Source organism: Bacillus sp. NPDC077027 (genome assembly GCF_050269555.1).
Taxonomy (GTDB): Bacteria; Bacillota; Bacilli; order Bacillales; family Bacillaceae; genus Bacillus.
This window is the reverse complement of sequence record NZ_JBNNIO010000002.1, coordinates 253,356-368,698: the sequence shown is the minus strand read 5'-3', so window position 1 is coordinate 368,698 and position 115,343 is coordinate 253,356. Positions and strand designations below refer to the sequence as shown.

At 39.7% G+C, this 115,343-nt stretch carries 117 protein-coding genes, 1 tRNA gene, 1 other RNA gene and 2 pseudogenes (2 of these 121 cut by a window edge); 96 read left to right on the top strand and 25 right to left on the bottom strand.

Going from position 1 to position 115,343, the window contains the following annotated elements:
• A protein-coding gene (uvrA, locus tag ACQKEZ_RS07490) for an excinuclease ABC subunit UvrA (RefSeq protein WP_427299684.1) crosses the window boundary here: on the top strand, positions 1-910 show its end. Its footprint begins 1,961 nt before the window's first position; 910 of the gene's 2,871 nt are visible here — the last part of the coding sequence; its start codon lies off the left edge, out of view; its stop codon occupies positions 908-910.
• Positions 911-960: 50 nt separating this feature from the next.
• On the opposite strand, the gene ACQKEZ_RS07485 is transcribed toward uvrA, so the two are convergent.
• On the bottom strand, positions 961-1,200 hold the full coding sequence (locus tag ACQKEZ_RS07485; protein WP_427299683.1) for a hypothetical protein: 240 nt from the start codon (positions 1,198-1,200) through the stop codon (positions 961-963).
• A 199-nt stretch (positions 1,201-1,399) separates the two neighbouring features.
• Between ACQKEZ_RS07485 and ACQKEZ_RS07480 the strand changes: the two genes are divergently transcribed.
• The 5 genes from ACQKEZ_RS07480 (at position 1,400) to ACQKEZ_RS07460 (ending at position 7,416) form a co-directional block, all read left to right on the top strand.
• Entirely contained in the window at positions 1,400-1,738 is a 339-nt protein-coding gene (locus ACQKEZ_RS07480) for a hypothetical protein (RefSeq protein WP_427300507.1), read from the top strand.
• Positions 1,739-1,749: 11 nt separating this feature from the next.
• Positions 1,750-2,847, top strand: a complete 1,098-nt coding sequence (locus ACQKEZ_RS07475) for a DUF4097 family beta strand repeat-containing protein (protein ID WP_427299682.1) — start codon at positions 1,750-1,752, stop codon at positions 2,845-2,847.
• Between the two features lie 6 nt (positions 2,848-2,853).
• Positions 2,854-3,048, top strand: a complete 195-nt coding sequence (locus ACQKEZ_RS07470) for a PspC domain-containing protein (RefSeq protein WP_427299681.1) — start codon at positions 2,854-2,856, stop codon at positions 3,046-3,048.
• On the top strand, positions 3,049-3,435 hold the full coding sequence (locus ACQKEZ_RS07465; RefSeq protein ID WP_427299680.1) for a phage holin family protein: 387 nt from the start codon (positions 3,049-3,051) through the stop codon (positions 3,433-3,435). It abuts the gene before it with no gap.
• Between the two features lie 183 nt (positions 3,436-3,618).
• Positions 3,619-7,416: a metallophosphoesterase gene (locus ACQKEZ_RS07460; RefSeq protein ID WP_427300505.1), complete on the top strand. Its 3,798-nt coding sequence runs from the start codon at positions 3,619-3,621 to the stop codon at positions 7,414-7,416.
• 38 nt (positions 7,417-7,454) lie between these two features.
• Here the strand turns inward: ACQKEZ_RS07460 and ACQKEZ_RS07455 are convergent, their stop codons facing one another.
• From ACQKEZ_RS07455 to nagA, 3 genes are read right to left on the bottom strand one after another with little or no spacing between them, the layout of a single operon-like run.
• The gene (locus tag ACQKEZ_RS07455) at positions 7,455-8,180 is read right to left on the bottom strand and encodes a GntR family transcriptional regulator (protein ID WP_427299679.1); all 726 of its coding nucleotides are present in this window, start codon (positions 8,178-8,180) and stop codon (positions 7,455-7,457) included.
• A gap of 18 nt (positions 8,181-8,198) precedes the next feature.
• On the bottom strand, positions 8,199-8,924 hold the full coding sequence (gene nagB / locus ACQKEZ_RS07450; protein ID WP_427299678.1) for a glucosamine-6-phosphate deaminase: 726 nt from the start codon (positions 8,922-8,924) through the stop codon (positions 8,199-8,201).
• On the bottom strand, positions 8,921-10,114 hold the full coding sequence (nagA, locus tag ACQKEZ_RS07445) for an N-acetylglucosamine-6-phosphate deacetylase (RefSeq protein ID WP_427299677.1): 1,194 nt from the start codon (positions 10,112-10,114) through the stop codon (positions 8,921-8,923). The genes nagB and nagA overlap by 4 nt, the downstream gene beginning before the upstream one ends.
• A gap of 180 nt (positions 10,115-10,294) precedes the next feature.
• On the opposite strand from nagA, the gene hprK reads away from it, so the two are divergent.
• The 7 genes from hprK (at position 10,295) to ACQKEZ_RS07410 (ending at position 15,439) form a co-directional block, all read left to right on the top strand.
• The gene (gene hprK / locus ACQKEZ_RS07440; RefSeq protein WP_427299676.1) at positions 10,295-11,227 is read left to right on the top strand and encodes an HPr(Ser) kinase/phosphatase; all 933 of its coding nucleotides are present in this window, start codon (positions 10,295-10,297) and stop codon (positions 11,225-11,227) included.
• Between the two features lie 11 nt (positions 11,228-11,238).
• Positions 11,239-12,063: a prolipoprotein diacylglyceryl transferase gene (gene lgt, locus ACQKEZ_RS07435; RefSeq protein WP_427299675.1), complete on the top strand. Its 825-nt coding sequence runs from the start codon at positions 11,239-11,241 to the stop codon at positions 12,061-12,063.
• Between the two features lie 15 nt (positions 12,064-12,078).
• Positions 12,079-13,020: a nucleoside recognition domain-containing protein gene (locus ACQKEZ_RS07430; protein WP_427299674.1), complete on the top strand. Its 942-nt coding sequence runs from the start codon at positions 12,079-12,081 to the stop codon at positions 13,018-13,020.
• Positions 13,017-13,667: a pyrophosphatase PpaX gene (gene ppaX, locus ACQKEZ_RS07425; RefSeq protein ID WP_427299673.1), complete on the top strand. Its 651-nt coding sequence runs from the start codon at positions 13,017-13,019 to the stop codon at positions 13,665-13,667. The genes ACQKEZ_RS07430 and ppaX overlap by 4 nt, the downstream gene beginning before the upstream one ends.
• Before the next feature lies 1 nt (position 13,668).
• On the top strand, positions 13,669-14,187 hold the full coding sequence (locus ACQKEZ_RS07420) for an acyltransferase (RefSeq protein ID WP_427299672.1): 519 nt from the start codon (positions 13,669-13,671) through the stop codon (positions 14,185-14,187).
• Between the two features lie 80 nt (positions 14,188-14,267).
• Entirely contained in the window at positions 14,268-14,696 is a 429-nt protein-coding gene (locus tag ACQKEZ_RS07415; protein ID WP_427299671.1) for an Rrf2 family transcriptional regulator, read from the top strand.
• A 101-nt stretch (positions 14,697-14,797) separates the two neighbouring features.
• Entirely contained in the window at positions 14,798-15,439 is a 642-nt protein-coding gene (locus ACQKEZ_RS07410) for an NAD(P)-dependent oxidoreductase (RefSeq protein WP_427299670.1), read from the top strand.
• A gap of 41 nt (positions 15,440-15,480) precedes the next feature.
• Here the strand turns inward: ACQKEZ_RS07410 and ACQKEZ_RS07405 are convergent, their stop codons facing one another.
• A complete protein-coding gene (locus ACQKEZ_RS07405) occupies positions 15,481-16,248 on the bottom strand; it encodes a C39 family peptidase (RefSeq protein ID WP_427299669.1) in 768 nt (255 codons plus the stop codon).
• A 232-nt stretch (positions 16,249-16,480) separates the two neighbouring features.
• Here ACQKEZ_RS07405 and ACQKEZ_RS07400 point away from each other — a divergent pair, with 232 nt between their 5' ends.
• From ACQKEZ_RS07400 to ACQKEZ_RS07320, 17 genes are all read left to right on the top strand, one after another.
• Positions 16,481-17,656, top strand: a complete 1,176-nt coding sequence (locus ACQKEZ_RS07400; protein WP_427299668.1) for an ATP phosphoribosyltransferase regulatory subunit — start codon at positions 16,481-16,483, stop codon at positions 17,654-17,656.
• Positions 17,649-18,290 (top strand): ATP phosphoribosyltransferase, encoded by a 642-nt coding sequence (gene hisG, locus ACQKEZ_RS07395; protein ID WP_427299667.1) that lies wholly within the window; start codon positions 17,649-17,651, stop codon positions 18,288-18,290. Before ACQKEZ_RS07400 ends, hisG begins: the two co-directional genes overlap by 8 nt.
• Positions 18,287-19,576, top strand: coding sequence for a histidinol dehydrogenase (hisD, locus tag ACQKEZ_RS07390; RefSeq protein WP_427299666.1), 1,290 nt, complete (start codon positions 18,287-18,289; stop codon positions 19,574-19,576). The genes hisG and hisD overlap by 4 nt, the downstream gene beginning before the upstream one ends.
• Positions 19,573-20,157 carry an imidazoleglycerol-phosphate dehydratase HisB gene (hisB, locus tag ACQKEZ_RS07385; RefSeq protein ID WP_427299665.1) on the top strand — a complete coding sequence of 195 codons (585 nt, stop codon included), beginning with the start codon at positions 19,573-19,575 and terminating at the stop codon, positions 20,155-20,157. The genes hisD and hisB overlap by 4 nt, the downstream gene beginning before the upstream one ends.
• A complete protein-coding gene (gene hisH, locus ACQKEZ_RS07380; protein ID WP_427299664.1) occupies positions 20,158-20,796 on the top strand; it encodes an imidazole glycerol phosphate synthase subunit HisH in 639 nt (212 codons plus the stop codon).
• A complete protein-coding gene (gene hisA / locus ACQKEZ_RS07375; RefSeq protein ID WP_427299663.1) occupies positions 20,793-21,530 on the top strand; it encodes a 1-(5-phosphoribosyl)-5-[(5-phosphoribosylamino)methylideneamino]imidazole-4-carboxamide isomerase in 738 nt (245 codons plus the stop codon). The genes hisH and hisA overlap by 4 nt, the downstream gene beginning before the upstream one ends.
• On the top strand, positions 21,527-22,285 hold the full coding sequence (gene hisF / locus ACQKEZ_RS07370; protein WP_427299662.1) for an imidazole glycerol phosphate synthase subunit HisF: 759 nt from the start codon (positions 21,527-21,529) through the stop codon (positions 22,283-22,285). Before hisA ends, hisF begins: the two co-directional genes overlap by 4 nt.
• The gene (gene hisIE, locus ACQKEZ_RS07365; RefSeq protein WP_427299661.1) at positions 22,282-22,902 is read left to right on the top strand and encodes a bifunctional phosphoribosyl-AMP cyclohydrolase/phosphoribosyl-ATP diphosphatase HisIE; all 621 of its coding nucleotides are present in this window, start codon (positions 22,282-22,284) and stop codon (positions 22,900-22,902) included. The genes hisF and hisIE overlap by 4 nt, the downstream gene beginning before the upstream one ends.
• A 133-nt stretch (positions 22,903-23,035) precedes the next feature.
• Positions 23,036-24,502: a tetratricopeptide repeat protein gene (locus ACQKEZ_RS07360; protein WP_427299660.1), complete on the top strand. Its 1,467-nt coding sequence runs from the start codon at positions 23,036-23,038 to the stop codon at positions 24,500-24,502.
• A gap of 396 nt (positions 24,503-24,898) precedes the next feature.
• Positions 24,899-26,296, top strand: coding sequence for a PcsB-like coiled-coil domain-containing protein (locus ACQKEZ_RS07355; protein ID WP_427299659.1), 1,398 nt, complete (start codon positions 24,899-24,901; stop codon positions 26,294-26,296).
• 244 nt (positions 26,297-26,540) lie between these two features.
• Positions 26,541-27,491, top strand: a complete 951-nt coding sequence (gene trxB, locus ACQKEZ_RS07350) for a thioredoxin-disulfide reductase (protein WP_427300504.1) — start codon at positions 26,541-26,543, stop codon at positions 27,489-27,491.
• Between the two features lie 358 nt (positions 27,492-27,849).
• A complete protein-coding gene (locus ACQKEZ_RS07345) occupies positions 27,850-28,314 on the top strand; it encodes an 8-oxo-dGTP diphosphatase (protein ID WP_427299658.1) in 465 nt (154 codons plus the stop codon).
• Between the two features lie 39 nt (positions 28,315-28,353).
• A complete protein-coding gene (gene rapZ, locus ACQKEZ_RS07340) occupies positions 28,354-29,241 on the top strand; it encodes an RNase adapter RapZ (RefSeq protein WP_427300502.1) in 888 nt (295 codons plus the stop codon).
• On the top strand, positions 29,242-30,201 hold the full coding sequence (locus ACQKEZ_RS07335) for a gluconeogenesis factor YvcK family protein (protein ID WP_427299657.1): 960 nt from the start codon (positions 29,242-29,244) through the stop codon (positions 30,199-30,201).
• Between the two features lie 16 nt (positions 30,202-30,217).
• Positions 30,218-31,168 (top strand): DNA-binding protein WhiA, encoded by a 951-nt coding sequence (whiA, locus tag ACQKEZ_RS07330; protein WP_427299656.1) that lies wholly within the window; start codon positions 30,218-30,220, stop codon positions 31,166-31,168.
• 27 nt (positions 31,169-31,195) lie between these two features.
• A complete protein-coding gene (locus tag ACQKEZ_RS07325; protein WP_427299655.1) occupies positions 31,196-31,453 on the top strand; it encodes an HPr family phosphocarrier protein in 258 nt (85 codons plus the stop codon).
• Between the two features lie 35 nt (positions 31,454-31,488).
• Positions 31,489-32,241 (top strand): arylamine N-acetyltransferase family protein, encoded by a 753-nt coding sequence (locus ACQKEZ_RS07320; RefSeq protein ID WP_427299654.1) that lies wholly within the window; start codon positions 31,489-31,491, stop codon positions 32,239-32,241.
• Positions 32,242-32,282: 41 nt separating this feature from the next.
• On the opposite strand, the gene ACQKEZ_RS07315 is transcribed toward ACQKEZ_RS07320, so the two are convergent.
• The 3 genes from ACQKEZ_RS07315 to ACQKEZ_RS07305 form a co-directional block, all read right to left on the bottom strand.
• Positions 32,283-32,768, bottom strand: a complete 486-nt coding sequence (locus ACQKEZ_RS07315) for a ribonuclease (protein WP_427299653.1) — start codon at positions 32,766-32,768, stop codon at positions 32,283-32,285.
• Positions 32,769-32,966: 198 nt separating this feature from the next.
• Complete coding sequence (locus ACQKEZ_RS07310; RefSeq protein WP_427299652.1) at positions 32,967-33,965, bottom strand: 2-hydroxyacid dehydrogenase; 999 nt, start codon at positions 33,963-33,965, stop codon at positions 32,967-32,969.
• Between the two features lie 338 nt (positions 33,966-34,303).
• On the bottom strand, positions 34,304-34,633 hold the full coding sequence (locus tag ACQKEZ_RS07305; protein WP_427299651.1) for a MazG nucleotide pyrophosphohydrolase domain-containing protein: 330 nt from the start codon (positions 34,631-34,633) through the stop codon (positions 34,304-34,306).
• 179 nt (positions 34,634-34,812) lie between these two features.
• On the opposite strand from ACQKEZ_RS07305, the gene ACQKEZ_RS07300 reads away from it, so the two are divergent.
• Positions 34,813-35,391, top strand: a complete 579-nt coding sequence (locus ACQKEZ_RS07300; protein ID WP_427299650.1) for a TIGR00730 family Rossman fold protein — start codon at positions 34,813-34,815, stop codon at positions 35,389-35,391.
• Positions 35,392-35,475: 84 nt separating this feature from the next.
• On the opposite strand, the gene clpP is transcribed toward ACQKEZ_RS07300, so the two are convergent.
• Entirely contained in the window at positions 35,476-36,072 is a 597-nt protein-coding gene (gene clpP / locus ACQKEZ_RS07295) for an ATP-dependent Clp endopeptidase proteolytic subunit ClpP (RefSeq protein WP_427299649.1), read from the bottom strand.
• Between the two features lie 504 nt (positions 36,073-36,576).
• On the opposite strand from clpP, the gene ACQKEZ_RS07290 reads away from it, so the two are divergent.
• The 5 genes from ACQKEZ_RS07290 to ACQKEZ_RS07270 all read left to right on the top strand — a co-directional run bounded on the left by ACQKEZ_RS07290 (position 36,577) and on the right by ACQKEZ_RS07270 (position 41,417).
• Positions 36,577-36,652: transfer RNA gene (locus ACQKEZ_RS07290), tRNA-Arg, on the top strand.
• Between the two features lie 166 nt (positions 36,653-36,818).
• Positions 36,819-37,712, top strand: a complete 894-nt coding sequence (locus ACQKEZ_RS07285) for an ABC transporter substrate-binding protein (protein WP_427299648.1) — start codon at positions 36,819-36,821, stop codon at positions 37,710-37,712.
• Positions 37,713-37,853: 141 nt separating this feature from the next.
• The gene (locus tag ACQKEZ_RS07280; RefSeq protein WP_427299647.1) at positions 37,854-39,026 is read left to right on the top strand and encodes a macrolide family glycosyltransferase; all 1,173 of its coding nucleotides are present in this window, start codon (positions 37,854-37,856) and stop codon (positions 39,024-39,026) included.
• 461 nt (positions 39,027-39,487) lie between these two features.
• On the top strand, positions 39,488-41,050 hold the full coding sequence (gene abc-f / locus ACQKEZ_RS07275; RefSeq protein WP_427299646.1) for a ribosomal protection-like ABC-F family protein: 1,563 nt from the start codon (positions 39,488-39,490) through the stop codon (positions 41,048-41,050).
• 106 nt (positions 41,051-41,156) lie between these two features.
• The gene (locus ACQKEZ_RS07270; protein WP_427299645.1) at positions 41,157-41,417 is read left to right on the top strand and encodes a metal-sensitive transcriptional regulator; all 261 of its coding nucleotides are present in this window, start codon (positions 41,157-41,159) and stop codon (positions 41,415-41,417) included.
• A 46-nt stretch (positions 41,418-41,463) separates the two neighbouring features.
• On the opposite strand, the gene ACQKEZ_RS07265 is transcribed toward ACQKEZ_RS07270, so the two are convergent.
• Entirely contained in the window at positions 41,464-42,876 is a 1,413-nt protein-coding gene (locus tag ACQKEZ_RS07265; protein ID WP_427299644.1) for a polysaccharide deacetylase family protein, read from the bottom strand.
• A gap of 330 nt (positions 42,877-43,206) precedes the next feature.
• Between ACQKEZ_RS07265 and ACQKEZ_RS07260 the strand changes: the two genes are divergently transcribed.
• The 4 genes from ACQKEZ_RS07260 (at position 43,207) to ACQKEZ_RS07245 (ending at position 46,561) form a co-directional block, all read left to right on the top strand.
• Complete coding sequence (locus ACQKEZ_RS07260; protein ID WP_427299643.1) at positions 43,207-44,259, top strand: FecCD family ABC transporter permease; 1,053 nt, start codon at positions 43,207-43,209, stop codon at positions 44,257-44,259.
• Positions 44,256-45,257 (top strand): FecCD family ABC transporter permease, encoded by a 1,002-nt coding sequence (locus ACQKEZ_RS07255; RefSeq protein ID WP_427299642.1) that lies wholly within the window; start codon positions 44,256-44,258, stop codon positions 45,255-45,257. Before ACQKEZ_RS07260 ends, ACQKEZ_RS07255 begins: the two co-directional genes overlap by 4 nt.
• 18 nt (positions 45,258-45,275) lie before the next feature.
• A complete protein-coding gene (locus tag ACQKEZ_RS07250; protein WP_427300501.1) occupies positions 45,276-46,184 on the top strand; it encodes an ABC transporter substrate-binding protein in 909 nt (302 codons plus the stop codon).
• 152 nt (positions 46,185-46,336) lie between these two features.
• A complete protein-coding gene (locus ACQKEZ_RS07245) occupies positions 46,337-46,561 on the top strand; it encodes a phage holin (RefSeq protein WP_427299641.1) in 225 nt (74 codons plus the stop codon).
• Positions 46,562-46,653: 92 nt separating this feature from the next.
• Here the strand turns inward: ACQKEZ_RS07245 and slrR are convergent, their stop codons facing one another.
• Positions 46,654-47,121: an HTH-type transcriptional regulator SlrR gene (gene slrR, locus ACQKEZ_RS07240; protein ID WP_427299640.1), complete on the bottom strand. Its 468-nt coding sequence runs from the start codon at positions 47,119-47,121 to the stop codon at positions 46,654-46,656.
• Between the two features lie 255 nt (positions 47,122-47,376).
• Between slrR and ACQKEZ_RS07235 the strand changes: the two genes are divergently transcribed.
• The 19 genes from ACQKEZ_RS07235 to ACQKEZ_RS07145 all read left to right on the top strand — a co-directional run bounded on the left by ACQKEZ_RS07235 (position 47,377) and on the right by ACQKEZ_RS07145 (position 67,800).
• The gene (locus tag ACQKEZ_RS07235) at positions 47,377-48,108 is read left to right on the top strand and encodes a YveK family protein (RefSeq protein ID WP_427299639.1); all 732 of its coding nucleotides are present in this window, start codon (positions 47,377-47,379) and stop codon (positions 48,106-48,108) included.
• A complete protein-coding gene (locus ACQKEZ_RS07230; protein ID WP_427299638.1) occupies positions 48,098-48,781 on the top strand; it encodes a CpsD/CapB family tyrosine-protein kinase in 684 nt (227 codons plus the stop codon). The genes ACQKEZ_RS07235 and ACQKEZ_RS07230 overlap by 11 nt, the downstream gene beginning before the upstream one ends.
• A 176-nt stretch (positions 48,782-48,957) precedes the next feature.
• Positions 48,958-50,826 (top strand): polysaccharide biosynthesis protein, encoded by a 1,869-nt coding sequence (locus ACQKEZ_RS07225; protein ID WP_427299637.1) that lies wholly within the window; start codon positions 48,958-48,960, stop codon positions 50,824-50,826.
• The gene (locus ACQKEZ_RS07220; protein WP_427299636.1) at positions 50,792-51,940 is read left to right on the top strand and encodes a glycosyltransferase family 4 protein; all 1,149 of its coding nucleotides are present in this window, start codon (positions 50,792-50,794) and stop codon (positions 51,938-51,940) included. Before ACQKEZ_RS07225 ends, ACQKEZ_RS07220 begins: the two co-directional genes overlap by 35 nt.
• On the top strand, positions 51,933-52,772 hold the full coding sequence (locus ACQKEZ_RS07215) for a glycosyltransferase (RefSeq protein WP_427299635.1): 840 nt from the start codon (positions 51,933-51,935) through the stop codon (positions 52,770-52,772). The genes ACQKEZ_RS07220 and ACQKEZ_RS07215 overlap by 8 nt, the downstream gene beginning before the upstream one ends.
• Positions 52,765-53,895 carry a glycosyltransferase family 1 protein gene (locus tag ACQKEZ_RS07210; protein WP_427299634.1) on the top strand — a complete coding sequence of 377 codons (1,131 nt, stop codon included), beginning with the start codon at positions 52,765-52,767 and terminating at the stop codon, positions 53,893-53,895. The genes ACQKEZ_RS07215 and ACQKEZ_RS07210 overlap by 8 nt, the downstream gene beginning before the upstream one ends.
• Before the next feature lie 14 nt (positions 53,896-53,909).
• Positions 53,910-55,013 carry an EpsG family protein gene (locus ACQKEZ_RS07205; protein WP_427299633.1) on the top strand — a complete coding sequence of 368 codons (1,104 nt, stop codon included), beginning with the start codon at positions 53,910-53,912 and terminating at the stop codon, positions 55,011-55,013.
• A 28-nt stretch (positions 55,014-55,041) separates the two neighbouring features.
• Positions 55,042-56,067 carry a glycosyltransferase family 2 protein gene (locus ACQKEZ_RS07200; protein WP_427300499.1) on the top strand — a complete coding sequence of 342 codons (1,026 nt, stop codon included), beginning with the start codon at positions 55,042-55,044 and terminating at the stop codon, positions 56,065-56,067.
• Positions 56,068-56,079: 12 nt separating this feature from the next.
• Positions 56,080-57,114, top strand: coding sequence for a polysaccharide pyruvyl transferase family protein (locus ACQKEZ_RS07195; RefSeq protein WP_427299632.1), 1,035 nt, complete (start codon positions 56,080-56,082; stop codon positions 57,112-57,114).
• 28 nt (positions 57,115-57,142) lie between these two features.
• A complete protein-coding gene (locus ACQKEZ_RS07190; protein WP_427299631.1) occupies positions 57,143-58,672 on the top strand; it encodes an MATE family efflux transporter in 1,530 nt (509 codons plus the stop codon).
• A 21-nt stretch (positions 58,673-58,693) separates the two neighbouring features.
• Positions 58,694-59,296 carry a sugar transferase gene (locus ACQKEZ_RS07185; protein WP_427299630.1) on the top strand — a complete coding sequence of 201 codons (603 nt, stop codon included), beginning with the start codon at positions 58,694-58,696 and terminating at the stop codon, positions 59,294-59,296.
• Complete coding sequence (locus ACQKEZ_RS07180; RefSeq protein ID WP_427299629.1) at positions 59,265-59,927, top strand: acetyltransferase; 663 nt, start codon at positions 59,265-59,267, stop codon at positions 59,925-59,927. The genes ACQKEZ_RS07185 and ACQKEZ_RS07180 overlap by 32 nt, the downstream gene beginning before the upstream one ends.
• Positions 59,928-59,940: 13 nt before the next feature.
• A complete protein-coding gene (locus ACQKEZ_RS07175) occupies positions 59,941-61,095 on the top strand; it encodes a DegT/DnrJ/EryC1/StrS family aminotransferase (RefSeq protein ID WP_427299628.1) in 1,155 nt (384 codons plus the stop codon).
• A 204-nt stretch (positions 61,096-61,299) separates the two neighbouring features.
• On the top strand, positions 61,300-62,916 hold the full coding sequence (gene nikA, locus ACQKEZ_RS07170; protein WP_427299627.1) for a nickel ABC transporter substrate-binding protein: 1,617 nt from the start codon (positions 61,300-61,302) through the stop codon (positions 62,914-62,916).
• 17 nt (positions 62,917-62,933) lie between these two features.
• The gene (gene nikB, locus ACQKEZ_RS07165) at positions 62,934-63,878 is read left to right on the top strand and encodes a nickel ABC transporter permease subunit NikB (protein WP_427299626.1); all 945 of its coding nucleotides are present in this window, start codon (positions 62,934-62,936) and stop codon (positions 63,876-63,878) included.
• Positions 63,875-64,708, top strand: coding sequence for a nickel ABC transporter permease subunit NikC (gene nikC, locus ACQKEZ_RS07160; protein WP_427299625.1), 834 nt, complete (start codon positions 63,875-63,877; stop codon positions 64,706-64,708). The genes nikB and nikC overlap by 4 nt, the downstream gene beginning before the upstream one ends.
• A 16-nt stretch (positions 64,709-64,724) precedes the next feature.
• A complete protein-coding gene (nikD, locus tag ACQKEZ_RS07155; RefSeq protein ID WP_427299624.1) occupies positions 64,725-65,537 on the top strand; it encodes a nickel import ATP-binding protein NikD in 813 nt (270 codons plus the stop codon).
• A 14-nt stretch (positions 65,538-65,551) separates the two neighbouring features.
• Complete coding sequence (gene nikE, locus ACQKEZ_RS07150; RefSeq protein ID WP_427299623.1) at positions 65,552-66,376, top strand: nickel import ATP-binding protein NikE; 825 nt, start codon at positions 65,552-65,554, stop codon at positions 66,374-66,376.
• An 86-nt stretch (positions 66,377-66,462) separates the two neighbouring features.
• Positions 66,463-67,800: an MATE family efflux transporter gene (locus ACQKEZ_RS07145; protein ID WP_427299622.1), complete on the top strand. Its 1,338-nt coding sequence runs from the start codon at positions 66,463-66,465 to the stop codon at positions 67,798-67,800.
• A 131-nt stretch (positions 67,801-67,931) separates the two neighbouring features.
• Here the strand turns inward: ACQKEZ_RS07145 and ACQKEZ_RS07140 are convergent, their stop codons facing one another.
• A complete protein-coding gene (locus tag ACQKEZ_RS07140) occupies positions 67,932-68,396 on the bottom strand; it encodes a hypothetical protein (RefSeq protein WP_427299621.1) in 465 nt (154 codons plus the stop codon).
• A 41-nt stretch (positions 68,397-68,437) separates the two neighbouring features.
• Positions 68,438-68,650: a protein YvfG gene (gene yvfG, locus ACQKEZ_RS07135; protein ID WP_427299620.1), complete on the bottom strand. Its 213-nt coding sequence runs from the start codon at positions 68,648-68,650 to the stop codon at positions 68,438-68,440.
• 72 nt (positions 68,651-68,722) lie between these two features.
• Here yvfG and rpoN point away from each other — a divergent pair, with 72 nt between their 5' ends.
• Positions 68,723-70,021, top strand: a complete 1,299-nt coding sequence (gene rpoN / locus ACQKEZ_RS07130) for an RNA polymerase factor sigma-54 (RefSeq protein WP_427299619.1) — start codon at positions 68,723-68,725, stop codon at positions 70,019-70,021.
• 40 nt (positions 70,022-70,061) lie between these two features.
• Here the strand turns inward: rpoN and ACQKEZ_RS07125 are convergent.
• Positions 70,062-70,278: pseudogene (locus tag ACQKEZ_RS07125) on the bottom strand (L-lactate permease); the annotation flags it as partial.
• A 191-nt stretch (positions 70,279-70,469) separates the two neighbouring features.
• On the opposite strand from ACQKEZ_RS07125, the gene ACQKEZ_RS07120 reads away from it, so the two are divergent.
• Positions 70,470-71,204: a FadR/GntR family transcriptional regulator gene (locus ACQKEZ_RS07120; RefSeq protein ID WP_427299618.1), complete on the top strand. Its 735-nt coding sequence runs from the start codon at positions 70,470-70,472 to the stop codon at positions 71,202-71,204.
• Positions 71,205-71,227: 23 nt separating this feature from the next.
• Here the strand turns inward: ACQKEZ_RS07120 and ACQKEZ_RS07115 are convergent, their stop codons facing one another.
• The gene (locus tag ACQKEZ_RS07115) at positions 71,228-72,670 is read right to left on the bottom strand and encodes a sigma-54 interaction domain-containing protein (protein WP_427299617.1); all 1,443 of its coding nucleotides are present in this window, start codon (positions 72,668-72,670) and stop codon (positions 71,228-71,230) included.
• Positions 72,671-72,898: 228 nt separating this feature from the next.
• Between ACQKEZ_RS07115 and ACQKEZ_RS07110 the strand changes: the two genes are divergently transcribed.
• The 10 genes and pseudogenes from ACQKEZ_RS07110 (at position 72,899) to ACQKEZ_RS07065 (ending at position 83,642) form a co-directional block, all read left to right on the top strand.
• Positions 72,899-74,092 (top strand): ornithine--oxo-acid transaminase, encoded by a 1,194-nt coding sequence (locus ACQKEZ_RS07110; RefSeq protein WP_427299616.1) that lies wholly within the window; start codon positions 72,899-72,901, stop codon positions 74,090-74,092.
• Between the two features lie 157 nt (positions 74,093-74,249).
• A pseudogene (locus tag ACQKEZ_RS07105) lies at positions 74,250-74,945 on the top strand (amino acid permease); the annotation flags it as partial.
• Between the two features lie 300 nt (positions 74,946-75,245).
• Positions 75,246-76,283 (top strand): sugar-binding transcriptional regulator, encoded by a 1,038-nt coding sequence (locus ACQKEZ_RS07100; RefSeq protein ID WP_427299615.1) that lies wholly within the window; start codon positions 75,246-75,248, stop codon positions 76,281-76,283.
• A 33-nt stretch (positions 76,284-76,316) separates the two neighbouring features.
• A complete protein-coding gene (gene gap / locus ACQKEZ_RS07095; protein ID WP_427299614.1) occupies positions 76,317-77,324 on the top strand; it encodes a type I glyceraldehyde-3-phosphate dehydrogenase in 1,008 nt (335 codons plus the stop codon).
• Positions 77,325-77,538: 214 nt separating this feature from the next.
• Positions 77,539-78,723, top strand: a complete 1,185-nt coding sequence (locus ACQKEZ_RS07090) for a phosphoglycerate kinase (protein WP_427299613.1) — start codon at positions 77,539-77,541, stop codon at positions 78,721-78,723.
• Positions 78,724-78,753: 30 nt separating this feature from the next.
• Positions 78,754-79,515 carry a triose-phosphate isomerase gene (gene tpiA / locus ACQKEZ_RS07085; RefSeq protein WP_427299612.1) on the top strand — a complete coding sequence of 254 codons (762 nt, stop codon included), beginning with the start codon at positions 78,754-78,756 and terminating at the stop codon, positions 79,513-79,515.
• Positions 79,508-81,043 (top strand): 2,3-bisphosphoglycerate-independent phosphoglycerate mutase, encoded by a 1,536-nt coding sequence (gene gpmI / locus ACQKEZ_RS07080; protein WP_427299611.1) that lies wholly within the window; start codon positions 79,508-79,510, stop codon positions 81,041-81,043. Before tpiA ends, gpmI begins: the two co-directional genes overlap by 8 nt.
• A 29-nt stretch (positions 81,044-81,072) precedes the next feature.
• Positions 81,073-82,365, top strand: coding sequence for a phosphopyruvate hydratase (gene eno / locus ACQKEZ_RS07075; protein WP_427299610.1), 1,293 nt, complete (start codon positions 81,073-81,075; stop codon positions 82,363-82,365).
• Between the two features lie 545 nt (positions 82,366-82,910).
• Complete coding sequence (locus tag ACQKEZ_RS07070; RefSeq protein WP_427299609.1) at positions 82,911-83,108, top strand: hypothetical protein; 198 nt, start codon at positions 82,911-82,913, stop codon at positions 83,106-83,108.
• Between the two features lie 252 nt (positions 83,109-83,360).
• Entirely contained in the window at positions 83,361-83,642 is a 282-nt protein-coding gene (locus ACQKEZ_RS07065) for a hypothetical protein (RefSeq protein ID WP_427299608.1), read from the top strand.
• 22 nt (positions 83,643-83,664) lie between these two features.
• Here ACQKEZ_RS07065 and ACQKEZ_RS07060 read toward each other — a convergent pair whose 3' ends face one another.
• Entirely contained in the window at positions 83,665-84,129 is a 465-nt protein-coding gene (locus ACQKEZ_RS07060; protein WP_427299607.1) for a GNAT family N-acetyltransferase, read from the bottom strand.
• 15 nt (positions 84,130-84,144) lie between these two features.
• Positions 84,145-84,612 (bottom strand): hypothetical protein, encoded by a 468-nt coding sequence (locus tag ACQKEZ_RS07055; protein ID WP_427299606.1) that lies wholly within the window; start codon positions 84,610-84,612, stop codon positions 84,145-84,147.
• Positions 84,613-84,729: 117 nt separating this feature from the next.
• Here ACQKEZ_RS07055 and ACQKEZ_RS07050 point away from each other — a divergent pair, with 117 nt between their 5' ends.
• A complete protein-coding gene (locus ACQKEZ_RS07050; protein ID WP_427299605.1) occupies positions 84,730-85,362 on the top strand; it encodes a MarC family protein in 633 nt (210 codons plus the stop codon).
• A gap of 53 nt (positions 85,363-85,415) precedes the next feature.
• Here the strand turns inward: ACQKEZ_RS07050 and ACQKEZ_RS07045 are convergent, their stop codons facing one another.
• Positions 85,416-85,964, bottom strand: a complete 549-nt coding sequence (locus ACQKEZ_RS07045) for a GbsR/MarR family transcriptional regulator (protein WP_427299604.1) — start codon at positions 85,962-85,964, stop codon at positions 85,416-85,418.
• A gap of 255 nt (positions 85,965-86,219) precedes the next feature.
• Between ACQKEZ_RS07045 and ACQKEZ_RS07040 the strand changes: the two genes are divergently transcribed.
• From ACQKEZ_RS07040 to ACQKEZ_RS07025, 4 genes are read left to right on the top strand one after another with little or no spacing between them, the layout of a single operon-like run.
• A complete protein-coding gene (locus ACQKEZ_RS07040) occupies positions 86,220-87,365 on the top strand; it encodes a betaine/proline/choline family ABC transporter ATP-binding protein (RefSeq protein WP_427299603.1) in 1,146 nt (381 codons plus the stop codon).
• A gap of 13 nt (positions 87,366-87,378) precedes the next feature.
• Positions 87,379-88,032: an ABC transporter permease gene (locus tag ACQKEZ_RS07035; RefSeq protein ID WP_427299602.1), complete on the top strand. Its 654-nt coding sequence runs from the start codon at positions 87,379-87,381 to the stop codon at positions 88,030-88,032.
• Positions 88,033-88,045: 13 nt separating this feature from the next.
• The gene (locus tag ACQKEZ_RS07030) at positions 88,046-88,963 is read left to right on the top strand and encodes an osmoprotectant ABC transporter substrate-binding protein (RefSeq protein WP_427300498.1); all 918 of its coding nucleotides are present in this window, start codon (positions 88,046-88,048) and stop codon (positions 88,961-88,963) included.
• Positions 88,964-88,984: 21 nt separating this feature from the next.
• Positions 88,985-89,674, top strand: coding sequence for an ABC transporter permease (locus ACQKEZ_RS07025; protein ID WP_427299601.1), 690 nt, complete (start codon positions 88,985-88,987; stop codon positions 89,672-89,674).
• A 159-nt stretch (positions 89,675-89,833) separates the two neighbouring features.
• Here the strand turns inward: ACQKEZ_RS07025 and ACQKEZ_RS07020 are convergent, their stop codons facing one another.
• The 4 genes from ACQKEZ_RS07020 to ACQKEZ_RS07005 form a co-directional block, all read right to left on the bottom strand.
• The gene (locus tag ACQKEZ_RS07020; RefSeq protein WP_427299600.1) at positions 89,834-90,148 is read right to left on the bottom strand and encodes a winged helix-turn-helix transcriptional regulator; all 315 of its coding nucleotides are present in this window, start codon (positions 90,146-90,148) and stop codon (positions 89,834-89,836) included.
• A gap of 488 nt (positions 90,149-90,636) precedes the next feature.
• Entirely contained in the window at positions 90,637-91,344 is a 708-nt protein-coding gene (locus tag ACQKEZ_RS07015; protein WP_427299599.1) for a YrpD family protein, read from the bottom strand.
• A gap of 256 nt (positions 91,345-91,600) precedes the next feature.
• On the bottom strand, positions 91,601-91,996 hold the full coding sequence (locus ACQKEZ_RS07010; protein WP_427299598.1) for a helix-turn-helix domain-containing protein: 396 nt from the start codon (positions 91,994-91,996) through the stop codon (positions 91,601-91,603).
• Positions 91,997-92,124: 128 nt separating this feature from the next.
• Positions 92,125-92,529, bottom strand: a complete 405-nt coding sequence (locus ACQKEZ_RS07005) for a helix-turn-helix domain-containing protein (protein ID WP_427299597.1) — start codon at positions 92,527-92,529, stop codon at positions 92,125-92,127.
• A 158-nt stretch (positions 92,530-92,687) separates the two neighbouring features.
• Here ACQKEZ_RS07005 and ACQKEZ_RS07000 point away from each other — a divergent pair, with 158 nt between their 5' ends.
• The 19 genes from ACQKEZ_RS07000 (at position 92,688) to ACQKEZ_RS06910 (ending at position 112,329) form a co-directional block, all read left to right on the top strand.
• Positions 92,688-92,918, top strand: a complete 231-nt coding sequence (locus ACQKEZ_RS07000; protein WP_427299596.1) for a helix-turn-helix domain-containing protein — start codon at positions 92,688-92,690, stop codon at positions 92,916-92,918.
• Between the two features lie 36 nt (positions 92,919-92,954).
• Positions 92,955-93,245, top strand: coding sequence for an AbrB/MazE/SpoVT family DNA-binding domain-containing protein (locus tag ACQKEZ_RS06995; RefSeq protein WP_427299595.1), 291 nt, complete (start codon positions 92,955-92,957; stop codon positions 93,243-93,245).
• 186 nt (positions 93,246-93,431) lie between these two features.
• Positions 93,432-93,665, top strand: a complete 234-nt coding sequence (secG, locus tag ACQKEZ_RS06990; RefSeq protein WP_427299594.1) for a preprotein translocase subunit SecG — start codon at positions 93,432-93,434, stop codon at positions 93,663-93,665.
• A gap of 126 nt (positions 93,666-93,791) precedes the next feature.
• The gene (locus tag ACQKEZ_RS06985) at positions 93,792-94,532 is read left to right on the top strand and encodes an alpha/beta hydrolase (RefSeq protein ID WP_427299593.1); all 741 of its coding nucleotides are present in this window, start codon (positions 93,792-93,794) and stop codon (positions 94,530-94,532) included.
• Positions 94,533-94,557: 25 nt separating this feature from the next.
• On the top strand, positions 94,558-96,894 hold the full coding sequence (gene rnr, locus ACQKEZ_RS06980; protein WP_427299592.1) for a ribonuclease R: 2,337 nt from the start codon (positions 94,558-94,560) through the stop codon (positions 96,892-96,894).
• A gap of 142 nt (positions 96,895-97,036) precedes the next feature.
• Positions 97,037-97,507, top strand: a complete 471-nt coding sequence (gene smpB / locus ACQKEZ_RS06975; RefSeq protein WP_427299591.1) for an SsrA-binding protein SmpB — start codon at positions 97,037-97,039, stop codon at positions 97,505-97,507.
• A gap of 176 nt (positions 97,508-97,683) precedes the next feature.
• Positions 97,684-98,047, top strand: a transfer-messenger RNA (tmRNA) gene (ssrA, locus tag ACQKEZ_RS06970).
• 422 nt (positions 98,048-98,469) lie between these two features.
• Positions 98,470-100,752: a bifunctional glycosyltransferase/CDP-glycerol:glycerophosphate glycerophosphotransferase gene (locus ACQKEZ_RS06965; RefSeq protein WP_427299590.1), complete on the top strand. Its 2,283-nt coding sequence runs from the start codon at positions 98,470-98,472 to the stop codon at positions 100,750-100,752.
• A 450-nt stretch (positions 100,753-101,202) separates the two neighbouring features.
• A complete protein-coding gene (locus ACQKEZ_RS06960) occupies positions 101,203-102,804 on the top strand; it encodes a histidine kinase N-terminal 7TM domain-containing protein (RefSeq protein WP_427299589.1) in 1,602 nt (533 codons plus the stop codon).
• 231 nt (positions 102,805-103,035) lie between these two features.
• A complete protein-coding gene (locus ACQKEZ_RS06955) occupies positions 103,036-103,170 on the top strand; it encodes a hypothetical protein (protein ID WP_427299588.1) in 135 nt (44 codons plus the stop codon).
• 4 nt (positions 103,171-103,174) lie between these two features.
• Positions 103,175-103,627, top strand: a complete 453-nt coding sequence (locus tag ACQKEZ_RS06950; RefSeq protein ID WP_427299587.1) for a DUF6376 family protein — start codon at positions 103,175-103,177, stop codon at positions 103,625-103,627.
• A 144-nt stretch (positions 103,628-103,771) separates the two neighbouring features.
• Entirely contained in the window at positions 103,772-104,077 is a 306-nt protein-coding gene (locus tag ACQKEZ_RS06945; protein WP_427299586.1) for a metal-sensing transcriptional repressor, read from the top strand.
• An 87-nt stretch (positions 104,078-104,164) separates the two neighbouring features.
• Complete coding sequence (gene copZ / locus ACQKEZ_RS06940; protein WP_427299585.1) at positions 104,165-104,371, top strand: copper chaperone CopZ; 207 nt, start codon at positions 104,165-104,167, stop codon at positions 104,369-104,371.
• 86 nt (positions 104,372-104,457) lie between these two features.
• Positions 104,458-106,887, top strand: a complete 2,430-nt coding sequence (locus ACQKEZ_RS06935) for a heavy metal translocating P-type ATPase (protein ID WP_427300497.1) — start codon at positions 104,458-104,460, stop codon at positions 106,885-106,887.
• A 2-nt stretch (positions 106,888-106,889) separates the two neighbouring features.
• On the top strand, positions 106,890-107,033 hold the full coding sequence (locus ACQKEZ_RS06930; protein ID WP_427299584.1) for a hypothetical protein: 144 nt from the start codon (positions 106,890-106,892) through the stop codon (positions 107,031-107,033).
• 184 nt (positions 107,034-107,217) lie between these two features.
• Complete coding sequence (locus ACQKEZ_RS06925) at positions 107,218-108,495, top strand: cation:dicarboxylate symporter family transporter (protein WP_427299583.1); 1,278 nt, start codon at positions 107,218-107,220, stop codon at positions 108,493-108,495.
• A gap of 18 nt (positions 108,496-108,513) precedes the next feature.
• Complete coding sequence (aspA, locus tag ACQKEZ_RS06920; RefSeq protein ID WP_427299582.1) at positions 108,514-109,959, top strand: aspartate ammonia-lyase; 1,446 nt, start codon at positions 108,514-108,516, stop codon at positions 109,957-109,959.
• Positions 109,960-110,080: 121 nt separating this feature from the next.
• Positions 110,081-111,394 carry a sensor histidine kinase gene (locus tag ACQKEZ_RS06915; protein ID WP_427299581.1) on the top strand — a complete coding sequence of 438 codons (1,314 nt, stop codon included), beginning with the start codon at positions 110,081-110,083 and terminating at the stop codon, positions 111,392-111,394.
• The gene (locus tag ACQKEZ_RS06910; protein WP_427299580.1) at positions 111,391-112,329 is read left to right on the top strand and encodes a response regulator; all 939 of its coding nucleotides are present in this window, start codon (positions 111,391-111,393) and stop codon (positions 112,327-112,329) included. Before ACQKEZ_RS06915 ends, ACQKEZ_RS06910 begins: the two co-directional genes overlap by 4 nt.
• A 13-nt stretch (positions 112,330-112,342) precedes the next feature.
• Here ACQKEZ_RS06910 and ACQKEZ_RS06905 read toward each other — a convergent pair whose 3' ends face one another.
• On the bottom strand, positions 112,343-112,951 hold the full coding sequence (locus tag ACQKEZ_RS06905) for a TetR/AcrR family transcriptional regulator (RefSeq protein WP_427299579.1): 609 nt from the start codon (positions 112,949-112,951) through the stop codon (positions 112,343-112,345).
• Between the two features lie 88 nt (positions 112,952-113,039).
• Between ACQKEZ_RS06905 and ACQKEZ_RS06900 the strand changes: the two genes are divergently transcribed.
• Positions 113,040-113,597, top strand: coding sequence for a hypothetical protein (locus tag ACQKEZ_RS06900; RefSeq protein WP_427299578.1), 558 nt, complete (start codon positions 113,040-113,042; stop codon positions 113,595-113,597).
• A 56-nt stretch (positions 113,598-113,653) separates the two neighbouring features.
• On the opposite strand, the gene ACQKEZ_RS06895 is transcribed toward ACQKEZ_RS06900, so the two are convergent.
• Together ACQKEZ_RS06895 and ACQKEZ_RS06890 are read right to left on the bottom strand one after the other, a co-directional pair.
• Positions 113,654-114,592: a metal ABC transporter solute-binding protein, Zn/Mn family gene (locus ACQKEZ_RS06895; RefSeq protein WP_427299577.1), complete on the bottom strand. Its 939-nt coding sequence runs from the start codon at positions 114,590-114,592 to the stop codon at positions 113,654-113,656.
• A 13-nt stretch (positions 114,593-114,605) separates the two neighbouring features.
• Positions 114,606-115,343, bottom strand: partial view of a metal ABC transporter permease gene (locus ACQKEZ_RS06890; RefSeq protein WP_427299576.1) — the 3' portion only. Its footprint extends 135 nt past the window's final position; only the last 738 of its 873 coding nucleotides appear in the window; its start codon lies beyond the right edge, outside the window; the stop codon is at positions 114,606-114,608.

The following is a 115,343-nucleotide window of genomic DNA, read 5'->3' as shown; positions in this document are numbered from 1 at the left end:
TAAATCACTTGCGCAAAAATTACATCGCTCTAAAGCGAAGCCCGGTAAGCATAGAGAAATCAAAGGAATGGATTATTTAGATAAGGTCATTGATATTGATCAATCACCTATTGGGCGGACACCTCGCTCCAATCCAGCCACATATACAGGAGTCTTTGACGATGTCAGAGATGTATTTGCGCAAACGAATGAAGCAAAAGTGAGAGGCTATAAAAAGGGCAGATTTAGCTTCAATGTAAAAGGTGGACGATGTGAGGCTTGCCGCGGAGATGGCATTATCAAAATTGAAATGCATTTCCTTCCAGATGTGTATGTACCATGTGAAATATGTCATGGCAAACGCTATAATCGTGAAACACTTGAAGTGACCTATAAAGGGAAAAATATTGCAGATGTCCTTGAAATGACTGTGGAGGATGCTGTGCAATTTTTCGAGAACATCCCAAAAATCAAACGTAAGCTTCAAACCATTTATGATGTTGGATTGGGCTATATTACGCTAGGTCAGCCTGCTACAACACTTTCAGGTGGAGAAGCGCAACGTGTCAAATTGGCATCTGAACTGCATCGCCGCTCAAATGGAAGATCACTTTACATTTTAGATGAGCCGACAACGGGCCTGCATGTGGATGATATCGCCCGACTATTGAAGGTACTTCAGCGCCTTGTCGAAAATGGGGATACGGTGCTTGTGATTGAACATAATCTTGATATTATTAAAGCAGCCGATTATTTAATTGATCTTGGACCAGAAGGTGGTGCTGGAGGTGGAATGATCATCGCCTCTGGAACACCTGAACAAATTGTTCATGAGGAAGCATCATATACTGGAAAATATTTAAAGCCTATTTTGAAAAGAGACCGTGAAAGAATGAAACAGTTATTGAAAGAAACGGAAAAAGTCACATAATGAAATGAACATGACCCCTCCTGTCTGATGAGATTGAGAGGGGTTCTGTTTTATTGTGCGTCTTCTTTAGGTGGAATGTCCATCAATTTACTTAAGTGGACTAAATCCTTTAAGATGTGTGTGCTACTGCTATCGAGAAGTACTTTTAAATAACGGATATCACGATATAGAGGATGAGAGGGATGGATGGTCTCAAGCTCTTTGATCATATCGTTGTTCATATTTTTTTGTTTTTGCATGAGATCCAAAAGAGTTTGTTCACAAGTTTTTACATTATGATGATCTGTCAAAATAATGACCCCCTATATTGATAATCACCATCTTTTCAACATATTTTAAAGGGTAATCAATGAAGAATCTATACTTCGAGGAAAAAAGAAATAATTTGTGTCTAAGGTCGTATGTAAATTGAATGATTTTGAAACTTTTTATATGATCTCACCGTATGCATTAGAAAGGAAATTCTGCTGTAAAGAAGTGAATGTGATGATGAACAGAGACCAAGCCATCATAGCTTCTATTTGTTACTTTAGTGTCTTTTTTATGCCATTTCTTTTGCCGATTGTGGCATATTTCATTGTAGATCAACCTGAAACAAAGCGTCATGCAAGAAGAGCATTTTTATCACATTTGTTGCCGTTTGTTGCTATGCTTATTTTAATCGTGATGACAATTATTTTGGGTGTAACGGTTCAAACAACTGATTTATCAATTTTATCTGTTATGACAATCGGGGTGTCATCTATCCTAGTTTTAATCAGCTTCCTCATTGTTACGATTTGGAATATCATTCAAGGAATTAAAGTGCTTCAATCAAACGAACTATAGGAGGGCATATTATGAATGAGAAAGAACGTATTTTAAAGCTAGTCGAAGAGGGAAAATTGTCAGCGAAAGAAGCAATCACTCTTTTAGAGAAATTAGATGAACATCAGCCTATCTCCCTTTCGAAAGAGACATCATATGATCATTCCTTTGAAGAAGAAAAGACGCATCCAGAAAGCAAAGGAAACGGTGCTGAAAACTTAGGTGCAAAGCTATTTAATTGGCTTGATTCTGCTGTGAAAAAAGTGAAAGATGTTGACCTTGATTTAAACTTTGGCCAATCCATTGATGTAGAGCACATTTTTCAATTTAAAGATGCATCACTTTCCCAGCTTGATATTCAACTTGCAAACGGAAGTCTGAACGTGATGCCTTGGGATGATGGAGATGTTAGAGCGGAATGTCATGCGAAAATTTATCGTGCAGAGGGGCAGGAGCAGGCGAGACAGCAATTTCTCAATCAGCTAGATTGCGGATTAGAAGGCGATAAATTCTTTATTCGAACAGACAAAAAGACAATGAAGGTCAATGTGACCTTATATATTCCTAGTATTCAGTACGACAAGATTAAGGTGAAATTGTTTAATGGGCCAATTAGAGGGGAAAAGTTAAAAGTAAAAGAACTCGCCGCCAAAACCACTAATGGGGTGGTATCCTTTGCTTCTTTACAAGCTGATAAAGCAGGAATCGAAACGGCAAATGGCCAAATTAAACTAGCTGATCATGAGTGTGGTATGATTGAAGCAGAAACCATCAATGGGCTAATTGATCTACGTGGAAAAAGTGAAACCATTGATGTGCAAAGCTTTAATGGTAACATTTCAGTACAGCTTTCGGATGAAGCTTGTCGTTCTATTTACGCAAAAACGACAACTGGCAGTGTGGATTTAAACATCCCGTCAGAATGTGCTGTAACAGCAGAGCTGAAAAGCAACCTAGGATCCATTTCTCAAGATTTGCACGATGCGGTTATCATTAAAGAAAAAAATGAAACATTACAAAAAGAGAAAATGATCAAAGCTAATCAGAACCAAACACAGAGTGTTTCAATTTTTGCAGAAACCAAAACAGGTTCTATCCAAGTCAAGCATCAATCAATCAGTCAGGAGTGATTCAAAATGAAAAAACTACATCGTTCAGCACGCGATAAAAAAATAGCAGGCGTCGTTGGCGGACTATCCGAATACTTAAATGTCGATGCTTCTCTGCTAAGAATATTGACAATTATTATTGCACTTATGACAGCCTTCATGCCAGTCGCTCTCACGTATTTCATTTGGTATTTGATTGTCCCGGAAGAGGGAACAAAATAAATGTTCAGATGGATTGCTAGTATTTTAGTGAATGCACTTCTGCTAATTGTCATTGCCGGTTATTTTGATTCTGGAGTTTTACCAGGTCTGGGGAATGTTTATATTAGCGGAATTGGTGCTGCGATTGTTGCAAGTGTGATCTTGTCCATTCTAAATGTTCTTGTGAAACCATTTCTCATTATTTTAACATTACCAGTTACTGTTATCACGCTCGGTCTTTTCCTATTTGTCATCAATGCCATTACTCTCATGATGACATCTGCATTCATGGGTGATAACTTTAACATTCATGGATTTGGAACAGCGATCTGGATGTCTGTGATTTTATCTATATTCCATTTACTCATTCAAAAAGGAATCATTGAGCCGTTAGCGAGAAAAAGCTAACGGCCTTTTTTTATGAAGCGACTATTTTGTTTGTCATTGTTGAGACATAAAAACCTTCTTTCGGAGACACAATATGCCGAAGGGAGGCGGTTTACAATGGTGAACATAAAAAGACAGATTCAGCTCTTATTTTTCAGTTTGTTGCTCTTTTGTTTATTTGGTCAATCGGCCATTGCCACGAAGATGAATCCAATAGAGAAGCGATCTTTTCCTCAAAAATCAATTATCTTATCTCAAAAACAACCATTCCCGTTTGAATTTGATCAGTTTCAGATTGATGTTCGACCCGCTCAAACAGAGGATCGTCATTTACAATTTCAAGCGAAAATTAGCTATCCAGATCAAGTGCTATCAGCAAACCTTTATTATCAACAAAGTAATGAACTTGGTGTTAGGTTCATTCCAATGGATCGTTTACCAGGGATGCAAACGCAATTTACAGCAAAAATTCCGCAGGATCAATTATGGAATGAGAAAGTTCAATACTATGTGGAGTTCTTAACAGAAAAATCTGTCATTAGAACAACAGAACAGCATGTCAAATTAGATGGGTATGAGGAGGATCTTTCACAAATTCCTGATTTATTGATTACAGAAATTGTAGTAAATTCGAAGAATCGCAAGGGAAAAGATGCTTTTGAGTTTATCGAGGTTTATAATACGACAAAAAAATCGATTTCTTTTGAGCACTATCAGCTACGCTATCGTAATCCGAATCAGGGGCGAGAAACTGATCAGGTTTATTCATTTCATCAACAACCTGTCACCATTGCACCTGGGAAGCCCTATGTATTTTGGCTGAAGAGGAAAGGGCAGGATCATTTGTCAGTTGCTGATTTTAATGACATGTACAACACAAATTTAAATGAAAATCAGGATATTTCCATCATCAATAGTCAAGGCTTATCAAATACAAAATCTCGACTCGTTGCGATTACTTCAAATATAGGAGAAGAAATCGCCTCTGCAGCGTTTCGTCTAAAAGCTTCACTATTTAGTGAACATAAATCTATGCTGTTCAAATACCCAATGAACGGAACAACACAGATGAAGCTTATTTCAAAAATTGAGGAACAACCCACACCGGGAAATGTGTTAAAAGCGCAAATTCCGACTCAAAAAAAAGTAAATGTACAAGATGTACATAAACCTGTCATTGAAGATATGACAAACCGAAAACCGATAAAACCAACAGAAGGAATCGAGCTGAAGGCTGATGTTCAGGACAATGGACAAGTCAAAACCGTAAAATTGCGTTATCGAACAAATAGAAAAGGAAGTTTTAAAGAGGTATCCCTTCAAAAAGACGATAATGATCGTCTATTTCATTACATTGTGTATTCGCCAGAATTGATTGGCAAAGAACAGCTTGAATATCAAATCGAAGCTTCAGACGGACAGAATACGACTCGCACTCAAACGAAGTTGATTGATATTGAGCAAACGAGCAAGTCACATGGACTCAGACTTAACCTTGAACAAAATGATACGGTCTCAGGGTTATTTCATTTAAAGGCGACTGCTGATGATATGAGAACTATTCATTTCTATATTGATGGAAGAAAAGAGCATGCACCGCTTACAGCCTTAGAAGCTGATCCATATGTTGCTTTTGATGTCAAAGGGACAGATTTATATTTTAAAAATGGTGTCTTGATTGGAAAGCGATTACTTTCTATTTTTGATGATTCGACAAAGGTGTACAGAACCTATACAATTCCAATACCAGAAGCAGAGATTAAAAAGAATGAAACCCAAGTTATTTCAATTCATGCGGGGACAAAGTCATCACCATTTGATCGTTTTCCAGGGGAAAATCACGATGACTTTGATTTGAAAAATGTCAGACTAGTTCTTGTGAATGGGAAGCAAATCCTTCCACAAAATGCTGAGAAGGAAAAAGAGTTCAAAATGGGTGATTCCAGTCATTCTAAAAAGATCAGATCCTTTCATTTTCAATTGCCGAAGGAAGCGTATGCTTCTAAATACATCAATTGGGACACGAGAAAACTGAAAGAAGGCCCTCACGTTATTAGAGCGAGCACAGGTAAAGAAAGTATCGTTGTGCATGTAAAGGTTGATAATACAGGTCCTAAGATTAAATCAAACGTTCAATCGAATACCCATTACAAAGGGGCATTTACATTAAAAGCAAAAGTGTCGGATAAATGGAGTGAGGTAGAAGATATTGAAGCGTTATTAGATGGCGAGCCAATATCCTTACCCTTTCAAACCTCTTCTAGTGAATTAGCACCGGGCAATCACACTTTTACTGTAAAAGCAAAGGATGCAGCAGGTAATTCCTCCAAGCTAACACGTAAGTTTACAACGGTTCATGAGCACCCTTCTCCACCAGAGAGAATTGCGGATAAAACAGATGTGTCTTCGTCTAAACAAACGGTGTTTACAAAAGACCCAACAAATGACAAATTGGATTACGCTTTCTATAAAGCATATCGTTATACATCAATGAGTCACTCAATGAGGATCTTTCAAAATGCAACTGAAACAGAACCACCTATTGGATTGGTCCAAAAAGGGGACATTGCCTTTTCAGACAATGAAAGAAAACGAATCGCCTTTGAAGATGGCAAAAATGTCGAAACAAAGAATCAGGAACGTTTTCCATATCATCATTTTCAAATGGAAGTAGAGCGGGATATTGGTGAAAAGGATGTAGTGGAGGCTGTGTGGAAAGGAAGTTCGTTAGAAGGCAGAAAGGTGACCATGTATGCATGGAATCATCAAAAGGAAACGTGGGAGAAAATTGTTCATCATTTTGCAAAGGATGATAAGGAGTTTTACTTAAAGGGTGTGTTGTCGGTTAGACAGTACATGAAAGATCAAACAATTGATATCATTGTTCAAGACGAAATCGTAAAGAATCAGACGCCGTATAAAATGGTGTGGATGTCAGATACACAATATTATGCCAAAAGCTATCCTCACATTTTTAAAAGTATGGTGGAATGGATTAAAGATCAAAAAGAGAAATTGAATATTCAATATGTGTTTCATACTGGAGATATTGTCGATGATTCAAAAAAGGAGAAGCAATGGAAATATGCCGATACATTTATGCGTGTATTGGATCAGCATCAAATACCATATGGTGTATTGGCAGGAAATCATGATGTGGGTCGCAAGGATGTCTTCTATAAAGAATTTGGTAAATATTTTGGTGAAAAAAGGTTTGCAAATAAGCCGTATTATGGAGAGTCCTATCAAAACAATCGCGGTCATTATGATCTAATATCAGCGGGTGGAAACGATTATATGATGGTGTACATGGGGTGGGGCATTAATCAATTAGATATTGAATGGATGAAACGTGTCATTTCAGAACATCCAGATCGAATTGTGATATTGAACTTCCATGAATATTTGCTCGTGAGCGGGAACAGAAGTCCGATCGGAGAAGTTATTTTCAAACAAGTAGTGAAGCCTAACCCCAATGTCGTTGCTGTTTTTAGTGGTCATTACCATGGAGCAAGCCGGAAAGTGGATGAGATTGATGATGACAAGGATGGAAAAGGGGATCGGAAAGTTTATCAAATTTTAGCGGATTATCAGGCAGGTCCTGAGGGTGGACAAGGTTTTATGCGTGTGATCACAGCAGATCAAGTTCGGAATCAGTTGCATTTCACAACATATTCTCCTTATTTAAACCAAGAGCATTTTTACGATCTCAAAACGTATGGGGATCAAGATGAATTTTCAATCGACGTTGATTTAACACCTAAAATGAAAGCGGTAAGGACGAATTATTTTGAGTTGAATGTCTATACAAATGCATTACTTGGAGAAGTAAGAGGTGTCAAAAGTGGTAAAAAAGCTACGTTCCATTGGAAGGGATTAAAGCCTGATCAAGAGTATTATTGGTATACAGTCGCCAAAGACAGATTTAACGGGAAATCTGTATCACCCATTTGGAAAATTCATACAAAAAAAGAGGAAGAGTTTCGCTTGCTTCGTCAATAAAAATAAGTAAATGTGCTCTCGATTGAAAGAGAGCACATTTATCTTTCCATTGTATGGATCAGTTTATATCGATCTCCCCGATAGACTGAAGTCACGTATTCAAATGGCAGGTCATTTTGAAGGTATGTCGTTCTAACGATAGACAACACAGGTGCACCTTCTACAATTGAAAGCCAGTCCGCTTCTTCTTTTGTCGCAATGTTTGCTTCAAGCTCTTGTTTTGCATGAGCAATAGCTACACCTGTTTTTTGTTCAATATATTCATATAAAGAGCCTGTTAAGTGCTCTTTGGCTAATTCATCTGCAAATTTTTCTGGCATATAGCTCGTTTCAACGGCCATTGGTTCCTCATTCGCTAGACGAATTCTCTTTAATTCAAAAACCATTGCACCCTCTTTTAATTGAAGGTGTGCTAGTAAATCGTTTGGACACATGATTTTTTGAAATTCGATCAGCTTACTTGATGCTCTTAATCCTCGCTGTTTCATATCTTCTGTGAACCCCGTTAAGCCTTGAAGAGGTTGTTCGAATTTCTTTCTGCTGACAAAAGTACCCTTTCCTTTTTGGCGATACAAATAACCTTCATTGACGAGGTTTGACAATGCCTGTCTGACGGTCATCCGACTGATTTCAAAGCGTTCTGCGTATTCTCTTTCAGAAGGAATGAGCGTATCAGGGGCTAAAGTTCCATTCTCAATTTGTTTTTTCAAGTTCTCCATAATTTGATGGTACATTGGGATAGGTGACTGCTTATCAATAAACATGTGAAAATCCTTTCGTTTTTAGCGTAGTGAACCAGCCTCTTGATCGATCAAGACAGTAACATTTTGATGAAGTTTCAGAGCAGATGCTGGGAAATCTGGGTGAACTTCGGCATGTTCTAAATATTTTATCACTTCAGCTTTCGATTTTCCTGTTGCGAGCAGTAGAATTTTTTTGCTTGAAAGAATGCTTTGAATTCCCATTGTAACGGCTTTTTTAGGCACATCATGAATAGAAGAAAAGTATCGTGCATTGGCTTGTCGTGTGTTCTCATCTAACGCAACGACATGTGTTTTTGATGAAAAGGGTGTACCAGGTTCGTTAAAGCCAATATGCCCATTTTGTCCAATTCCAAGAAGTTGTATATCAACGCCACCTAAGCTTTGAATAAAATGCTCATATCGCAAACATTCGCCCGCTAAATCCGACGCAGAGCCGTTTGGGAGATGATAATTCTCTCTTGGTATATCAATGTGGTCAAATAGGTGCTCCTTCATATACGTCATATAACTGTTTGCATGATCGCTATCTAGACCAACATATTCATCAAGGTTGACTGTTTTGATTTGACGGAAGGACAGCCCTTTTTCTTGATGTAAATGGATTAACTCTTGATATGTGCCAATTGGTGTACCACCAGTAGCTAAACCAAGCACTGCATTTGGTTTTTCGTGAATTGTCTTTGCGATGATTGAAGCAGCTTCTTTGCTTACATGTTGTGAATCTTTGAATTCAATTATGTTCATGAGTGTGATGTCTCCTTTTCTTCCCAAGCTATTTGTCCCTGACAAATGGTGAGTACTAGTTCTCCAGATTCTTTCCATAAAACCAAATCAGCACATTTACCGACTTCTATACTCCCGATCTGGTGGTCCAAACCAAGCTGTTTTGCTGCGTTTTTAGAAGTCATATTGGCGATTTCATTCCAATTACAGTTGGTTGTTTGTTTCATTAGCTTCACTCCGTCCTTCATACGTAAGATAGATCCAGCTAGTGTTCCATCTGGGAGCAACGCTTTTTTACCACTGACAGTCACAGTTTGACCGCCGAATTCATAAGTTCCCTCACCAAGTCCTTTGGCTCTCATTGAGTCTGTAATCATGATTAAGTTTTTACTGCTCTTTGCCAAATAGGCAAGTTTGATGGATAAAGGATGGGAGTGAATCCCGTCTGTAATTAATTCTGTTAATAAACGTTCATTTGTTAAAGCAGCACCGACAACATTGGGATCTCGATGTTGAAATGGACTCATTGCATTATATAGATGAGTGATGTGTTGTGCTCCTTTAAGTGCTACTGATTCGATAATGTCACTTTCTGCATTTGTATGACCAATTGAAGGAATGATGTTCTTCTCCTTTAAAAGAGACAAAAATGTAAAATCTTCATCTTCTTCTGGTGCAAATGTGACAACCTTGATGAGCTGACCTGCCTCTTCAAACCATTGATTGAAAAGTGATATGTTGGGTTGCGTAATCCATTTAGCAGGTTGTGCTCCAGCTTTTTGTGTGGAGATAAATGGACCCTCCAGATGAATGCCTAGACATTGTGCCTGTGTACCAGCCTTCTCTTCATTATGACTTTTCCAATCAGCGACATTTTTTAATGCATGTGTGATCTCTTGATGGTTTTGTGTAATGGTTGTCGCTAAAAAGCTTGTCGTTCCTTCTGAGGGTAGATTGTCAGCTAGTGTATTCATTGCATCATGTGTTGCATCCATCATATCAGCTCCATAGCCACCATGGATATGAATATCAATCATTCCAGGGAGTAAATAAAAGTTTTCCCGGGAAATATATACTTTTTCATAATTTCCTGTCGGTTCTGTTGTTGAAATATAGTCAATCTTGCCATCGCGCAAACCGACAAATCCGTTCTTGATGATTCCGTCTTCAGTCACAATATTCATATGTGAAAGCAATAAAGAATCGCTCATGATTCACGCCTCCTCACGATCAAGTGTTTATGTATAGTTTATCCTTTTTAAGTATAGTTGTCTATACCAGTCGGATTTAGCGCTGTTCTGCTTTTGTAAAAATGTATTTTGGGTTCATCATTGAAAGTGATAAAATAGATCTGTATGCCTGAAACGCTTGTGATAAAAGGAGGAAGAAACGTGCCGAAAGTTCGTACGAAGGACATAATGAACCAATTTCATCTTGAGCTGATAAGTGGAGAGGAAGGGATTAACCGTCCCATTACAATCAGTGATCTTTCTAGGCCAGGAATTGAAATGGCTGGTTACTTTACATATTATCCAAAAGAAAGAGTTCAGCTTTTAGGGAAAACCGAGCTTTCTTTTTTTGAACAGCTTCCTGAACAAGAAAGACAGCAGAGAATGATGTCTCTTTGTACAGATATTACACCTGCTATTATTTTGTCACGAGATCGCGAAGTGCCCAAAGAATTAATTGAAGCATCGAATGAAAATGGTGTGCCAGTTTTAAAGTCTAGCTTGAAAACGACAAGGCTTTCAAGCAGGTTGACAAACTTTTTAGAAAGTAAGCTCGCACCGACTACGGCGATTCATGGAGTCCTCGTAGATGTATACGGTGTGGGTGTATTATTAATTGGTAAAAGCGGAGTTGGGAAGAGTGAGACAGCTCTGGAGCTCGTAAAGAGAGGTCATCGTCTTGTAGCAGATGATTGTGTGGAAATTCGTCAAGAGGATCAGGATACGCTTGTCGGTAGTGCGCCTGAACTGATCGAGCATCTATTAGAAATTCGAGGTCTTGGTATTATTAATGTGATGACGTTATTCGGTGCTGGTGCAGTAAGAAGCTTTAAGAGAATTACGATTGTGATGAATCTTGAGCTTTGGGAGCAAGGCAAGCAGTATGATCGATTGGGGCTTGAAGAGGATAAAATGAGAATTATTGATACAGATGTTCCTAAGCTGACAATCCCGGTACGACCAGGCCGAAACTTAGCGGTTATTATTGAGGTGGCAGCTATGAATTTCCGTCTGAAGAGAATGGGACATAATGCAGCAGAACAATTTACGAGTAAACTTGCTGATGTGATTGAAGATAATGGTCAAGAAGAATAGGAGTTGTCTATATGAATGAAGCAATTAAACCAATTGACCCGATAGCGATTCAGCTTGGTCCTATTTCGGTTCACTGGTACGGTGTCATTATTGGCGTTGGTGCATTGCTTGGTCTATGGCTAGCACTAAAGGAATGTGAAAAAAGAGGATTAAACAAAGATACGTTTATTGACCTTATTTTATTTGCGATCCCTATCGCCATTATTTGTGCACGCATCTACTATGTTGTGTTTGAATGGGATTATTATCGTGATCATACTAGTGAAATCATCAAGATTTGGAACGGCGGAATCGCTATTCATGGTGGATTAATAGGTGCGGTGCTCACCGCTATTATTTTTACAAAGGTGAGAAAGCTTTCATTTTGGAAGGTTGCAGATATTGCAGCACCAAGTATTCTTTTAGCTCAAGCGATTGGACGTTGGGGTAATTTTATTAACCAAGAAGCACACGGAGAGGCTGTTTCTAGAGCCTTTTTAGAAAATTTGCATCTGCCTGAGTTTATGATTAACCAAATGTATATTGATGGTGTGTATTATCACCCAACGTTCTTATATGAATCCTTATGGAATATTGTCGGTGTTCTAATTTTAATTTTACTGAGAAGAACGTCTTTACGACGGGGAGAAATCTTCTTATCCTATTTGATCTGGTACTCGATCGGTCGATACTTTATCGAAGGAATGAGAACAGACAGCTTGATGTTAACTGAGCATCTTCGTGTGGCACAGATGATTTCGATTGTTATTCTTGTGACGGCAATTTTGCTTATCTTGATTAGACGAGTGAAGGGTTATGCCTCTATTAAATATAAGGAAAGTGATTCGTCGAATTAAACAGGAGGGGTACGGATGGGGGATACATTAAAGAACGGTTTAAAGGCGGGTTTATTCACTACGTGGACGCTTGGAAAAGTCATTTTTCCAGTGACCATTCTTGTGAGCATTTTACAGCATACGCCCGTTATGGATTGGTTCATTCAATTCATTAGGCCATTCATGGGCATTTTTGGTCTCTCTGGTGAAGCAGCCATCCCACTTGTTTTAGGTAACATGTTGAACTTGTATGCTGGTATCGCAGCTATTTTGACCTTGGATCTATCTGTAAAAGAAGTATTTATTTTAGCTGTGATGCTGTCCTTTTGTCACAATTTAATCATTGAATCAACAGTGGCAGCAAAGGTTGGCTTGCGGATTTCAATTATTTTATTGGTACGAATAAGCCTTGCGATTGTTTCTGCAATAACCATTCATCTTGTATGGCAAGGGGGCCAAGAAACAGCTCAATTTGGATTTATCGCAGCTTCACAAGTTGTTGATGAACCTAGTTGGTTCATGATCGTCTTACTTGCGTTGCAAAAAGCTGTCCTTGGTGTCCTTCAGCTTGCTTGTATCGTCATTCCTCTGATGGTGATCATTCAGTTGATGAGAGATTCGGGCTGGCTTCACTTCTTCTCTAAATGGTTTTCTCCTTTTACGAGAATGCTCGGAATGAAGGAAAATACGTCAATGACGATGGTTGCAGGACTGACAATTGGACTGGCATATGGTGCAGGTGTGATGATGAAGGCGGTGGAAGAAGATGGTGTAAGTAAAAAAGATTTGACACTCGCTTTTATATTTCTCGTTGCCTGTCACGCAGTGATAGAGGATACGCTCATCTTTATCCCCCTCGGCATACCAATTTGGCCACTTCTTCTCATCCGAGTCATTTCAGCTATTTTATTGACAGCCACCATTAGTTTCTTTTGGCGTAAATGGGAGTGTGCGGCTGTTAGAAAGGAAGCAGTATGAATCAACATACAATCAACACCGTATTATTTGATTTAGACGGTACATTAATCAATACAAACGAGTTAATCATCGCATCTTTTCTTCATACACTGGATCATTACGTCCCTGGGCGTTATGCGCGTGAGGATGTGCTGGATTTTATTGGACCTTCTTTATTTGATACGTTTTCAGCGATACATCCTGATCAGACAGAAGAGATGATCACGATGTATCGAGCGTTTAATCATGATCATCATGATGCGTTAGTGACTGAATATGAAACGGTTATTGACACATTGGGAATTTTGCAAGACAAAGGTTTTAAACTTGGTATTGTGACAACCAAAATTCGAGATACAGTATTGATGGGGCTAAAGCTGACGGGTCTCGAACCATACTTCGAGGTCATTGTGACCCTTGATGATGTAGAACATGAGAAGCCACATCCTGAACCAGTATTGCTGGCATTATCGAAACTAGGTAGTGATCCGCAAGAAGCGATCATGGTCGGCGACAATTATCATGATATTTTGTCTGGAAAAGCAGCAGGAACCAAAACGGCTGGTGTGTCCTGGTCCATTAAAGGAGAAGAGGCACTGCTTCAGCATAAGCCTGATTTCATGTTGAAACAGATGAGTGATCTGTTAAAGATTGTTGGAGCTGATTGAATTGAGAAGAACGGATCGTTATCCAGTAAAAGGGGCAAACTCGCTGAGGCAAGTCTATCAAACTGTCCCGTTTTTGAAAGTCGTGAAAAATTTTATCTTTATTCAAATCGCACGATATACACCATTTTTGGGCATGAAGAATTGGATTTATCGTACGTTTTTACGCATGAAAGTTGGTCAGGATACATCGTTTGCCTTAATGGTGATGGTGGATCTTATGTTCCCTGAAAAGATAATCGTGGGGCGTAATAGTGTAATCGGTTATAATACAACGATTTTGGCACATGAATACTTGATTAAAGAGTATCGGCTTGGGGAAGTATGTATTGGAGATGAAGTCATGATTGGTGCGAATACAACCATTTTGCCTGGTGTAACGATTGGAGATGGGGCAACGGTTTCTGCGGGGACGCTCGTTCATAAGGACGTACCTGTTGGAGCCTTTGTTGGTGGAAATCCAATGCGTATAATTTATACAAAGGAAGAAATGGAAGCGCGTCAACATACATCTGCTGAGTAATCTCGGCAGATTTTTTTATGCGGGATGTTGACAAATCGTAAAGGTGTAACTATAATGATTACAACAGAGGTGAGAAAAACATGAAAATCAGCAGCAGATTTACTGTCGCTGTCCATATTCTGGCCTTGCTATCGCTTGAAAAAGGGAAGTTGCAAACCTCAGAGGATATCGCTGGAAGCGTTAATACGAATCCTGTCGTCATTCGGAGAATTATGAGTAAGTTAAAAAAGGCAGGTTTAATTGCAACAAGTCTAGGCAAGGGCGGTTCACAGTTGAATCGAAATGAAGAAGACATCACGTTGCTTGATGTTTATAAAGCCGTAGAAGTCGTTGATGAAGGTGAATTGTTTCAATTTCATGATAGCCCCAATCCTGACTGCCCAATCGGTGCGAATATTCAAGCGGTACTTGAACTCATTTTATGCCGAGCACAAAGTGCAATGGAACAAGTGCTTGCAGATATTCAGTTAAGTGAATTAACGCAAGTGTTAATAAAAAGAATTGGATAAAGCATTCAATTTTTTTTAACTAAGATGTAACCACCTTTGTTACATTAATTTTGTTTTCACAGCGATCTTTGCTGATAAATATATTATTGGAGGAATGAGAGATGAAAATAGGTTTAATCGGTGCAACAGGTAAAGCAGGAAATGAGATCTTAAAAGAGGCGAAAGCAAGAGGGTATGAAGTAACTGCTATCGTTCGAAATGCAGCAAAGGTAACGGATGCATCAGTTGATGTTCTTGAAAAGGATGTGTTCTCACTTTCAGCAGAAGATATAAAAGGATTCGATGTTGTTGTGAATGCATTTGGGGCACCTGCTGGTCAGGAACATTTGCATGTTGATGCAGGGAAGAAACTGATTGACATCTTGAAGGAAGCACCTGAAACGCGTCTCATCGTCGTTGGGGGAGCGGGTAGTCTGTTTGTAGATGAAGAGAAGACAATAAGACTTATAGATACACCTGAATTTCCTAAGGAATATTATGCAACAGCTTCTCAGCAAACTCAGAATTTAAAAGACCTACAAGCAACGACAAGATTGAAATGGACATTCCTTAGTCCTGCTGCTTTCTTTGATGAAGAAGGCAAACGTACAGGTGCTTATCAAAAAGGAAAAGACCATCTCATTGTGAATAGCAAGGGAGATAGCTATGTGAGTTATTCAGATTATGCCATTGCCCTTGTAGATGAAATTGAACAGTCTGCGCATGTCGGCGAACGCTTTGCTGTCGTATCAGAAGCAGAATAAAGAGGATTTGGAAAAACCCGCTGAAGTGAGAGCGGGTTTTTTTAAGATTGAATGATGATCGCTTGACTGCCCATTTGTTTCCAAGAGGCTTCAAAGTTTTTACGGTCGACCTTTTGATTCTTTTGTCCATATGGATTGTTTAAATACACGTGATCTTCGTCATAGCCGGTAATGACAACGCTATGCTCGTTGAAGGTGATGTCGATTTTTCCATTCGGCGTATTCCAAGTTTCCATGTTGTCGACTTTTTGAAACGTTGATGTTGTGATCACCCAGACAGGGTATCCATTTTCTAGCTGTTGGTATATGGCCTTCTCAATTTTTTTGCCTGTTAAATCAACGACTTGATCTCCGGCATATTTTTTGGCTACATCATAAATGGGTCCATGATAGACGCCAAGCCCTGGTCCGTTTTCCATATCCCCTACAAAACCATCATTTGGATTTCCTTTTAACCCATTATCATAGTTGAGTGGTACTCTAGCAATACGGTTTGCCAGAGTATTTTTCGTGACATCATATCCACTGTAATTCAGTAGCATGGCAAGACTTGTTACTTCGCATCCGTTATAAAGCTTTGGTGCATCCATTTGGTTGTATAACACGACATCCATTGCTTCCTGGCTGCCTTTTAATGCCTTTTTTTGAGTGATTGATTGTTGTTTCTCAACAGCATCATTTTCATCATTTTTTGAGGTTGATGGCGTTGCTGGTTTCTTCACATCGTCTACTTGTGAAAAGAAAATAAACCCTAAATAAACAATACCTGTGCATAACAAAGTTAAGATGAATGTATAAATAAATTTCACTGTGCTCTCCTGAATTGAATCAATATTTTTAAGTATTATAGCATGATGCTTTATTAGAAATGTTAAAAATAGAATGTGTCATTGGAATGTAATATTTCTAACAATTTCTGAAAGCATTAAAGAGTGAATAAAATGATTGATTTAATCACTTCATTCTGTTAGCATATTATCATATTAGCGAACTAAAGGATTCAGAATTTTTTGTTTTGATGCTTTGGAGGTGTAGAAGAAGATGTTTATGTTTGAGAAGCCTTATGGAATGAGAGATTCGTTACCAGGGCTGTTTGAAGCAAAGAAAAAGGTTCGGTCGTCATTATCAGAAGTGATGAATGGCTGGGGCTATCAATTTATGGAGACGCCGACACTTGAATTTTACGATACAGTCGGAGTTCAATCGGCGATTACAGATACACAGCTTTTTAAGCTTTTAGATCAGAATGGAAAAACATTAGTGTTACGACCTGATATGACGGGTCCTATTGCAAGGGTGGCAGCATCAAAGCTCCATCAACAGGCATTTCCGCTTCGTGTTGGCTATGCAGCGAATGTTTTTCGTGCTCAAGAAAGAGAAGGTGGGCGCCCGTCTGAATTTGAACAAGTGGGAATTGAACTGATCGGAGACGGCTCTATTAGTGCAGATGCAGAGGTGATTGCTCTCGTTGTCTTTGCTCTTAAGAACGCAGGGTTAGATTCTTTTAAAATTGCTATCGGTCACGTCGGACTGGCAGAAGCTTTATTTGTTGAAGTGTTAGGGAATGCTGAACGAGCAAATGTGCTACGTCGTTTCTTATATGAAAAAAATTATGTTGGCTACAGACAGCATGTCAATCACTTACCACTGTCATCAATTGATCAGCAAAGACTACTTCAACTTCTTGACCTACGTGGTGGCAAGGAAATTACAAAAAAAGCAGAAGAGATTGTCGTCTCAAATGAAGCAACACAGGTTCTCAAAGAGCTATGTGCACTATGGGAGACTTTAGAGGATTATGGATGTACGGAATATATTCGTTTGGATTTGAGCATGGTGAGCCATATGAGCTACTATACGGGAATTTTGTTCGAAGTATTTGCAGATAATGTAGGCTCAGTGATCGGGAGTGGGGGCAGATATGACCAGCTTTTGGCTCATTTTCACTCACCTGCACCAGCGACAGGGTTTGGACTGCGATTAGATCGTCTACTGGAGGCGCTTGATACAAAAGAAGAAACTGATCCGCAGGAAGCGGTTATTTTTAGTAAAGAACAGCGACTAGAGGCGTTCGCATTTGCTGCGGAAGAACGAAAAAAGGGGAAGAAAATCGTGTTGCAAGACCTGTCTGGCATTGAAAATATTGATGCAATGACAAAATCATTTGGACGGGTGACATATTTTATTGGCGCAAGAAAGGAAGAGCAAAATGGGTAAAGTGTTGACGATGGCAATGCCAAAGGGCCGTATTTTTGACGAAGCAGCAGGGCTTTTAAGACAGGCAGGCTATCAATTGCCAGAGGAATTTGAGGATTCACGAAAGCTGATCATTGATGTGCCAGAAGAGAATCTTCGTTTTATTCTTGCAAAGCCAATGGATGTGACGACCTATGTCGAGCATGGTGTGGCGGATGTTGGTATTGCGGGCAAGGATGTCATGCTTGAGGAAGAACGAGACGTATATGAGGTACTGGATCTAAACATTAGCAAATGTCATCTTGCTGTTGCTGGCTTACCTGGAGCAGGATGGGGAAGCGTTGCGCCTAGAGTAGCGACAAAATATCCAAACGTTGCTTCTACTTATTTTCGCGAACAGGGCGAGCAAGTAGAAATTATTAAATTGAACGGATCAATAGAACTAGCACCTTTAATTGGTTTGGCTGATCGAATTGTGGATATTGTCTCTACTGGTCAAACCTTAAAGGAGAACGGACTTGTTGAAACAGAGCACATTTGCGATATTACATCCCGTTTTATCGTCAACCCTGTCAGCTATCGAATGAAAGATGAAGTCATTGACCAAATGGCATTACGCCTTGCAAGGATCATTGAAGGAGAGGGACAATCATGAAAATCACACAAGTCAATTTGGGCGAAAAGGATCGTCTCTCACTAAAACGTTCCCTTGACACAGGCACAGAGGAGCAGCGTAAGTCTGTTCAGGACATTATTCAAGCAGTACGGTTAAATGGTGATCAAGCAATTTTCTCATGTACAAAACAATTTGATGGCGTGTCCATTGAGAATCCTCTTGTGACCGGACGTGAGCGAGAAGAAGCATATAATCGCTTAGATGATTCAATGATGAAAGTCATCCAAACTGCGATTCAGAATATTAAAGCATATCATGAGCGCCAACTCGCTTCGTCATGGTTCTACCATCAACCAGATGGGTCTATGCTCGGGCAAAAAATTACTCCGCTTGATTCCGTTGGTGTCTATGTACCAGGAGGAACAGCCGCTTATCCATCTTCTGTTCTCATGAATGTCATTCCTGCACTCGTTGCCGGTGTCGAGCGTATTGTCCTTGTGACACCACCGGGCAAAGATGGGCGGATCTCTGATGCAGTGCTTGCAGCTGCACACGAACTTGGTATCACAGATATATACAAGATGGGAGGCGCTCAAGCGATTGCCGCCCTTGCCTATGGGACAGAAACCATTCAACCTGTAGATAAAATTACAGGGCCTGGTAACATTTATGTCGCACTAGCCAAACGGGAAGTGTTTGGACAGGTAGACATTGATATGATTGCAGGCCCGAGTGAAATTGCTATATTAGCTGATGAAACAGCATTTGCACATGAAATTGCGGCAGATTTGTTATCTCAGGCAGAGCATGATGTACTCGCATCAAGTGTACTCGTCACGCCATCTTTAGAACTTGCGAAAGCAGTACAACAAGAGGTTGAGCAACAGCTGAAAACCTTGCCAAGAAAAGCGATTGCACAGCAGTCTATTCAAGATCACGGACATATTTATGTAACTGATTCAATCAAAAGTGCCGTCGAGGTTGTTAATCAGCTAGCGCCAGAGCATTTGGAAGTACTGACGAAGCATCCAGAAGCATTGCTTGGACAATTGAAACATGCAGGAGCCATCTTTTTAGGGCGTTATAGTCCAGAGCCAGTAGGCGATTATTTTGCTGGACCGAATCACGTACTCCCGACAAATGGGACGGCGAGGTTTTCAAGCCCATTAAACGTGACGGATTTTCAAAAGAAAACGAGCATTATTTCATATAGCAAAGAAGCCTTCGAAGCAAGCAGGGAAAGCATTGCCGCCTTTGCAAGGTTAGAGGGTCTTGAAGCGCACGCAAGATCGATTGAAGCAAGAAAGCGGGAGGAATCTGAATGAGACAGGCAAGCACAGAGAGAAAAACAAATGAAACGAACATTTCCTTATCTCTTGAAATTGATGGAGAAGGGAAAGCGGATATTCAAACAGATGTCCCATTTATGACGCATATGCTTGATTTATTTACAAAGCATGGTCACTTTAATTTAACTGTTGATGCCAAAGGAGACACAGAAGTCGATGATCATCATACAACAGAAGATATAGGGATTGTCCTTGGTCAAATGTTAAAGGAAGCACTTGGTGATAAAAAAGGAATTAAACGATACGGATCAAGTTTTGTTCCTATGGATGAAACACTTGCGCAAGTTGTCGTCGATTTAAGTAATCGTCCTCATTTAGAAATGAGAGCAACATTCCCAAGCCAAAAAGTCGGGACCTTTGACACTGAGCTTGTGCACGAGTTCCTTTGGAAGTTCGCACTTGAAGCACGAATGAATTTACATGTCATCGTTCACTATGGAACGAATACACACCACATAATTGAAGCCATTTTTAAAGCGATGGCACGAGCCCTTGATGAAGCAACTACGATAGACCCTCGTGTAAAAGGAATTCCGTCTACAAAGGGGATGCTCTAAATGATCGGTGTGATTGATTATGGCATGGGGAATTTATTTAGCGTCTCCAAGGCACTTGAGCGCGCTGGTGCTTCTTATATCGTTTCCTCTAAAATAGAAGAACTGGAAAAAGCGACTGCTTATATCCTGCCCGGTGTCGGCTCATTTAGAGATGCGATGCAGCAGCTAAGAGAGACGGGTCTTGATGTCTTTATTCACAAAGCCGTTGAACAAGGTAAGGTGTTATTTGGGATTTGTCTTGGCATGCAGCTCCTCTTTGAAAAAAGTGAAGAGGCAGGGATGACGAATGGTCTTGGATTATTAAAGGGTCATGTTGTGCTCCTTAAAGATCAGGATGAGAAAGGCAATCGTTTAAAGGTACCACACATGGGCTGGAATCAATTAACCTTCCACCAACCATCTCCACTATTCGATGGTGTACCAGAAGGCTATGCATATTTTGTTCATTCCTATTATGTAAGCGATATGAATGAGGAAGATGTCTTGGCAAGTGCGGCATATGGTGTACAGGTTCCTGCAGTAGTTGGAAGAGGCAACGTGCTAGGGGCGCAATTTCATCCCGAAAAAAGTAGTACGGCTGGAATGTCCATATTAAAACAATTTATTCAAATTGCAAATGAACAGAGGGTGAACAAATGAGTGCTTTTACATTATATCCAGCCATTGATATGAGAGATGGGAAATGTGTTCGTCTTGTGCAAGGCGACTATGATCAAGAAACAATTTACGGAGACTCACCGCTAGAGATGGCAACACTTTTTGCGGGAGAAGGAGCAAAGTGGATTCACTTGGTTGATCTAGATGGTGCAAAGGCTGGCAAGCGAATCAATGACAAACATGTAATTGATATTGCCTCAACACTTGATGTAAAAGTGCAAATTGGTGGCGGGATTCGAACAGAAGCCGATGTCGATTTTTACTTATCCCATGGTGTTGATCGTGTCATTCTTGGAAGTTCTGCTGTGTCAAATCCCGATTTTGTCAAAAAAATGCTCTCACAGTACGGTGAGAAAATTGCCATTGGCTTAGATGCACGTGATGGATATGTATCTACAGAGGGATGGCTTGAAACATCTGAAGTGAAGGCAGAAGAACTTGGGAAAGAGCTAGCAAAAGAAGGAGCAGAGGTATTTATTTTCACAGATATTGGTGTAGACGGTATGCTTTCAGGTCCGAATGTGGAGAGCACGATTCGCCTTGCAGAAGCAACTGGTAAGAAAGTGATTGCCTCAGGCGGAGTAGGCTCGATTGCTGATTTAGTAAAGCTTGCTAAATACAGCCGCTCAGGTGTATCTGGTGCGATTGTTGGGAAAGCAATCTATACAAAACAATTTACTGTAGCTGAAGGTCTTGAAAGGCTGGATCATATATGATTACGAAGCGAATCATTCCTTGTTTGGACGTAAAGGAAGGGCGTGTTGTTAAAGGCATTCAATTCCTCGGTTTAAAAGATGCTGGCGACCCTGTTGAATTAGCAGAGCTCTATGATCAAGAGGGAGCCGACGAACTCGTTTTCCTTGATATATCCGCATCACATGAAGGTAGAAAAACAATGGTTGATGTAGTTGAACGAGTTGCTTCGACACTCGCTATTCCGTTTACCGTCGGTGGTGGGATCAATCATCTTGATGATATGAAACGTATCCTCAGAGCAGGTGCTGATAAGGTATCCGTCAATACAGCGGCTGTGTTAAGACCAGAGCTGATTACGGAAGGGGCAGACTATTTTGGCTCACAATGTATTGTCGTTGCAATTGATGCGAAATACGATGAGGAAAAAGAAACGTATTTTGTATATACACATGGTGGACGTAAGAAGACCGAACTAGAAGTAAGTGAATGGGCAAAAGAAGCCGTACTCAAAGGTGCGGGTGAAATTTTACTAACAAGTATGGATTCTGATGGAGAGAAAAAAGGATTTGATCATCGTTTGACAAGGCTTGTATCTGAAGCTGTGAATGTACCTGTCATCGCTTCAGGTGGTGCGGGAAATGCAGCCCATATGCTTGATGCTTTCACAAAAGGAGCGGCAGACGCAGCATTAGCGGCATCCATTTTTCACTATAAAGAAACATCAATCCAAGAGGTCAAGTCCTATATTAGAAAACATGGAGTGAGTGTGAGATGAAGCAGGCAAATGAGTTAACCTTTAATGAAGCTGGTCTTATTCCAGCAATTGTACAGGATGCACAGAGCAAAGAAGTATTGACGCTTGCTTATATGAATAAAGAATCCTACGAGAAAACGATTGAATCAGGAGAAACTTGGTTTTTCAGTCGTTCGAGAAAAAAACTCTGGCACAAAGGTGAAACATCTGGTCACACGCAAAAAGTGAAAGAAATTCGTTATGACTGTGATCAGGATGCGCTCGTCGTTCTTGTTGACCCAAGTGGACCAGCCTGTCATACGGGGAGCTACAGTTGTTTTGCAAATGAAGCAGAACAACGTACAGAAGGCAACCGTTTCGCCATCTTCAATGAGCTTGAACAAGTCATTGCGAAGCGTCAAACTGAAATGCCAGAAGGTGCCTATACAACTTATTTATTTGAAAAAGGTGTCGACAAAATCCTGAAAAAAGTGGGAGAAGAAGCATCAGAAGTGATCATCGCTGCTAAAAACCGAGATCAAGAGGAATTAAAGTGGGAGACAGCAGATCTACTTTTTCATTTACTTGTTCTATTGCGCGAACAAAACCTGCCGCTTGACGATGTGTTAAAAGTGTTGGAAAAACGTCATCAAGGCTAAAAGAGAGCTTGGGCTTTGCCCGGCTTTTTTACTGTAAAAGGGAGTTCAATTGAATCATTTCTTTATATCTATGTGACAGTCCGTGAAGTATGGTATACTACACTCGGTACACTGTTCGAAATGGAGGGTATCGGTGAGTAAATACACTTCTCAAAACAACAACACACAAGTTGTCCAGCTCTTTCAAGATGGACTATACTTTTTTCATAAAGGGCTTAAAGCATACAAAGAGAGAAACTTGCCAAGAGCAAGTAAGTTGATTCAGCGTGCAATTGTGCTTGAACCTGAAAATGTTGATATGTTATCACAGCTTGCGATCATTTATACAGAAATGGGACATTACCAGCAATCAAATGATTTGCTAGATTTCATTCTTGGGCATGTGGACGAGCAGATGACAGACTGTCATTATTTCAAAGCAAATAATTATGCGAACCTTGGCTTATTTCAAGAGGCATACAAGTCGGCGACAGCTTACGCAGCATTGGATGAGAACGGCGAGTTCGCTGATGAAAATGATGATTTGCTAGATTTACTCGATATGAGTGATGAAGAGGATGGAGACTTCCTATATGATCAGGATGATCTGATTGTCAAACAAGATGAAGCGAATCATTTACTAGAAAGCGGTCGGCTTGAAGAAGCCATTTTGATGCTGGAGCAGATGATTGTTGATTATCCCGAATTTTGGTCAGCGTATAACAATCTCGCTTTGGCCTATTTTTATTCTGGGAAAATTAAAAAAGCAAAAGAAATGTTGAACCGGGTGCTACATGATAACCCCGGCAATCTGCATGCCCTTTGCAATCAGCTTGTCTTTTATCACTATGAGAAACAAGAGGGAAAAGTACAGATGCTCTCAGAGCAGTTAACGCACGTGTATCCAATATTAAGTGAACAGCGTTATAAGCTTGGAGCGACATTTGCCTTGGTCGGACGATACGACTGGGCATTTAAATGGCTATATTCTTTATACAAAAGAGGCTTTCAAGGCGATAGTACGTTTTTGTATTGGCTAGCAAGTGCAGCTTACCAAACAGGACATCCAGCTCTTGCGCAAACCGTTTGGGATAAGATGATCGAAGAGGATATTGATGCAGATGAGATCAAGCCGTGGCAGGATAAAGCAGATGAGCCAGTTTCAAATGGGACGTACTCTGTCGAGGAAAGACTCACAGCTTACTTTATGAGTAAGAAAAAAGGTGAAGATGATGTTCTCCGAGCAGTGCTCGATACACATGCTGCTAAAACATCTTTTGAACAGCAATTTGTTGAATTACTTCTTTATGGAGAGCAAATAAAAGAGCGATCTTTTTCTGATGATGCCATGTTTACAAAGCGAGCGGCAACCGCACTCGAAGAAGCTGTTCATCCTGACAATCACATGCTTTATTTCTGGTTGTTTCATATCATTCAACAGGCAAGAGCTTCTGGGATGGTCAGGAAAAATGCAGAAGCTTGGGCGGCAGCAGCCTATTATTTATGGCTGAGTGAACATCAAGAAAAAGGGGCAACAAAAAAAGAGGTTGCCGCACGTTTTCAAATTAGCTCACAGACACTATCTAAGTATGAAAAGGTCATTTGTACTTTACTAGATTAAATAGGTATACGGAAACATATATCAAGAGCATGCCAGCATAGGCTTCGCTCTTTTTTTGTATAAAAAAAGTGGTTTGCACGAATTTGGCGAAGTATGACAGACTCGAAATCTATTTGAAATATAAATGTAATAAAAATATTAGCTCATTTTGTCGATGTCTAAGGTATAATGGGTTTCGTGGATCAAATACGAAAACATATATTTTGATATTTTACTATACATACTGTAAAAATTTTGTGATAGAAACAATCAATATGATCATGAACTTTCTGTTCTCATCACAGGCTGTGGGAATTGGAATTAGAAAAAAAAGGCATATGAGCGGTGCAGATTGATTGGCAGGTAATCTGCTGCTTTCATATGTCGCTGGGGAAATTGTCAAAGGAGGAACTATTCGTGAAAAAGTTAATTACACTTGGTTTAGCGTCTGTTATTGGAACGAGTGGTTTATTCATTCCATTTAATCAAACAGCGCATGCAGAAAACTTTGAACAGAAACAACAAGAACTTGATAGTAAACAAGCTGAGGTCAACAAAAGTCTTGAAAAGAAAAAGGGCGAGCTATCTAAGCTTGAAGCAAAACAAGCTGAACTAGCGAACAAACTTAAAGAAATTGATGAGCAAGCATTAAAAACAAGTGATCAAATTGAAGCAAAACAAGCAGAAAACAAAAAAACAAAAGAAGAAATCAGCGCACTGAAAAAAGAAATTGCTGAAACAGAGCAGCGCATTGAAGAAAGAAATGAATTTCTGAAAAAGCGTGTACGTGCTCTTCAAGCAAGCGGTGGTTCTGCAAAATACATAGATGTTCTTTTAGGGGCAAGCAGCTTCAGTGACTTCATCAGCCGTGCAGGTGCAGTAACAAAACTGATCAGTGCCGATAATGAAATCATCAAAGAACAAGAAAAAGATAAAGCGGAATTAAAAAAATCTGAAAACGAATTGAACACAAAACTTCAAGACGTTCAAACAACACTTACAAAGCTTGAAACACTTCAAGCAGATTTAACAAAACAGTTAGATGAAAAAGATAAATTGTTCGCAGAAGTGAAAAAGCAAAAAGGAAGCGCAGCTTCTCAAATTAATGAATTAAACAGTCAGTCTGACAGCATTGCTTCTGAAAAAGAAGAAACAGTTGCAGCAAAAGAAAAAGCTGAAAAAGAAGCAGTAGCGGCAAGAGTTGCAAAAGAAGAAAGAGAGCGTCAAGCAAGCGTTCAAACTGAGGATGATCACTCAGCTTCTTCTAACAACAGCTCATCTTCTTCTGACAACAGTTCTTCTACAGATAATGGTTCCTCATCATCAAATAATAAAGGTAGTAACAATAACTACAGTAGCTCACCAAGCAAAAAGCCATCAACTGGCGGTGGATCTCCTGTCAGCAATAACGTTGGTGGAATTGAAGGAGCGATCAGCACTGGTTCAACGATCGTTGGTCAATCTCCATATAAATGGGGCGGCGGCAGATCACAAGCAGATATCAATGCAAGACGTTTTGATTGTTCTTCATTCGTTCGTTGGGCATTTGAATCAGCAGGCATTAATCTTGGACCAGTTGGCGGAACAACAACAGATACGCTTGTAGGTAAAGGAAGAGCAGTAAGTGCATCTGAAATGAAACGTGGAGACCTCGTCTTCTTTAATACGTACAAAGTAAATGGTCATGTTGGAATTTACTTAGGAAATGGTACGTTCTTGAACGACAACAGCTCTCGCGGTGTTTCTGTTGACTCTATGAACAACGTATACTGGAAAAAAGCTTTCAAAGGTGTTGTAAGAAGAGTCGTTGAATAAGCCACTACTTTTTATATAACCGTAAATGGGCTTCCTTAAACAACAGTTTAAGGAAGCTTTTTCTTTTTTTGCAGATATGAGCAAAAAATTAGCGTAGTGCACACATATTTTATAGGATATGAGTAAGGAATAAAAGCTGTTAGTGGATGATGACTTCTTCATTCGATTTACCCAATGAATGGAAGCATCACTCACGGGCATTCTAAAAGAAATGCTTGCAGCAATTGAAGAGGGAGTGACAGTTGTGTCAGAAGAAAAAATCTACGATACGATCATCATTGGAGCGGGACCGGCTGGAATGACAGCCGCAGTATACACATCAAGGGGAGACCTTTCTACATTAATGATTGAAAGAGGGATTCCTGGTGGTCAGATGGCAAATACTGAAGACATAGAAAACTACCCTGGCTTTGAGAGTATTCTTGGACCAGAGCTTTCAAATAAAATGTTTGAGCATGCCAAAAAATTCGGTGCTGAATATGCATACGGTGATATTAAGGAAATTGTAGACGGAGAAGAATACAAAATTGTAAAAGCTGGTTCAAAAGAATACAAAGGCCGTTCTGTCATTATTTCAGCAGGTGCTGAATACAAAAAGATCGGTGCTCCTGGAGAAAAAGAACTTGGCGGTCGCGGTGTATCCTATTGTGCAGTCTGTGATGGTGCTTTCTTTAAAAATAAAGAACTTGTTGTCGTTGGTGGTGGAGACTCTGCAGTGGAAGAAGGTGTGTACCTTACACGTTTTGCTTCAAAGGTAACCATTGTCCACAGACGTGACAAACTTCGTGCACAAAGCATTTTGCAAGCACGTGCATTTGATAATGAAAAAATTGATTTCATCTGGAACAAAACAGTGAAAGAAGTTAACGAAGAAAATGGCAAAGTGGGCAGTGTCACTTTGATAGATACAGTGACGGGAGAAGAAGAAGTATTTAAAACAGATGGTGTCTTTATCTATGTTGGAATGCTTCCACTATCCAAGCCATTTGAAAACCTTGGCATTACAAATAAAGAAGGTTACATTGAAACAAACGAAAGAATGGAAACAAAAGTGGAAGGCATCTTTGCAGCAGGCGATATTCGTGAAAAAACACTTCGTCAGATTGTCACAGCGACTGGTGATGGAAGTATTGCGGCACAAAGTGCACAACACTATGTAGAAGAACTACAAGAAAAGCTAAAAGCGATCAAATAAACAAGCTGTCGTGATTCCTTAACATTGAGTCATGGGGTTTTAATTGGGCTGTAACGCGAGTGAAACAATTATCCGTTATGATAAAGAAAGTAATTGACCCCCTTTTATAAGGAATACATGTTTGGCACGGATGTCACATCCGTGTCCTTTTTTTATGTAAAATAAGAATTTCACGGGATGTTCACAAAACTAGCATGAGAATCTGTGAGATCCTGTAAAATAGAGAATGTATGATCAGATCAAGAAACAAAGCAAACGAAAAGCCGTCAATTTTATCTGAATGACGGGCATGTTCATTGTGGGAGTCATGATGAACCTGTATAATAATAAAAAGACATAAAAGGATAGGTGACAGCTTTTGCAACGAGTAACCAATTGTGTGCTACATCACGAAGATCAAGTTCTCTTGCTGCAAAAACCGAGACGGGGCTGGTGGGTGGCACCGGGTGGTAAAATGGAAAGCGGAGAATCTGTCAGAGATTCAGTCATTCGAGAATATAGAGAAGAAACTGGAATTTACATCTTAAATCCACAACTAAAAGGCGTTTTCACCTTTATCATTAAAGAAGGCGATCGAGTCGTGCAAGAATGGATGATGTTTACCTTTATGGCAGATTCTTTTACAGGAAAAAATGTGAATGAGTCAGAAGAGGGCATTTTGAAATGGCATGACATGAATGATGTACCTGACTTACCGATGGCGCCAGGTGACAGTCATATACTCGATTTTATGCTAAAGGGTAAAGGCCTACTTCATGGCACCTTTACGTATACACCAGACTTTGAGCTGATTGCTTATCGTTTAGATCCTCAGAGAGACTAATAAATGAACCGTTTTCATGAAGAAGGAGAGGGAGCAGGCATGAATACACACACGCAAGATGATATTCAGCTTGTCATTATTACAGGCATGTCAGGTGCGGGAAAAACCGTTGCCATTCAAAGTTTTGAAGATTTAGGCTATTTTTGTGTGGATAACTTGCCACCATCGCTTTTGCCGAAATTTTTAGAGTTAATGAAGGAATCAAGTGCTAAAATGAGCAAAGTCGCACTTGTCATGGATTTACGTGGTCGGGAGTTTTTTGATAGCTTGATTGCTGCTCTAGATGAAATGGGAGATATCGGCTGGATTACCCCACGTATTTTATTTTTAGATGCAAATGATAAGGTGCTTGTCTCTAGATATAAAGAAACGAGACGCTCTCACCCGCTTGCGACAACAGGTCTACCGCTTGAAGGGATAGCGATTGAACGAGAGTTGCTTGAGGAATTAAAGGGGCGGTCTCAAATGATTTTTGACACATCTGATCTAAAGCCGAAGCAGTTACGTGAAAAGATTGTGAATCATTTTGCCATAAATCAAGGGCAAGTGTTTACAGTGAATGTGATGTCGTTTGGCTTTAAGTATGGTCTGCCGATTGATGCCGATCTCGTATTTGATGTCAGATTTCTGCCGAATCCGTATTACATTGAAAGCATGCGTCCACAGACAGGCAACGATGAGGAAGTCAGTTCATATGTCATGAAGTGGAGTGAAACACAGAAGTTTACGGAGAAATTAATTGATTTGCTTAGCTTTATGCTGCCTTCCTATAAACGTGAAGGAAAAAGTCAGCTCGTAGTTGCGATTGGTTGTACTGGCGGGCAACATCGTTCTGTCACCCTAGCAAATTATTTAGCAAAGCATTTTAAAAATGATTACTATACACATGTTACTCACCGGGACATTGAAAAGAGAAGTAAAAAGTAGATGAGTTCACAACCAAAGGTCGTCATATTTGGTGGAGGCACCGGTCTTTCCGTTTTGCTTAGAGGGCTAAAGACGAAACCGGTGGACATCACCGCCATTGTTACGGTTGCTGACGATGGAGGCAGTTCTGGCAGATTGCGCCAAGATTTAAACATTCCACCGCCAGGCGATATTCGGAATGTGCTTGCGGCATTGTCAGATGTAGAGCCTCTTGTTGAGGACTTATTTCAGCACCGTTTTAACAAAGGAAATGACTTGACGGGTCATTCCTTAGGCAATCTCATCCTTGCGGCAATGACGAATATAACCGGTGATTTTTTTCATGCCGTGACTGAGATGAGTAAGGTATTGAATGTGAGGGGGAAGGTGCTCCCAGCGGCTAATTCCAATGTTGTACTACATGCTGAATTAGAGAGTGGGAAAATCGTAACAGGTGAATCCAAAATTCCAACATACAATGAAAAAATTAAGCGTGTGTTTTTATCGCCAGAGACAATTAAACCACTTCCAGAATCGATTCAAGTGATACGTGAAGCAGATTTAATCGTCATTGGTCCTGGAAGCCTGTATACAAGCATTTTACCAAATCTACTTGTTCCGCAAATTGGAGAAGAAATCATTCGTTCAAAGGCGAAAAAGGTATATATTTGTAATGTGATGACACAGCCTGGGGAAACGCTTTCTTATAGTGCTTCAGACCATGTGCAGGCGTTAAATGATCATATGGATCAACCTTTTATTGATACCATTTTTGTGAATAATGAAGAAATACCAGATGAAATAAAAACGAGATATGCAGAGGAAAAATCACAACCAGTTCGCTTTGATACAGAAGCGCTAAAAGCGATGGGACTTGAAGTCATTCGCGGTGAGATTATTACATATGATCAGAATGTGATTCGGCATGACACATTAAAGGTCGCTTCTCTATTGGTTGATCTCTTGCAAAAGAAAAAATAGGAATGGGGGTGGCAGGATGTCATTTGCATCCGAAACAAAAAAAGAGCTGACCAATCTGGAAGTGAAGGACTGCTGCGCTAAAGCAGAGCTTTCCGCCCTCATCCGTATGAATGGTTCATTATCTTTCTCTAATCGCAAACTTATTTTAGATATACAAACAGAGAATGCCGCCATTGCTAGGCGTATTTATACACTTCTCAAGAAGAAATATGATGTAGCAGTTGAATTGCTCGTCCGTAAGAAAATGAGATTAAAGAAGAACAACGTGTACATTGTCAGATTGGTTGAAAGAGCGAAATTTATACTAGAAGATTTGAGAATACTTGAGGAACAATTTGTGTTTGAGAGAAATATCTCAGCAGAACTTGTGAAAAAAAGATGTTGTAAGCGTTCATATATGCGTGGAGCTTTTTTAGCTGGCGGTTCAGTAAATAATCCTGAAACGTCATCTTATCATCTTGAAATTTTTTCACTCTATAAGGAGCACAATGAAGCCCTTTGTGAGTTAATGAATCAATTTCATCTGAATAGTAAAACATTAGAGCGAAAAAAAGGCTATATCACCTATATGAAAGAAGCAGAAAAAATCACAGAATTCTTGAGTGTCGTTGGTGCACACAACTCATTGCTTCGGTTTGAAGATGTCCGTATCGTACGAGACATGAGAAATTCAGTCAACCGACTCGTCAATTGTGAAACAGCAAACTTAAATAAAACGATTGGTGCATCACTACGTCAGGTTGAAAACATACAATACATTGACGAAAAAATCGGACTAGACGCTTTACCGGACAAACTACGGGAAATTGCAAGGCTACGAATTGATTACCAGGAAGTGACCCTAAAAGAGTTAGGTGAAATGGTCCAGAGTGGCAAAATCAGCAAATCTGGCATTAACCATCGACTAAGAAAGCTAGATCAAATTGCAGAACAATTAAGAAATGGACAAACTGTCACACTAAAATAGAAAAAAGCAAAGAAGGAGGCAGATCAGATGGTGGAAAAAACAGTCACAATCCGTTTGAAAACAGGTTTGCAGGCACGACCGGCTGCTTTGTTCGTTCAAGAAGCAAATCGTTTTGGTGCTGAGATTTTTCTTGAGAAAGATGGAAAAAAAGTCAATGCAAAGAGCATCATGGGTTTAATGAGCCTTGCGGTAAGCTCTGGTGCAACCGTGACACTGATTGCGGATGGTGCTGATGAAGAAGAGGCACTCGAAGCACTAATAGATTATATTGATCGCGAAAACTGAGTCCTGATAGACTCAGTTTTTTAGGAGGGACTTACATGGTGAAATCGGCTTTTTTGAAGAAAATCGGGATGGAAGAGCAAATGCTGACCTTTGAAAGTTTGCCATCTCTATTGAAGAAAATGGCGTACACTTTTCCGTTTGAAAACAGGGCGGTATTGGCAAAGCACTCTTATTCGTTAAACAAAGACGGATTAAGCACACACCTTTTGGAAGAGCAAAGAGGCGGACTTTGTTATGATCTAAATCCCTTATTGTATTATGTATTAAATGAATCAGGCTTTACTGTCAGTTTGCTTCAAGGTACGGTCTTTCAGCAAGAGGCATCAGCTTGGGCAATAGACGGTACTCATGTGGCCATTTTGCTAGAGCACGAGAGGCAGCTATATGTCATTGATGCAGGCTTTGGGACAAATCTGCCGCTTGCACCTGTGCCACTAACAGGAGAGTGGATTGAAACGCCCTTTATTCGTTTTCGTGTGAAAAAGGAGACAACGGAAAAAGGGACGCACCTTTTACAATTAGATCGTGACGGAGAAATTGAAATCGGTTATGCTTTTACCCTTGAACCGATAGATGAAACCATATTAAACGAAATGAAACGGGAGATCTATGAAAATGAGGCATCATCTTTTAACAAAAGTCCACTTGCTTCCAAATTAACACCATTAGGACGGATTGTGGTCACCGGGGACCATGTGACTGTCCATGAAAGCGGTCAAGTCTCCAAACAGCCGCTTACCCAATCTTTTGATTCATATGTCGAAACGCTCATCTCCACTTCAACATAAAAAACATGGCGGTCGAAGTCGACTGCCATGTTTTTTTACACTTAGCGAATACGGGTAAATGTCGCATAATGATCGGTTGTCTTATAAATAAGCCAATCGCTTGAGTAAACGAGACGATCTGCATTACGGAAACCAGATACGTAATTGATATCTGCTTCACGCCATGTACGCCCATTTGCTGAAGGAAGTCTTCCTTCACGGTTGGAGAAAACATCGCCACCAATGCTTTTTCCAGGTGCAACTTCTGCCAAATTGCCCTTAGATGCAACCCACCCTAAAGCAGTTGCTTGCGCCTTCGTTATGTAGTTGTCAGGTAAACGCTTATAGCGAATTAAGTAGTCAGCTACACCATCAAACGTATTAATGACAGCGAGTGTGCGCAAGTCCGGCGCAATGTCTGTAGAGATCGTTTCAGTTGAGGGAGCTGTGGTCGTTGTTGTCGCATTTACTGGCTGCGAGATTAGTCCTGATAATGCAAGAACGGCAATAAGAACAGTCAGTGTAACAAAAGAAAATATTTTTTTCATCTTTATCCTCCTCTTAGTGAAATAGGATGTCTATCTGCCGATGTTTGTCTAGTTCATATTATAGCACCCAAAGATGAAGAGAATGTAAAAAAAAAGAACAGTTGTCAAAATGAGACTTTTATCCTGTTTTTTATTTTTTAAACAAGAAAAGACGCAAATCATTGCGTCTCATATTGTGGACAAAGGGTAAAGTGGTTTTTATTTTAGCCCTTTTCCTTCTTTTGAAGGAGCAAGCTCTTTTACAATATCAATCGGTGCTGTGCCGTCTATACCATGAATCACATTATGGATCGCTCGTTTAAGCATGAGGTCTCTTGTTGTTTCAGTTGCAGACCCAATATGCGGTGCTAGCGTCACTTGATCCATTGTGAGAAATGGATGCGCGGCATCAAGAGGTTCATTTTCATAAACATCAAGACCTGCTCCTTTAATCCATCCTTCTTTTAGCGCTAGAATGAGGCTATGCTCATCGACTGTCTTCCCGCGAGAGATGTTGACGAATAATGCCGTTTGCTTCATCTGCTTGAATTCACGCTCACCAATCATGTGATACGTTTCTTCTGTTAACGGCGTAATGAGCACAATAATGTCAGCTTGCTTTAAGAGTTCATCCAGTGAACAATAAACGGCTCCATACGCTGTCTCAGCTTCCTCATTGCGGCTACGATTATGATAAAGAACATTCATATCAAATCCCCTGGATGCCCGTTTGGCTACCTGTTGTCCAATTCTCCCCATGCCAATTATGCCGATGGTCTGATGGTGAACATCAATGCCAAAAATATCTTCTTCCTGTACGAACTTTGTCCACTTTCCATCACGAATGAAGCGATCAAGCTCAGCAATACGTCTTGCAGATGAGAGAATAAGAGAAAACGCAAGATCGGCAACTGTATGGTCTAGTGTATAAGGGGTATGTGTTCCGATCACACCTCTTTTTTTCATCGCATCAAGGTCATAGTTGTCATAACCAACCGAATTGTTGCTGACCACCTTCAATTTCGGTGCATGCTCTAATAGCTCTACGTCAATTTTTGTACCAGACGTAAGCAGACCATCTGCATGCTGCAATTTTTCATAAAGCACATCTCTTGGAATTGGATTTTTCGATTGCCAAATGTCATATGTACAATGCTCCTTTAGCAGCTCTTCAAACTCAGCTGGTAGAGGCTTTGCTACAAAAACGTGTGGTTTCACTCTCAGCGCGCTCCTTTCATTTAACCAATCAATCTACCTCTTATTATAAAACAAGCCATTCGACATCACACGTTTGAATATTAGTTGATCAATATTTTCCCCATCTTCTTTTTTCTTGTGTGTCCAAGCATAAAGGAAGAAAATGCAGGTGAGGTGTGAGGGCATCAGTATGTATTCGATGAAAGGACCATACTAGTTTGACCGAATAGATCATCCAGATCATATCTCGCTTCAGTAGCGCAAGAAAAGCACGATGCGAATATGGCACACGTGCTTTTTTTAATATGTAAGAAAATTGATGGGGTTGGTATCTATATCAGTGAAGGTTCTCCAGTCCATTACGTGAAGTGTTTTGTAGAAAATCGTTTTGCTAGCTTTTCTTGGTGGGTCATGATCACTTCTTCTAATGTGACCCCATACATATCGGCGAGTATCATTATATTTCCAATGACGTCTCCCATTTCTTCAACCAGCGCCTGTTTCAGTTCATCTTTTTCTTGGGCTGTTTCATCCGGACGATCACGACCGATTTCATAGGCTCTCACTGCACGAGCAAGTTCTCCTGTCTCCTCCATTAAAAACCCCATACGAATGAAAGGACCGTAGTTTGTCCAACCTCTTGATTCATAAAAGGTTTTGGTCCATTTTTCAGCATCTGATATGTTCATTTTGATTAGCACTCCTCTTTTTTTGCACTAGACTGATCTTAACCTAAACTCTCACTTCTGTATATAGTGTATTTTTTATATTGCTAATCTATATATAGATAATTCTTCTGTTTTTTTGAATCTGTCTATAGTAGAATGGATGAGTGGTTGAATTCATAGATAGAGATGGAGCTGTTCAGATGAAAACGATTTGTGTATTTGCAGGATCGAATCCCGGAGTAAATGAAGTGTATAAACAAAAAGCAATGGAGCTAGGAGCTTATATGGCTGAGCAGGGAATAAGCCTTGTTTATGGCGGGTCTCGTATTGGGCTAATGGGTGCAATTGCGGATGAGATGCTGAAACGTGGGGGACGTGTTATTGGTGTGATGCCAAAGGGGTTATTCAGAGGGGAAGTCGTACATCAGGAACTGACCGAACTCATTGAAGTTGAAGGGATGCATGAAAGAAAAGCGAAGATGAGTGAGCTTGCAGATGGGTTTATTGCCATGCCAGGTGGATTTGGTACATATGAAGAATTATTTGAGGTACTATGCTGGGCACAAATTGGCATTCATCAAAAGCCAATTGGTCTTTACAATGTGAATGGATATTTTGAGACGCTAATCGAAATGGTGAAGTTCAGCATAAAAGAAGGGTTTTCAAACGAATCCCATCTTCAGTTGCTACACACATCGGCACAGCCTGATGAATTAATTGATCAAATGGTGGCTTATCAATATCCAGAGCTGAAACAGAAATGGACAGAGCTATCGTAAGCGAAAGAACCAGCACGTTATCCTAATATTATGCTGACATGTAAAAGCCGTCTACATAGTGGCAGACGGCTTTTGGGGATTGAATTATTTTTGTTCATCTGTATTACGGATTAAGACTTTGTCGATAAGTCCGTAATCAAGTGCTTCTTGAGCGGTTTTGAAGTTATCACGATCCGTATCGCGCTCAATGACTTCAAGTGGCTGACCAGTTCGTTCAGCAAGTACTTTGTTTAGCTTATCGCGTAAAGAAAGAATTCGTTTTGCTGCAATTTCAATTTCAGTCGCCTGACCTTGTGCTCCGCCTAGTGGTTGATGAATCATCACTTCACTGTTTGGAAGGGCATAACGCTTACCTTTTTCACCTGCAGCAAGTAAGAACGCACCCATTGATGCAGCCATACCAATGCAAATTGTTGATACTTTCGGTTTAATGAATTGCATCGTATCATAAATGGCCATACCAGCTGTAATTGAACCGCCTGGGCTGTTAATGTAAATAGAAATATCTTTCTCTGGATCTTCCGCTTCTAAAAATAGAAGCTGTGACACGATGGAGTTGGCAACATTGTCATCAATCGCAGAACCAAGCATGATAATACGGTCTTTTAAAAGACGAGAATAGATGTCGTAAGCTCTTTCCCCACGATTTGTTTGTTCAATGACTGTAGGTATTAAATTCATAATGTTCCTCCTTCACCTTTTAGGTAAGTATGTAACTCAATGATACATTTTTGGTCAATAAAGGTCAAACAAAACGCTGTCAAATAAATCGACAGACATTGTTATTTTCCCCAATTTGTTTTTTTCTCAAACCTTGGAAAATTTATAAATAAATACGGTAAACTTCTCTCTATACGTATTGTGGTGTTTATAGAGTAAAAGTCGAAACTCATTATATTTCTTTTATGGTCGTTCCTAGAAACGCTTGCCATAGGAGAAAAAAGGTTGTGCAGTCGTTATGCTTTTGCTTGGCTGGCTGTCGCTGTTTCATCTGGCCATTTATCGTTGGCACCGTCTGCGGTGTGAAAACGGTAAAATGCTATACACTGTTAAAAGTTCATAAAAAGGAACAATCTGCGCTGATTGAATGCAGACTTCTTCAGTGACCTCCTTTACAGAATAACATTGCTTTCTTGCAGCAATTCCCTTATAATTTTATATGCTGACGTTCAAAAAACATATCGTGCGCTCGTAGCTCAGTTGGATAGAGCGGTGGTTTCCGGTACCACGTCTGCCGGGGGTTCGAATCCCTCCGAGCGCGTATCGTGAATATAAGATAAAAAGGGTTTGGCTATCTTGCCAAGCCCTTTTTCTTTTTGCGAATTAGCGGTGTACTTGACATCTATTGAAAATGATGTACAGGTCGGATTTTCACAAAAATATATGTTATAATTAATAATCATTCTCAATTGAAGGTGGTCTTACTGTTGAAAAAAATAGTATGGATGATTAGTCTTGTTGCCTTATTTTTGGTGGCTTGCGGTCAGAAAGAGGCAGAACAAGAGAAAACGCGTACATATACGACTGAAACGGGAGAGGAAATGACAATCCCTGATCAGCCAAAGCGAATTGTTGTGTTAACAGCGCAGTTAGGTAATTTCCAAAAATTAGGGGTGACACCAATTGCGATTACAGATGTTTATCCCAAGTCGAAGTATTTAGATGAAACAGGTGTTAAGCGAGTGTCACTAGAAAATGTTGAAGCGATAGCGAAGCTAAAGCCTGATGTCATTATCGCTTATTCACAGAACGAACAAATAGAAAAATATAAGAAAATTGCAAAGACGATTACACTTACAACAAGTGAGCATACGTTTAAAGAGATGCATATTGAAATAGGAAAAATAGTAGGTAAAGAGAATCTAGCAAAAGAACAAATTCAATCAATGGAAGAAAAGCTCGAAAAAGATGGAAAAGAAATTAAAGAAAAGATAGGTGCTCAGAAAACCTTCTCCATTATGGACGTACAGCCAAAGCAAATTTATCTATTTGGTCCTGATTTTGGGAGAGGGGGAGAGGTTATCTATCAAGGATACGGTTTTGCCATGCCATCTAATGCAGAAAAAGCTCTTCCTCAAGAGGGGTATTTAGGTATCTCACTTGAAGAACTGAACACATACACTGGTGATTATCTACTTGTTCCAACAAAGGATGGGAAAATGTCTGATAGCGCCATTGTGAATAGTGGTGTTTGGAAGGAGAATAAAGCTGTTAAACAAGGACAAGTTTTGTATTACCCTATAAATGAGTTCATCTATGCAGATCCTATTTCAGTCGAAAAACAGTCAGATGCATTTAAAAAATTGCTGTTAAAACAATAAATCTATGAAAAAGACAAGGTGCGCGTTTTCGACTTTGTCTTTTTTTGTTTTTATCTTTTTGTTCAACAAACTGTCAGTTGAGACTTCTCTCTGTGTTTCGTTAAAATGGAAGAGGATTGGCATTTTAAGAGGAGGAGGAGTATGGCGAAAATTTTATTGGTCAATTTTCCTGCAGAAGGGCATGTAAATCCGGTATTAGGGATGACAAAAGCTTGGTCGGACAGAGGAGATGAGGTGCATGCAATTACAACCATTCATTATCAGGAACGGTTTGAACGGCTTGGCGCAAAGGTACATTTGCATCCCGATTATATTCGTACATTAAAAGTGAGTGAAGGTCATCCAGAAACGATGCAAACGTTTTTTTATGCCCATTTGCAAACGACCTTAGATATTTTGGCTGTCGTTGAGACTCTTGCAAAACGGCATCAGTTTGATGTGGTTTACTATGATATGTTTGGAGCAGGAGAGCTTGTGCGTGATTATTTAAACCTACCTGGTATTGGTTCTATACCATCTTTTGTTCTTGATGAGGACCATTTTGGACATCATGAGCCGCTTTTTTTCTTAGATGAAAAAACCGTACATCTTCTAGAGGAACTAAAAAATCGCTTCGGTGTAGAGCCAAAGCATGTCATGCAGTTTATGCAGAATCAAGGAGAACTAAATATTGTGTACACAAGTTCGTATTTTCAACCTGATGTGAAAGGATTGAATGACTCATATGTATTTATTGGTCCTAGTTTTCCGAAACGAATGAACCAACATACTTTTCCAATTGAAGCACTTGAAAATGAACGAGTGATTTATATTTCTATGGGGACGGTACTAGATGACACGGAGGCGTTTTTCAATTTATGTATTGATGCTTTTTCGAGTTTTGAAGGGAAAGTTGTGATAGCAACAGGTGAAAAGGTGGATATGTCTCAGATCAAGACGGCACCGGCACATGTTCTCATCTATCCATACGTTCCACAGCTTGAAGTGCTTGAGCATACAGATGTCTTTATTACACATGGGGGCATGAACAGTGTGAATGAAGCCATTCATTATCATGTGCCTATGGTGATCATTCCACATGATAAGGATCAGCCGATGGTGGCTAAACGTTTAACGGAGCTATCGGCAGCAATGGCGCTTGATAAGGATCAGCTGACGGCGAAGCAATTGAGGGAATCTACTTCAACCGTGCTATCTAATGATACGTATCAGGTAGCTATTCAGCAAATTGAAGAAAGCTTTCGTGAAGCTGGTGGAACAAAAGAAGCCTTGCGCTTAATTGATGAATACATTCAAGAGAAACAGCCCCATTAAGCGGTCAAAGGGCTAAAATGATGTTTATTTTAGCTCTTTGTCATCTTTTCAGCGTGATCTGAAAACCTTTGAAGTCTAGGAAGGGGGAGCCCTATTTACAAGCTTCACTTATACCGCTCTTGTTGACAAATGATAACAGATCTTTTATTGTAAACATAACAAACGAACGGAAGGGTGACCCAACGAAATGAAGTACTAATCCTATTGCCTGTAAGCAAAATGGAAGGATAACGCAGATGTACAGAACAACTGGTTCTGGTATGATTCTCTGCGCCTTCATTTAAGTGCTTCAGAATAGGATGGTACAACTGGGGAACCCATGATTCAGGGAATTGACTAATAGAGAGTGCCAATAAAGGTACACTCTCGATTAGTCAGCCCTCTTTTTTGTGCACCTCTGCCTCCTATTCTGAAAATAGGAGGCTTTTTCATGTCTCCTAAAAAAGAAAGGAGATGGATGTATGCTGTTAAAAGCAAATCAACTAAAGGTCTATCGAGAGGATCGGTTATTACTTGATATTGAGGAGCTTGTCATTCACCAGGGAGAGCGCATAGGACTTGTGGGTACAAATGGAAGCGGAAAAACGACCCTTTTGAACGTGCTATCAGGAAATGAAGAGCCAGAAAGCGGCTCTGTTTCTACCAGTGTGCAATATACAATGCTTCCTCAACTCAAAAAGGCGAAAACAGGACAAAGCGGGGGTGAAATGACACAGGCATATATTGAAAAGGCATTGAACAAGCCAGCAGCACTTCTATTTGCAGATGAGCCAACAACTCATCTTGATACGGAGCATATCGAATGGCTTGAACGAAAGTTAACGCAGTTCCAAGGAGCATTCATCGTTGTGTCTCATGATCGGATGTTTTTAGATGCCCTTTGTACACAGATTTGGGAGCTTGATGATGGGAAACTGAACATTTATAAAGGCAATTATCAAGACTACGCAGATCAGAAGGAATTAGCGCAACGTCAAAAGATGGAAGCCTATGAAACGTATATGCAAAAGAAAAAGCAACTAGAGACGGCACTCCAAAAGAAAATAAAAAAAGCAGATAAGGCGACAAAGCCTTCAAAAAAAGTGAAATCATCCGGTCCAAAAATTGCAAAGCCTTATTATGCTAATAAGCAAAAGAAGTTACAAAAAACAGCAAAGTCTATTGAAACGAGAATGGAAAAGCTGGATAAGGTAGAAAAGGTAAAAGGCCATCAGCCCATCCAAATGCATCAGGACGGAGCTAGCGCAATAGCCAATCGCACGGTATTACGTGTAGACGAACTGGCAGGAACAATTGGAAAAAGAACACTATGGAAGCCGATCAGTTTTAAAGTAAAAGGTGGAGACAAGATCGCCATCATTGGGGCAAATGGAAGCGGAAAAACAACATTATTGAAAAAACTTATCGAAGGCAATGAGCTAGACATATCTCAGTCTCCAGTGATGAAGATCGGTTATTTTAGTCAAGATTTATCAGGGCTTCAGCTTGATAAAACGATTCTGCAAAACGTAATGATTCAATCCGTTCAGAATGAGACAGTGGTTCGTACAGTTTTGGCAAGGCTCGGATTTCGCGAGGGGGATGTATATAAAAAAGTCGATATCCTCAGTGGAGGAGAGCGGGTAAAAACGGCACTAGCCAAGATTTTGGTCGGTGAAGCAAATACGCTGATGTTGGATGAACCGACGAACTTTTTAGATATTATAGCTGTTGAGGCATTAGAACTGTTATTAAAAGAATATACAGGCACGATTGTATTTGTTTCACATGATCGAAGATTGATTCAGCAAATCGCCACCCGTATTTTTCATGTAAAAGATAAACGTATTGATGTCTTTGATGGAACATATGACGAGTACATTCAAAAAGAAATCAAACCCGTTACATCAAATCATGAGGAAGAGCTTCTTGTCATTGATATGAAGCTCTCGGACGTACTCAGCAGATTAAGCATTGAACCATCGGATGAGCTGGAAAAAGAGTTTCAAGAGCTGTTAAAGCGGAAGCGAGCACTTAAACAGTAGAGAACGAGGAGTCTTTCAATCAATAGAGCGGAATGGACTAAGGTTGACATATTACCTGGTGGGGTATAATGTGTAAGTAATTTCATCGTGAAAGGGGCTGACCAATGTGGAATACAATGACCAAATGAAAAATCGCTTAAAGCGAATTGAAGGGCAAATACGCGGCATTTTAAGAATGATGGAAGATGGCAAGCATTGTAAGGATGTAGTCACACAACTATCAGCTACTAGAACAGGGATTGATCGTACAATCGGATTAATCGTCAGTGAAAATTTAGTAGAATGTGTAAAGGAAGCACAAGAAAATGGGGAGAAAGCAGATGATTTTGTCAAAGAAGCTGTTGAGCTCCTAGTGAAAAGCCGTTAAATGACAAGGTCTTTCTTAATATATGCTGTCAAAAAGCCCCTGCCGATTATGATTCGGTTGGGGCTTTTTTCATACGCTCTTTTTTTAATTGTTCCAGTTCAGTGACAGTCACAAGCTGATAGCCTTGTTTGGTGAGCTTATCAATAATTGTCACAGCTGCATCTGCTGATGTGTCATAAATATCATGCATCAGGATCGTTTTTCCATCTGCGGCATGCGCTAGTACATGATTGACGATCTGTTGGCGGTTGCGGACTTTCCAATCCTCAGGGTCTACATCCCAAAGTGAAATATCCATTTTCAACGCTTGTTCAATTTGTTTGTTCGTCCCCCCATAAGGCGGTCTGAAAAGAGTCGGCTTATGGCCGCTTGCTTTTTCAATGATTTCCTGGGTATCTTCTACTTGTTTCACTGCCTGTTTTAAGGGAAGGCGTGTCATTAAAGGATGATTGAAAGAGTGGTTTCCAATTTCATTTCCATCCTTCAAGATTTGTTTTAGCATGTCAGGGTAATATTGCACCCTGCTTCCTAAAACAAAAAATGTGGCATGGCCTTTATGCTTTTTTAATGCTTTAAGAATTTTTGACGTTGTGGCTGGATTTGGACCATCATCAAATGTGAGTGCAATAGCCTTTTGATGAGGATTGAGCTTTGATTTTTTTGGTATCTCCACGGCTTGTCTTTTCGAGATGGACTCTTTCATTTTGTTTTCATTTTTGGCTTTGTCGATATATGCCGGCTTCATTATATCCTTTAATAGCTCTTTTTTAATGGCTAATGATTGAGGACCAAGTTTCTCCGATGCAAGCTGAGAGGGAGCAAAATAAAATTCGACATAGTTTTCTTTCAAAGCGAAGTGGCTGAAGTTTTCATCAATTGGGGCTGTACCCTTTTTCAGTAGACGCTTATCTTTTGAGAGTGTCTTGTCTTTTTTTAATTCTTCATATGTAATATAGGACAGTTTATCTAAATAGTGTTTCTTCGGTTGAAACAAATCTTTTGTTGAAATAAATGCTTTTTTCATTAAATCAAAATTCATCGTCTGCTGATGAATTGTTCCTTTTCGTCCGCCAGTGTATTCATATTCCGTAAAGGTAATCGCTACCGATTGCTTTGCGTAATGCGTGATTTCATAATCAATATTTAACTCGAATCGCTTTTCTTCATCAATGTCCTTAGCACGGCTAAAGGTTGTTTTGAAACGATCAAGTGCTGTATCAGCGTAGCTTTTAATCTCCTGATCTAGTTGGTTCTGATGAAAAAGAGGATAGTTGACCGCATATCTCATAAATTTCCCGTCGTTCACAAGGGTGACGATTTCGACATTTCTGTATGTGGCGTCCTGTTCCACCTTTTTTTGCTCTGTTCCACTTGCTTGCTGATTTTGATAGAAGCCGATCGTTCCTGCAGTAATGGCAAGTACAAGTAGAATGATGCTCCATTTTCCTTTTAGTGACAAAATTTTCAGTTCTCCTCTCATGACGGGTCATTCTCTTTATATATATTTGTTGAAATCTATTTGTAATATAAATATAATAATTGACTCACTTTTGTAATTTTATGTGATGTTCATGAGGATTGTCAACTATTTTCCTTCTTATCTATCGCTTTTGATTGACAAGAACTTTGTGAAGAAGGGAGCTACCTCCAAGTAGAGGAATCACTTGGAATTTTATTGAGGGGGGATGAGGTAGGTTGAATAGTTAGAAAACGTTCAGTTCATTGATTTTTCAATTGCTGACGGCTATAATTTTGTTGATTATGATTCTCATTTTCATATTGATTTTTAATGAAGAAAAGGATGACTTCGATAGTGCAGGATAAACGAGCAGTTCATCAAAAGCGATCATCAAACGTTTTATTAGTTTTACTATTTATGGGAGCGGCTGCTTGTTTATTAGTGGCGATGTTTTTTGCTATTTCACATGGGGCGAAGTCGCTATCCCTTCAAACGGTGTGGACAGCTGTGTTTGATTATCATCCAGATGTGACCGAGCAACAGATTATCCATGAACTACGGTTGCCGCGCGTGTTAGGCGCAGCACTCGTGGGTGCAGCTTTTGCAGTAGCAGGTGCTTTAATGCAGGGAGTAACGAGAAATCCGTTAGCGGATGCAGGGATATTAGGTATTAATGGTGGAGCGATGTTTGTCGTTGCCCTTTGTTTTGCTTTTTTCCCAGCTATTCCTTATTCGGCATTAATGTTTTTCTCGTTTTTGGGTGCTGTATTCAGCACTGTCCTTATTTTCGCAATTGGTGCAGCAGGCAGGGCGCTGACACCGATGCGCCTGACTATTGCAGGTGCTGTTGTAGCAGCATTATTACATTCGCTTAGCTCTGGCATTGCCATTTACTTTAATCTTAGTCAAGACCTTGCCTTTTGGTACGCTGGCGGAGTCGCAGGTGTGAAGTGGTCCCATTTACAGGTACTAGTCCCAATCATCTTGAGTGTGATGGCATGGGCTGTATTATTAGGTCGTTCTTTGTCGCTGATATCGCTTGGTGAAGACGTAGCGGCAAATTTAGGAGTGAAAACGAAGCAAACGAGAATACTAGGCATGACAGCAGCTGTCATTTTGGCTGGTGTATCTGTTTCAGCCGTTGGATCGATTGGTTTTGTCGGATTAGTGATTCCTCATATTGCGCGTAAGCTGGTAGGTGTGAACTATCGATTGATCATTCCGATGTCCTCCATTTTAGGGGCAATGCTACTCGTGTTAGCTGATTTAGCTGCACGTACTGTTAGCCCGCCTCGAGAGCTTGCAATTGGGGTAATGGTTGCTCTCGTTGGTGTTCCTTTCTTTCTGTATATTGCTAGAAAAGAGGGGAGGAATCTGTCGTGAAGGAGAAAAAGCGTGCCCTATTTGTAACGGCTGTTTTACTCTTTTTGAGTGCGGCAGTGGTGCTTTACAGCTTAAATACTGGAACACTCAAACTCAGTCCGCTAATGGTGATGAAAACGTTGTTTGGCTTTGGGGACTTTCAAAGTGAAACGGTTCTGTTTGATTATCGACTTCCCCGCATTGTCATTACGATCCTAGCCGGAATAGGATTAGGGGTTGCTGGCGGTATTTTGCAAAGCTTATCTCGTAATCCGTTGGCTGATCCAGGAATTATTGGTTTAAATGCAGGTGCTGCGTTTGGTTTGACGATTTATGTGACCTATTTTCATGCAATGGAGGGGAATCCCTCCCTCCTGATCCCGTTGTTTACCTTTGGCGGTGGTCTCTTAGCGGCAACAGTGATTGTTTTGCTTGCATATGATCAGTCACATGGCCTGATCCCGATTCGGCTCATTCTCGTGGGCATTGCGGTTGCTGCCGGTTTTAGTGCGATGACATTGTTTCTGTCTTTGAAGCTTGATGAAGATACATACACATTTGCATCAAGGTGGCTTGTTGGGAACGTCTGGGGAAGAGATTGGGTTCATGTGGTGGCACTCCTTCCGTGGATTGTGCTCCTTGTCCCATTATCCATCATGCAGTCAAACACATTAAATGCGCTTACCCTTGGAGATACAGTTGCTTCTAGTGTGGGTGTGAGTGTTCAAAGAAAACGGCTGCTTCTACTCGCTCTAGCTGTTGGTTTATCTAGTGCGAGTGTTTCAATGGCAGGTGGTATTGGCTTTATTGGACTTGTTGCTCCCCATCTGGCTAGACGGCTTGTTGGATCGTTGCATCAGCATTTCTTGCCTGTCAGTGGACTCATCGGTCTCTTCATTTTAGTGACGGCTGATACAGTGGGTAGGTCCATTTTTGAACCGAATGCTGTTCCTGCTGGGATTGTTGTTGCCTTTATAGGTGCACCTTATTTTTTATATTTGTTATCAAAAACGAAATAAACAAAGAAAGAGGAAAACATCATGAAAAAATTAATCATACTTGGTATGACCATCTGCTTGCTTATCCTTGCAGCGTGTGGGCGACAAGATACGAATGAATCTGCAAGTCAAGATAAAGAAACAAAGGACGGTACACCGAAAATCGCTTCATTATCCATTCATTTGACAAATGATTTGTTGGCACTTGGTATCACACCTGCTGGTTCGGTTGTTGGTGGAGAATTGAAAGATTTCCTTCCACATGCAAAAGAACAGCTGAAGAATACGAAAAAACTGGGGATTGCAGCTGATCCAGATATGGAATCCCTGCTTGCCTTAAAACCTGATGTGATTTATTTAGATGAAGAGTTAGCAGGACAAGACCTGTCTAAATACAAAAAGATTGCAAAAACGGAAGTATTTAATTTGAATGATGGAACATGGCGTGATCACTTGAAAAAAATCGCTAAGCTAGTGGAGAAAGAAAAAGAAGCAGACGCATATATAAAAGATTATGATCAGGAAGCCAAAGAAGTCAAATCACTCATTCAAAAGAAAATCGGGAATGGAAAAGTGATGGCAATTCGTGTCACAGCAAAAGAACTTCGCGTTTTCAGCACAAAACGTCCAATGGGGCCGATTTTATTTGATGATCTAGGACTAGCTCCTGCAAACGGTGTGAAACAAATTGATAGCAATCAGCCATTTGAAGTCATTTCTCAAGAAGTTCTCCCAGATTTTGATGCGGATGCAATATTTGTCGTTGTCAATCGTGATGACAAAGCGCAAAATGCGTACAAGCAATTAGAGCAAACACCGATCTGGAAAGGTCTAAAGGCAGTGAAAAACAACCATGTCTACAAAATTGCTGATCAACCTTGGCTTGATTATTCAGCATTAGGAAATAAAATGGCTATGGATGAAGCGAAAGACATGTTCTCTAAATAATCTAAAACAATGGCATCATTCCAAAAGAACTGGGATGATGCTTCTTTTTATGATATGTCTTCTAATGAACATGGAATTGCATACATATGAGAGTGAACGAGCAGTGACATGCCGTTTCAAAAAAGGTGAAATGGAAAGGGGAAGATGTTCTGATGGAGATACAAAAAATTAGTGCAGGAACCATTACAAGGCTCGTCTTACTTCTTCTAGCACTTATCAACAGCGGTCTTACCGCAGCTGGTAATAGTCCTATTCCGGTCAATGAAGAAGGCGTTCAACAATTCATTACATTAGCCTTTCTAGGCATTACGTCTTTATGGGCGTATTGGAAAAACAATGATATTACAAAAAAAGCACGTACAAAGAAAGCAGAATAAGAGAAAAAAGAGCCTTTTTTGCAAAAAGGCTCTTTTTCATGTTTGAACAGCACTAGGACTGCTCTACCCGCTTGTTCTTACTTCCTGACTGATTACGTTCTGTGTTGTCCCATGTTTGTGAGAAAGGCCCTGACTTCGTCAACGGATAATCCGATTGCTTTTGCTTCAAACATGAGTTGCTTCCACTCCGTTATATTGGAGTCTGTTAGCTTTCGATTCATCGTTGCTAACGTTTTCTCTTCTTGTTCCTTTCGGAATGTCTGTAAGAGCTGATAAAGTTCTTCTTTAGGCATGCCAGATTGGACGGCATTCACAAGGTGTTGCCGCCACTCATGATCGCCATCTGTTTGATTCAGCATCATGGTCTCTGCATCAAACAATTCCTGCAAATCGACTTCAAGAGTAGAGGATACCTTTCTTAAAAACTGGACAGAGGGATTCTGATGCACACCCCGCTCAATCTTACTCAGATAGGACTTAGAGACCTTTGCATCTTCTGCCAGCTGATTAATTGAATACCCTTTTCTCTTTCGATAAATACGTATCACCTTTCCAATCATTCTATATATGATCTCCCTTCTCCCCAACGAATGATTCTGCATCTTTTGTTCATTATAAGGAATAAAATGTTCTTTATAAAATTCAAAAACGTAAGAAACAGGAAGTAAACAAAAGAAAACGAACGATATTGTTCTTTAAAAAGAACTATAAGACCTATTATGACATTTTTCTTTGCGGGTATTATCTTTTATAATCCAATCATTAACAAAAAGAAACCATATATAACCTTTTTATGTTGGGATCGGGAGGTATCTATGAATGAGAATATAGGTTTTAAGCAGCTGTTTTCTGTCATAAAAGAGAAAATGGCACTTCTGATCTTGATTGCCCTCATCGTAACGGGCATTTCAGCCTACTATCAGTTTTATGTCTCGACTCCTGTATATCAAGCATCGACACAAATTCTCGTTCATAAACGAAGCAATGATGCACAAACAAATTTAAACGATATTCAGATGAACCTTCAATATACACGTACCTTTCAAGTCATGCTTAAGAGTCCACTTGTGATTGAAAAAGTAAAAGAAAAACTGCAGCTCGCTGAGTCCTCTGAAGGCTTAAAACACAAAATTGCCACAAGTACAGAAAATGAGTCGGAAGTCATAAATATTTCTGTGCAGGATGAAGACCGAGCACTTGCTGTTTCCATTGCAAATACTGCAACAGAAGTGCTGCAAGAAGAAATTAAAAAAACGATGAATATGGATCGTATTCATGTTTTGTCTGAAGCGAAAATTGCGAATACAATCCTTATCAATTCAAGACAATTTATCAATGTTGTGATGGCACTAGGGGCTTCTTTATTAGGGGGGGTTACATTTATTTTCTTAATGAATTTGCTCGATGATACTGTAAAACGAACACATCAAATCAGAGAAGAGATCGGATTGCCGTCACTTGGTAGTGTCTACATGATGCAAACAGACAGGAGGTCTGGAAAAGGAAAGCAGTCCGTGATTACAGGGGGACAGAACCTTGATATTTAAGAGGAAGAAACGAAATAAACGTGATTTATCTTGTATTTCTGTACTGAATCCCCATTCTGTCATTGCAGAGCAATTCCGTACCATTCGTACAAATATTGAATTTACTTCTATCCAGACAAGGGTGAAGTCCATTTTGGTCACGTCTTCCTTACCAAAGGAAGGGAAGTCGTTTACTGCCGCCAATTTAGCCGCTGTGTTTGCCCAACAAAAAAAAAGAGTGCTCCTGATGGATGCTGATTTGCGTAAGCCGACAGTCCATCAATACTTTGAATTGGAAAATCATAATGGTTTGACGAATGTGCTTTTAAACAATTGTCGTTTGGAGGATGCCATTTTACAAACACCTGTTGAGCATTTAGAGCTTCTGCCGAGTGGGGCGATTCCGCCCAATCCAGCAGAACTGCTGTCATCTTTGGTGATGAAGCAACTGTTTTATGAAGTTGAACAATTATATGACATGGTCATTGTAGATTCTGCTCCACTTCTGCCAGTCGCGGATAGCCAAATCTTAGCGAACCGTACAGACGGCAGTATTCTCGTCGTATTAAGCGGTAAAACAAAAGTAGATGCGGTCAAAAAATCGAAAGAAGTACTTGAAGGAACGACCGGAAAGTTACTTGGCGCAATGTTAAACGGTAAAAAACAGAAGAAGAGCAAATTATATATGTATTAAACCAGTTTAAAGGTGATGTCTCCTAATCTATAACAATGGAGGTACTCGGTCCTGCTGTGGGCAGCTTTTTTATTAGTAGCGTGCCTTAGATGCTCGTCATCAAAGGTGGGATGTGAGGATGGGTTCGATGCCCATAGTAATTTCCGTTATTTATTTTTGAAAGAGGGGGAGGAACGTTGACTTACGCCCAAAGATTATCAATCATCGTCGCACTAGATTCATATTTAATATTAGTGGCAGTCTTTTTTGGTTTTCAATTTGTGCAAGAGGCGGCTTTAACTGTTTATACATTTGAAATGCTTACCATTTCCTCGTTAAGTCTCTTAGTGGGACACCATTTCTTTGCTCACATTTTTCATGTGTACAAGCAGGTGTGGGCTTATACAGGAGTGAGAGAATTGTTTTCATTGATGAAGACATTTATTTGCTCGATGTTATTTTCGATGTCTATGCTTCTTATTTTTGTCCAAACGCTACCATTTCGGTTTTTATTCATTGTTTGGCTATTTCATGTGCTTTTAATTGGTGCATCCCGCATGGCATCCCGTTTATTCCAATTTGGGGCAAAACGAATGCAAGAGGAGAGGGAACGTGCTTTAATCATTGGCGCTGGATCGGCAGGCACTTTAATTGTTCGCCAGTTGCAACAATCGAAGGATGTAAGCATTGAGCCGGTTGCTTTTATTGATGATGACAAAACAAAGCACAAGCTTGAAATCATGGGATTACCTGTACTTGGCGGAAAAGAAAAAATACAATCTGCCGTTGTGATGATGGACATTCAAAAAATTATCATTGCCATCCCGTCAAAAAGCAACCGAATGTTGAAAGGCTTGTATAAGGAATGTGTCGCAACAGGGGTTAAAACACAGATTATGCCGGAGATGGAGCAAATTTTAAAAGGAACACATGCCCTTAATCAATTAAGGGATGTACAACCTGAAGATTTGCTAGGGAGAGAACCGATTCAATTGGATACGAGCCAGTTATCTGCCACTTTGAAGGACAAAACGATACTGGTGACAGGAGCAGGCGGCTCTATTGGATCTGAAATCTGTCGTCAAATTTGTGTGTTTGAACCAAAAGCAATTGTCCTCTTAGGGCATGGGGAGTACAGCATTCATTCTATTTTACTAGAACTGAGAGAACTTTACGGAGAGAGTATCGCCTTATATCCACAAATTGCGGATATTCAAGATAAACAAAAAATGATCGATATCGTTGGTCAATTTCGGCCGGATATGGTGTACCACGCAGCCGCACATAAGCATGTACCATTAATGGAGATCAGTCCAAAAGAAGCAGTGAAGAATAATATCATTGGAACGAAAAATGTGGCGGAGGCAGCTGATTTACATGGAGTAGAAACGTTTGTGTTAATTTCATCTGATAAAGCAGTAAACCCAGCGAATATCATGGGAGCGACAAAGCGATTTGCTGAAATGGTGATCATGCAAATGGGAGGGGAAAGTCAGACGAAATTTGTCGCTGTGCGATTCGGCAATGTATTAGGAAGTAGGGGAAGCGTCATCCCTATTTTTAAGAAGCAAATCGAAAAAGGTGGTCCAGTCACTGTGACACACCCTGCCATGACTCGATATTTCATGACGATTCCTGAAGCATCGCGCCTTGTGATTCAAGCAGGTGCACTTGCAAAAGGCAGGCAAATCTTTGTTCTTGATATGGGGGAACCTGTTAAGATTGTCGACCTCGCTGAAAATCTCATCCATCTCTCTGGCTACACAACAGACCAAATTCCAATTACATATACCGGTATTCGTCCCGGAGAAAAGATGTACGAGGAATTGCTGAACCAGCATGAAAAAGCACAAGAACAAATCTTTCCTAAAATTCATATCGGTCATGCATTAGATGGTGATCAAAATGTGCTAGATCGGTTTATACAAGACTTTGTTGAAATGGACGAACAGCGTGTAAGAGAATGTTTGTTTACTGCGATCCAATCAACAGATCCTTTGATGGTCAATGCGCAGAGGGAGGAGAGAGTGCATGCAGAGGAAAGTCTTGTTTTGCGCAACGGTTGACTACCATTTTAAAGCCTTTCACCTTCCTTATTTTCAATGGTTTAAAGAACTAGGCTGGGAGGTGCATACTGCATCAAATGGCCACCTAAAACTGCCATATGTTGATCAGTCGTTTCGACTCCCTATTCAGCGCTCACCCTTCCATCTGCAAAACAGCAAAGCTTATGTGCAGATGAAACAATTGCTGAGATCACATCATTACGATCTCATTCATTGCCATACGCCAATGGGAAGTGTCATCACACGACTTGCAGCAAGAAAAACACGTAAGAAAGGTACACAGGTCATATACACCGCTCATGGCTTTCATTTTTGCAGTGGTGCTCCAATCAAGAACTGGCTTTTGTACTATCCAGTAGAAAAAATGCTTGCGGCATCGACGGACTGCCTGATCACCATCAACGAGGAAGATTATAAGAGGGCATTGAAGCTTTCTAACGGACGAGCGTCTGTTCATCATTTACATGGAGTAGGTGTAGATACAAAACGCTTTGCTCCAGTGAATGGTGATCAAAAACAAATGCTCCGCCTCAAGCATGGTTTTAATGAGCAGGAGTTTATTGTGCTTTATACAGGTGAATTAAATCAGAATAAAAATCAAAGCATGTTGATCAAAGCATGTGCGTTTCTCAAGCCTCATATTCCACATTTAAAGGTCGTTTTTGCAGGTGAAGGAACAAGTAGAACCTCTTATGAACAATTGGTACAAACGCTTGGAATCGAACAGAACATACAATTTGCCGGCTTTTGCAAAGATATTGAAGAATGGGTGAACCTTTGTGATGTATGTGTCTCGACCAGCCTAAGAGAAGGGCTTGGCATGAATCTGCTTGAAGGAATGTCAGCTGAAAAACCAGTTGTTGCGACAAACAACAGAGGCCATCAGGAGCTTGTGAAAGATGGTGTGAACGGTTTTTTAGTGGAGCCTCATGACGTGGATGCACTTGCTCATTATTTGCATCAGCTTTATCTTGACCGAAATTGCCTTGGTTTGATGGGGAAAGCAGGAAGATCTATTGCCCTCCAATTTGCGAAGGAACGAACAGTGGAAGAGATGGCAGACATTTATACAAACCATATGAAGAAAACAGAAAAGGTGATCAATCATGCATAAGCCAAAAGTGTCAGTGATTATGGGTGTCTACAATTGCGAAGATACCGTAACAGATAGCATTGAGTCGATTTTGAACCAAACCTATGAAAATTGGGAACTCATTATTTGTGATGATGCATCAACAGATGGCACGTATGAGCATATGTTGAGATATGCCACATCCTTTCCAAAGCAAATCAAACTCATTCAAAACAAGCACAATCAGAGATTGGCAGCTAGTCTTAACCGTTGTTTAGCTGAAGCGACAGGAGAACTAATTGCTAGACAAGACGGTGATGATCTCTCGCTTTCTACCCGTTTTGAAAAGCAGGTTCACTTTCTTCAGGCACACCCTGAGTATGATGTTGTTGGGACAGGAATGATCGTATTTGATGAGTCAGGAACAAGAGGTGTCCGTACGATCACAGCAGAGCCACAAAAACATGTGCTTGCCAAAGGCACACCGTTTTGCCATGCAACGATCATGATGAGAGCGGTTGCCTACCGTCAGCTTAATGGCTATCGCTCAGTGAAAGCAACGAGACGTATGGAGGATATTGATTTATGGATTCGTTTTTTTGAAGCGGGAATGCGAGGCTTTAATTTGCAAGAGCCTTTATATCGTGTGAGAGAAGATGAAGCAGCCTTTATGCGTCGGAAGTTTCGTTATTCCATTGATAATGCTGAACTTGTCATAAAAGCATGCTGGCGACTAAAACTAAGTCCAATTTGTTATATGTTTGCCCTAAAACCAATTATTCGGTCAATGATGCCTCCAAAGGTGATGAGTATGTATCATAAGAGGAAGTTAGGCAGGACCATTCTGAAAGGAAGAGCGATTCAGGATGAGTGAGACTAAACGTATTTTGCATATTGTCGGTGGCATGAACCGTGGTGGTGCAGAGACCATGATTATGAATTTATATCGCGCTTTAGATCGAACAAAAATCCAATTTGATTTTGTGTCACATCGCTATGATTCCTGTGATTATGATGATGAAATTAGACATTTAGGCGGGCGTATTTTCTATGTGCCAAGTATCGGTCAAACATCACCTATCTCATTTGTGAAAAAGCTTAGTGAGACAATCAAACGAACGGGTCCTTATCAAGCGGTACATGCACATACTGATTTTCAAACAGGTTTCTCAGCACTGGCTGCCAAACTGGCTGGTGTTCCGATTCGGATTTGTCACTCACATAATACCGCATGGAAGAAGAATCAAAATTGGATAGATTCATTGATGCTTAAAGGGTTACGTCAGTTGATTTTATCCTTTTCTACACAACTGTGTGCATGTGGTGAAGAAGCCGGTGTTTTTTTATTTGGCAAAAGGAAGATGGACAAAGGGCGGGTTGAAGTACTCCCAAACGGGATTGATATTGACATCTTCAATCAGCAATCAGAGCTATCGAAGGATCGTGTAAAAAAGCAGCTCAACCTGAATGAAAATCGGATGATCATTGGGCACATCGGACGTTTTCATGAACAAAAAAATCATCCATTCCTTTTAGCCATTGCCCGTCAGTTAAAAAAACAAGGTGTCTCCTTTCAACTTGTGCTCGTTGGAGATGGACCATTAAGATCAGAAATGGAAAAGGTTGTTCTGCGCGAAGGACTTCAGGAAGAGACGATTTTTACCGGTGTGGTGGAGGAAGTTCCGCTGTATATGAGAGCGTTCGATGTATTTGTCATGCCCTCTTTGTTTGAAGGACTTCCTCTTGTGTTAGTAGAAGCACAGGCATCTGCACTCCCTTGTATCATATCGGATCACATTACAGAAGAAGTGGACATCGGGTGCGGACTTGTCAAACGAATATCGCTCAATGCATCAGAATATTTGTGGATGAAGGAAATTCTCGAAGCGTATCATAGTGATCCGCCAAGGAGAGAACTGATCATGTCTGCACTTGCGGATAAAGGCTTTGATGTTAAAGGCAATGTCACTCGAGTGATGAATTTATATGGAATGTAAGGGATGAGAGGCAAATGGCAGTCTACATGGTGAACATGATCATTGTCTATTTATGGTCGAGCTTTGCCGCTTACTATGGTAGACAAGACGATACCATTCAAAGTGGCTGGCGGCCAAACGTACTTTTTTTGCTCATCCCCTTTTTATCAATGAGTACTGTTGCAGGTATCCGTTACAAAGTTGGAACAGATTTTGTCACATATGGCCAAATGTACGAGTTCTCAGTTCTTTATGAAAAACCATGGCATATTTTTGGAATTGGTGAAAGTAAGGCAGCGACTGATCCGGGGTTTACGTTTATTTTGTGGATGCTCAATCATATGACAGATAATCCGCAGATCATGTATGTCACGGTTGGGGCTTTCACCTATTTTTTTGTCATCAAAACACTTTATATTTATGGACGGCCGTTTGAGCTGAGTATGCTTTTGTTTCTTGGTACCTTTCATTATTATGCATCGTTTAATGGGATTAGGCAGTATATGGTTGCTGCAGTTCTTTTCTATGCGATGCGTTATGTGATCAAAGGACAGTGGAAAATCTATTTTGCGATCGTTCTCTTTTGTTCATTGTTCCATTCGTCCGCTTTTATTATGATCCCCACCTATTTCATTGTCAGAACAAAAGCATGGTCATGGATGATGCTTGTGCTCTGTCTTATTTTTTTGGGGCTAACGGCATTGTATGATCGCTTCCTGTCTGTATTTATTGTCATGCTTCAAGGTAGCTCATACGGTCACTATGAAGAATGGTTAACGAACAATACGAATGGAATGAATGTGACCAAAATTGGTGTATTGATCTTACCACTTCTGCTTGCTTTTTTGTATCGTGACAAGCTGCGTGAGCTTTCACCAGACAGTGATTACATCGTAAACTTTTGTCTGCTCGGTTTCCTATTTGGTGTGCTTGCAACAAAGGATGTCATCTATGCAAGATTTAACATTTATTTTGGCTTGTATCAGCTCATTTTACTACCATATTTCACCCGAATTTTTGATCAGAAAACCAATGTCTTTATGTATATCGCATTAGCTGTTTGCTATATCTTGTACAGCATCATGCTCATGCCTTATGATTCTTCTGTTTTACCATTTAGAACGATTTTTTCAAAGTAGGTTAAAAGAAAGAGGGATAGATGTGAATATGCCTGCTATCAGTCTACTAGTCGCTGTCTATAACACAAGTCAATATGTAGAGAAGTGTCTCCGCTCCATTGCTGAACAAACCTTTTCAGAGATAGAGGTCATCCTAGTGAATGATGGATCGACGGATCATTCCGCGGATATTCTTGAGCAATTTACGAAACGGGACAAGCGATTTCGGGTCATCCACCAGCCGAATCAAGGGCTAGGTGCTGTTAGAAATAAAGGGATTGAGGAGGCTAAGGGAGAGTATGTGGCCTTTATCGATTCCGATGATACACTCGATCCTGATTATTGCATGAAGTTATATGAAAGAGCGATGGCTACCGACGCGGATGTGGTGGTAAGTGACTATTTTATACAATTTGAACAGTCGAACCGGACACTGTCGACAAGTATGTTTGGGAATCAAAAAGTTGGAAACAAAGAGCGCTTGATCAAGGATTTGTTACATGGGAATATCACAGGTTTTTCGTGGAATAAGTTGTACCGGCGATCATTTTTAGAAAAGTACCATATTCGATTTCCGTTACGAGATGAGCTGGAAAACATTGAAGATCAATATGTGACCCTTAGATGCTTTTATTTGGCGAATGTCATTGCATTTGTTCATCAGCCACTCTACTATTATCGGGTGCATGTATCTTCTATTGTACAGCGGTATCAGAAGCATTATTTTCAACATGGCCTTGTTTTATATCAAGCACAGCAGGACTTTCTAAAGAAACATCATGCACTCAAGCATTTTGAAAGTGCGCTACATTTCTTTCTTGTCAATCATGGGATCAACTGTATGCTCAACGAATGGAAAAGCCATAACAAGCGACCGGTTCAACAGAAAATAGCGCATATTCGTGAGATTAGTACAAACAAAGCGTTCACACATGCTATGAAACAGATCGAGAGAACATGGCTGACGGAGCGTAAACGAACGGTCTTCTTTTTAGCAAAATATCAATTGTTTTATTTGTTGTATGTAGCAACAGCAGGTTATCAGAAAATCATAGAATATAAAACCAAAAAATAGGAAGTGATCATTGTGATGCTACAGCAATTGAAAGCAAATTTGGCAGAGTGGCTACTTCTGAAAGTGAAATATCCGTGTGAATACATGTTCAGTCGCTCAAGTCTACCAGCAATAACAAAGCAGAAAAAAATAATTCTTACCCTGTTACCGACACATGACAACCTAGGTGATCATGCGATTGCTTATGCAAGCTATCGTTTTTTGAAAGAGCATTTTCCTGAATATCAAATCATTGAGGTCGAAATGAAAGATATTTATCGCATGGCACGACCGCTAAAGAAAGCACGACATGACGATGACCTTGTTTGTATCATTGGCGGAGGGAATATGGGGGATTTGTATCGCTATGAGGAGTGGACAAGACAGTTTATTATCAAGACCTTTCGTGCATATCGCACGATTCAACTGCCTGCAACCGTTCATTTTACGGATACGAAAAAAGGACGAAAAGAGAAGAAGCGTGCCATCAAGTCGTATACTGCCCATCCACACCTGCTTCTCATGGCACGAGATCACACGACATATGAATGGATGAAGATACACTTTCCAAAAAAAAGTGTATGGAAGCAGCCTGATATGGTGCTTTACTTGCAAGAAACAGACAAAGAAAGCAAGCGAGAAAGGGTTTTGCTATGCCTTAGGGAGGATAAGGAAGCCTATCTACCTCGGCAGCAGCGCAAGCAACTGATTGATAGTATTGTCGGTGAATACGAATATGTCTCATTTTTCACAACGACCATTGGTAAAAGAGTGGACAGAACGACGCGCTTAGACGAGCTATCCCGTTTATGGAAGCAGTTGAGAGAGGCAGAGATCGTCGTGACAGATCGCCTACATGGCATGATTTTTTGCGCGATAACCAATACCCCATGTGTCGTGTTAAGATCCTTTGATCATAAAGTGATGGAAGGGTATGAGTGGATCGCCCATCTCCCTTTTATCACCCTATTAAAAGAGCCGAATGATGCGAATGTCAAAAAAGCGATGACTGAGCTGTTGAAAACAGAGCCTACTGCAAGCGGAACAAAAGGGGAGGAAGCAGGATGAATGCTTCAAGGCTCTGCGGGATGAGACAATGAGTCGTGCGTTTCTTTACAATCTGAGCGCCAATTTAATCACCTTTTGTTTAATGATCGTCTTATCAGTTTGTTTAACGCCTTATATTGTGCGAACACTTGGAATTGAAGCCTTCGGGCTAATTCATTTGACACAAAATATGGTGAATTATTTATCGGTCATTACGGTGGCGTTAAGTGCGGTCGTCGTTCGATTTTTCTCAGTGGCAGCACATAGAGGGGATATAGAAAAAGCCAAAAGCTATCTCACTACCTATCTCGCAAGTTCAATTGTTGTTTCGTTGTTTCTGCTCATTCCTTTTATCATTCTTTCTTATCAGTTCACGCATTGGCTACACATTCCTGTACATCTTGAGCATGATACACAGATCGCCTTTTTCATAGGGGGTCTTTTATTTATGCTCAATTTTGTCATGTCAGGCTTTGGAGCTGCTCCTTTTTATGCAAATAAACTGTATGTCACAAGCTTTGGTCAAACGATACAAATGGTATGTAGAGTCGGCAGTATTGCTGTGTTCTTTTCTTTCGTTACACCTCGAATATGGCATATCTCGCTCGCCGCCCTGATTGGGGGAGTGGTCGCATTATGTGTAGCTATCTATTATTTCAAAAAATTAATTCCGTGGTTTGAGTTTAAGTGGCGGCACGTATCATTTTCTTCCGGTATTGAGCTTGTTCGATCGGGAATATGGAATTCTTTTGAGCAAATGGGCGTTTTGCTCTTTTTACAAATTGATTTGTTTATGGCAAATCTACTTCTTGGTGCAGGTGAGGCAGGGAAATATGCGGCGATTTTGCAGTTCCCCCTCTTACTACGGACACTTGCTGGTACGCTTGCGGTAGTATTTGCACCAACGATTACGAAATACTATTCAGCTGGAGATGAAGAAGGGCTTGTTCAGTATGCGGCAAAGGCAATCAAGCTAAATGGCTTGTTCATCGCATTTCCAGCGGCTCTGTTAGGCGGACTATCAGGACCACTTATCACCATATGGCTTGGGCCCTCATATCAAAATTTACAATGGCTGTTGATGATCCACGCTGCTTATTTAGTCATGACATTAATGTTCTTACCGCTTACGTATGTCCCGACCGCTTTTAACCGTTTTAAAATACCAGCGGTTGTCACCTTGCTACTCGGTATTTTGAATGTGCTACTTGCCTATGGATTAAGTAGTAACGCTCAACTTGGTTTGTACGGCATCGCGCTTGCAGGTGCATTTGTACTCATGGTGAAAAATCTATTCTTTTTGCCCCTTTATACAGCAAAGGTAACAGGAAAGAGAAGTTTGATTTTTTACAAGAATACATGTGTACCGCTCGTCGGTGCTTTGTTGGTTTGGGGAGTATGTACCCTGATTCAGCTTGTCTACAGCCTATCTACATGGTGGGAATTATTCGGCATCGCTGGAATATGTACGGGGATATACGGTATATATCTCTACCGATTTGCAGGCACAAAACAAGAAAGAGCAAAGCTTATTCAAAAAGTAAAACAAGTAACAGGGCATCATACTGTCACTCGTTGATTTGAAAAAGGAGCATTTAACATGGATTCAAAAAGAATCATAGATATTACTGTTTCTCTCTTATTGCTCATTCTATGTAGTTTCATCTTGCTACTAACATATTTACTAATCAAATGGAAAATTGGTTCACCCGTGATGTTTAAACAGGAGAGACCGGGATTACATGCACGTCCTTTTACTTTATATAAATTTCGTACGATGACAGATGACCGAAATGAACAAGGACAATTATTACCCGATCACCTGCGTTTAACAAAAACAGGGGCACTGGTTCGTAAATGGAGTCTGGATGAGCTGCCACAGTTGATCAATGTACTCAAAGGAGATTTAAGTCTTGTAGGACCTAGACCGCTTCTCAAGGAATACTTGCCACTTTACACACCAAAACAAGCGAAGCGACACCTTGTGAAGCCTGGTATCACAGGATGGGCACAAATTCACGGCAGAAATGCGATCACCTGGGAGGAGAAATTTAAGTATGACGTGTGGTATGCAGAAAATCATTCTTTTTGGTTAGACGTCAAAATTTTGCTCATAACGGTTCTCAAAGTGATCAAGTCAGAGGGGGTGCAACAGCCTGATCAAGCAACAGTTGAAAAATTCAAAGGAACAAAAACACAATAAGCAAAAGATCGCACTCATCGGAGCTGGCGGACATAGCAAGGTGGTTCAGGAGATCATCACAGAGCATCCAGAATATGAACTATCAGCCATACTAGACGATCGTTTCACCCAGGTGGAAGAGCGTCATGGTGTGATGTTTGCTCCTATTTCATTATGTCATGAGCTGATCAGCATGAACGCTGAGATCAAATGGTTTATTGCGATTGGCAGAAATGAATCCAGACAGAAGCTAATAGAGCGTCTGTCTTTTCGTCTTGACCAATATGCAACGTTGATTCATCCATCAGCCATAGTTAGCCAATCAGCTCAAATTGGTGTTGGAACAGTCATCATGGCACAGGCAGTTGTTAATGCAAGTGCTAAGGTTGGTGATCACGTCATTATCAATACTGGCGCTGTAGTAGAGCATGATTGCGCGATTGAATCCTACGTTCACGTCTCACCAAAAGCCGTCTTGACAGGGAATGTATCTACTTTGGAAGGGGCACATGTCGGTGCAGGTGCTGTTGTCATTCCAGGGAAAACAATTGGTAGGTGGAGTACGATTGGCGCAGGAGCTACAGTGATATCAAATATACCAGCAAACGTGACCGCTGTTGGTGTGCCAGCAGTTGTCATGAACGATAACTAAAAGGGTGGAAAATATGATAGAAACGAAGCGAATATATTTATCTCCTCCACATATGAGTGGGCAAGAGTTGAACAGAGTAGATGAAGCATTTAGAACAAACTGGATTGCGCCGCTAGGACCACTCGTCAATCAGTTTGAGCACGAAGTTGCAACATATGCAGGCGTCAAAGCAGGTGCCGCCCTTTCATCAGGTACGGCAGCTATTCATCTAGCGTTAAAGCTGACCGGTGTAAAAAAGGGCGATTGCGTGTTTTGTTCCACACTTACCTTTATTGCCAGTGCTAATCCGATTTTGTATGAACAAGCAGAGCCTGTCTTCATTGATTCAGAGGAAGACACATGGAATATGTGCCCAATAGCATTAGAAAAAGCACTCACTGAAGCAAAACAGCAGGGGAAACGCACACGTGCTGTCATTGTAGTGAATTTATATGGACAAAGTGCCAAGATGGATGAAATCGTGGCACTTTGCGAAGCTTATGATGTTCCCATCATTGAAGATGCCGCAGAATCATTAGGTTCGACATATAAAGGACGAAAAAGCGGCTCAATCGGTATGTATGGCATTTATTCATTTAATGGCAATAAAATCATTACCACATCAGGTGGAGGGATGCTGATGAGCAATGATGAAGAAGCGATTGAACAAAGTCGTTACCTCGCATCACAAGCAAGAGAGCCCGCTATTCATTATGAACATCAGGTCATAGGCTACAATTATCGAATGAGCAATGTACTTGCCGGTATCGGAATCGCGCAAATGAAGGTGCTAGACGAACGTGTTGAAGCAAAACGACGTATTTTCCAACGCTACGAAGAAGCCCTTTCACCACTGGAAGGGATCACATTTATGCCAGAATATGAAGAAACAACCTCTAATCGCTGGCTTACCACATTGACGCTTGACGACCGATTGAACATTCGCCCTGAAGAAATAGTGACCGCCTTTGAAAAAGAAAATATTGAAGCACGACCTGTATGGAAACCGCTACATCGCCAACCATTGTTTCAAGGGTGTTCATTCTATACACAACATACAGAAGCATCTGTCTCGGACAGGTTATTTCAAACAGGCCTCTGTTTACCATCAGGAACAAGCATGACAAAAGCGGAGCAAGGGCGGGTTATTGATATCATGTATCGCATCATTCAAAAGAAAAAACACTAACTTCAAAGCTGCTAGCAATTAGCAGCTTTTTCCACTTTTGTTTTCATCGAAAATACCTTTTCAAAACAAACTTCTCTGAAAATGGTAATAAAGTCACGTGAATGTAAAATCCAATTATTTGTTTATCTTATAATGATGTTGACAAGTGTATGTCCGCTCCTTAAAATGAAAATGATTATCAACATCATTTAGGAGGAACATCATATGTTTAACCGGAATAGTAGTCTGAAAATTAAGATAAATATTGTGCTAACAATTCTTATGTCCATCTTATTAGTGGGATGTACAAGTGCAAATAATTCAACAGAAAAAGATGATCATAAAGATAGAATCACAGTTGCTTGGCCGAGGGATGTAGGTGAAATGAATCCACATGTTTACAATCCTTCGCAGCTATTTACACAGTCTATGGTATATGAGCCATTAGTCAGCTATCAAGATGGAGGGAAGCTGAAGCCTCATTTAGCTAAATCTTGGGATATTTCTAATGATGGAAAAGTGTATACGTTCCATTTACGTAACAACGTCAAATTCTCTGATGGAACGGAATTTAATGCGGAAATCGTGAAAAAGAATTTTGATACGATTTTAAAAAATAAAGATTTACATAGTTGGTTAGGGTTTATTACGAAAGTAGCGAAAACAGAGGCAATTGATAAGTCGACATTTCAACTGACCTTAACAGAGCCATATTACCCAACAATTCAGGAATTAGCTGTTGTTCGACCAGTACGTTTCTTAGGTGAAGCTGGCTTTCCAAAAGATGGTGATACATCAAAAGGTGTAACAAAACCAGTAGGAACAGGTCCATGGGTGTTAGAAAAATATAAAGCAGATGAATATGCAATCTTCAAACGAAATAACAAATATTGGGGAGAAAAACCGAAAGTAAAAGAAATCAAAGTAAAAGTGATCCCTGATGCTGAAACGAGAGTCCTCGCCTTTGAAAAAGGTGAATTAGATTTGATTTACGGAGAAGGTACGATTAGTTTAGATGCATACAAACAATTAGAATCAACTGGGAAATACGAAACAATCTTGTCTGAACCAGTTGCGACAAGACAGCTTGTCATGAATACAAAGGTTGATCAGCTTGCTGACGAGAAAGTGCGTCATGCTTTACAATATGCAATGAATAAACAATCCATGGTAGATGGGATTACTTCTGGATTAGAGGAAACAGCAGATCATCTTCTCCCAACAAATTTACCATACACTTCGGATATTAAAGTCAAAACAATAAAATACGATGTAGAAAAAGCTAAAAAGCTATTAGATGAAGCTGGATGGAAGCTATCTAAAGGGAAAGAAGTTCGTGAAAAGAATGGAAAAGCTCTTGAGTTTAGCTTGATGTATGATGCAGCAGAATCAATTCAAAAAGCGATGGCTGAAACTTTACAAGCAGAATGGGCAGCAGTTGGTGTCAAGTTAAAGCTTGAAGGGGTAGAGCTAGCCACTCAAATTCAGCGATTTAAAGGAAATCAGTTCGATATGAACTTCTTCAGTAACTATGGTGCACCTTATGATCCACATACTTTTGTGAATATCGTTGCATCGAAAGGTTTTGGATTTCATGAAGCCATTTCAGCTTATCCGAATCAACAGAAATTAATGAAACAGATCAATAAAGTACCGCAAACTACTGATGAAAAAGAACGTCAACAACTGTATTCATCTATATTAACATCATTGCAAGACCAAGGAGCCATTGTGCCAATCTCATATGTTAAAAAGACAGCCGTTTATCAAAAAAATGTGACGAATTTTCACTTCCCAGCAAACCGGGATGAGCATCCATTCACGGGGATTGGTTTAAAGTAAAACACTAGGAGGCTTTTATGGGCAACTATATATTGAAACGAATACTGTCCATTATTCCAGTGTTTCTCTTAGCAGCACTTCTGACAACTGGAATGATTCATCTTTCACCAGTTGACCCTGCTGAGGCTTATGTAGCAGCGGCTCATATCCAACCGACAGATGAAATATTATCTCAAAAAAGACATGAATTCGGTTTAGATCAACCGTTTTTCATTCAATATGTGAATACGATCAAAAAGATATGCCAGTTTGACTTTGGCATATCTTATGTTTCTCATAAAGCTGTTTTAGATGAAGTTGTGTATCGAATGCCAACAACAATACAGCTGGCAATTAGCAGTTTGATCATTGCTGTACTCGTCAGTGTACCTCTCGGCTTTTTAGCTGGAATCAGGAAAAATGGGGTTGTGGACAACGTAAGTCGCATCATCTCCTTTTTAGGTGCATCCATTCCAACATTTTGGTTAGGTTATCTATTGATTTTCTTCTTTTCGGTTAAATTAGATATTCTACCAGTGGAAGGAGTTGGGACATGGCAACATCTTATTTTGCCTTCTATTACATTGGCACTTCCATTAATTGCGATGTACACAAGACTATTACGTGCGAGTGTCATTGATATTTTGCAAGAACCCTTTGTTCAATTTGCGAGAATAAGAGGATTGAAAGAGAACGCTATTATGGCTAAACATGTACTGCGAATTGCTATATCTCCAATGATTACGGGGCTAGGAATGAACCTTGGGAAATTGCTCACAGGCACGATTATTGTGGAGGTTGTTTTTTCATGGCCGGGATTTGGTCGATATTTTATTGAAGCCATTTTCAATCGAGATATTCCTGTTATTCAATTTTATGTGTTGATGGCTGCTTGCCTATTTATTGTCAGTAGCTTAATCGTAGATCTCATACAAATGTTGATTGATCCTCGTATATCTAGGAAGGCAGGGCATCAAAAATGATTTCAAAAATAAGCCGTATTTTTAAACATCAAAAAGTCATTCCGATATGCGGGATCATTCTTAGTATCCTCTTGATCATCACTATATTTGCGCCGTGGATTGCACCACATGATCCCGTTACTGTCAATTTAGCTGTGAAATTGCAATCTCCATCTTGGGAATATCCGCTAGGAACGGATCACTTAGGAAGATGCAATCTATCACGTATTTTATATGGTGCACGTATTTCATTAGGTTGTGCTCTCCTTATTTTCGTTTCATCATTAGTGATTGGTTTAATGATTGGCACAATTTCTGGATACAAAGGTGGCTGGCTGGACCAAATCCTGATGAGGGTATGTGATGGTGTCATGGCATTCCCGAATCTGGTACTGATTCTTGGACTAGTTGGCATATTTGGACCAGGGCTTCCTCAAGTTGTTTTAGCGCTCATGCTTGTTCAATGGGTATACTATGCAAGAATATTTAGAGGAATGGTTCTCAGTTTGAAAGAGCAGAACTTTATTGCAGCGGCAAAAATAAGTGGCTCGTCGCAATGGAAGATCATGAAATCGCATATCATTCCGAATGTACTCCCACCACTTGCAGTCATGGGAACATTAGAAATGGGATGGGCCATCATGGATATTTCTGCGATGTCCTTCCTTGGTTTAGGGGTTCAACCTCCTTTAGCTGAATGGGGAGCGATGATTCATGAAGGTAAATCATATATCCGGACAAATCCTGAATTAATGCTGTATCCAGGGGTGGCGATTATGCTCGTGGTTGTGACCTTTAATTTATTAGGGGAAGCATTATCAGAACGATACGGGATCAAACGTCGTTTTTAAAAAAGGAATGAGTTCGTTGAAAAAAGAACAGTCAACCGTATTAAAAGTGAAAGATTTAAATGTGCAGACGAAAACACAAAATGGTACGACACCGCTTGTTCAAGATATCAATTTTGAATTAAAAAGCGGGCAAATCCTCGGATTGATTGGGGAAAGCGGGTGCGGAAAAACGGTGACAAGTATGTCTATTCTTCAACTGCTTGACCAAAAAACCACAAAGGTGACAGGAAGTATCACTTTAAACGGCCATGAATTGAATGGATTAAATGAAAAAGAGATGCGGAAAATTCGCGGTAAAGACATTTCATATATTATGCAAAATCCGATGAGTGCTTTTACTCCTGTTTTTACAATTGGACATCAAATGATTGAAACCATTCTTTGTCACACCACAATGAATAAGAAACAAGCAAGAGAACGAGCAATAGATGCGTTACAACATGTGAATTTACCTGATCCTGCAAAACTTTTAACCTATTATCCTTTTCAAATGAGCGGTGGAATGCTACAGAGGGTCATGATTGCCATCTCTGCATGTTTACACCCCGCTTTATTGATTGCTGATGAACCGACAACTGCTTTGGATGTCAATAATCAAATGGCAGTCCTACGTCACTTAGATCATATTCGAAGTGAATACGGCTCAGCCATTTTATTAATCTCTCATGATCTAGGTGTCATTGCGGAAATGGCAGATGAAGTGATCGTTATGCGCCAGGGGAAAATTGTAGAAAAGGCAGACGTATTCCAACTCTTTGATGAACCTCAGCATGAATATACAAAGAGTTTATTAGATGCACGTTCAGCTATTCCTAACGATCGAGTTTGATATGAGGTGAACAAGTGAGTTTATTACAAGTCAATGCAGTCACACATCAATATACAGCCCGAACATTGTTTAAATGGAAAAACAATTCAAATGATGTGTTATCCAATGTCCAGTTCTCAATTGAGGAAGGGACTTGCTTAGGTATGCTCGGGGGAAGTGGAGCCGGGAAAAGTACATTGGGAAAAGTGATTCTTGGTCTAGAGCGACCACGTTTTGGACAAATCCTCTTTGAAGGTCAAGATATTTATAGAGCAGACAAACAAACAAGGAAAGAAATCCGCCGGAATCTACAAGCCGTTTTTCAAGACTCATACTCATCTTTTAACCCTCGTATGACGGTAGAAGGCATTATGGCAGAGCCACTTGAAAACTATGAAAAACTAACAATAGCTGAACAAAAACGGACGATCATTGAATTGTTGGAGAGAGTCGGGCTATGTGAACATGATCTAAGAAAATATCCTCACCAAATGAGTGGTGGTCAATTACAGCGTGTGAATATTGCAAGAGCCATATCACTTAAACCTAAGCTCATCGTACTCGATGAATCTGTCAGTAGCTTAGATATGGTGACACAATCGGTTATTTTATCCTTACTAAAAGAGCTGAAAGATGAATTTGGATTATCGTATCTCTTTATTACACATGATTTGACAGCGGCATATCGCATAAGTGATAGATTAGCAGTATTAGATAAGGGAACATTGGTGCAGTTTTTTGATTCGAAACATCACTTTTTCTCTTCTGAACATGAGGTTGTCAAAGAGATGAGGGATTCCATTCTTGCTCAGCACCCTCGCTCTCGTTCGATTGGTAGGCGAGAAAGGCAAATGTCATGACTCAGTGTATATTCGTGGAAGGCCTCGACTCGTATCGAGGCTCATTTTGATTCTTTTTCAACTACCCATAGAAGGAGGCTTACCCAGTGAATCATCGTGCATACCTTGCTTTGGCGATCCCTCTAACGCTTTCAACGATGACGACGCCATTATTAGGAGCTGTGGATATAGCAGTTGTTGGACAGTTATCCAATCCAGCATACATTGGGGGAGTAGCTGTAGGTAGTCTTATTTTTAGCACACTATATTGGGTATTTGGTTTTTTACGTGTGAGTACATCCGCATTTGCTGCCCAAGCGAACGGAGCGGATCATTCAGAGCAGGGCGTACTTGCCTTGGCACGTCCTTTTTTAATCGCTCTTATTGTGGGGATGTGTTTTATCTGTTTCCAATGGCCAATTATAAATGCAGCATTTCTCATCATATCACCAGATTCAGATGTCAGTCGGTTTGCTGCTAATTATTATCATATTCGAATTTGGGGAGCGCCGTTCACTTTAATGAACTATGTCATTTTAGGTTGGTTGATGGGAATGGCGAAAATTAAAGAAGCCCTCTTTTTACAAGTCCTGATGAACATCATGAATATGGTGCTGGCTATTTTGTTTGTACACATATTTTCTTTTGCTGTAAAAGGAGTCGCAACGGCAACATTGGTTTCTGAAATGACCGCCTTTGTGTTAGGTGTCGTCATGATTTTAAAGGCGTCTCCCTATTCTATTAAAATGCCTTCTTTCCAAGCGTTAATTGACAGCCAAGCGATCAAGAAGATGTTTCATGTGAATAAAGATTTGTTCATACGTACGATTTGTTTACTCGTTGTGATTAATATGTTTACAGCTCAAGGCGCGTCGTTTGGAACAGAGGTACTAGCTGCTAATGCCATCTTATTTCAAATTCATTATATAATGGCTTATTTTTTTGATGGATTTGCCAATGCCTCTAGTATTCTCGTTGGCAGGGCTGTTGGATCAAATGACCGAAATCTTTATCAAAAAACATTGACGCTCTCAAGGCAATGGGCGGTTGTGACTGCCTTTGTCATCGCAAGTATCTATGGTGTTTTCCGAGAAAAAATCTATTCATTATTTACTAATTTACCTCAGTTGATTGAGCTTACAATGACATATGGATCATGGCTTATTCTCTATCCATTTGCAGCTTGTTTTGGGTTAGTCATCTATGGCGTTTTCACTGGTGCAACAGAGGTTGCTCCTGTGAGAAATTCGATGATATTTGCCATGATATTGTTTATTATCGTGCATTTGATGGTCACACCTATTTGGCATAACCATGGACTATGGTTTGCTTTTATTATTTACACGATAGGGCGTTCAGGTTTTCTTATCATGTATACGCCTAGATTGCATTTGAAATTTTCGTCACCGAAAAAGAACCCTCTGGTTGACAAAGGGATAAAATGATTTTTTATTTTAGCCCTTTGTCTTCTTTTCAGTGTGAATTGAAAGCCCTTGAAGTCTAGGAAGACTGAGTACCAGCGCGCAGATCTGACAACGAATGCGAGTGTTTGTCTACACGCCGGAACCCTCTGTGATCAACACAGAGGGTCATTTAGGATACGTTTAATCTCTATCTTTCTACAAACAATATGAATCTTCGTTTCAGAAAATAATTCAATTTCATGAAAAAGCAACCCGTCAGCGATTTGCTCAATTTCATCACATCCCCATTCGTCAATACCACGCGTACCATCTGCAACAATCTCATTTAAATTGGCGTATACGTGCCGTGTGATGTCAAAGTCGAATAAAAACCTTCGGACATGATGCCACAATACTTCATAAATGGTTTCATCAGAGTGTTCAATGATCATTTTCAGTGTGGTAGGATCTGGTCCATCAAAGTGATTGATCAGTTTCATCTCTTTTATGTACCCGTCATGGAAAGAAGTATTTAGCAGAAAGGATGCTGTATCTGTGTCAAATTGGTGAAGAATCGTTTTTAAATATTGTGCATATCCTGTTAGATCCCAATTCGCTTCATCTGTTTTAAATCTCATGTTTTCGCCTCTCTTTAGAACCAAATCAACAAATATAGGCTTTAACTCTTGCTTTTCACCTTCATATAGGCTTCGTCTAAATGCTGAATGCGTTTCAAGACTACTGCATTTTTTGTGAGTTGATCTTGAACGAGCGTGGAGACGACTGAGCGATAATAGGCATTCATCGCATGAATCTTATCTTCGTTTTGGTTCATTTGAATATGTTGTTTGAAATTATCAATAAAGTAAGGAACTGAAAAAAGTTCAGTCATGTAAATCACTCCTTTTCGTATATGTACGGTCCTAAGTTATTCGTGTAAAATAGATAGAGGGAGGGGAGACATATGAGCCTTAGATTGCTGCAAGAACAGTCACTCAAGCCAGTGCTCACACAAGAACTCAAGCAAGCCATTACACTGCTGCAATATAACGGTACAGAGCTAATGGACTATATTGATCAACTATCGCTTGAAAACCCTCTGATTGAGCGAAAAGACACGCAAAGCTCTCAACCAGTTTATCATAAAAAGGCAAAGGAACGAATCATCGAACCACATCGTGCTTTTCAGCAAGAAAGTTTACAAACATACTTATTAAGTCAGGCACTAGACCTTAGCTTCAGTCAAAGACAACAAAGGATTTTTCACTATTTCATCCATTCTATTGATTCAAATGGTTATCTGCACGATGACATCCAAGACATGTCAGAAGAACTAGATGTATCGCTGGAAGAAACAGAAGCTGTCCTTCATCATCTGCAATCATTAGAACCCGCTGGTATCGGTGCAAGATCGCTGCAAGAATGTATTTTGCTTCAGCTGAAAAGACAACCTGAACGTAATGCTCAAGCAGAGCTTGTGATTTCAGAGCACTTTTTTCTATTTGCGAGAAAAGCATGGAAGGAGATCTCCGCGAAAACAGGCTGTACCTTACAAAAACTTCAACAAATCCAGGATGAAGTAGCGAATCTTGAACCAAGACCTGGACTTCGTTTTTCAAATAGGGAGCAACACATTTATATCGAACCTGATGTTTCTATTTCTGTGCATAAAGATCAAATAACGTTTGAACTGAATAGTCGATCTTTCCCAGATATTGAAATAAACAGCTGCTATGCTTCCATGCTTCAGGAGAGAAAAAGAGATGAAACAGGCACGTATTTAACGGAAAAGCATCAACAGTACAATTGGCTAGTCAGTGCCCTAAAACAGCGAAAACAAACAATGTCAAAGGTTGTTCGTGAGATTATCTTACAACAAACTGATTTTTTTCTAACAGGGAAACATAAAATGAAACCGCTTACGATGAAACGTGTAGCAGATGCACTCCAAGTCCATGAGTCAACCATAAGCAGGACTGTCAAAGGAAAAACGATGCAAACCCCCTATGGACTGTTTGAAATGAAGCAATTTTTTCAAACAAGACTGGAAGGACATTCCTTAGAGGAGGCCTCCGGATACACAGTAAAGACGCATCTATCTGAGCTAATTCAATCAGAAAATAAGGAGAAGCCTTACTCTGATCAAAAACTGACGATACGGCTTAAGGATACCTTTGGCATACATGTATCTCGGAGAACGATTGCAAAGTACAGAGAACAAATGAACATTCCATCGTCTACCATGAGAAAACGCTATGACTAAAGAAGAAACATGCCCTGAAAGTGAAGGCATGCTTCTTTTTTTATGGAATCATCCATCCGAGAAAAGATGCTGGAAAAATGTGATTGAACAGATGAGAAAAAGGAGAAATACACTATGTTTCACTGCGAAACGAAATAATTCTGCTTCTTTGCCTACTATTCCAACGGCAGCATAGGCAACAGCAATGGATCGAGACGAGATATTTTACCTGTCACACCCTCAGATGAATTCACTATGACCGCTAGTACATGGTCTATGTGGACTTTAGGTGCTATTATCATAAGGTTATCTAATCATCAGATGACTATTTGCTTTTTTAGAAAAAGAAAAAACAACCCTTTTTGTTAAAAATTGAAAATACAACAAGTCTGATCGGAGTTTCTAGGGGTAAGGTATAATATAGGGCATAAACCGAAAAGTAGTAACAATGGATATGAGGTGAAATCATTTGAAATTTAAACAAATAAAAACCAAAAAAATATACGAAGAAATTGCGGATGCACTAGTAGCGTCCATTCGAAATGGCGAACTGATTCCTGGTGAAAAAATAGATTCCGTTCAAGCATTGTCTGAGAGCTTTCAAGTGAGCCGTTCCGCAGTAAGAGAGGCACTATCGGCATTAAAAGCCATGGGATTAATCGAGATGAAGCAAGGAGAAGGTACTTATGTGAAACGCTTTGAACCAGGACAGCTCACCTTTTCTTTGTCTCCAGCATTTCTCATGAAACAAAAAGATGTAGCTCAGTTGCTTGAAGTCAGATCCATCATTGAGACAGGTGTCGTCAAAAAAGCGGCGATGAATCGAACAGAGGATGACCTTCTTCGATTGTTTGACGCGCTTGAACAAATGAACCAAGCTGAAAATCACCAAGAAATTGGGGAAGAGGCAGACCTAGCCTTTCATTTAGCATTAGCAGAAGCGTCTCAAAATCATTTGTTAAAAGAATTAATGAATCAGGTCTCTGCCCTTCTAATTGAAACGATGCGTGAAACGAGAAAAATCGTTCTGTTTTCACAAAAATCATCCGTACGCCAGTTATATGAAGAACATGAACAAATCTTTCAAGCGATTCGTCTAAAGCAGCCAGAAGAAGCAGAAAAAGCCATGATGGTTCACTTAGAAAATGTAGAACGACTGCTTGCTGATTTTTTCAAGGAACCATGTGGAGAAGGCGAACAATAAGCTGTGTCATTATTGGCACAGCTTTATTTTCTGCGTGAAATGGCTAATTTTTTCATGCGATATTGTAAGCTTTGTCTACTCATTCCTAATAAATCGGCAGTTTGTGAAATGTTGAAGTCTAGTTTTTCTAAGTAATGAAGAATATACTGCCTCTCAAAGCGTTCAATTTGTGTTTGGAAATCAGCCGAATGCTCTGAACTTGTATAAAAAAATGCTTCTGATTGGGCATGAGGATGTGCAGTAGCTGTATGTACAGGTGGCTGTTCTTCTTGCTTCAATCGGAAATGGTATGGGAGGTGATTTAGGCTTAACAAATCTTCATCCATCATCATATTCATCCCTGCTTCAATGACATGTTCAAGCTCTCTCACGTTACCGGGCCAGTTGTATGATTGAAAGAATGAGAGTACTTCAGCATCCGCTGCCTTCACCTTCATTTGGAATAGTTCATTATATTTTTTGATAAAATGCTGAACAAATATCGGAATGTCTTCTTTTCGTTCAGCTAGTGGTGGGATAAATAGTGTCACAACCCCTAACCGATAAAATAAATCTTTTCTCATTCTGCCACCAGCAATGGCATCCACAGGATCTTCATTCATATTGGCAATGACCCGCACATCAATTGGCATATCCTTTGTGCTACCAAGTCTTCTGACTGTTTTTTCTTGTAAGACGCGCAATAGTTTTGCTTGTAGTGTCGGATTCAGTGAATTCATTTCGTCTAACAGCAAAGTTCCTCCTTGCGCCTGCTCAAAGAGTCCAGCCTGATCTGCCGCACCTGTAAAAGCTCCACGTTGTGTACCGAATAATAAGCTTTCGATCAAATTATCTGGAAGGGCTGCACAGTTTTGCGAAATAAACGGACCAGAGGAACGGCTACTGCCATTATGAATGCTTTGAGCGAATAGCTCCTTGCCTGTACCTGTCTCACCAACGATGAGTACATAAGAAGAGGTACGTGTCGCACGTTTTGCGTGCTCAATGACCTCTGTAAATGCAGGGCTACTCCCTATAATAGATTCGAACGTAAAACGTGTATTGCCTTTTTTCTTCATATTATGTTGAATGAGGCGCTCAAACTTTGTCACATCATTAGAGATTTCGAAAGCTCCTTTTATTACACCATCCCTAACAAGCGGATATGTATGGTTAATCGTCGTAATCTCTTTTCCATTGTAATTATGATATGTCTGCTTCGCGTGAACGGTTTGTTTGCCATTTCTCAGGGCTTGAACGAGTGTACTATGGGTTTCATCTTGGAAAACGAAGAGATCTAGCACATTTTTATTGAGAACATCCGATTTTTTTAATGATTCGATCTCGACCATTTTTTTATTATAGATCACCGTATTTCCATGTTCATCAATGGCATGGACACCGACATCAATTAAATCAATCATTTTCTTATATAATTCAATTTCATCCTCGAGCTTTGCTAGCCGGTCAACCTGTTGATATTCCATACAATGGCACCTCCTTGTTTCAGCCTTATTGTACATCAGTTTCTTCTTTATAAGATGAATTATTTTGCACTCTTATGAAAAATAATTTTGCATATGCATAAATAATTTGCACCTGAATGTTGGGTAAATGGTAGTAAGAGTAGATAAAAAAAGTTGGCACAGTCCTTGCATAACATAATAAGTGAGAAGCTTTTATAGATGGCAAGTATCATCGAGGAGGAATAAGAAATGACTCAAACAAACCAAATTATCGAACAAACTGAACTTTTTGGCGCTGCAAACTATCATCCGCTACCGATCGTTATTGCAGAAGCGGAGGGTGTATGGGTCACTGATCCTGAAGGCAATCGCTATATGGATATGCTAAGCGCGTATTCAGCTGTTAACCAAGGTCATCGTCATCCACGCATCATTCGTGCATTAAAAAAACAAGCGGATCGTGTGACATTAACATCAAGAGCATTCCATAATGATCAACTTGGACCATGGTATGAAAAGATCTGTACATTAACGAATAAAGAAATGGCACTACCGATGAATACAGGTGCTGAAGCTGTTGAAACAGCGATTAAAGCCGCACGCCGCTGGGGCTATGAAGTAAAGGGAATCGAAGAAGATCAAGCTGAAATCATTGCTTGTGTTGGCAACTTCCACGGTCGAACAATGACAGCCGTTTCTCTTTCTTCTGAAGCAGAATATAAAAGAGGATTTGGTCCGATGCTTCCAGGTATTAAGCTTATCCCTTACGGAGATATTGATGCACTACGTGAAGCGATCACTCCTCGTACGGCTGCGTTCCTCATTGAGCCAATTCAAGGCGAAGCCGGAATCGTCATGCCGCCAGAAGGTTTCTTGAAACAGGCAAAAGAAATATGCACGAATCATCAAGTGTTGCTGATTGCCGATGAAATCCAAGTAGGTTTGGCGCGTACTGGAAAAATGTTTGCCTGTGATTGGGAAGATGTAGAGCCTGACATGCTGATATTAGGAAAAGCATTAGGCGGTGGTGTATTTCCAATATCATGTGTTGTCGCCAATCAAGATATTTTAGGTGTATTTAATCCTGGTTCACACGGATCTACATTTGGAGGAAACCCGCTCGCTTGTGCAGTATCGATTGCATCCCTTGATGTATTAATTGATGAACATCTCGCTGATCGTTCACATGAACTTGGTGAATATTTGAAAAGCAGACTTTCACAGATTCAAAACCCTGTCATTAAAGAAGTAAGAGGACGCGGACTGTTTATTGGAATGGAATTAACAGAAGCGGCAAGACCTTACTGCGAAAAATTAAAAGAGGCAGGTTTGCTTTGTAAGGAAACGCATGATACCGTTATTCGTTTTGCACCTCCATTAACGATTTCCAAAGATGACTTAGATTGGGCAATTTATCAAATTGAAGCCATTTTTCATGTGTAATGCCCAACAAGGGAGAACGTGAAACGATTCTCCCTTCTCTTTTAAGGGAATGGAGAAATTTGTCAAACGCTAATCTTCTAAGTAAAAAGAAGAGTGGAAGTGGGGGGGCATGTTGAAGCATCAACAACACAGTGAACTAGAACGTTCCATGAAAAGCAGACACCTGTTTATGATTGCACTTGGTGGCGTCATTGGTACAGGGCTTTTTCTTGGATTAGGACTGATTATTCATCAAGCAGGATCAGTCGATAGTCCATTTGTCGTTGTCTTAGATAAAGTGGGGATTCCGTATGCTGCGGATATCATGAATTTTATTATCATTACTGCCGTACTCTCAGTAGCGAACTCAGGATTATATGCATCCTCAAGAATGCTTTGGTCACTATCTAAGGATGGGAAAGGGCCTACATTTACGAAGAAGCTGTCGAACCGTAGAATTCCGATCAACGCTCTTCTAGTCACAATCAGTGTTTCGGCACTTTCTTTATTGACAAGTGTTGTTGCACCTAAGACAGTTTATGTATGGCTGATTTCAATTTCATGTATGGTGCTTGTAGTCGTGTGGATGTCTATTTGTCTTTCGCAATACTTCTTTAGAAGAAAATTCATCAAAGATGGAGGCAATGTGAATGACCTTGTTTTTCGTACACCTCTATATCCATTTGTACCCTTAGCAGGCTTTATCTCTTTTGGCATAGTGCTTATCAGTTTATTTTTCATCGAAGATCAGCGAATTGGTCTGTACTGCGGGATTCCATTCATTATTGCTTGCTACATCACTTATAATCTGAAAATAAAACCGAAGCTTGAAGCAGAAGAGAGTTTAAAAGAACAAGAAGCGATGTCAAAATAAAAAAAGGTGCAGGCTGACATGTATGAGCCTGCACCTTTTTTTTATTTTTTTCATTATATATAAAATAAAGTGATTTTTTCGAAAAAAAAATAAAATGAAAGAAATCCTTTAGCCAAGCCGTCTTATCGTGAAAATGTGTCTATTTTTTGTCAACAAGTGTTTCTTAGAGTTGAAAATGCAAGATTCTCCTGTTAAAATAACTAAAGAAAGCAGAGTTTGATTTTTTTTGGCTGTGGCGGGACTCTTTTTGTCACAGTGGGACATTTTTCGTCCAACTAGCAGAGAAAGGGACGTTAAGCCATGAATGAATTAATAGAAGCTCAAAAAAAATTATTGCCAGATCTCCTCGTTGTTATGCAAAAACGCTATGACATTTTGCAGTACATCAGGTTAGCAGAGCCTATTGGTCGCAGGAGTCTTGCGGCAAGCCTTGGCATTAGCGAACGCATTTTAAGGGCAGAAGTACAATTCTTAAAAGAGCAAAATTTGCTTGATGTCAAAACGAGCGGCATGATGCTAACGAGTGAAGGCCATTCTTTGCTGGAAATGCTAGAGGACATGATGAAAGAAGTTTTAGGTTTAACGTTTTTAGAAAATACCTTAAAGGGAAAACTAGGCCTAGAAGAAGTCATTATTGTTTCTGGCGACAGCGACGAGTCCCCATGGATTAAACAAGAAATGGGAAGAGCCGCTGTGCAATGTATGAAAAAGAGATTTTCTGGAAATAATATCGTCGCCGTCACTGGGGGAACGACGATGGAGGCTATTGCCGAGATGATGACACCTGATTCCAAAAATCGTGACATCATGTTTGTACCAGCACGAGGTGGTCTTGGAGAAAACGTGAAAAATCAGGCAAACACGATTTGTGCCCATATGGCTGAAAAAGCCTCCGGTACTTACAAATTGCTGTTTGTTCCAGGGCAACTGTCAGAAGGTGCTTACTCTTCTATTATTGAAGAGCCATCCGTAAAGGAAGTGCTTCAAACGATTAAGTCTTCCACTATGCTCATTCATGGAATCGGTGAAGCAAAAACAATGGCGATGCGTCGTAACACACCAGCAGAAGATTTACGCAAAATTGATGAGCATGACGCAGTCACAGAAGCGTTTGGCTATTACTTTAATCGTGATGGCGAAGTCGTTCATAAGGTGCACTCTGTCGGTATGCAGTTAGATGATTTGGAGACCATTCCAAACATTATCGCTGTTGCAGGAGGCTCATCAAAGGCTGGGGCTATTGAAGCTTATTTCAAAAAACCCCGCCGCACGGTTCTCATCACAGATGAAGGAGCCGCTAAGCAGTTATTAAGGGAGTCAATTGATCCCTCAATATAAAATTCTCTTACCTATTAAAAGGAGGAAATGATCATGGCAGTAAAAGTTGGTATTAACGGATTTGGACGTATTGGACGTAATGTATTTCGTGCAGCATTAAATAATTCTGAAGTTGAGGTAGTAGCGGTTAACGACTTAACAGACGCTAACATGCTTGCACACCTTTTACAATATGATACTGTTCATGGAAAACTAGACGCTAAGGTTTCTGTAGATGGAAACAATCTAGTCGTGAACGGAAAAACAATTCAAGTAACAGCTGAACGTGACCCTGCTAAATTAAGCTGGGGAGAGCAAGGCGTTGAAATCGTTGTTGAATCTACTGGATTCTTCACAAAACGTGCAGACGCTGCAAAACACTTAGAAGCTGGCGCTAAAAAAGTCATCATTTCTGCACCTGCAAACGAAGAAGATATTACAATCGTTATGGGTGTAAATGAAGACAAATATGATGCAGCTAACCATCATGTCATCTCTAATGCATCTTGTACAACAAACTGCCTAGCTCCATTTGCTAAAGTACTTAACGATAAATTTGGTATCAAACGCGGTATGATGACAACTGTTCACTCATACACAAATGACCAACAAATTCTTGATCTTCCGCACAAAGACTACCGTCGTGCACGTGCAGCTGCGGAAAACATCATCCCTACATCTACTGGAGCTGCAAAAGCAGTATCTCTAGTATTGCCTGAACTAAAAGGTAAATTAAACGGTGGCGCTATGCGTGTTCCAACACCTAACGTTTCTCTAGTTGACCTTGTAGCAGAATTAAACAAAGATGTAACGGTTGAAGACGTAAACGCAGCTTTTAAAGAAGCAGCGGAAGGCGATCTTAAAGGGATTCTTGGCTACAGCGAAGAGCCACTAGTATCTAGTGACTATAATGGGAATGCAAACTCTTCTACGATTGATGCACTTTCTACAATGGTCATGGAAGACAGCATGGTGAAAGTCATCTCTTGGTACGACAACGAGAGCGGATATTCTCATCGTGTAGTTGATCTTGCAGCTTACATTGCAAAAAAAGGCCTTTAATCTCTAACACTGACGGAACTTACTTGGTTCTTTCATAGAGAAGCGATATAATGAAGACGGACAAGGGAAGGGGAAGCATCCCTTTCCCTTTTTCTCTATATTTATCCGATCTGCACGATTTCCCGTTTTGATGAGGGCGAAATGGGAAAAGGATAAAAGGAGACCATGCTTCAGAACACAAGAAACCAGAATAAAGGAGGATCTCCTGACGAGCATGAATAAAAAATCAGTTAAAGACATCGACGTAAAAGGCAAAGTCGTATTCTGCCGTGTAGATTTCAATGTTCCGATGAAGGACGGAGAAGTCACGGATGATACAAGAATCCGCGCAGCATTACCGACGATTGAATATTTAACAGGACAAGGCGCAAAAGTGCTACTTGCTAGTCATTTGGGTCGTCCTAAAGGTCAAGTAACGGACGAACTTCGTCTTACACCAGTTGCCAAACGTTTGCAAGACCTTCTTGGTAAAGAAGTGAAAAAAGCAGACGAAGCATTTGGTGAAGAAGTGAAAAAGCAAATTTCCGAGTTAAAAGATGGAGATGTGCTCGTACTTGAGAACGTTCGTTTCTATCCTGGAGAAGAAAAGAACGATCCTGAACTATCAAAAGCATTTGCTGATTTAGCGGAAATATATGTCAATGATGCCTTTGGTGCTGCACACCGTGCTCATGCATCAACAGCAGGTATTGCAGCATATCTCCCAGCTGTTGCAGGTTTCCTTATGGAAAAAGAACTTGAAGTTCTAGGAAAAGCTGTTTCTAACCCAGATCGCCCGTTTACAGCGATCATTGGTGGTGCGAAAGTAAAGGATAAAATCGGTGTTATTGAAAGTCTTCTTGATAAAGTAGACAACCTTATCATCGGTGGTGGACTTGCTTACACATTCGTGAAAGCACTTGGCCATGAGGTTGGAAAGTCGCTATTGGAAGCGGACAAAGTTGACCTAGCAAAATCCTTTATGGAACGTGCAAAAGAAAAAGGCGTTAACTTCCTTATTCCGACAGATGTTCTGGTAGCAGACGATTTTTCTAACGATGCAAATACAAGCATCGTGTCCATCTCCGAGATTCCAAGTGACTTAGAGGCACTTGACATCGGAACTGAGACAATCAAAACGTATGCTGATGTGATTAAAAAGAGCAAACTTGTTGTTTGGAACGGGCCAATGGGCGTGTTTGAAATCGACGCATTTGCACAAGGAACAAAAGCAATTGCAGAAGCACTGGCAGAAGCAAAAGATACATATTCTGTCATCGGTGGTGGAGACTCTGCGGCAGCTGTTGAGAAGTTCGGTCTTGCAGACCAAATGAGCCATATCTCTACAGGGGGCGGTGCTTCACTAGAGTTTATGGAAGGAAAAGAACTTCCGGGTGTCACTGCATTAAACGATAAATAAGACCAAAACTGCTATAAGGAAGTGTCAATCATGAGAAAACCAATTATAGCTGGGAACTGGAAGATGAACAAAGTCCTAAGTGAAGCAGTCAGCTTCGTTGAGGAAGTAAAATCATCTATTCCATCTCCTGACAAAGTAGAATCTATTGTATGTGCACCAGCACTTTTCCTTGAAAAGCTAAACAGCCTTTCAAACGGAACAGACTTAAAAATCGGTGCACAAAACATGCACTTCGAAGAAAGCGGCGCATTCACTGGAGAGATCAGCCCTGCTGCATTAAAAGATTTAGGCATTGGCTATTCCGTCATTGGACATTCAGAGCGTCGTGAGCTTTTCGCTGAAACAGATGAAACTGTGAACAAAAAAGCACATGCTGCATTTAACCATGGCATTGTCCCAATCATTTGTGTCGGTGAAACGCTTGAAGAGCGTGAAGCAGGTAAAACAAATGAACTTGTGGCAGACCAAGTGAAAAAAGCATTAGCAGGCTTATCTGAACAACAAGTCGCTACATCTGTCATTGCCTATGAGCCTATCTGGGCAATCGGTACAGGGAAATCATCTACAGCCAAAGATGCGAACGATGTTTGTACACACATTCGCCAAACGGTTGCTAGTGAATTTGGTAAGGAAGCAGCAGAAAGTCTCCGCATTCAATATGGCGGAAGCGTGAAACCTGCAAATATTAAAGAATATATGGCTGAGTCTGATATTGACGGTGCTTTGGTAGGTGGCGCAAGCCTAGAACCACAGTCTTTCGTTCAATTATTGGAGGAAGGTCAATATGAGTAAAAAACCAACTGCACTGATCATCTTAGATGGCTTCGGTTTAAGAAACGAAACAGTCGGTAACGCTGTTGAGCAAGCGAAAAAACCGAATTTTGACCGCTACTGGAACGAGTTTCCGCATCAAACATTGACGGCATCAGGTGAGTCTGTTGGTCTCCCTGCTGGTCAAATGGGTAACTCCGAAGTAGGACATTTGAATATAGGTGCAGGACGTATTGTCTATCAAAGTCTCACGAGAGTGAATGTCGCCATTCGCGAAGGAGAGTTTGAGAAAAACGCAACGTTCCTAGAAGCAATGAAGTATGCGAAGGAAAATGACAAAGGTCTACACTTATTTGGACTATTGTCAGATGGTGGTGTGCATAGTCATATCAAGCATCTATTTGCATTACTGAAGCTTGCTAAGCAAGAAGGCTTAACGAAAGTATATATACATGGTTTCCTTGACGGTCGTGACGTTGGTCAGCAAACAGCCAAACTGTACCTCAAACAGCTTGAGGAACAAATCAGTGAAATCGGTGTTGGTGAAATCGCAACCCTTTCTGGCCGTTACTATTCAATGGATCGTGACAAACGCTGGGACCGTGTAGAAAAAGCTTATCGTGCCATGGCATATGGTGAAGGCCCAAGCTACACAAACATCTATGATGTCGTTGACGATTCTTATGAAAATGGCATCTACGACGAATTCGTCATTCCATCTGTCATCACAAGACAAAATGGCGAACCAGTAGCAAAAGTAAGTGATAGTGACTCGGTGATTTTCTACAATTTCAGACCAGACCGTGCGATCCAAATTTCTAACACATTCACAAATGAAGACTTCCGCTCATTTGATCGCGGCGAAGCACATCCGAAGCACTTACACTTCGTGTGCTTTACACACTTCAGTGAAACGGTGAAAGGTTACGTAGCCTTTAAACCTACGAATTTGGATAATACTGTGGGAGAAGTTATTTCTCAAAACGGGCTATCTCAGCTTCGAATTGCTGAAACAGAGAAATACCCTCACGTGACATTCTTTATGAGTGGCGGGCGTGAAGAAGAGTTCCCTGGTGAGGATCGGATTCTCATCAATTCACCGAAAGTGGCTACCTATGATTTAAAACCAGAAATGAGCGCTTACGAAGTCAAGGATGCACTTGTTGAGGACATCAATGCAGATAAGCATGATGCGATTATCCTCAACTTTGCAAACCCGGATATGGTTGGACATTCAGGCATGCTTGAACCAACAATTAAAGCGATTGAAGCAGTGGATGAATGCTTAGGAGAAGTTGTCGACGCAATCCTAGCAAAAGGCGGACATGCCATCATCACGGCAGACCACGGTAACGCAGACGTGCTAGTGACCGAAGAAGGAAAGCCGCATACTGCACATACAACAAATCCTGTCCCAGTGATCGTGACGAAAAAAGGTGCGACCTTGCGAGAGGGCGGAATTTTAGCAGATCTATCTCCAACGCTTTTAGACCTTCTTGGACTTGAAAAGCCGAAAGAGATGACAGGAACATCATTGATTCAAAAATAATAAGCTTGATGAAAAAGGAGAGAATAAACATGCCATATATTGTTGATGTTTATGCACGCGAAGTATTAGACTCTCGCGGAAACCCGACAGTTGAAGTAGAAGTTTACACAGAATCTGGCGGATTTGGCCGTGCATTAGTACCAAGTGGTGCATCTACTGGTGAATACGAAGCAGTTGAACTTCGTGACGGTGACAAAGAACGCTACCTTGGAAAAGGTGTTCTCACTGCTGTAAACAACGTAAACGAAATCATTGCACCAGAGCTACTTGGCTTTGATGTAACAGAACAGGTTGCGATTGACAAATTGTTAATCGAACTTGACGGAACTGAAAACAAAGGGAAATTAGGAGCTAACGCAATCCTCGGCGTATCTATAGCTGTTGCACGTGCGGCTGCTGATTTCTTACAAATTCCGCTTTATCAATACCTTGGCGGATTCAACTCCAAAACACTTCCAGTTCCAATGATGAACATCGTGAACGGTGGAGAGCATGCGGATAACAACGTAGACATTCAAGAATTCATGATTATGCCTGTAGGTGCTCCTAACTTCCGTGAAGCACTTCGTATGGGCGCACAAATCTTCCATAGCCTAAAATCTGTATTAAGCGCAAAAGGCTTAAACACAGCGGTAGGTGACGAAGGTGGATTCGCTCCAAACCTTGGTTCTAACGAAGAAGCACTTCAAACGATCGTAGAAGCGATTGAAAAAGCTGGCTTCAAACCAGGTGAAGAAGTGAAACTTGCAATGGATGCTGCATCTTCTGAGTTCTATAACAAAGAAGACGGTAAATATCATTTATCAGGCGAAGGTGTTGTAAAAACATCTGCTGAAATGGTTGACTGGTATGAAGATATGGTTTCGAAATACCCAATCATCTCAATCGAAGACGGCCTTGATGAAAACGACTGGGAAGGTCACAAACTACTAACTGAGCGTCTTGGCAGCAAGGTTCAGCTAGTAGGAGACGACTTATTCGTAACAAATACGAAGAAGCTTTCTGAAGGTATTAAAAATGGCGTTGGCAACTCAATCCTCATCAAAGTAAACCAAATCGGTACATTGACTGAAACATTTGATGCAATCGAAATGGCAAAGCGCGCAGGATACACAGCTGTGATCTCTCACCGTTCTGGTGAAACAGAAGACAGCACAATTGCGGACATCGCTGTTGCAACAAATGCTGGACAAATCAAAACAGGTGCTCCGTCTCGTACGGACCGTGTGGCGAAATACAACCAATTACTTCGCATCGAAGATCAATTGGCTGAAACAGCACAATACCACGGCATTGCGACATTTTATAACTTGAATAAATAAATGAGACAAAGCACTGTGATTCGCTCTTTCATTAGGGCGAGCCGCAGTGTTTTTTTTATCTATACGATTGCCCTAGCTGACAGCTTTGTTTCATTTGTCACATCCTATTTTTGTAAAAAAACATCCGTCAGAGATGAAACCAGAGACATCCCAATTTATAAGAAATAAATCATGAAAACTCTACTAAAAATATGATCTGAATTGAACTTATGCTTTCTGTATGAAGGTGGTATCGTTTTACATATATTAGGAGGGGTACTGAATCCTTTTAGTCTTCGTTTTCCTGTAGATGTGTATATGTATGTACTCCATCTATTGACGGCCTATGATGAAAGGAAGCAACGAATTCTTACTTTTAAGAACGTACAGAAAAATGCATTTTGGATTTATATCCTTGCGGCTATTTTAAGAATCGTGACAGTTGCAGCATTAATTTGGGCATGCAAAACGTTTGGAAAAGGCTCTAAATTTTTAGGGGAGTTCAAGTTTTTAGGCATGTACATTAAAATCAAATGCGGTTTCTAGCAGGTGATGAGACCCATCATTTGAGCTTTGGTGAGACATTGTATGATCAGCTCATGATCCTAAGAAATGGTGACGTAAAGCTGAATATGACCCGTCAAGAAACGAGTCGGACATTTCATCATCAGTCACTTGAGGACATTTATAAAGAAGTGAATCGAGATTACCATATGCAGGTGGAGAGGTTACTCAATGATTTGGACACGACACGTTCTTCATAAGATAGAGTGGGGTATGCTGACAACGAAAGTAAAGCAGCTCGGAAAAAATACCCTTTACAGCTTTTTTCAGCAGCCGTTTGTTTATTGCTGATGTATTCAAAGTACGTCGTCATGAGCTTGCGCTTTTTCATGCACCTGATGAGTCATCAATTGCTGTTTTTTTCTTTACTGAACACTGTGATGCTACATCCGGCATGCCCAGACGGAAAAAATATCACAGCCAGTTTAAAAGAAATGAAAGGAGAGAGATAGATGATCAAAGTATTTCATTCATTTTCTAGTGGCTTAACGCTAGCGATGCTGTATATATTTGCTGTGTTTATGACCCCAGTATTTTTAATGCTACTAGAGGTTAATCTTGTTGAATCTAGCCCCACTTTGTTTGGCATGCCGTTTTATATCATGAAAATTGACAAGGATCAATTCAGCTCAGAGGAGACCCTTTTTGGATGCGTGGTCTGCTTTCTAGCTGGCGCCGTGCTTTACTTTTTGATTCAATATGTGATTCATATCGTAAAAAAGCGCAGATCATAAAAAAAGCAGGCTGAACAAGAAGTCAGTCTGCTTGAAGAACGAGCGAAAGCCGTACCATATCCATGCACTGAATACCGTTTTCATAGATCGGTTCATCATAATGCTTAAGGAAGAAATCGTGATCGATGGATGTCAGGCGGAAGCCACATTTTTGATAAAGTGCCAGCTGATGAATACTAGAGTTTCCTGTACCGATTTCAATCGTGTGAGCACCGGCCGTTTTGGCTTCAGAAATGGCGTGATGGATCAGCTGTTTTCCAATTCCTTTTCCTTGCCATGTCTCCTTCACAGCGACATTCATTATTTCTACCGTATGCTTGGATAAAGATGAAAGAACATAGACACCGATCATTTCTTGTTCATGAAAGGCGACATAACAAGAGCCGGATTGTACATAGGCAAGAACCTTCTCCTTTGAAGGATCAGCTAATAGCAAAAGGTCCATAGGTACAGATTGATGACGAGACAATGGTTGGATCTGTATCACTTCATTTCATCCTCCCTATTCTTTAATATACCCTTGTTTCACACCCCAATCATATTGGTCCTGCACCCACTGAGAGGGAGGATGATGTGTGACATTCGGGTCTTTTTTGACTTTAGGTGTCTTCGTGGTTTGTGAAGCTGACTGCTTATTCGCTTGAGCAGTTGCTTTCGCTGCTGCCAGCTCTTTTTGAAGCTGGTCGATTTTCACCTCAAGTGCTTTGCGCTGTTTGACTTCCTTTTGATATGCTTTCTTTTTTTCCTTCAACTTTTTTGTGACTGTGGACAGTTTCTTTATTTGAGCATCTATTTCATGCTTCATATCCGTTCCTTTTGACTTTAACTGCATGAGCTGCTGATCGTTCGTTTTGGTTTCTTGCTGATGTTTTTGCTCTGCCGCAGTGAGCGTCTGCTGTTGCCAAACAATCCAGCCAGCTGCGCCTAAAATGACAATAGACATAAGGATGATGGTGATTGTTTTTTTCATGTTCTATTCCCCTTTCTCTAAACTCTATTAACATCGGTTAAAGCCGAACAGGTTTTAACATATCAAGGGAATATTCACGCCAGATTGGCAGACACTATGAAAAAAGGAGGGTGTCTGTTGATTTCCTTTATGATTCATGTCGTTGTGTCATTATTTGCTGTGTCGAACCCAATTGGAAACGTGCCTCTTTTTATCACCTTAACAGAAGACTATACAGAGAAAGAACGGTCCCAGACGGCAAAAAAAGCCATTGTTGTATCTTTTCTTATTTTGATTGCCTTTCTACTGGCAGGCAGGCTCATTTTCAAGTTGTTTGGGATCGATATTCATGCACTCCGCATCGCCGGAGGTATTTTTATTTTTGGTATCGCTTACAATTTGCTGAATGCAAAAGAATCACATGTCCAAAACCCTCATTCGGATGAAAAGGCAGAAAGCAAAGAGAAGGCAGATGTCTCCGTTACCCCGCTGGCGATCCCGATCATTGCCGGACCCGGTACGATTGCCACAGTAATGAGTTTAACCCCAGGAAGTGAGGTATGGCTTCATATGCTTGCGATTCTTATTGGGATTGTCATCGTTCTTGCCATGACCTATTATGCCTTTCATTATTCAAGTTTCATTATGCGAAAAATGGGGAAAACAGAGATGAATGTCGTGACTCGATTGATGGGTTTAATTCTCGCTGTAGTAGCAGTAGAGATGATTGGCGCAGGCTTAAAAGGGATGTTTCCGATGTTTATATCATAAGTGTATATAAAAAAGCTGTTTTTTTCTACATGATGTAAAATAAAACAGCTTTTTTAAGGTTTTGGCACATGCTTAAAAACTTCTTCACTTTCAAAAAATTCAATTAAACGGCTAATCCATTCATAATAATCGAGGCTTTCTTTAATCTCTGATAGAACGAGGTTAATTTTTTCTTCTGTTTCTTGAGTTACATCATTCTGCTCAAGCAATTCAAGAAGCTCTTTACACGTTTTTTTATGGGCTTTTCTGTTTTTGCTGACAACACGAGACCAGTTTGCAGAAAACAATGAAATAAATGTTTGATACTGATCCTGCTCTACATCGTATAAGTCTTTACGAATCCCCTTCTCGTATACCTTTTCGGCAATATTAAAATCAAGCATTTCACGGACCACTTGGCTCATACGTGTTTTGCTCATACCTGTAGCCTCTGATAGCTCTTCTAGTGTCATTGGTTTACGGTTCATATGAATGATGCCCAGCACCCTACCAACTGTAGCGGAAAGGCCGAATGCACTCATGTTCTCTGCAGCTTTTTCAATATAATGGTCTTGTGCTTTTTGAATGGCACCTAACGCATGCTTGTCCACTCTTGGTTTCATCCCTTCAATCAGACAGTTTGTAACACAATATATCATATACCTGTTTGCTTACGAAAACAATAAATATTGAGTAATTGCTAGCTATTTGGAGTAAAAGGGAGATTTCTTGGAATATTAAGACGTTAACTGAAAATTTTAGATAAATGTTATACAATATAAACACATCATAAACTTTTTATTTTATAAAGTTTGCACTATAATAAATAAGGTGTCAATTTTCCGAAAAATATATCCGACTAATTGGAGGTGTCTCGTTTGCTGAAACTAGAGAATGTATCTAAGACATATAAAGGTGGAAAAAAAGTCGTCAAACATATTCATTTAGAAATAGCAAAAGGAGAATTTATTTGTTTTATTGGACCTAGTGGTTGTGGTAAGACAACAACAATGAAAATGATTAATAGATTAATTGAGCCTTCCTCAGGAAAAATTTTCATCGAGGGAGAGAACATCATGAAGAAAGATCCGGTCCAGCTTAGAAGAGAGATCGGTTATGTTATTCAGCAAATTGGACTTTTCCCCCATATGACCATCCAACAAAATATTTCACTCGTTCCCAAATTATTAAAATGGTCAGAAGAAAAACGAAAAGAACGGGCGAGGGAATTATTAAAATTAGTGGGCATGGGACCAGAATTTTTAGAACGTTACCCACATGAGCTAAGTGGAGGGCAACAGCAAAGAATTGGGGTCCTTCGTGCACTTGCCGCTGAACCTCCTCTGATCCTCATGGATGAGCCATTCGGTGCGCTTGATCCTATTACGCGTGACTCATTACAAGAAGAATTCAAAAAACTACAAAAAACATTGAATAAAACCATCGTATTCGTTACACATGATATGGATGAGGCAATTAAATTGGCAGACCGCATTGTCATTTTAAAAGATGGAGAGATTGTGCAAGTAGGGACGCCAGATGATGTGTTAAGAAACCCTGCGAACGAGTTCGTTGAAGAATTTATCGGGAAAGAACGTCTCTTGCAATCCAATCCAGATATGGAACGTGTGGAGCAAATGATGAATACCTCTCCGGTAACCATTACAGTCGAAAAAACATTGACAGATGCCATCTATATTATGAGAGAAAAGCGTGTCGATTCTTTGCTTGTAGTAGATGAAAATCATGTGCTCAAAGGCTACATTGATGTTGAAACAATAGACGCAAATCGTAGAAAAGCAGCATTTGTCGGCGAGATTCTAAACACAGAATTTTATACTGTACAAGAGGGCGCGCTTTTACGAGATACAGTCCGTAAGATTTTAATACGTGGCATAAAATATGTACCGGTTGTCGATGCACAGGGCCATTTGAAAGGAATTGTGACACGTGCAAGTCTCGTAGATGTCGTGTATGACTCTATATGGGGTCAAGATACGCCAGTTGCTAGTGAGTCGAACTAAGGGAGGTGTACACATGAATGAAATCACAAATTTTCTAGAGAAAAATGGTGGGGAACTACTTACAAAAATGTGGGAGCATTTATATATTTCCTTAATTGCAGTCGTATTAGGAATTATTGTAGCGGTTCCTTTAGGTGTACTCCTAACAAGAATGAAAAAAGGCGCAGGTTTTGTGATCGGTGTCGTCAACATCTTTCAAACACTCCCTAGCTTAGCGATTCTTGCATTTTTCATTCCTATTTTGGGGGTAGGAAAGATTCCAGCGATCGTGGCATTGTTCTTTTATTCAGTCCTCCCGATCTTAAGGAATACATATGCTGGTGTTCAAGGTGTGAACAAAAACCTGCTGGAATCAGGGAAAGGGATTGGTATGACAACATGGGAACAAATTCGCCTTGTAGAACTCCCTCTTGCCGTTCCAGTCATTATGGCAGGTATTCGAATTTCAACCATTTATTTAATCGGTTGGACGACACTTGCTGCCTTTATTGGTGGAGGTGGCCTTGGGGACTACATTCTGATCGGCCTTCAGTTATACCAGCCTGAATATATTATTGCTGGTGCGATTCCAGTCACCATCATGGCAGTCATCATCGATTTCTCATTAATGAAATTAGAAAATAAGGTGACCCCAAAAGGCTTAAAAGGATTGAAGGAAGTTTCATAAGGAGTTGGCTATGGTGAAAAACAAAAAAACGAGATGGATCAGTGCCCTGCTCGCTTTATGCTTGCTATTCATAAGTGGCTGTTCACTACCTGGACTAGCTGGCTCCTCTAGCAATACGTTAAGAATTGGAGCCCAAAATTTCACAGAATCAGAAATTATGGCTTACATGGTTGGCGATATCATTGAGCATTACACAGGTAAGAAAACAAAAATTGTCAAAAACCTTGGTTCAAATACTGTTCAGCAAAAAGCGATGGAAAATAATGATATAGACATTGCAGCAACAAGGTATACTGGAACCGATCTAACAAGTACGCTTGGGATGGAAGCAGAAAAAGATCCAGTTCAAGCAATGAAAATTGTCCAACAGGAATTTAAGAAACGTTATCACTATAAATGGTTTGACTCGTATGGATTCGACAACACGTATGCATTTGCTGTTACACAAAAAATGGCGAAAGAACAAAACTTGAACACCGTGTCTGATTTAAATAAGTATGCAAAGAATTACCGATTTGGTGTTGATAATGTTTGGTTAAAACGTAAAGGTGACGGCTATGACGGTTTCATGAAAACCTATAATATCAAGTTTGGAAGCACATTTCCGATGCAGATCGGCCTTGTATACGATGCGCTGAAGAATGGGAAAATGGACATCGTACTTGCATACTCAACAGATGGGCGAATCAAAGCCTATGATTTGAAAATATTAAAAGATGATAAACGTTTTTTCCCTCCATACGATGCATCTCCGGTTGTGCCAGAGAAAATATTAAAAAAGCATCCTGAACTAAAGGGTGTATTAAATAAATTGATAGGCAAAATCGATACACAGCAAATGCAGGAGCTCAATTATCAAGTTGATGGAGAACTGCGAGAGCCAGCTATCGTCGCAAAGAATTTCTTGAAAAAACACAATTATTTTGAGTAAGAATTGGAGGTGTCAGTGCTGATGGACACGCTACAGCAGCTATGGACGTATTATCAGCAAAATGGCTCTTACGTACTGGAAGAATTCTATCGACATTTCTTAATGTCAGCCTACGGTGTTCTATTTGCGGGAATCATAGGGATTCCAGTCGGTATTTTTGTGGCACATTACCGTAAACTAAGCAATTGGATCTTCGCAATTACTAACGTTATTCAAACAATCCCAGCCCTAGCTATGCTCTCTGTACTCATGCTAGTCTTAGGCCTTGGAGCAAATACAGTCATCCTCTCATTATTTCTGTATTCACTCCTTCCAATCATACGAAACACATATACAGGCATTGTCAGTATCGATCATGCCTATTTAGAATCGGGAAAAGCAATGGGAATGACCAAATGGCAAATTCTAAGAATGATTGAGTTGCCACTAGCTTTATCAGTCATCATGGCTGGATTAAGAACGGCACTTGTCATCGCAATTGGAATCACCGCTATCGGTACATTTGTCGGTGCAGGTGGACTCGGTGATATCATCATTAGAGGATCAAATGCAACAAATGGAACAGCTATTATTTTGGCAGGTGCCATTCCAACTGCCCTCATGGCCATCATTGCAGATCTTGGTATGGGCTGGCTCGAACGTTCCTTAAGCCCAACAAACAAGAAAAAAGAGAGAGCAGCATTGTCAGAAGAGAAAATCACCTCTGCTTAACACAGTAGGGGGATTTTTTTATGAAATGGTGTGAAAAGAAATAGAGAGGAAGTTATTTTTTTGTAAAATATCCCACATTGTGTGTTGTGAAGATACAAAGAAACTCCCCTGCATTGCGCAAGGGAGTTTGATATCAAGAGGGGATGAATGTGTGAGTATCTAAAGCTCAATCCATTCGGTAGACCACTTGGCTATTTCCTCAAAAACTGGTGCAAGTGAACGCCCCATATCTGTTAAAGAATATTCAATACGCACGGGTGTTTCAGCAAATACCTCCCGTTTTACAATCCCTGCCGCTTCAAGCTCTTTTAATCTCTCAGACAATACCCTCCCGCTTAAATTCGAAAGAGCTGCTTCAATCTCACTAAAGCGCTGCTGACCTGAAAGTAGCTGAAAAACAATCAGTGCAACCCAACGTTTGCTTAATAGTTCGACTGCCTTTTCAAAACGAGGGCACATTTCAGATTGATTCATCTTTCTTCACTCCAATCTGATCACATTATACCGTAAAATGTAATCATGCTCCATAAATCGCTTTTATACAGTGGGTGATGACGTTTTTTTTTTTGAAACTCCCCCCTGTAATTTCTTTATCTGTTCATAGTTTCTTCAAAAGCTGCAACTGTTTCAATCTCTCATTCTTAAAATGAGTGACTATAAATTTAATGAATCATTTCACGCATATGTATGTCTTGATCTATACACTGTTACTTCTTAAGATCACAATTCAAAAAAATAGTGTAAAAACAGTTTGTGTTAGATTTGTAGATGAAAACGCATTTCTGGTTACCGAAGAGATGATGATACAATTATCTTTGGCATTCCGTTATCACTTTGGAATTTGTGCAAACGAAAAAGAGTGACACTGGAACCCATGATCACTCTTTTCCTGATGGTAGGGTTGTTTACCTATATGCAAAAGCCAAAAGGATGCTCCTGCATATAGGGCATCCTTTTTTGATTTAATTTTTCTTTTCCACTTGGATTGTAGCAGAATTACCTGACACCTTAATTTTGGCATGATCCTGTGTATCAATAGTAGGAGTGACCGCTTTATTATTTAGTGTAATATCTGTGAAAGTTGTTGAGAAATTCGCTCTAATCCCATTACGCTGATTTTCGGAAGTTACAGCAACAGTTGCGAGTAGCTTCCATAATGAGACTTTGCCAACATTCGTATTTTTAATTTCAGTAATAATACGTCCTGTATAACCTACATTGTTCGTTCCCCAAAAAGTTGCCCGCGTATTGCCGTTTAAATTTTTGTAAATTGTCATTTGGACTGTGCTCCCAGGCTTAAAGCCCTTCTTATATGTGAAATCGTCTTTTCCTTCAATATATGTTTCTTCATTTTTTGAACCGACCTTCATGACAGGCTTCCACACATTATACGTTGAACTGTATTGAAGACCAATATCTGCTTCTACTGAGCCTCTGAAACCTGAGTAGATGTACGCAGTTCCATTAGAAACACTCATTGTTTTCGGTAACACAATTTTCGTTACTAGAATAGAACCATCACTGTTAATATAAGCCCGTCCCCCTATTCCTTTAGGGAGCTGCTGAGCTGCCTCGACAACTTGTGAGTCAGAGAATCCTGGGAGACTGATTGGCATTGTTCCTAGTAAAATAGCAGAACTAATTGCACCTGTAATCAGTATTTTTTTCATAGAAAAAATTCCTCCTAGTCATATTTTATGATATAGAGGCATATTATACTATTCTGATCTAAGAATGTCAAAAAATTATAAAAATAGATAAAAATTCTATTTTGTTATCCTTTCGCAGCTTGCTGAATGTTTTTTTGCTGTTCATCTCAGACAATTTTTCCTATAGTTCCTTTTTGAACGTAATTAACTTCACGAAGCATCTTTAGTGCTTTATATCGAATTTTGAAGTTTCTGGAAAATGAGTTTTTTGTGCGCATTATTGTCTATTGTTTAAAACAAACAGCAAGTAGCGATTAATGTCTTCGATTTCTTTTTTTGATAGCGTTTTCCACACTTCTTCGCTAAACAGCTCTAGGTGAGCAAGCTCGTGCTTTTCAGCTACTTCTTTTATTTTAGTGTAGGAATCATGCTGTTCTTTAATCATTGAGGCTGAAGAGTTGTCCTCTATATAGCCTGCTGCCTGCATCATTTCTTCATATGGTACCTTTAAGGCATGTGAAAGCTTCTTAATTGTCAGTGGCTTTGGAATGCCACGCTTCCCATTTTCAATACGAGAAATGCCAGCGGCGCTAACATCTGAGTACATCGCTAACTGATTGACAGACAGTTTCTTTTTCTCACGCAATGTTCTTAAATACGTACCGAAGTTCATCAGAACAAAACCTCACATTGCAAATTTAGTAGACTCTATTTTACCTCATTTGTTGACTATTGGCAATAATGCAACCATGAAAATATTGACATAAGTTAATAGGGGATGTATCTTTAATTTAAGTCACGCTAATTGTTTGTCTTTTTCTGATTCACTAGTTTAAGAAAATAGCTATTTAATTGCTTGATGTCCTGTGTGGATAGCTTTTCCCATTGGTCTCCATCAAAAAGCGGGAGATGATCTAGGTCTTTTTTTAGAGCCGTTTGATAAATTTTCATGATGGATTCATATTTGGGTTTTACTTCATGTACTTGATCTTGTTCAATATGTCCGGCAAGTAGCATTAAATCCTCATAAGGTACCTTCAATGCAAGTGCCAGCTTCCGTATCGTTGAAGGCTTGGGCACACCGCGCTTCCCATTTTCAATACGAGAAATGCCAGCAGCGCTAACACCTGAATACATGGCTAACTGATTGACAGACATTTTTTTGTTTTCTCTTAAAACGCGTAATTGTTCACCAAAGCTAGTCATGAAAATCGAACCTCACATTTCAGTATATAACTTATTTTAGTATGATCATTGACCAAAGGAAATAGTAGAGGTGGGAAAGTATTGACATAAGTTAATATCTCTATTAGTGTGAGGTAAATAGAAAATATTACATATTCATCATATAGGAGGATGTAGTTATGATCGAAAAGATTCAGATTAGACGGTCTTTTGTGATGCAATATATGATAGAAAATGATATGTCTCTGAATCAGCTTGCTCAAGAAATTGGTATTTCTCCAGCAACACTGAGCAGGGTTCTCAATGGTCATCGAAAGCCCGGTCAGCTCGTCATTGGTAAAATGATTCACTACTTTGATAAGAAATTTGAAGATCTATTTTACTATGAGAATGTTGACAAAAGTCAATGATTTGTATGTATCACTAGATGATATGGAGGGAACCTTATGAAAAAAACAGGAATGGTTCGTCAAATTGATGCATTAGGAAGAATTGTTTTGCCATCAGAAATGAGAAAGGTATTGAATATAAAAGAGGAGCAGATGTTTGAAATTTTTACAGAAGGTGAGACCATCATGTTGAAAAAGTATGGTGCAGATAGAAGCTGTCTTTTGACAGGGCAAGTGACCAAATACAATCAAAGCTATGGCAATGGAGCAGTGATGTTAAGCCCTGCCGGAGCTGATTTGCTATTAGCAGAATTAAAACATCTTTTAAACAAACAAGCAAATCGTTAAAAGGGCATTTTGAATTAAAAATTTCATAAAAAAATGCTGAATGTAAACAAATGTTTGAAAAATGAATCAAACAAAAGAAAAAGAAGACAACATATATGAAATCTTTATTTTGATGTTTCGTGACATGCACCATATTTTCATGTAAAATAAAGTTATTGTGTACCAGTTTGACTGGAGGTGTTTTGCATGCACGCATTTGTTATTACATTACTCGTAATCGTCAGTATCGCACTTATCATCGTTGTCTTATTGCAATCAAGTAAAAGTGCAGGGCTGTCAGGCGCTATCTCAGGTGGAGCCGAGCAACTTTTCGGTAAACAAAAAGCGAGAGGCCTCGACTTGATTCTCCATCGAATCACAGTGGTATTGTCAGTGCTTTTCTTCGTTTTAACACTTGCATTGGCATATCTTGGCGTTTAAGACGCGAGTAGCAAGAAGGTCTGATCTTTTTCAGACCTTTTTTTATTATTAGCCGTCCTATTTGTGTTTGCTTGATACATACATGTGGAAAATATATAACATATAATAGAGAAAGGAAGTACCATCATGAAAGTTGTTATACCAAAACCATTTACATTCAAAGGTGGAGAAAAAGCAGTTCTTCTTCTTCATGGATTTACTGGAAATACAGCAGATGTCAGAATGCTGGGACGCTATCTAAATGAAAAAGGCTATACGTGTCATGCACCTCAATATAAAGGACACGGGGTACCGCCAGAAGAACTTGTTCACACAGGCCCTGAAGATTGGTGGAAAGATGTAGAAGAAGGATATCAACTCTTAAAAAATGAAGGTCATGAAAGCATTGCGGTTTGCGGTCTATCGCTTGGGGGAGTTTTTTCATTAAAATTAGGTTACACTGTACCTGTAAAGGGAATTGTACCTATGTGTGCACCAATGTACATAAAAAGTGAAGAAGTCATGTACCAAGGTATACTGGATTATGCCCGTAATTACAAAAAATTTGAAGGCAAATCAGAAGATCAAATTGCACAAGAGATGGAAGAGTTTAATAAGACACCAATGAATACACTTAAGGCACTTCAAGGGCTGATTTCAGATGTTAGAAACAACGTTGACATGATTTATTCACCAACGTTTGTCGTTCAGGCACGCCATGATCATATGATTAATACAGATAGTGCAAACATTATTTATAACGAAGTGGAAACAGATGACAAACATTTAAAATGGTATGAAGAATCAGGCCACGCTATCACGCTAGATAAAGAGCGTGAACAGGTTCATAAGGATGTATATGCGTTTTTAGAATCACTCGATTGGTAATTTAGTATAAATAGGGGGTTAGAGTGTGCAAAAAGAAGAATTTATGAATGAACTACTCGCTTTTATGCAAGAAGAGGCGTACAAACCGCTAACTGTTCAAGAATTAGAAGTGATGATGGAAATAACAAATGCTGACGATTATAAAGAATTGATTAAAGCACTTGTGACATTGGAAGAGCAAGGTTCAATTGTAAGAACACGTAGTGATCGATATGGTGTGCCTGAAAAGATGAATCTTGTGAAAGGGAAATTGTCTGCTCATGCAAAAGGCTTTGCTTTTGTCACGCCAGAAGAGTTTGCGCAAGACGATATTTTCATTCCGCCGACAGAACTGGGAACAGCCATGAATGGCGATATAGTCATGGTGCGTGTCAGTCATAAATCAAACGGCACAAAAAAAGAAGGTACGGTTATCCGTATTTTAGAGCGTAACATTCAATCAGTGGTTGGGACGTATACAGAGACGAAAAACTTTGGCTTTGTCATTCCAGATGATAAGAAAATCACCCAGGATATTTTTATTCCGAAAGCCGCTAAAAATGGTGCTGTAGAGGGTCACAAAGTGGTAGTGACACTTACAAGTTATCCTGAAGGCAGGATGAGTGCTGAAGGTGAAGTGACAGAGATTCTTGGACATAAAAACGACCCGGGAATTGACATTTTATCAATCATTCATAAGCATGGTCTTCCAGGGGAGTTCCCTGAAGAAGTGCTAAAGCAAGCTGTAGATACACCAGAAACAATTGATGAGAAGGATTTGAAGGATAGAAGAGATTTACGAAACGAAACAATCGTGACAATTGATGGTGAAGATGCAAAGGATTTAGACGATGCAGTCACCGTACAAAAACTTGAAGACGGTAAATACAAACTAGGCGTGCATATTGCCGATGTTTCCCACTATGTAACAGAAAACTCCCCAATTGACCAAGAAGCATATGAGCGCGGGACAAGTGTGTATCTTGTCGATCGAGTCATTCCGATGATTCCGCATCGCTTATCCAATGGAATTTGTTCATTAAATCCAAAGGTTGACCGTCTCACGCTTTCCTGCGAAATGATCATTGATCACACTGGAAAAGTTATCAAACATGATATTTTTCAAAGTGTCATTAAAACAACCGAAAGAATGACCTATTCAGATGTCAACAAAATTTTAATGGAACAGGATGAAGAACTGTTTGAGAAATACGAACCACTTGTTCCAATGTTTCAAGAAATGGAGAAATTAGCGGAAATTCTACGTCATAAGCGAATGGATAGAGGAGCCGTTGATTTTGATTTCAAAGAAGCAAAAGTTCTTGTAGACGATGAAGGCGCAGCAAAAGATGTCGTCATTCGTGAACGTTCTGTCGCTGAGAAGCTAATTGAGGAATTTATGCTTGTTGCGAATGAAACCATCGCTGAGCATTTCCACTGGATGAACGTGCCGTTTATCTATCGAATTCACGAAGAGCCTAACCCAGAAAAGCTTCAGCGCTTTTTGGAGTTTGTAACAACATTCGGTTATATCGTAAAAGGAACATCCTCCAACATTCATCCACGTGCACTACAAAGTGTATTGGATGCAGTAAGAGATCAGCCAGAAGAAGTGGTCATTCAAACTGTGATGCTTCGTTCCATGAAACAGGCGAAGTATGATCCTGAGAGTCTAGGGCACTTCGGTTTGTCAACCGAGTTTTATACACACTTTACTTCACCAATCCGCCGTTATCCGGATTTAATTGTTCATCGATTGATTCGTACGTATTTAATTCAAAAACAGACGGATGAAGCAACCAGAGGGAAATGGGCACAATTATTGCCGGAAATTGCTGACCACTCTTCGACAATGGAACGAAGATCAGTTGATGCAGAACGTGAAACAGATGATCTGAAAAAAGCAGAGTTCATGCTTGATAAAATTGGAGAAGAGTTTGATGGCATGATTAGCTCTGTCACCAACTTTGGCCTATTTGTTGAACTGCCAAATACAATAGAAGGACTTGTTCATGTCAGCTATATGACCGATGATTACTATCGTTTTGATGAACAGCACTTTGCCATGATCGGAGAACGCACAGGGCATGTGTACCGCATTGGTGACGAAATTACAGTCAAGGTTGTTAGTGTCAACAAAGATGAACGCTCCATCGACTTTGAAATTGTCGGTATGAAAGGAACGCGCCGCAAACCTCAAAAAGAATTTAAATTTAAAAAGCGGACAGATCCACCAACGAAAAAACCTCGCAGCCAAAAGCAAACAACTGAGAAGGCTAAAGACTCTGAGGAAAAAAGCGATTGGTTTACAAGACGAAAGAAAAAAAAGAAAAAACGTGTATTTGACCAAGCGGCGAAATCAAAAAGAAAAAAGAAAAAGTAGCTGACGTCAAAAAGCAAATAGAGACATGTGCTCTATTTGCTTTTTTGCCAAATTGCGTGATCGTTGTAGAAAGCTGGATTGTTTGATAAAATAATCCGTACCGCTTGTGCTCGGGTTTGTGTAAAAAGGAGGTTGTTCGCCAATGCCTAAGGGAGAGGGAAAGGTCGTTTCCCAAAATAAAAAAGCAAATCATGACTATTTTATCGAAGAAACATATGAGGCTGGTCTTGTTTTACAGGGAACAGAAATAAAGTCTATTCGCGCAGGAAAAGTGAATTTAAAAGATTCTTTTGCGAAGATTGAGCGCGGAGAAATATTTCTTCACAACATGCATATCAGTCCATATGAGCAAGGAAACCGTTATAACCATGATCCGCTCAGAACACGGAAATTATTGCTTCATAGAAAGCAAATCAATAAATTGATCGGTGAAACGAAGGAAGAAGGTTACTCACTCGTACCGATTAAGATTTATCTGAAAAATGGTTTTGCCAAAGTACTCATTGGCATCGGAAAAGGGAAAAAGAAGTACGATAAACGTGAGGACTTGAAGAAAAAGGATGCGAAACGAGAAATCGAACGTGCCTTTCGTGATCGCCAAAAACAGCTCTAAGCATATACCTTGCTGATATAAAGGAGGTTGTGCTACAATTATTTTCACATGAACAACGAACGTACCATTGTTTTTGACAGGAAACACCAGTTGTCATGAACAGTGTAATTGGTATAATAGTTGTATACGGAAGCAGTTAAGCGCAACGTTTCCTTCCCGTATATCCCTTTTAACAAGGGGACGTTACGGATTCGACAGGGATAGTTCGAGCTTAGGTTGCGAGCCGAGAGGCGATCTCGTTAACACGCACTTAAATGTAACTGGCAAAACTAAAAGTTTTAACCAAAACTTAGCACTAGCTGCCTAATTAGCGCAGCGAGCTCTTCCTGACATTGCCTATGTGTCTGTGAGGAGCCCAATTAAGTAGGCTACGCTTACGTTTCCGTCTGAGAACGTAAGAAGAGATTCATCAGACTAGCTCTCCAAGCGCCCGTCAGCAGGCATGAGGATGAGCGAACATGTAAATATGCCGACTACGCTCGTAGACGCTTAAGTAATCGATGTTTCTGGACGTGGGTTCGACTCCCACCGTCTCCATTTCATTTTTTGAGAACGTTAATAGCGTTCTTTTTTTGCGTTTAATATCATATATTTCCATGATGTTTTTGTAATTCTTTGTTGAAAGATGAGGAAATAATGAAAAGTGAATTTTCATTGTTTATAGTCATCTTTTATATACTGCAGAGACCACTTATAGGAGTGGTTTTTTTATGTCAAATGTGATAAATTATTCTCTCGGAGGGTTGTGGCATTTTCTTGTCACGATAACATGTTTACTCCCGCTACTAAGAGTCGTCTTTTTAGACGAATCTTTTTTTGTTATAATAGTTAGAGCGTATACATGTGTTTAAGTATTGATTACTTTGGTTTTTTTGGTTGGTAAAATTATATTAGAAAATAATAAATGTTTATAATATAACTTAAAGTAATTTGAAGTATATTAAAATTGAAAGAGGGATTTTATGTTATTTACTATTGTTATTCCTTATAAGGATACCAATATAAAATATGCAGATAACTGTATAAAAAGCTTAGATGATCAAATCTTTAAGGACTTTGAAGTTCTGTTTGTACATCAAAATAGTAGTCAACTTGAAGAACTTTTGAAAAAATCAACTTTAAATTACAGAACAATAAACATGGGACAAGATTCTAATGTCAGTGTTTGTAGAAATAAAGGCATTGATGAGGCAAAAGGAGAACACGTATTATTTTTGGATGGCGATGATTTTTTACACCCAAATGCTTTAACATATGCTAAACAAATTATTATAAGAGAGAATATTGACATATTAAAATTAAAAGTAAAAAAGACTATTGTTGATAGAAAATCAACCTTAAAAGAAAAAAAACAGGCTTTCTATAAAGAGGATACTTTGGATACTTTAAGCAATGTCTTAAAGAATCTCAACGTTGAGATAACAGAACAGAAAAAAAGTGAAGTAATGAATATGCTTTTTGAAGAAAATGTTCTAACATCTTATTATAATGAAATACCTCAGTCTAAATTATTTAAAAAGATTTCATATCATCTTAATGTGCATGGATTTATTTTTAATAAAAAATATTTAATGGATAATCAAATCAAATTTGATGAAAGTACATCTTTATATGGGGAAATTCCTTTTTTAGCAAAAGTCTATCATGATGTATTTGCCATTAAAGAAACTTCAGTGGATTTATATTATAAGTTAATCCATAACGATCCTATAAACTATCCTTCATTATCTCAAGAAGAGTATGAAGATCGTTTAGAACAATTTTATCAATCATTAAATAAAGCTGTGAGTGTTTGTGATGATTTAACTATTGCTAAACAAATTAAACTTGAGTCAATAAGAAATTACCTTTACAAAATTGTGAAAAATAAGAATTTCGATGAAAGTTTCAAAAAAATCTTGCCTCTATATAAAGAACTTCAAGAGATATTAAACACCGCTTCATTAGAGATAAAACTGAAACGTAGACATAAAATAGAACTTGATTTGATTAAGAAAGGAAAGTTCAAGAAAGCTTATTACTTAAGCAAAAGTCGAGTTTTAGGTTACAACCTTTATCAATCTTTGCAACCTAAAAAACAAAGAGCTAGACAAAAAATAGTTCAAAATTATATCTTTTCAAAGCTACCGATTCAAAAAAACACAATCATTTATGAAAGCTTTTTGGGGAGGAACTATTCAGATAGCCCAAAAGCCATTTTTAAATATTTGCTTGAAAACGAACCTGAGAAATGGAAACATATTTGGGTGTTGAATGATAAAGATATAGTAGGCAGCGAAAAAGAATTTATTGGGAATAAAAATGTTAAAGTCATAAAACGTTTTAGTTGGAGATACTTTTATTACGTAACTATTTCTAAATACTTCATTCTAAATATGAGACAGCCTAAATCGCTCTATAAAAAAGAGGAGCAAATTATTTTATCAACATGGCATGGAACGCCCCTTAAAAGGTTAGTATTTGATATGGACAATGTTGTTTCAGCAAATCCCGACTACAAAAAAGATTTTTATCAACAGTCACGTAACTGGGATTATTTAATAGCAGCAAATAAATACTCAGAGGAAATTTTCGAAAGTGCATTTATGTATCCTAAAGAGAAAATCTTAACATATGGTTATCCTAGAAATGACATCTTAATCAACTTTACTGACGACTACAAAAAAGAAATAAAAGAGAAGCTGGGTATACCTGATAACAAGAAAGTTATTTTATATGCTCCTACATGGAGAGATGATGAATATCATAAAGCGGGACAATATAAATTTAATCTAACATTAGACTTAAATTTATTAAAAAAAGAATTAGGTGAAGATTATGTCATCATCTTACGGATGCATTATTTCATATCTGATAATATTGATTTAACAGGTTTTGAAGGTTTTGCATATGATTACTCTAAATATAATGATATAAATGATTTATATATATCAAGTGATGTGCTGATTACCGATTATTCATCCGTATTTTTTGACTTCGCTAATTTAAAATTACCAATTCTGTTCTTTACTTATGATATCGACAAATACAAAGATGTTTTAAGAGGCTTTTATATAGATGTAGAAAATGAACTGCCTGGTCCATTACTATATACATCTGAAGAAGTTCTAAATAGTATCAAAAATATTGAAAAAGTTGAAAAAGAGTACAAGGAAAAATATGATGCTTTCTATCACAAATTTTGCTCTTTGGAAGATGGGAAAGCAAGTGAGCGTATTGTAAACAAGGTACTAAGAAACAAATAATAACGTTTTAACGAGTTACAATTTGGAATAGTCATGTGAAAAATCCACAAATAAACTTCTTACATGAGGAGCTATTTGTGGATTTTTTATTTCAAACTAATGTCTGAACTAACTTAAAAGTCATTGTAGTTCTTTTTTCTTCTATCCGTTTTATCTGAAGACGAAGTGTGATTGGTTATTGTGTGTAATAAAGTAAAAAACATAAAAGTAAATGATATCATATATGGATTTTTTTATTGAAGGAGAATGTCGAGTAAATGTCTTTCAATCATTAATGGGCATGGAATCATTATAAAAATACTTCTCACTTTTTCCAAAACATCAGACACACTTCTGTTCATTAAACGATCAAAAAACCAAGTAAATGGAAAAAACCGTCTTCACATTTCACATAGGGTCATATATAGTTATATGATACTGGTTCTAAATAACTGCAATTGGGGCGTTTACATGGATTCGATTGTTTTACATTATATTGTGATCATGAGTATTTCAGGGATTCTTTCCACTTTGTTAGGTATTTTTGCTCTCGTGAATCGCCATCGTTTTATTGGCTGTCAATTGTTTATGTACTTGTCTGGAGCAACTGGGATTTATATATTTGGGCATATATTTGAATTATTAGCACGTACGCCTGAGGAAATTATGTTCTGGGTTTGTTTTCAATATATAGGTCTTCCGTTTATTGCACCGCTTAGTTTAATGTTAGTACTACAATTTACTGGGTTAAACGAATATGTAACCAAACGACGCATGATACTTATCTTGTTCATTCCTTTTCTGACAACCATTATGGTATTCACCAACCCTTTTCATTCGCTGTTTTATCGAAGTCTTTCCATAGACACAGTGGACGGATTTTTATTGGCTGACTTTACAATTAGTTATTGGTATATCATTCATGGAGTCTATACATTTGGCAGTTCGATGCTGGCCATTTTGATTTTGCTTTGGTTTTTGCGTGTTACCAAAAAAGAATATTTGAAGCAGATCATCATTTTACTAATTGGTCTGTTTTTGCCGATCTTCACTTCCTTTTTCTATTTATTAGGTTTAACGCCTCATAATATTGATCCGGTACCTGTCGTCATGCTTTTAACAAACTCTCTTTATATGTGGGCCATCATATCATTTCAACTATTTAGGCTTTCACCTATAGCGATGGAACGGGTATTTGAACATTTGTCAGAGGGTGTCCTGATTCTTGATAGAAATCATAAACTGATCGACTATAATTCAGCTGCAACAGCCATTATTCCGGACTTATCAAGAGACGGAATTGGTCGAAAGGTTGATGAAATTTGGTCAGACTCACCTGAAGATCCAGCATTTACACAATGGCTACGTGTACCACATGATCATTCGCATTTTGATTTGTATTGGGAGAGAGAACAGCCTGCTTACTATCACCTCACCTCCTCACCCCTCTTTAGCAGAAGAGGTGAAATAGAGGGGAGACAAATTGTGATTAGTGATGTGACAGAGCAGCGAATGTTACAAGAAGAATTGGAGCGTCGCGCTTATATTGATGGTTTAACCAATATTTTCAATCGATCATCCTTTATAGAGAGGGCGCAACAATTATTAGAGGTAGGAGCGAATGATACTGGGATTCTTCTGTATGACATTGACTTTTTTAAGCAAATTAACGACAATCATGGTCATCATGCGGGCGATCAAGCGTTACGCCATGTTGTTTCTATCTGTCAGCAGCATTTAAACATAGATGATCTATTTGGCCGATATGGAGGCGAAGAATTTGCGATCTGTTTACCGCACCGTCGCTTCGAGGAGGTTTGCTACATTGCTGAACAGATTAGACAGTCTTTTGAGAAACATTCGTTACAAATCGATGGAAAGACGATCCGCATCACAGCGAGCTTTGGGATTGCACATACGATTGACGGTCACCTGACATTAGAAGAGCTTTTATTTGAAGCAGATCAGGCGCTGTATATGTCAAAGCGTCATGGAAGAAATACAACTTATGCTTCAAAAAAAGGAGATTACGTATTGTATCGAGAAGAAGATACAAAGAAAAAAGAAAAATGAATCATACTAGCTTAAAAGTCATGGATTTATTATCTCTGTCTACAAATTTATATATGATGAGAGATAGCATTAACATATATCCCAAAGGGGAGTAGCTTTTCCGGTTTGGTCGTTACTATAGAAGAACTAGTTGCTTCTTGACCTTTACGGAATGAAAATGTTAGCCAGACCTTTGCCTATGACATATATGGCAAGGGTCTTTTTTATGGGATCATGTGGTAGGAGGTTATAATGGGGAATTGGAATAAGAAAAAGAAATCTAAAAGGTCAAAAAAGGAAAATATTCATATTGTGGGTAAAAAAATGACAAAATCTTTAGAAACCGTTACAGTCATAAAGGAAAAAAAAGAAGTGGCGAAGGGATGATTAGATGAAAAAGAAGGTACTTGTTCTCGTTTTTTCCATATGGATGGTTCTGAGTGGATGCTCAGATATGCTAGAGAATGTGAATGATACAGCAACTTATGCGACTAAAGCGACTGATTATGTAAATGAAGTGCAGACCTTTACGAATGAGTTTCCAAAGCTGGCTGAACAAGCTGTATCAGACGCAACTAAAAAGGCTGATCTCACAAAGCAGCTTGAATCATTACAGACAGAGATTTCATCATTTAATGAGTTGACTGCACCGAAGATTGCCGAAGATATTCATAAGCAGATCGAAGAGAAAAATGAACGAATCTCCACTGAAATCAATACATATTTACAACAAGTAAAAGAAGGCACCATTGACTTAGCCAAATTGAATGAAAAGAATGGTTTAATCGATACATTACAGCAATCCATCAGCTTGATAAATGAAATTAAAAATGTGACAAATTAACATGTTTCAGAAGATTGAACTTACAGCACGTTTTTAAAATGAACAGAGTGCATCAGTCTTGAGAGCTAAGCATATCTTTGCCTTTTCAGGTGAAGGTATGCTTTAATTTATAAGAGGAAAAAGTAATCAGGAAAAGGTGATGGAATGAAGGCACATGAGGAAAGACATATTATTTCACCTAGAGCCCAAAAGGACAAAGATCAGTTAATGAATCGTCTTAAACGAATAGAGGGCCAGGTGAGAGGAATACAAAATATGATTGAAACAGATCGCTATTGTATTGATGTGGTGAACCAAATTTCAGCTGTGAATGCTGCTTTAAAAAAAGTCAGCCTTCAATTAATGGAAAAGCATACACATCATTGTGTGTCTGATGCAATAAAAAGTGGGAATGGTGATGAGGCGATTGAAGAGCTGATGCAAGTGTTTGCTAAGTTAACAAAATCGTAAAGTCAAAGTGTCATCTTTTTGTTTACACAATTACCATACTGGGGTATAGTAAAATATAAATTCGATTTAATGAAGGAGGATATCAAAATGGAACAAACAACACTTCAAGTGAAGGGCATGTCCTGTGGTCATTGTGTCAAAGCTGTTGAAAGCAATGTTGGTGAATTAACGGGTGTTGCGTCTGTCAAAGTTCGTTTAGAAGAAGGGTTGGTTGATGTCTCGTTTCATCCTGAACAAGTCACGTTACATCAAATTTCAGATGTCATTGAAGATCAAGGATACGATGTTGTATAAAATATGATCGTGCTGTTAGGCGAACAGCACGAATTTTTTTACTTGTTTATATACCCCTGTAGAGTATTAGAAAAGAGGTGTGAATGATGAAAAAGGAAGTTGATTTTCAAATCACCGGTATGACCTGTGCTGCATGTGCAGGAAGAATTGAAAAAGGTCTAAACAGAATGGATGGGGTACAAGAGGCAAATGTGAATTTGGCGTTAGAAACATCTCATATTGTGTACGATTCAGATAAGTTATCACAAGCTGAGTTAAAACAAAAAATACAATCAATTGGTTATGATGTGGCTTTGAAACAAGCAGAATTCGATATCGAGGGCATGACATGTGCTGCTTGCGCGAACCGAATTGAGAAAAAAATGAATCGACTTGAAGGAATTGAACAAGGGACTGTTAATTTTGCATTAGAAAAACTGCAAGTTGCCTATAACCCTGAGCAAACGTCGGTTGATGAAATGAAGAACGCTGTTCATAAGCTTGGATACACTTTAATACAATCTACTCATGAAGAAGAGCAAGCGAGAGAAAAAGATCATCGTCAGGTTGCCATTGAAAAGCAAACAGCACGGTTTCTTTTTGCAATGATCTTGTCGTTTCCGCTTCTATGGGCAATGGTGAGCCACTTTTCGTTCACTTCATTTATTTGGCTACCGGAAGCATTCATGAACCCTTGGGTACAGCTTGCGCTTGCGGCTCCAGTGCAATTTATCGTGGGTTGGCCATTTTATGTAGGGGCTTTTAAAGCATTAAGAAACAAAAGCGCCAATATGGATGTACTCGTTGCACTTGGCACATCTGCTGCATTTTTCTATAGCTTATATGAAAGCATAAAAGCAGTCGGTACAGGAATGCATGCGAATGCGCTTTACTATGAAACAAGTGCAGTCCTCATCACATTGATTGTGCTAGGCAAACTAATGGAGGCAAAGGCAAAAGGTAAATCCTCAGAGGCGATTAAAAAGCTAATGGGTCTTCAAGCAAAGGAAGCTGTAGTGGAACGAAATGGGGAGCAGATGACAGTTTCTATTTCAGATGTGAAAATAGGTGATATCGTCTTCGTTAAGCCTGGTGAGAAAATACCAGTGGATGGTGAGATCATCGAAGGAACATCTGCATTAGATGAGTCTATGATCACTGGAGAAAGTCTGCCTGTTGATAAAACAATCGGTGATGCTGTGATCGGTGCAACAATGAATAAAAATGGTTTTCTAAAAGTGAAGGCGACGAAGATTGGTAAAGATACAGCCCTTTCACAAATTATTCGCATTGTCGAAAACGCACAAGGCTCAAAAGCGCCGATTCAAAGATTGGCGGATAAAATATCTGGAGTATTTGTTCCTATCGTAATCGGCATCGCGGTCGTGACCTTCCTCATTTGGTATTTGGTCATTGAACCTGGAAATGTCACAGCGGCTTTAGAAACGTTTATTGCGGTTATTGTGATTGCCTGTCCATGTGCACTTGGCCTTGCAACACCGACTTCAATTATGGCTGGAAGTGGACGTGCAGCCGAATACGGTATCCTATTTAAGGGCGGAGAGCATTTAGAGACGACACAGACACTTGATACCATCGTGTTAGATAAAACTGGAACGGTAACAAATGGAGCTCCAAAATTAACGGATATTCACGTATATCAAGACATCACAGATGAAGCGTTTCTACAGCTTGTAGGTTCCGCTGAATTGCAATCAGAGCATCCTCTTGCACAAGCAATTGCCGATGGGATGAAAGCACGTGGTCTTGATGCACTTAACGTACAGTCTTTTCAAGCAGACCCTGGTTTTGGCATTGAGGCGACAGTCAACGATCAACGTATACTAGTTGGGACTAGACGACTGCTTCATAAACATGGAATTGAAACAGAGGATATAGAGGAAAGAATGACTAATTTAGAACAGCAAGGAAAAACAGCTATGCTTGTTGCTTTTGATGTACAATTAGCAGGTATTGTCGCAGTTGCAGATACGATAAAGGATTCATCACAAGCTGCCATCAGTCGTTTAAAGGCTCAAGGACTCGATGTTATTTTAATGACAGGTGACAATAGCAGAACGGCAGAAGCGATCGCAAAGCAAGCAGGAATTGATCAAGTCATAGCAGAGGTACTTCCAGAGGAAAAAGCAGCTCATATCCAAGTGTTACAGGAACAAGGAAAGCAAGTGGCAATGGTAGGAGATGGCATCAATGATGCACCAGCACTTGTTACAGCAAATATCGGCATGGCGATTGGTACGGGAACAGATGTGGCAATGGAGGCTGCTGATATTACTCTTATGACAGGAGACCTTCAAGCGATTGCTGATTCACTGCACATCAGTCGTAAAACGATGAGGAATATAAAGCAAAATCTATTTTGGGCTCTTGCCTACAATTGTATTGGCATTCCGATTGCGGCATTTGGCTTCTTGGCCCCGTGGTTAGCAGGAGCGGCAATGGCATTTAGTTCTGTTTCGGTTGTGCTGAATGCATTAAGACTTCAACGACTCAAGCTTGATAGGGGGAGGGCGTGAACATGAAGATGAATCAAAAGTGGAGATGGGCGATCAGTGCCATTATATATGTCATGTTCGTCTTACTTGGTCATTTTATATATTCGGAGCTATCCTCAGATATAGATGGTGAAAAAAGTAAACATCAACTAAATCAAACGCATTAAGTAAAAGACTTCGCGAATAAGCGGAGTCTTTTTTTGACAAAAAAGTGAAAAAAGCCGCTTTTATTAAAAAATTTCATAAAAAATTCATTTTAATTTGTTCCTTTTTGTTCTTTTTTGTAGGTTGGTCGTTAAGATGCGATTAAGCAACAAAGAAAGCGTTATCAAAAAAAGGGGGTTGCCTTACATGAAAAAGTTAGGCTTGGCTTCTCAAATACTCATTGCACTTGTGCTGGGTGTTATAGTAGGAGCGTTTTTTTATCAAAATGAAACAGCCATTAATATCTTAACGCCAATTGGCGATATATTCATTCATCTCATTAAAATGATTGTCCTTCCAATCGTTATTGCTGCTCTAATTGTTGCAGTGGCGGGAGTAGGTGACATGAAAACGATCGGAAGACTTGGTGGGAAAACGATTCTTTATTTTGAAATCGTGACAACCATCGCTTTAGCTGTCGGTTTACTTGCAGCAAACATCTTCCACCCAGGTACTGGAATTGATATGAGCAACATGGAAAAAGGAGATATCTCTAGTTACGAAGAGACATCAAAAGCTTCAGCAGATAAAGCTTCTTTATCTGAAACATTGGTTCACCTTGTACCAACAAACGTCTTTCAATCTATTTCAGAAGGTGACTTACTGCCAACAATCTTCTTCACAGTATTGTTTGGATTAGGAATTGCTGCGGTAGGTGATAAAGGGAAGCCTGTTTTAGGATTCTTTGAAGGCGTGCTTGAAGCCATGTTCTGGGTAACAAACAAAGTTATGAAATTTGCACCGTATGGTGTATTCGCATTGATTAGTGTAACTGTTATCAAATTTGGAATTGGGGCACTCTTGCCGTTGGGTAAACTGGTTCTTGTCGTATACGGAACAATGGCATTCTTCGTCTTCGTGGTGCTAGGCATTATCGCAAAATTGGCAGGAACGAATATCTTCTTGCTCATCAAATTATTAAAAGAAGAAATCATTCTTGCTTTCTCTACTGCAAGTTCAGAAGCTGTATTACCGAGGCTTATGGATAAGATGGAGAAATTCGGTTGTCCGAAAGCAATTACATCATTTGTTATCCCGACAGGTTATACTTTTAACCTTGACGGAAGTGCAATCTATCAGTCTATTGCAGCCATTTTTGTCGCACAAATGTATGGAATGCCACTATCAATTTATGAGCAGATTACGTTATTATTAATCTTGATGCTTACTTCTAAAGGGATGGCTGGTGTACCAGGAGCTTCAATCGTTGTTGTAATCACAACGCTTGGTGCGATGGGACTACCACTTGAAGGACTTGCCTTCATTGTAGGAGTCGACCGTGTCCTTGATATGGTTCGTACAACAGTTAACGTCTTTGGTAACTCACTTGCAGCTATTGTGATGTCTAAGTGGGAAAAAGTATTCGATCAAGAAAAATCAGACCAATATATTAAAGAACTAAAGCAACAAACAAAAGCAGCTTAAAAAAGGAGATCATTTCAAATGACGAAGCTACAGGACAAGCAAGTTCGAATTGAACGCGACTTTCTAGGTGAAAAGGAAGTAGACACTCATGCATATTATGGTATTCAAACACTACGTGCAGTAGAAAACTTTCCGATTACTGGCTACCGTACTCATGAGGAGCTAATTAAAGCACTAGGAATTGTCAAAAAGGCAGCCGCTCTTGCGAATATGGATACAAAAAGACTTTATTCAGGTCTTGGAGAAAAGATTGTTGAAGCGGCAGATGAAGTGATTAACGGAAAATGGAATAACCAATTCATTGTCGATCCAATTCAAGGCGGCGCTGGCACATCTATGAATATGAATGCCAATGAAGTCATCGCAAATAGAGCACTTGAACTGCTTGGTAAGGAGAAGGGCGCTTACACTGAGCTAAGTCCGAACACCCATGTGAACATGTCACAGTCTACAAATGACGTGTTCCCAACAGCGATTCATATTTCGACGTTAAACATGCTTGAGCAGCTATTGCATACGATGGAAAACATGCATCATGTGATGACAGAAAAGGCGAAAGAATTCGATCATGTCATTAAAATGGGACGTACACATCTTCAAGACGCTGTACCAATCCGTCTTGGACAAGAATTTAGCGCTTATGCAAAGGTACTCGCTCGTGATATTAAACGAATTAAACAATCAAGACAGCATTTATATGAAGTCAATATGGGAGCAACAGCAGTAGGAACTGGTCTGAATGCTGACCCTAAATATATCCGTCAAGTTGTGGGCTACCTTGCAGATATCAGTGGTTTGCCGCTAGTAGGTGCTGAGGACTTGGTTGATGCGACACAAAATACGGATGCTTACACAGAAGTATCGGCTGCCTTAAAGGTGTGCATGATGAACATGTCTAAGATGTCAAACGATATTCGTTTGATGGCTTCAGGCCCGAGAGCAGGTTTTGGCGAGCTTCACCTGCCGCCTAGACAGCCAGGCTCATCCATTATGCCAGGGAAAGTAAACCCGGTTATGCCAGAGGTGATGAATCAAGTTGCATTCCAAGTGATTGGGAATGACCATACGATCTGTCTTGCTTCAGAGGCTGGGCAGTTTGAGTTGAACGTGATGGAACCTGTGCTTATTTTCAACTTGTTACAATCCATCAGTATGATGAAAAATGTTTTTACATCCTTCGTAGACAACTGTCTGCGTGACCTAAAAGCAGACGAAGCAAGATTAAAAGAATATGTGGAAAAGAGTGCCGGTGTTATGACTGCCGTAAATCCACATATTGGTTATGAGGCGGCTGCGAGAATTGCAAGGGAAGCCATTGTAACTGGTGCATCTGTACGAGAACTCTGTCTGCAAAATGATGTATTGACGGAAGAAGAGCTCGATTTGATCTTGAATCCTTTCGAAATGACGAAACCAGGAATTTCTGGGGCTGCGCTTCTTGAGAAAGATCGTTTAGAGGATTAAGTCCGCACCTCAAGATATACGCACACCGAACATGAAAATTCGGTGTGTTTTTTTTATGGACTGTTTGTCTTTCTGGTGCTCACATAGTATACTATCGTCAATTATTAGGGATGTGACTGCTTTGAATCTGAAAAAATTACTATATTCAGAACCTTATTTAATCGTCATGTTAATCGTACTTACCCCTATTGGGGGAGAATTGAAATTCTATCCATTTGAAGATAGCTTTCGGGTTAGCTTTGGCACAGTGGTGTTTTTCTTTATACTACTACAAATGAAGAGGTTTCCTGCATGGGCTAGTGGGATATTAGCTGGAGCATCTGTTTATGTCTGTCGTGTTGTGATTGATACCGCTGTCACAGGAAATCTGATGCTTGAGGATGCCTTGTCACTACGGTTTCCATCCTTTTTGTATTATGTAACATATGGCACTTTGTTCTATTTGCTTCAAGTTCGCCGTTTTAGGCAAAAGCCCTGGATGATTGGGGCAATGGGGATTATCATGGAGCTCTGTGCAAGCATTGTTGAAATGATTGCTTTAAGAGGAACAATTGATGAGATTCTCACCGTACGTACATTGTTTCAATTATTTGTTCTAGCAATCTTTAGAAGTTTTTTTGTTCTTGCCTGTTATACGACGATTCGATTATATGAGGAGCAAGCAAGAGAACGACAGATGAAAAAGGAAAAAGAACACTTGCTCATGTTACTTTCGAATTTATATACAGAGTCAACATATTTTCAAAAAACGCTGACACATGCTGAACATATTACTGCAACGTCCTATCAATTATATCAGGAGCTTCACCATGCAAAGGATCCACACTCACTTGATCTTAAAAAGCTTGGTAAAACCGCTCTGCAAATTGCAGGAGAGGTTCATGAAATTAAAAAAGACAACCAGCGTATTTTTTCAGCTTTATCAAAGCTCATTCATGAAGAGGATTTTCAGGAGTATGCGACTCCCTCAACTATAGCAGGACTTGTTATACGTATTCATGAGAAATATGCAGCTTCATTGCAAAAAAATATTCAGTTTCTCTATCATGAAGAGGGCAACCACCCACAATATCATGTGTATACGGTGCTTTCTTTGTTGAATAACATTGTGTCAAATGCGGTAGAAGCCATTCCCGTTATTGGGGATGTAGCGCTAACAATCTCTAAAGAAGAGACATATGTCATTTTGAAAGTTTCAGACAATGGTCCAGGGATAAAAGAGAGAAATCATCAAGTCATCTTCAAGCCAGGTTTTACACTAAAGTATGATCAAGCTGGAAATCCTTCAAGTGGTATCGGACTTGCTTATGTGAAAGATACTGCCCAAAAACTTGGCGGAAGCATTCAGATGACGAGTACACCAAATGAACAGACGGTGTTTACATTGAAAATACCGACTGATCAGCTGACAAGAAATGAGGGGAATGGGAAATGAGATTTTTTATCGTAGACGATGATGAAGCAGTTCGTTCTTCACTCGCTCAACTGATTGAGGATGAGGATCTTGGTCTGGTCGTTGGTGAAGCGGAGGATGGAGCTGAACTAACGGCTAGTTACTTAAATGATTTACATATTGATATATTATGTATCGACCTTTTGATGCCAGAAAGAGATGGACTTGAGACCATTCGAGTGCTCAAAGATGACTTTCATGGTAAGTATTTGATGCTTTCACAGGTGGAGACAAAGGAATTGATTGGACAAGCATATACACTTGGTGTGGAGTATTACGTCACAAAGCCAATCAATCGCGTAGAATTGCTCAGTGTACTGCATTTGATGATTGAGCGTCTTCATCTAGAACATTCCATCGAAAACATTCAGAATTCACTTGAGTCTGTACTGAGTTATCAGCAGCGTGGTCAATCAAAACCAAAGACGAAGCAAAGAGGAAAAAGCTTGCCGGAGGCTGGACAGTTTTTACTTGCGGAGCTAGGGATTGTTGGGGAGAAGGGGGCTAAGGATTTACTTGATATGATTGCATATGCGGATCAATACTTAATTGGGCAAAGCGAGCAACGGGATGCGTTTCCATCACTGAAAATCATTTTTACAGGAATTACAGAAGATAAACTGGATGCTCCTTATACTCCAGCGAATATTGCAAGAGAAGCGAAGGCAGCAGAGCAGAGAGTCAGACGTGCAATCAATCAGTCGCTCAAGCATATTGCCTCACTAGGTCTAACCGATTTTTCACATCCAACCTTCGAAAACTATGCATCGAAGTTTTTTGATTTTACGATCGTACGTAAGAAAATGAGTGAATTGACAAAAGAGACAAACGGAAGAGAAGAACATACTCGCATCAACGTGAAAAAGTTCGTTCAAGTGCTATATTATGAAGCGAAACGTATTTGCATGGAAGAGTAAAAAACGTGCACTCCTATTGGGGAGGCACGTTTTTTTTCATCAAGGTATACAGATGTAGCTTCAAGATAGAGCGCATGAGCTCTGGTTTCATCTCGTTTGGCTGTATGATGCGGTGTAGGGCGATGCCATTTACAATAGCATACAGTCTTTCAGTTTCTAATGGAATATCTACATCATCCATTAGCAAGGTATGCTCCTCTAATTTGATTAAACACGTATGCACCACTTGACGTAGAGAATGATACATTTCATCCTTGAGCGGTTGTAGCTCCTTTTCCGTTAAGGCTTTCACCGTAAAAGCTTGCCACACCTCCATTTCAAAAAATCTCTCCTCATCAAGCGGTAGGAATTGCTCCAATACATTCAACACATCTTGTTCAATAGGTCCGTGAAATCGAAGCTGTGAGATGCGCTCTGTTACTTTCTCATTAATGCGGTTCATTGAAAAGAGAAACAGCTCATGTTGTGTTGAGAAATAATGGCGCATTGAGCCGGCTGATATCCCAGCTTCAACGGCAATTTTACGAACAGAGGCATGTTCAAGCCCCTCTCGTTTAATCACCCTCATCGCTGCTTCGGCAACAAGTTGTTTTTGCTCATTGTGATCTACTATTTTCGGCATATATTTATTTTAGCATAATCTTGTTTTTTTAATACAACTGTGTTATTTTTTATTTAACACGATCGTATTAAATAAGGGTGTGATCGAAATGATTGGTTACTTCATTGTTGCATGTGAAATAGGATTTTGGGTTTTTATTCTACTCGGTTTCATTCTTCGTTATATGTTTGGGAAAAAGAAGTGGGGAGCGTTTTTCCTGATTTGTACACCTGTCCTTGACCTCCTGCTTTTGATTGCAACATATATGGATTTACAAAGAGGTGCTGAGGCAACCATTGAACATGGACTGGCGGCTATTTATATTGGGGTTAGTCTCTCATTTGGTCATCAAATAATCAAATGGGCGGATGCCAGATTTGCCTATCGATTTGCTGGCGGACCCAAACCAGCAAGTAAACCGAAATATGGAAGGGAACGATCAATTAATGAAATGATCGGCTGGGCAAGACACTTCATTGCTTGGGCAATTGGTGCTGGTTTGTTATATGGCTTACATTTCCTTATTGGTGAACCAAAAAGAACAGAGACGCTGTTTCAGTTTTCCAATGTGTGGGGAATGATTCTGCTTCTTGATTTGCTTATTAGCCTGAGCTATGTGATTTGGCCGAAAAAAAAAACCGCAGGACGCGACATTTTAAACAGTTAAAAACAAAAGGACGGTCATCTCTTTAAGAGACCCGTCCTTTTTGTTTCATCCTGTGACTATTTTTTTAATCCCTCATAAATCGTCTCAATATTCCATTTCATCATTCGGTAATAGCTATCGCCATCTTCTCCTATTTTACCAATTGAGTCAGTGAATACTGTTCCTTTAATGTTGACACCCGTTTCTTCAGAGAGACTTTCTAGGCTTCGTTTGTCTACACTTGTCTCGAGGAATAAAGCAGGTACCTGCTTTTCTTTGACAAGCTGAATGATACGTTTCATTTGTCCAGGAGTTCCTTCATTTTCGGTGTTAATTTCCCAAATGTATCCTGCTGTTAATCCGTAAGCGTCTGCAAAATATTTGAATGCCCCTTCACTTGTGACAAGCATTTTTCGATCATTAGGGAGCTTACTGAATTTTTCCTTTGCCTCATGATGTAGTGTTTGTAGCTGTTGAATATATGCTTTTGCATTTTTTTCATATTCTTCTTTATGTGATGGATCGGCTTTAATAAGTGCATCACGGGCATTTTTGGCATAAATGATGCCATTCTCTACATTTAACCATGCGTGCGGGTCTTGCTGACTTTCTAACCCTTTTGAGGATAAATGCTTCACTTTAACCCCTTTACTTAGAGCTACGACAGGGGCATCGTCCCCGCTTTTGTCACTAGATTCAAGTAACTTTTCAAACCAGCCATTCCCAGTTTCAAGATTTAATCCATTATATAGGACAAGCTCAGCATCTGCTACATGCTGTACGTCCTTTGGTAGCGGATCAAACTCATGAGGATCTGTACCGATTGGCACAATGCTGTGAATGGAGACATGATTGCCTCCTACCTCTTTGACAATGTCATAAAGAATCGAGTAGGTCGTCACAACTTTTAATTTCCCATCATCTTTGCCAGAAGCGGTATTTTTTGATGAACATCCTGTGACTATGACGAGGGTGATAAGTGCTGTAAACAAAGGGAACCATAATGCATTCTTCATATATTTCCTCCTTCTACATGGATGCTCCTTTTTTGAGCTGTGTTCGTTTTCTTTTAGACTTTAATGATCTCCATAGAATGCCTTGTTTTGGTGAAAAGATAAATGCACCACCAAATAAAATCGTCGCAACCAGCACGATTGATGCACCGGATGACAGGTTATACGTAAAGCTCAGCCCAAGTCCAACGACGGCGGAGACAGCGCCAAATAGTGCTGATAAATAAATCATGATCCACAGACGATCGGTTAATAGATAAGCTGTTGCCGCGGGGGTAATCAGCATTGCAACCACAAGAATAATCCCAACTGTTTGCAGTGATGCCACGGTGACAAGTGTTAAGAGAGTCATAAGAAAGTAATGAATCAAACGGTTAGGCAAGCCATACACAGAAGAAATGACAGGATCGAATGAGCTAATTAATAGTTCTTTGTAAAAGACGATTACAGCTAGTAGAATAAAGATCCCTATTCCTAAGGTGATCCACATATCAGATGAGCGTACAGCGAGTACATTCCCAAATAAGATATGATACAGATCACTTGAGCTTTTCAAAAACGTAATCAAGATGATCCCGATGGAAAAGAAGGCAGTAAACACGATGCCAATTGCTGAATCATTTTTAATTCGACTGTTTTGACTGACATATCCAATACCGATAGCGGTTAGAACCCCAGTTAATACTGCTCCGAAGAAAAAATTAATTCCAAGCATATAAGAAATCGCCACGCCAGGTAAAACAGCATGAGAAAT

Bases quoted from the DNA above. Each gene is read 5' to 3' on its own strand.
- ACQKEZ_RS07480 (WP_427300507.1), top strand. From the start codon at position 1,400: ATGAACAGAGACCAAGCCATCATAGCTTCTATTTGTTACTTTAGTGTC.
- ACQKEZ_RS07475 (WP_427299682.1), top strand. From the start codon at position 1,750: ATGAATGAGAAAGAACGTATTTTAAAGCTAGTCGAAGAGGGAAAATTG.
- ACQKEZ_RS07470 (WP_427299681.1), top strand. From the start codon at position 2,854: ATGAAAAAACTACATCGTTCAGCACGCGATAAAAAAATAGCAGGCGTC.
- ACQKEZ_RS07465 (WP_427299680.1), top strand. From the start codon at position 3,049: ATGTTCAGATGGATTGCTAGTATTTTAGTGAATGCACTTCTGCTAATT.
- ACQKEZ_RS07460 (WP_427300505.1), top strand. From the start codon at position 3,619: ATGAATCCAATAGAGAAGCGATCTTTTCCTCAAAAATCAATTATCTTA.
- ACQKEZ_RS07455 (WP_427299679.1), bottom strand. From the start codon at position 8,180: ATGTTTATTGATAAGCAGTCACCTATCCCAATGTACCATCAAATTATG.
- nagB (WP_427299678.1), bottom strand. From the start codon at position 8,924: ATGAACATAATTGAATTCAAAGATTCACAACATGTAAGCAAAGAAGCT.
- nagA (WP_427299677.1), bottom strand. From the start codon at position 10,114: ATGAGCGATTCTTTATTGCTTTCACATATGAATATTGTGACTGAAGAC.
- lgt (WP_427299675.1), top strand. From the start codon at position 11,239: ATGAATGAAGCAATTAAACCAATTGACCCGATAGCGATTCAGCTTGGT.
- ACQKEZ_RS07430 (WP_427299674.1), top strand. From the start codon at position 12,079: ATGGGGGATACATTAAAGAACGGTTTAAAGGCGGGTTTATTCACTACG.
- ppaX (WP_427299673.1), top strand. From the start codon at position 13,017: ATGAATCAACATACAATCAACACCGTATTATTTGATTTAGACGGTACA.
- ACQKEZ_RS07415 (WP_427299671.1), top strand. From the start codon at position 14,268: ATGAAAATCAGCAGCAGATTTACTGTCGCTGTCCATATTCTGGCCTTG.
- ACQKEZ_RS07410 (WP_427299670.1), top strand. From the start codon at position 14,798: ATGAAAATAGGTTTAATCGGTGCAACAGGTAAAGCAGGAAATGAGATC.
- ACQKEZ_RS07400 (WP_427299668.1), top strand. From the start codon at position 16,481: ATGTTTATGTTTGAGAAGCCTTATGGAATGAGAGATTCGTTACCAGGG.
- hisG (WP_427299667.1), top strand. From the start codon at position 17,649: ATGGGTAAAGTGTTGACGATGGCAATGCCAAAGGGCCGTATTTTTGAC.
- hisD (WP_427299666.1), top strand. From the start codon at position 18,287: ATGAAAATCACACAAGTCAATTTGGGCGAAAAGGATCGTCTCTCACTA.
- hisB (WP_427299665.1), top strand. From the start codon at position 19,573: ATGAGACAGGCAAGCACAGAGAGAAAAACAAATGAAACGAACATTTCC.
- hisH (WP_427299664.1), top strand. From the start codon at position 20,158: ATGATCGGTGTGATTGATTATGGCATGGGGAATTTATTTAGCGTCTCC.
- hisA (WP_427299663.1), top strand. From the start codon at position 20,793: ATGAGTGCTTTTACATTATATCCAGCCATTGATATGAGAGATGGGAAA.
- hisF (WP_427299662.1), top strand. From the start codon at position 21,527: ATGATTACGAAGCGAATCATTCCTTGTTTGGACGTAAAGGAAGGGCGT.
- hisIE (WP_427299661.1), top strand. From the start codon at position 22,282: ATGAAGCAGGCAAATGAGTTAACCTTTAATGAAGCTGGTCTTATTCCA.
- rapZ (WP_427300502.1), top strand. From the start codon at position 28,354: ATGAATACACACACGCAAGATGATATTCAGCTTGTCATTATTACAGGC.
- ACQKEZ_RS07335 (WP_427299657.1), top strand. From the start codon at position 29,242: ATGAGTTCACAACCAAAGGTCGTCATATTTGGTGGAGGCACCGGTCTT.
- whiA (WP_427299656.1), top strand. From the start codon at position 30,218: ATGTCATTTGCATCCGAAACAAAAAAAGAGCTGACCAATCTGGAAGTG.
- ACQKEZ_RS07325 (WP_427299655.1), top strand. From the start codon at position 31,196: ATGGTGGAAAAAACAGTCACAATCCGTTTGAAAACAGGTTTGCAGGCA.
- ACQKEZ_RS07320 (WP_427299654.1), top strand. From the start codon at position 31,489: ATGGTGAAATCGGCTTTTTTGAAGAAAATCGGGATGGAAGAGCAAATG.
- ACQKEZ_RS07315 (WP_427299653.1), bottom strand. From the start codon at position 32,768: ATGAAAAAAATATTTTCTTTTGTTACACTGACTGTTCTTATTGCCGTT.
- ACQKEZ_RS07305 (WP_427299651.1), bottom strand. From the start codon at position 34,633: ATGAACATATCAGATGCTGAAAAATGGACCAAAACCTTTTATGAATCA.
- ACQKEZ_RS07300 (WP_427299650.1), top strand. From the start codon at position 34,813: ATGAAAACGATTTGTGTATTTGCAGGATCGAATCCCGGAGTAAATGAA.
- clpP (WP_427299649.1), bottom strand. From the start codon at position 36,072: ATGAATTTAATACCTACAGTCATTGAACAAACAAATCGTGGGGAAAGA.
- ACQKEZ_RS07280 (WP_427299647.1), top strand. From the start codon at position 37,854: ATGGCGAAAATTTTATTGGTCAATTTTCCTGCAGAAGGGCATGTAAAT.
- abc-f (WP_427299646.1), top strand. From the start codon at position 39,488: ATGCTGTTAAAAGCAAATCAACTAAAGGTCTATCGAGAGGATCGGTTA.
- ACQKEZ_RS07260 (WP_427299643.1), top strand. From the start codon at position 43,207: ATGAAGAAAAGGATGACTTCGATAGTGCAGGATAAACGAGCAGTTCAT.
- ACQKEZ_RS07245 (WP_427299641.1), top strand. From the start codon at position 46,337: ATGGAGATACAAAAAATTAGTGCAGGAACCATTACAAGGCTCGTCTTA.
- slrR (WP_427299640.1), bottom strand. From the start codon at position 47,121: ATGATTGGAAAGGTGATACGTATTTATCGAAAGAGAAAAGGGTATTCA.
- ACQKEZ_RS07235 (WP_427299639.1), top strand. From the start codon at position 47,377: ATGAATGAGAATATAGGTTTTAAGCAGCTGTTTTCTGTCATAAAAGAG.
- ACQKEZ_RS07220 (WP_427299636.1), top strand. From the start codon at position 50,792: ATGCAGAGGAAAGTCTTGTTTTGCGCAACGGTTGACTACCATTTTAAA.
- ACQKEZ_RS07215 (WP_427299635.1), top strand. From the start codon at position 51,933: ATGCATAAGCCAAAAGTGTCAGTGATTATGGGTGTCTACAATTGCGAA.
- ACQKEZ_RS07210 (WP_427299634.1), top strand. From the start codon at position 52,765: ATGAGTGAGACTAAACGTATTTTGCATATTGTCGGTGGCATGAACCGT.
- ACQKEZ_RS07205 (WP_427299633.1), top strand. From the start codon at position 53,910: ATGGCAGTCTACATGGTGAACATGATCATTGTCTATTTATGGTCGAGC.
- ACQKEZ_RS07200 (WP_427300499.1), top strand. From the start codon at position 55,042: ATGCCTGCTATCAGTCTACTAGTCGCTGTCTATAACACAAGTCAATAT.
- ACQKEZ_RS07190 (WP_427299631.1), top strand. From the start codon at position 57,143: ATGAGTCGTGCGTTTCTTTACAATCTGAGCGCCAATTTAATCACCTTT.
- ACQKEZ_RS07185 (WP_427299630.1), top strand. From the start codon at position 58,694: ATGGATTCAAAAAGAATCATAGATATTACTGTTTCTCTCTTATTGCTC.
- ACQKEZ_RS07175 (WP_427299628.1), top strand. From the start codon at position 59,941: ATGATAGAAACGAAGCGAATATATTTATCTCCTCCACATATGAGTGGG.
- nikA (WP_427299627.1), top strand. From the start codon at position 61,300: ATGTTTAACCGGAATAGTAGTCTGAAAATTAAGATAAATATTGTGCTA.
- nikB (WP_427299626.1), top strand. From the start codon at position 62,934: ATGGGCAACTATATATTGAAACGAATACTGTCCATTATTCCAGTGTTT.
- nikC (WP_427299625.1), top strand. From the start codon at position 63,875: ATGATTTCAAAAATAAGCCGTATTTTTAAACATCAAAAAGTCATTCCG.
- ACQKEZ_RS07140 (WP_427299621.1), bottom strand. From the start codon at position 68,396: ATGAGATTTAAAACAGATGAAGCGAATTGGGATCTAACAGGATATGCA.
- yvfG (WP_427299620.1), bottom strand. From the start codon at position 68,650: ATGACTGAACTTTTTTCAGTTCCTTACTTTATTGATAATTTCAAACAA.
- rpoN (WP_427299619.1), top strand. From the start codon at position 68,723: ATGAGCCTTAGATTGCTGCAAGAACAGTCACTCAAGCCAGTGCTCACA.
- ACQKEZ_RS07115 (WP_427299617.1), bottom strand. From the start codon at position 72,670: ATGGAATATCAACAGGTTGACCGGCTAGCAAAGCTCGAGGATGAAATT.
- ACQKEZ_RS07110 (WP_427299616.1), top strand. From the start codon at position 72,899: ATGACTCAAACAAACCAAATTATCGAACAAACTGAACTTTTTGGCGCT.
- ACQKEZ_RS07100 (WP_427299615.1), top strand. From the start codon at position 75,246: ATGAATGAATTAATAGAAGCTCAAAAAAAATTATTGCCAGATCTCCTC.
- gap (WP_427299614.1), top strand. From the start codon at position 76,317: ATGGCAGTAAAAGTTGGTATTAACGGATTTGGACGTATTGGACGTAAT.
- ACQKEZ_RS07090 (WP_427299613.1), top strand. From the start codon at position 77,539: ATGAATAAAAAATCAGTTAAAGACATCGACGTAAAAGGCAAAGTCGTA.
- tpiA (WP_427299612.1), top strand. From the start codon at position 78,754: ATGAGAAAACCAATTATAGCTGGGAACTGGAAGATGAACAAAGTCCTA.
- gpmI (WP_427299611.1), top strand. From the start codon at position 79,508: ATGAGTAAAAAACCAACTGCACTGATCATCTTAGATGGCTTCGGTTTA.
- eno (WP_427299610.1), top strand. From the start codon at position 81,073: ATGCCATATATTGTTGATGTTTATGCACGCGAAGTATTAGACTCTCGC.
- ACQKEZ_RS07065 (WP_427299608.1), top strand. From the start codon at position 83,361: ATGATCAAAGTATTTCATTCATTTTCTAGTGGCTTAACGCTAGCGATG.
- ACQKEZ_RS07055 (WP_427299606.1), bottom strand. From the start codon at position 84,612: ATGAAAAAAACAATCACCATCATCCTTATGTCTATTGTCATTTTAGGC.
- ACQKEZ_RS07045 (WP_427299604.1), bottom strand. From the start codon at position 85,964: ATGAAACCAAGAGTGGACAAGCATGCGTTAGGTGCCATTCAAAAAGCA.
- ACQKEZ_RS07035 (WP_427299602.1), top strand. From the start codon at position 87,379: ATGAATGAAATCACAAATTTTCTAGAGAAAAATGGTGGGGAACTACTT.
- ACQKEZ_RS07025 (WP_427299601.1), top strand. From the start codon at position 88,985: ATGGACACGCTACAGCAGCTATGGACGTATTATCAGCAAAATGGCTCT.
- ACQKEZ_RS07020 (WP_427299600.1), bottom strand. From the start codon at position 90,148: ATGAATCAATCTGAAATGTGCCCTCGTTTTGAAAAGGCAGTCGAACTA.
- ACQKEZ_RS07015 (WP_427299599.1), bottom strand. From the start codon at position 91,344: ATGAAAAAAATACTGATTACAGGTGCAATTAGTTCTGCTATTTTACTA.
- ACQKEZ_RS07010 (WP_427299598.1), bottom strand. From the start codon at position 91,996: ATGAACTTCGGTACGTATTTAAGAACATTGCGTGAGAAAAAGAAACTG.
- ACQKEZ_RS07005 (WP_427299597.1), bottom strand. From the start codon at position 92,529: ATGACTAGCTTTGGTGAACAATTACGCGTTTTAAGAGAAAACAAAAAA.
- ACQKEZ_RS07000 (WP_427299596.1), top strand. From the start codon at position 92,688: ATGATCGAAAAGATTCAGATTAGACGGTCTTTTGTGATGCAATATATG.
- ACQKEZ_RS06995 (WP_427299595.1), top strand. From the start codon at position 92,955: ATGAAAAAAACAGGAATGGTTCGTCAAATTGATGCATTAGGAAGAATT.
- secG (WP_427299594.1), top strand. From the start codon at position 93,432: ATGCACGCATTTGTTATTACATTACTCGTAATCGTCAGTATCGCACTT.
- ACQKEZ_RS06985 (WP_427299593.1), top strand. From the start codon at position 93,792: ATGAAAGTTGTTATACCAAAACCATTTACATTCAAAGGTGGAGAAAAA.
- smpB (WP_427299591.1), top strand. From the start codon at position 97,037: ATGCCTAAGGGAGAGGGAAAGGTCGTTTCCCAAAATAAAAAAGCAAAT.
- ACQKEZ_RS06965 (WP_427299590.1), top strand. From the start codon at position 98,470: ATGTTATTTACTATTGTTATTCCTTATAAGGATACCAATATAAAATAT.
- ACQKEZ_RS06960 (WP_427299589.1), top strand. From the start codon at position 101,203: ATGGATTCGATTGTTTTACATTATATTGTGATCATGAGTATTTCAGGG.
- ACQKEZ_RS06955 (WP_427299588.1), top strand. From the start codon at position 103,036: ATGGGGAATTGGAATAAGAAAAAGAAATCTAAAAGGTCAAAAAAGGAA.
- ACQKEZ_RS06950 (WP_427299587.1), top strand. From the start codon at position 103,175: ATGAAAAAGAAGGTACTTGTTCTCGTTTTTTCCATATGGATGGTTCTG.
- ACQKEZ_RS06945 (WP_427299586.1), top strand. From the start codon at position 103,772: ATGAAGGCACATGAGGAAAGACATATTATTTCACCTAGAGCCCAAAAG.
- copZ (WP_427299585.1), top strand. From the start codon at position 104,165: ATGGAACAAACAACACTTCAAGTGAAGGGCATGTCCTGTGGTCATTGT.
- ACQKEZ_RS06935 (WP_427300497.1), top strand. From the start codon at position 104,458: ATGAAAAAGGAAGTTGATTTTCAAATCACCGGTATGACCTGTGCTGCA.
- ACQKEZ_RS06930 (WP_427299584.1), top strand. From the start codon at position 106,890: ATGAAGATGAATCAAAAGTGGAGATGGGCGATCAGTGCCATTATATAT.
- ACQKEZ_RS06925 (WP_427299583.1), top strand. From the start codon at position 107,218: ATGAAAAAGTTAGGCTTGGCTTCTCAAATACTCATTGCACTTGTGCTG.
- aspA (WP_427299582.1), top strand. From the start codon at position 108,514: ATGACGAAGCTACAGGACAAGCAAGTTCGAATTGAACGCGACTTTCTA.
- ACQKEZ_RS06910 (WP_427299580.1), top strand. From the start codon at position 111,391: ATGAGATTTTTTATCGTAGACGATGATGAAGCAGTTCGTTCTTCACTC.
- ACQKEZ_RS06905 (WP_427299579.1), bottom strand. From the start codon at position 112,951: ATGCCGAAAATAGTAGATCACAATGAGCAAAAACAACTTGTTGCCGAA.
- ACQKEZ_RS06900 (WP_427299578.1), top strand. From the start codon at position 113,040: ATGATTGGTTACTTCATTGTTGCATGTGAAATAGGATTTTGGGTTTTT.
- ACQKEZ_RS06895 (WP_427299577.1), bottom strand. From the start codon at position 114,592: ATGAAGAATGCATTATGGTTCCCTTTGTTTACAGCACTTATCACCCTC.